Annotated in this window: 98 protein-coding genes, 5 tRNA genes, 1 pseudogene and 1 riboswitch (2 of these 105 cut by a window edge); of the genes and pseudogenes, 70 read left to right on the forward strand and 34 right to left on the reverse strand. The window is 63.1% G+C overall.

Translation table 11 applies throughout. From position 1 onward, the window contains the following. From N7568_RS13065 to N7568_RS13090, 6 genes are all read left to right on the forward strand, one after another. Positions 1–263, forward strand: the 3' portion of a protein-coding gene (locus N7568_RS13065; RefSeq protein ID WP_014922130.1) for an Lrp/AsnC family transcriptional regulator. The gene continues 211 nt to the left of window position 1, outside the view; the window shows 263 of its 474 coding nt (coding positions 212–474); its start codon lies beyond the left edge, outside the window; the stop codon is at positions 261–263. A gap of 112 nt (positions 264–375) precedes the next feature. Further along, positions 376–1095 (forward strand): NUDIX hydrolase, encoded by a 720-nt coding sequence (locus tag N7568_RS13070; protein WP_261610240.1) that lies wholly within the window; start codon positions 376–378, stop codon positions 1093–1095. After that, the gene (gene nadA / locus N7568_RS13075) at positions 1092–2399 is read left to right on the forward strand and encodes a quinolinate synthase NadA (protein WP_261610241.1); all 1308 of its coding nucleotides are present in this window, start codon (positions 1092–1094) and stop codon (positions 2397–2399) included. Before N7568_RS13070 ends, nadA begins: the two co-directional genes overlap by 4 nt. A gap of 43 nt (positions 2400–2442) precedes the next feature. Beyond that, positions 2443–4278, forward strand: a complete 1836-nt coding sequence (locus N7568_RS13080) for an L-aspartate oxidase (RefSeq protein WP_261610242.1) — start codon at positions 2443–2445, stop codon at positions 4276–4278. Then, positions 4271–5149 (forward strand): carboxylating nicotinate-nucleotide diphosphorylase, encoded by an 879-nt coding sequence (gene nadC / locus N7568_RS13085; protein ID WP_261610243.1) that lies wholly within the window; start codon positions 4271–4273, stop codon positions 5147–5149. The genes N7568_RS13080 and nadC overlap by 8 nt, the downstream gene beginning before the upstream one ends. A gap of 14 nt (positions 5150–5163) precedes the next feature. Further along, complete coding sequence (locus N7568_RS13090; protein ID WP_261610244.1) at positions 5164–6321, forward strand: cysteine desulfurase family protein; 1158 nt, start codon at positions 5164–5166, stop codon at positions 6319–6321. A 9-nt stretch (positions 6322–6330) separates the two neighbouring features. On the opposite strand, the gene N7568_RS13095 is transcribed toward N7568_RS13090, so the two are convergent. The 3 genes from N7568_RS13095 to N7568_RS13105 form a co-directional block, all read right to left on the reverse strand. Next, positions 6331–6816: a GtrA family protein gene (locus tag N7568_RS13095; protein ID WP_261610245.1), complete on the reverse strand. Its 486-nt coding sequence runs from the start codon at positions 6814–6816 to the stop codon at positions 6331–6333. An 18-nt stretch (positions 6817–6834) separates the two neighbouring features. Continuing rightward, a complete protein-coding gene (locus N7568_RS13100) occupies positions 6835–7698 on the reverse strand; it encodes a fumarylacetoacetate hydrolase family protein (protein WP_261610246.1) in 864 nt (287 codons plus the stop codon). 101 nt (positions 7699–7799) lie between these two features. Continuing rightward, on the reverse strand, positions 7800–8357 hold the full coding sequence (locus N7568_RS13105) for a DM13 domain-containing protein (protein ID WP_261610247.1): 558 nt from the start codon (positions 8355–8357) through the stop codon (positions 7800–7802). 115 nt (positions 8358–8472) lie between these two features. Between N7568_RS13105 and N7568_RS13110 the strand changes: the two genes are divergently transcribed. Continuing rightward, positions 8473–9669, forward strand: a complete 1197-nt coding sequence (locus tag N7568_RS13110) for an SLC13 family permease (RefSeq protein ID WP_261610248.1) — start codon at positions 8473–8475, stop codon at positions 9667–9669. Here N7568_RS13110 and N7568_RS13115 read toward each other — a convergent pair. Continuing rightward, entirely contained in the window at positions 9666–10334 is a 669-nt protein-coding gene (locus N7568_RS13115; RefSeq protein WP_261610249.1) for a DUF1684 domain-containing protein, read from the reverse strand. The genes N7568_RS13110 and N7568_RS13115 overlap by 4 nt on opposite strands. Positions 10335–10388: 54 nt before the next feature. On the opposite strand from N7568_RS13115, the gene N7568_RS13120 reads away from it, so the two are divergent. Further along, complete coding sequence (locus N7568_RS13120; protein ID WP_261610250.1) at positions 10389–11258, forward strand: hypothetical protein; 870 nt, start codon at positions 10389–10391, stop codon at positions 11256–11258. 70 nt (positions 11259–11328) lie between these two features. Then, the gene (locus tag N7568_RS13125) at positions 11329–12135 is read left to right on the forward strand and encodes a transglutaminase-like domain-containing protein (RefSeq protein WP_261610251.1); all 807 of its coding nucleotides are present in this window, start codon (positions 11329–11331) and stop codon (positions 12133–12135) included. Here the strand turns inward: N7568_RS13125 and N7568_RS13130 are convergent. The 7 genes from N7568_RS13130 to bcp all read right to left on the reverse strand — a co-directional run bounded on the left by N7568_RS13130 (position 12132) and on the right by bcp (position 21215). Then, positions 12132–12593, reverse strand: coding sequence for a MarR family winged helix-turn-helix transcriptional regulator (locus N7568_RS13130; RefSeq protein ID WP_261610252.1), 462 nt, complete (start codon positions 12591–12593; stop codon positions 12132–12134). The genes N7568_RS13125 and N7568_RS13130 overlap by 4 nt on opposite strands. After that, positions 12593–13717 carry an LLM class flavin-dependent oxidoreductase gene (locus tag N7568_RS13135; RefSeq protein WP_261610253.1) on the reverse strand — a complete coding sequence of 375 codons (1125 nt, stop codon included), beginning with the start codon at positions 13715–13717 and terminating at the stop codon, positions 12593–12595. Before N7568_RS13135 ends, N7568_RS13130 begins: the two co-directional genes overlap by 1 nt. Before the next feature lie 150 nt (positions 13718–13867). Then, positions 13868–17092 (reverse strand): efflux RND transporter permease subunit, encoded by a 3225-nt coding sequence (locus tag N7568_RS13140; protein ID WP_261610254.1) that lies wholly within the window; start codon positions 17090–17092, stop codon positions 13868–13870. Positions 17093–17159: 67 nt separating this feature from the next. Then, complete coding sequence (locus tag N7568_RS13145; protein ID WP_261610255.1) at positions 17160–18665, reverse strand: malate:quinone oxidoreductase; 1506 nt, start codon at positions 18663–18665, stop codon at positions 17160–17162. 79 nt (positions 18666–18744) lie between these two features. Beyond that, positions 18745–20412: an ABC transporter substrate-binding protein gene (locus N7568_RS13150; RefSeq protein WP_261610256.1), complete on the reverse strand. Its 1668-nt coding sequence runs from the start codon at positions 20410–20412 to the stop codon at positions 18745–18747. Between the two features lie 189 nt (positions 20413–20601). Continuing rightward, positions 20602–20683: transfer RNA gene (locus N7568_RS13155), tRNA-Leu, on the reverse strand. Positions 20684–20741: 58 nt separating this feature from the next. Next, positions 20742–21215: a thioredoxin-dependent thiol peroxidase gene (bcp, locus tag N7568_RS13160; protein ID WP_261610257.1), complete on the reverse strand. Its 474-nt coding sequence runs from the start codon at positions 21213–21215 to the stop codon at positions 20742–20744. An 85-nt stretch (positions 21216–21300) separates the two neighbouring features. Between bcp and N7568_RS13165 the strand changes: the two genes are divergently transcribed. Then, positions 21301–21768, forward strand: coding sequence for a MarR family winged helix-turn-helix transcriptional regulator (locus N7568_RS13165; protein ID WP_261610258.1), 468 nt, complete (start codon positions 21301–21303; stop codon positions 21766–21768). A gap of 135 nt (positions 21769–21903) precedes the next feature. Here the strand turns inward: N7568_RS13165 and N7568_RS13170 are convergent. The 4 genes from N7568_RS13170 to N7568_RS13185 all read right to left on the reverse strand — a co-directional run bounded on the left by N7568_RS13170 (position 21904) and on the right by N7568_RS13185 (position 24530). Further along, positions 21904–21979 (reverse strand) — tRNA-Lys (locus tag N7568_RS13170). 189 nt (positions 21980–22168) lie between these two features. Beyond that, positions 22169–22244 (reverse strand) — tRNA-Lys (locus N7568_RS13175). A 116-nt stretch (positions 22245–22360) separates the two neighbouring features. Continuing rightward, a complete protein-coding gene (locus N7568_RS13180; RefSeq protein ID WP_261610259.1) occupies positions 22361–23506 on the reverse strand; it encodes a PQQ-dependent sugar dehydrogenase in 1146 nt (381 codons plus the stop codon). A gap of 22 nt (positions 23507–23528) precedes the next feature. Beyond that, positions 23529–24530: a sunset domain-containing protein gene (locus N7568_RS13185; RefSeq protein WP_261610260.1), complete on the reverse strand. Its 1002-nt coding sequence runs from the start codon at positions 24528–24530 to the stop codon at positions 23529–23531. 240 nt (positions 24531–24770) lie between these two features. Here N7568_RS13185 and N7568_RS25860 point away from each other — a divergent pair. The 9 genes and pseudogenes from N7568_RS25860 (at position 24771) to metG (ending at position 38695) form a co-directional block, all read left to right on the forward strand. Next, positions 24771–25702 (forward strand): annotated as a pseudogene (locus N7568_RS25860) (LysR family transcriptional regulator). Between the two features lie 108 nt (positions 25703–25810). Next, positions 25811–27532, forward strand: coding sequence for a dihydroxy-acid dehydratase (gene ilvD, locus N7568_RS13200; protein ID WP_261610262.1), 1722 nt, complete (start codon positions 25811–25813; stop codon positions 27530–27532). Between the two features lie 346 nt (positions 27533–27878). Further along, positions 27879–29783 (forward strand): acetolactate synthase large subunit, encoded by a 1905-nt coding sequence (locus N7568_RS13205; RefSeq protein ID WP_261610263.1) that lies wholly within the window; start codon positions 27879–27881, stop codon positions 29781–29783. Positions 29784–29785: 2 nt separating this feature from the next. Further along, on the forward strand, positions 29786–30298 hold the full coding sequence (gene ilvN / locus N7568_RS13210) for an acetolactate synthase small subunit (RefSeq protein ID WP_021470923.1): 513 nt from the start codon (positions 29786–29788) through the stop codon (positions 30296–30298). 114 nt (positions 30299–30412) lie between these two features. Beyond that, complete coding sequence (gene ilvC / locus N7568_RS13215) at positions 30413–31438, forward strand: ketol-acid reductoisomerase (protein WP_261610264.1); 1026 nt, start codon at positions 30413–30415, stop codon at positions 31436–31438. A gap of 294 nt (positions 31439–31732) precedes the next feature. Continuing rightward, complete coding sequence (gene serA / locus N7568_RS13220; protein ID WP_261610265.1) at positions 31733–33328, forward strand: phosphoglycerate dehydrogenase; 1596 nt, start codon at positions 31733–31735, stop codon at positions 33326–33328. A gap of 209 nt (positions 33329–33537) precedes the next feature. Then, a complete protein-coding gene (locus N7568_RS13225; RefSeq protein WP_261610266.1) occupies positions 33538–36348 on the forward strand; it encodes an FtsX-like permease family protein in 2811 nt (936 codons plus the stop codon). Then, on the forward strand, positions 36345–37100 hold the full coding sequence (locus tag N7568_RS13230) for an ABC transporter ATP-binding protein (protein WP_261610267.1): 756 nt from the start codon (positions 36345–36347) through the stop codon (positions 37098–37100). The genes N7568_RS13225 and N7568_RS13230 overlap by 4 nt, the downstream gene beginning before the upstream one ends. 35 nt (positions 37101–37135) lie before the next feature. Then, positions 37136–38695 (forward strand): methionine--tRNA ligase, encoded by a 1560-nt coding sequence (gene metG, locus N7568_RS13235; protein WP_261610268.1) that lies wholly within the window; start codon positions 37136–37138, stop codon positions 38693–38695. 126 nt (positions 38696–38821) lie between these two features. Here metG and N7568_RS13240 read toward each other — a convergent pair whose 3' ends face one another. From N7568_RS13240 to N7568_RS13255, 4 genes are all read right to left on the reverse strand, one after another. Continuing rightward, the gene (locus N7568_RS13240) at positions 38822–41290 is read right to left on the reverse strand and encodes an ABC transporter permease (protein ID WP_261610269.1); all 2469 of its coding nucleotides are present in this window, start codon (positions 41288–41290) and stop codon (positions 38822–38824) included. Positions 41291–41293: 3 nt separating this feature from the next. Then, positions 41294–42088, reverse strand: a complete 795-nt coding sequence (locus N7568_RS13245) for an ABC transporter ATP-binding protein (RefSeq protein WP_261610270.1) — start codon at positions 42086–42088, stop codon at positions 41294–41296. A gap of 112 nt (positions 42089–42200) precedes the next feature. Next, complete coding sequence (locus tag N7568_RS13250; RefSeq protein ID WP_261610271.1) at positions 42201–42914, reverse strand: response regulator; 714 nt, start codon at positions 42912–42914, stop codon at positions 42201–42203. Positions 42915–42917: 3 nt separating this feature from the next. After that, entirely contained in the window at positions 42918–44102 is a 1185-nt protein-coding gene (locus N7568_RS13255; protein ID WP_261610272.1) for a sensor histidine kinase, read from the reverse strand. A 124-nt stretch (positions 44103–44226) separates the two neighbouring features. Here N7568_RS13255 and N7568_RS13260 point away from each other — a divergent pair, with 124 nt between their 5' ends. From N7568_RS13260 to N7568_RS13305, 10 genes are all read left to right on the forward strand, one after another. Then, on the forward strand, positions 44227–45279 hold the full coding sequence (locus N7568_RS13260; protein WP_261610273.1) for a 3-isopropylmalate dehydrogenase: 1053 nt from the start codon (positions 44227–44229) through the stop codon (positions 45277–45279). 119 nt (positions 45280–45398) lie between these two features. Beyond that, complete coding sequence (locus N7568_RS13265) at positions 45399–46511, forward strand: branched-chain amino acid aminotransferase (RefSeq protein ID WP_261610274.1); 1113 nt, start codon at positions 45399–45401, stop codon at positions 46509–46511. Positions 46512–46867: 356 nt separating this feature from the next. After that, positions 46868–47668 (forward strand): MBL fold metallo-hydrolase, encoded by an 801-nt coding sequence (locus N7568_RS13270; RefSeq protein WP_261610327.1) that lies wholly within the window; start codon positions 46868–46870, stop codon positions 47666–47668. 23 nt (positions 47669–47691) lie between these two features. Beyond that, the gene (locus tag N7568_RS13275) at positions 47692–48468 is read left to right on the forward strand and encodes a fumarylacetoacetate hydrolase family protein (protein ID WP_011775161.1); all 777 of its coding nucleotides are present in this window, start codon (positions 47692–47694) and stop codon (positions 48466–48468) included. Positions 48469–48591: 123 nt separating this feature from the next. Next, entirely contained in the window at positions 48592–50112 is a 1521-nt protein-coding gene (gene gltX, locus N7568_RS13280) for a glutamate--tRNA ligase (RefSeq protein WP_261610275.1), read from the forward strand. Between the two features lie 14 nt (positions 50113–50126). Continuing rightward, the gene (locus N7568_RS13285) at positions 50127–50864 is read left to right on the forward strand and encodes an HAD family hydrolase (RefSeq protein ID WP_261610276.1); all 738 of its coding nucleotides are present in this window, start codon (positions 50127–50129) and stop codon (positions 50862–50864) included. Between the two features lie 126 nt (positions 50865–50990). Continuing rightward, positions 50991–51062 (forward strand) — tRNA-Gln (locus tag N7568_RS13290). 128 nt (positions 51063–51190) lie between these two features. Beyond that, positions 51191–51263 (forward strand) — tRNA-Glu (locus tag N7568_RS13295). Between the two features lie 98 nt (positions 51264–51361). Then, positions 51362–53152, forward strand: a complete 1791-nt coding sequence (locus N7568_RS13300) for a dynamin family protein (RefSeq protein WP_261610277.1) — start codon at positions 51362–51364, stop codon at positions 53150–53152. Then, a complete protein-coding gene (locus N7568_RS13305; RefSeq protein ID WP_261610278.1) occupies positions 53149–54768 on the forward strand; it encodes a GTPase in 1620 nt (539 codons plus the stop codon). The genes N7568_RS13300 and N7568_RS13305 overlap by 4 nt, the downstream gene beginning before the upstream one ends. Here the strand turns inward: N7568_RS13305 and N7568_RS13310 are convergent. Both N7568_RS13310 and N7568_RS13315 read right to left on the reverse strand, forming a co-directional pair. Further along, on the reverse strand, positions 54765–55301 hold the full coding sequence (locus tag N7568_RS13310) for a DUF1697 domain-containing protein (RefSeq protein WP_261610279.1): 537 nt from the start codon (positions 55299–55301) through the stop codon (positions 54765–54767). The genes N7568_RS13305 and N7568_RS13310 overlap by 4 nt on opposite strands. Before the next feature lies 1 nt (position 55302). Continuing rightward, a complete protein-coding gene (locus N7568_RS13315; protein ID WP_261610280.1) occupies positions 55303–56022 on the reverse strand; it encodes an IclR family transcriptional regulator in 720 nt (239 codons plus the stop codon). Between the two features lie 134 nt (positions 56023–56156). On the opposite strand from N7568_RS13315, the gene leuC reads away from it, so the two are divergent. The 6 genes from leuC to N7568_RS13345 all read left to right on the forward strand — a co-directional run bounded on the left by leuC (position 56157) and on the right by N7568_RS13345 (position 62734). Next, positions 56157–57608 (forward strand): 3-isopropylmalate dehydratase large subunit, encoded by a 1452-nt coding sequence (gene leuC / locus N7568_RS13320; protein WP_261610281.1) that lies wholly within the window; start codon positions 56157–56159, stop codon positions 57606–57608. 9 nt (positions 57609–57617) lie between these two features. Then, a complete protein-coding gene (leuD, locus tag N7568_RS13325) occupies positions 57618–58226 on the forward strand; it encodes a 3-isopropylmalate dehydratase small subunit (RefSeq protein WP_261610282.1) in 609 nt (202 codons plus the stop codon). Between the two features lie 209 nt (positions 58227–58435). Then, positions 58436–59761 carry a UDP-N-acetylglucosamine 1-carboxyvinyltransferase gene (gene murA / locus N7568_RS13330; protein ID WP_159702251.1) on the forward strand — a complete coding sequence of 442 codons (1326 nt, stop codon included), beginning with the start codon at positions 58436–58438 and terminating at the stop codon, positions 59759–59761. An 11-nt stretch (positions 59762–59772) separates the two neighbouring features. Next, entirely contained in the window at positions 59773–60546 is a 774-nt protein-coding gene (locus N7568_RS13335; protein ID WP_261610283.1) for a lysophospholipid acyltransferase family protein, read from the forward strand. Further along, entirely contained in the window at positions 60543–61595 is a 1053-nt protein-coding gene (locus N7568_RS13340; RefSeq protein WP_261610284.1) for an NAD(P)H-dependent glycerol-3-phosphate dehydrogenase, read from the forward strand. Before N7568_RS13335 ends, N7568_RS13340 begins: the two co-directional genes overlap by 4 nt. Continuing rightward, positions 61595–62734 carry a D-alanine--D-alanine ligase family protein gene (locus N7568_RS13345; RefSeq protein ID WP_261610328.1) on the forward strand — a complete coding sequence of 380 codons (1140 nt, stop codon included), beginning with the start codon at positions 61595–61597 and terminating at the stop codon, positions 62732–62734. Before N7568_RS13340 ends, N7568_RS13345 begins: the two co-directional genes overlap by 1 nt. A gap of 4 nt (positions 62735–62738) precedes the next feature. Here N7568_RS13345 and N7568_RS13350 read toward each other — a convergent pair whose 3' ends face one another. After that, on the reverse strand, positions 62739–63248 hold the full coding sequence (locus N7568_RS13350; protein ID WP_261610285.1) for a DUF3515 domain-containing protein: 510 nt from the start codon (positions 63246–63248) through the stop codon (positions 62739–62741). Between the two features lie 122 nt (positions 63249–63370). On the opposite strand from N7568_RS13350, the gene N7568_RS13355 reads away from it, so the two are divergent. From N7568_RS13355 to rsmD, 4 genes are read left to right on the forward strand one after another with little or no spacing between them, the layout of a single operon-like run. Then, positions 63371–64384: a thiamine-phosphate kinase gene (locus N7568_RS13355; RefSeq protein WP_261610286.1), complete on the forward strand. Its 1014-nt coding sequence runs from the start codon at positions 63371–63373 to the stop codon at positions 64382–64384. A 22-nt stretch (positions 64385–64406) separates the two neighbouring features. Beyond that, entirely contained in the window at positions 64407–65468 is a 1062-nt protein-coding gene (locus tag N7568_RS13360) for a DAK2 domain-containing protein (protein WP_261610287.1), read from the forward strand. Further along, entirely contained in the window at positions 65458–67713 is a 2256-nt protein-coding gene (locus N7568_RS13365) for an ATP-dependent DNA helicase RecG (protein ID WP_261610288.1), read from the forward strand. The genes N7568_RS13360 and N7568_RS13365 overlap by 11 nt, the downstream gene beginning before the upstream one ends. A gap of 36 nt (positions 67714–67749) precedes the next feature. Beyond that, positions 67750–68316 (forward strand): 16S rRNA (guanine(966)-N(2))-methyltransferase RsmD, encoded by a 567-nt coding sequence (gene rsmD, locus N7568_RS13370; protein WP_261610289.1) that lies wholly within the window; start codon positions 67750–67752, stop codon positions 68314–68316. A 7-nt stretch (positions 68317–68323) separates the two neighbouring features. Here the strand turns inward: rsmD and N7568_RS13375 are convergent, their stop codons facing one another. Together N7568_RS13375 and N7568_RS13380 are read right to left on the reverse strand one after the other, a co-directional pair. Next, on the reverse strand, positions 68324–68989 hold the full coding sequence (locus N7568_RS13375) for a spermidine synthase (protein ID WP_439898979.1): 666 nt from the start codon (positions 68987–68989) through the stop codon (positions 68324–68326). Between the two features lie 131 nt (positions 68990–69120). Continuing rightward, positions 69121–70386, reverse strand: a complete 1266-nt coding sequence (locus N7568_RS13380) for an aminotransferase class I/II-fold pyridoxal phosphate-dependent enzyme (RefSeq protein WP_439898980.1) — start codon at positions 70384–70386, stop codon at positions 69121–69123. 35 nt (positions 70387–70421) lie between these two features. Here N7568_RS13380 and coaD point away from each other — a divergent pair, with 35 nt between their 5' ends. From coaD to N7568_RS13420, 8 genes are all read left to right on the forward strand, one after another. Continuing rightward, positions 70422–70922, forward strand: coding sequence for a pantetheine-phosphate adenylyltransferase (coaD, locus tag N7568_RS13385; protein ID WP_261610290.1), 501 nt, complete (start codon positions 70422–70424; stop codon positions 70920–70922). Positions 70923–71088: 166 nt separating this feature from the next. Further along, positions 71089–71616: a YceD family protein gene (locus N7568_RS13390; protein ID WP_261610291.1), complete on the forward strand. Its 528-nt coding sequence runs from the start codon at positions 71089–71091 to the stop codon at positions 71614–71616. A gap of 33 nt (positions 71617–71649) precedes the next feature. Beyond that, on the forward strand, positions 71650–71853 hold the full coding sequence (rpmF, locus tag N7568_RS13395) for a 50S ribosomal protein L32 (RefSeq protein ID WP_011775139.1): 204 nt from the start codon (positions 71650–71652) through the stop codon (positions 71851–71853). Positions 71854–71876: 23 nt separating this feature from the next. After that, entirely contained in the window at positions 71877–72587 is a 711-nt protein-coding gene (gene rnc, locus N7568_RS13400; RefSeq protein ID WP_261610292.1) for a ribonuclease III, read from the forward strand. Between the two features lie 5 nt (positions 72588–72592). After that, positions 72593–73582, forward strand: coding sequence for a bifunctional DNA-formamidopyrimidine glycosylase/DNA-(apurinic or apyrimidinic site) lyase (gene mutM / locus N7568_RS13405; protein WP_261610293.1), 990 nt, complete (start codon positions 72593–72595; stop codon positions 73580–73582). A 183-nt stretch (positions 73583–73765) separates the two neighbouring features. Beyond that, positions 73766–74473, forward strand: a complete 708-nt coding sequence (locus N7568_RS13410) for a hypothetical protein (protein ID WP_261610294.1) — start codon at positions 73766–73768, stop codon at positions 74471–74473. Between the two features lie 8 nt (positions 74474–74481). After that, the gene (locus tag N7568_RS13415; protein ID WP_439898981.1) at positions 74482–75783 is read left to right on the forward strand and encodes an MFS transporter; all 1302 of its coding nucleotides are present in this window, start codon (positions 74482–74484) and stop codon (positions 75781–75783) included. Beyond that, a complete protein-coding gene (locus N7568_RS13420) occupies positions 75780–76808 on the forward strand; it encodes a TolB family protein (RefSeq protein WP_261610295.1) in 1029 nt (342 codons plus the stop codon). The genes N7568_RS13415 and N7568_RS13420 overlap by 4 nt, the downstream gene beginning before the upstream one ends. Positions 76809–76829: 21 nt before the next feature. Here N7568_RS13420 and N7568_RS13425 read toward each other — a convergent pair whose 3' ends face one another. Beyond that, a complete protein-coding gene (locus tag N7568_RS13425; protein ID WP_261610296.1) occupies positions 76830–81740 on the reverse strand; it encodes a DUF4082 domain-containing protein in 4911 nt (1636 codons plus the stop codon). Between the two features lie 355 nt (positions 81741–82095). Between N7568_RS13425 and smc the strand changes: the two genes are divergently transcribed. Together smc and ftsY are read left to right on the forward strand one after the other, a co-directional pair. Continuing rightward, a complete protein-coding gene (smc, locus tag N7568_RS13430) occupies positions 82096–85674 on the forward strand; it encodes a chromosome segregation protein SMC (protein WP_261610297.1) in 3579 nt (1192 codons plus the stop codon). Between the two features lie 20 nt (positions 85675–85694). Next, entirely contained in the window at positions 85695–86900 is a 1206-nt protein-coding gene (gene ftsY, locus N7568_RS13435) for a signal recognition particle-docking protein FtsY (protein ID WP_261610298.1), read from the forward strand. A 78-nt stretch (positions 86901–86978) separates the two neighbouring features. Here the strand turns inward: ftsY and N7568_RS13440 are convergent, their stop codons facing one another. Further along, a complete protein-coding gene (locus N7568_RS13440; RefSeq protein ID WP_261610299.1) occupies positions 86979–88199 on the reverse strand; it encodes an MFS transporter in 1221 nt (406 codons plus the stop codon). 262 nt (positions 88200–88461) lie between these two features. On the opposite strand from N7568_RS13440, the gene N7568_RS13445 reads away from it, so the two are divergent. After that, positions 88462–89781, forward strand: coding sequence for an ammonium transporter (locus N7568_RS13445; RefSeq protein WP_261610300.1), 1320 nt, complete (start codon positions 88462–88464; stop codon positions 89779–89781). Then, positions 89778–90116: a P-II family nitrogen regulator gene (locus N7568_RS13450; RefSeq protein WP_017199639.1), complete on the forward strand. Its 339-nt coding sequence runs from the start codon at positions 89778–89780 to the stop codon at positions 90114–90116. Before N7568_RS13445 ends, N7568_RS13450 begins: the two co-directional genes overlap by 4 nt. Before the next feature lie 70 nt (positions 90117–90186). Here the strand turns inward: N7568_RS13450 and N7568_RS13455 are convergent, their stop codons facing one another. Beyond that, positions 90187–91725, reverse strand: coding sequence for a glucose-6-phosphate dehydrogenase (locus tag N7568_RS13455; protein WP_261610301.1), 1539 nt, complete (start codon positions 91723–91725; stop codon positions 90187–90189). 30 nt (positions 91726–91755) lie between these two features. On the opposite strand from N7568_RS13455, the gene ffh reads away from it, so the two are divergent. Then, a complete protein-coding gene (gene ffh, locus N7568_RS13460) occupies positions 91756–93336 on the forward strand; it encodes a signal recognition particle protein (RefSeq protein ID WP_018776214.1) in 1581 nt (526 codons plus the stop codon). A 102-nt stretch (positions 93337–93438) separates the two neighbouring features. Continuing rightward, positions 93439–94161, forward strand: a complete 723-nt coding sequence (locus tag N7568_RS13465) for an alpha/beta fold hydrolase (protein WP_261610302.1) — start codon at positions 93439–93441, stop codon at positions 94159–94161. Here N7568_RS13465 and thiC read toward each other — a convergent pair. Beyond that, positions 94144–96012 (reverse strand): phosphomethylpyrimidine synthase ThiC, encoded by a 1869-nt coding sequence (thiC, locus tag N7568_RS13470; RefSeq protein WP_306422872.1) that lies wholly within the window; start codon positions 96010–96012, stop codon positions 94144–94146. The two genes, N7568_RS13465 and thiC, sit on opposite strands and share 18 nt — an antisense overlap. Then, positions 96007–96114: riboswitch (TPP riboswitch) on the reverse strand. (Overlaps the previous gene by 6 nt.) 85 nt (positions 96115–96199) lie before the next feature. On the opposite strand from thiC, the gene N7568_RS13475 reads away from it, so the two are divergent. The 17 genes from N7568_RS13475 (at position 96200) to N7568_RS13555 (ending at position 109566) form a co-directional block, all read left to right on the forward strand. Beyond that, complete coding sequence (locus tag N7568_RS13475; protein ID WP_261610303.1) at positions 96200–97282, forward strand: amidohydrolase family protein; 1083 nt, start codon at positions 96200–96202, stop codon at positions 97280–97282. A 77-nt stretch (positions 97283–97359) separates the two neighbouring features. Beyond that, the gene (locus N7568_RS13480) at positions 97360–98232 is read left to right on the forward strand and encodes a VOC family protein (RefSeq protein ID WP_261610304.1); all 873 of its coding nucleotides are present in this window, start codon (positions 97360–97362) and stop codon (positions 98230–98232) included. A 122-nt stretch (positions 98233–98354) separates the two neighbouring features. Further along, positions 98355–98792, forward strand: a complete 438-nt coding sequence (locus N7568_RS13485) for a hypothetical protein (RefSeq protein WP_261610305.1) — start codon at positions 98355–98357, stop codon at positions 98790–98792. A gap of 237 nt (positions 98793–99029) precedes the next feature. Further along, complete coding sequence (rpsP, locus tag N7568_RS13490; RefSeq protein WP_017199647.1) at positions 99030–99449, forward strand: 30S ribosomal protein S16; 420 nt, start codon at positions 99030–99032, stop codon at positions 99447–99449. Between the two features lies 1 nt (position 99450). Further along, positions 99451–99693, forward strand: a complete 243-nt coding sequence (locus N7568_RS13495) for an RNA-binding protein (RefSeq protein ID WP_011775119.1) — start codon at positions 99451–99453, stop codon at positions 99691–99693. 129 nt (positions 99694–99822) lie between these two features. After that, positions 99823–100377, forward strand: a complete 555-nt coding sequence (rimM, locus tag N7568_RS13500; protein WP_261610306.1) for a ribosome maturation factor RimM — start codon at positions 99823–99825, stop codon at positions 100375–100377. Then, positions 100378–101178, forward strand: a complete 801-nt coding sequence (gene trmD, locus N7568_RS13505) for a tRNA (guanosine(37)-N1)-methyltransferase TrmD (protein WP_261610307.1) — start codon at positions 100378–100380, stop codon at positions 101176–101178. A gap of 266 nt (positions 101179–101444) precedes the next feature. Beyond that, positions 101445–101798 (forward strand): 50S ribosomal protein L19, encoded by a 354-nt coding sequence (gene rplS, locus N7568_RS13510; RefSeq protein WP_014922079.1) that lies wholly within the window; start codon positions 101445–101447, stop codon positions 101796–101798. A 79-nt stretch (positions 101799–101877) separates the two neighbouring features. After that, positions 101878–102555 carry a signal peptidase I gene (gene lepB, locus N7568_RS13515; RefSeq protein ID WP_261610308.1) on the forward strand — a complete coding sequence of 226 codons (678 nt, stop codon included), beginning with the start codon at positions 101878–101880 and terminating at the stop codon, positions 102553–102555. After that, complete coding sequence (gene lepB / locus N7568_RS13520; RefSeq protein WP_261610309.1) at positions 102556–103425, forward strand: signal peptidase I; 870 nt, start codon at positions 102556–102558, stop codon at positions 103423–103425. It begins immediately after the preceding gene. Continuing rightward, positions 103425–104183, forward strand: coding sequence for a ribonuclease HII (locus N7568_RS13525; RefSeq protein ID WP_261610310.1), 759 nt, complete (start codon positions 103425–103427; stop codon positions 104181–104183). The genes lepB (N7568_RS13520) and N7568_RS13525 overlap by 1 nt, the downstream gene beginning before the upstream one ends. 67 nt (positions 104184–104250) lie before the next feature. Next, complete coding sequence (locus tag N7568_RS13530) at positions 104251–104595, forward strand: DUF2469 domain-containing protein (RefSeq protein ID WP_090818960.1); 345 nt, start codon at positions 104251–104253, stop codon at positions 104593–104595. Positions 104596–104699: 104 nt separating this feature from the next. Next, entirely contained in the window at positions 104700–105065 is a 366-nt protein-coding gene (locus tag N7568_RS13535; RefSeq protein WP_261610311.1) for a YraN family protein, read from the forward strand. Continuing rightward, complete coding sequence (locus N7568_RS13540; protein ID WP_261610312.1) at positions 105066–106607, forward strand: YifB family Mg chelatase-like AAA ATPase; 1542 nt, start codon at positions 105066–105068, stop codon at positions 106605–106607. Next, entirely contained in the window at positions 106604–107836 is a 1233-nt protein-coding gene (dprA, locus tag N7568_RS13545; protein WP_261610313.1) for a DNA-processing protein DprA, read from the forward strand. Before N7568_RS13540 ends, dprA begins: the two co-directional genes overlap by 4 nt. Before the next feature lie 31 nt (positions 107837–107867). Beyond that, positions 107868–108824 (forward strand): tyrosine recombinase XerC, encoded by a 957-nt coding sequence (locus N7568_RS13550; RefSeq protein WP_306422874.1) that lies wholly within the window; start codon positions 107868–107870, stop codon positions 108822–108824. A 238-nt stretch (positions 108825–109062) separates the two neighbouring features. Continuing rightward, positions 109063–109566 (forward strand): DUF3145 domain-containing protein, encoded by a 504-nt coding sequence (locus N7568_RS13555; RefSeq protein ID WP_026005636.1) that lies wholly within the window; start codon positions 109063–109065, stop codon positions 109564–109566. A 112-nt stretch (positions 109567–109678) separates the two neighbouring features. Here N7568_RS13555 and N7568_RS13560 read toward each other — a convergent pair whose 3' ends face one another. The 6 genes from N7568_RS13560 to N7568_RS13585 all read right to left on the reverse strand — a co-directional run. Then, entirely contained in the window at positions 109679–110914 is a 1236-nt protein-coding gene (locus N7568_RS13560) for a beta-ketoacyl-[acyl-carrier-protein] synthase family protein (protein WP_261610315.1), read from the reverse strand. A gap of 133 nt (positions 110915–111047) precedes the next feature. Next, complete coding sequence (locus N7568_RS13565) at positions 111048–111293, reverse strand: acyl carrier protein (protein ID WP_011692310.1); 246 nt, start codon at positions 111291–111293, stop codon at positions 111048–111050. 116 nt (positions 111294–111409) lie between these two features. After that, positions 111410–112471 (reverse strand): beta-ketoacyl-ACP synthase III, encoded by a 1062-nt coding sequence (locus N7568_RS13570; RefSeq protein WP_261610316.1) that lies wholly within the window; start codon positions 112469–112471, stop codon positions 111410–111412. Continuing rightward, positions 112468–113397, reverse strand: a complete 930-nt coding sequence (locus N7568_RS13575; protein ID WP_261610317.1) for an ACP S-malonyltransferase — start codon at positions 113395–113397, stop codon at positions 112468–112470. Before N7568_RS13575 ends, N7568_RS13570 begins: the two co-directional genes overlap by 4 nt. 88 nt (positions 113398–113485) lie before the next feature. Then, positions 113486–114730, reverse strand: a complete 1245-nt coding sequence (locus N7568_RS13580; protein ID WP_261610318.1) for a PucR family transcriptional regulator — start codon at positions 114728–114730, stop codon at positions 113486–113488. A 195-nt stretch (positions 114731–114925) separates the two neighbouring features. Beyond that, on the reverse strand, positions 114926–115343 hold part of the coding region annotated (locus tag N7568_RS13585; RefSeq protein WP_439898982.1) for a transketolase-like TK C-terminal-containing protein (this coding region is incomplete at its 5' end). The annotated region continues 167 nt past the right edge of the window; 418 of 585 annotated nt are visible.

Raw genomic sequence — 115343 nt, forward strand, 5'->3', positions numbered from 1 at the left:
TCACCATCACCCAGGAGATCGGCCATGACGCGATCATTGAAAGCCTGAGTGCCATCCCCGAGATCATCGAGGTCCACACGGTGACCGGGAACTCGGACCTCATGGTGCGGATCGCCGCCCGGTCCAATCCGGACATGCAAAGGGTGCTTGACGCCATGATCGCCACGAAATCGGTGGTTCGGTGCTCGTCGGTGATTGTCCTGAACAGCCATATCCAGGGCCGCACATTGCCCCTGATGGAAGCGGCAGCCAAGCCAGTGTGACGTAAGGCATTTTGCCAAGTGCCTGCGGAGTCGTACCATTAGTTCTAGTCAACATGACTTTAACTAGTTCTCCATTCCTTAAGGGGGATGGACCGGGCGGCGATGAAGCGAGGTGAACGCCGTGAATGCCAACTCAGCCAATGTCGCCGAAAGGCGGCTCGCACCGCCGTCGTTGGCTATCTCAACGGTGATTTTCGCCCTCCGCCCCAGTGAGAAGTCCGGCCGTCCCACGCTCTGGCTGCCGCTGGTCCGCAGGATCCGGGAACCCTATAAGGACATGTGGGCGCTGCCCGGCGGCCCTTTGGCCCATGACGAATCGCTCCAGGACGCTGCGTCACGGAACCTCCGTGAGACCACGGGCCTCACGCCGCATTACCTTGAGCAGCTGTACGCATTCGGCGGCCTCCATAGATCGCCCACCCAGCGTGTGGTGTCCATCGTCTACTGGGCACTCGTGCAACCCACTGAAGCTGCCCTCGCAGACGAATCCGAGAATGTTCGCTGGTTCCGGGCGGACCGCCTCGGCGAACTCGCCTTCGACCACAACGCAATCGTCGACTACGCCCTGTGGCGCCTCCGAAACAAGATGGCCTACGGATCCATCGCGTACCACCTGCTGGGGGAGTTCTTCACCCTCGCCCAAGTGCGCGAAGTCTACGAAGCCGTGCTGGACCGCCAACTTGACCCCGCGAACTTCCGCAGGCACGTCAAGGCAACACCGGAAATCGAAGAAACCGGTGAATACCTCCAAGGCGGGAAACACCGCCCACCACGCCTCTACCGCTTCACCGGCACGCCCGGGCTCGGGCCAGACAACAGGAGTACACCATGAGCAGCGTCAACACTGCCGTCCAGCTGATCACGCGCGAGGAAGCCGAAAAAGGCCTCTCCCGCGCGGGGTCCACGTGCAGCCCGGCCCTGGCCAGGGGTCCCTGGGAATATGACCTCGCCGAATCCCTTGCCGGTGAGCCCGCGTACGGCCCCGGTGCTTCGAGCAGCGACGTCGCGCCCAAAGCCACCCCACGCCAAGGCCAACTGCCGGAAGAATACAAAAAAGCCACCGACGCCGAACTGGACGCCCGCATCCGGGCCGCCAAAGCGACACTCGGGGACCGCGCAGTGATCCTGGGCCATTTCTACCAGCGTGACGAAGTCATCCAGTACGCAGACTTCGTGGGCGACTCGTTCCAGCTCGCCAATGCAGCCCTGACCAAGCCGGACGCCGAAGCGATCATCTTCTGCGGCGTGCACTTCATGGCCGAGACCGCCGACATCCTCTCTACTCCGGACCAGGCCGTCATCCTGCCGAACCTCGCCGCAGGCTGCTCGATGGCAGACATGGCGGATGAAGACTCCGTGGAGGAATGCTGGGAACAGCTGGAGGAGATCTTCGGCACGGAGCCGGACGGCGAGGGCCGTGTACCCGTCATCCCTGTCACCTACATGAACTCTTCCGCCGCGCTCAAGGCCTTCTGTGGCCGCAACGGCGGTATTGTCTGCACCTCCTCCAACGCCAAGGTGGTCCTTGAATGGGCCTTCGAGCGTGGTCAGCGCGTCCTGTTCTTCCCCGACCAGCACCTTGGCCGCAACACCGCCAAGGCGCTGGGCGTCCCCTTGGAACAGATGCCCATGTGGAACCCCCGCAAGGAACTGGGCGGCAACGACGAACAGTCCTTGCTCGACTCCCGGGTGATCCTGTGGCACGGCTTCTGCTCTGTGCACAAGCGCTTCAACGTGGGCCAGATCGAGAAAGCCCGCCAGGACTTCCCCGGCGTCAACGTGATCGTCCACCCTGAATGCCCCATGGAAGTAGTGGACGCAGCAGACTCTGCCGGTTCCACCGACTTCATCAAGAAGGCCATCGCCGCCGCCACTGAACCCACCACGTTCGCCATCGGCACCGAGATCAACATGGTGAACCGGCTCGCCGCAGAAAACCCGCAGCACACCATCTTCTGCCTCGATCCCGTCATTTGCCCGTGCTCCACCATGTACCGCATTCACCCGGGCTATCTCGCCTGGGTCCTTGAGGAGCTCGTGGAAGGACGCATCGTCAACCGCATCACCGTGGACGACTCCGTGCAGGACAACGCCAAGATTGCGCTGGAGCGCATGCTGGCGGCCAAACCGGCCTGACCGCGGGCCACACCAACACCGGATTAGCCGAAGAGAGCGTCACATGACTACAGGAAGCCTCGCCGGCCGCCCCCAGCCCAAGCGGCTGATCGTCGTCGGAAGCGGCATCGCAGGACTGTACTCCGCCCTGCTCGCCGCCGAAGCGGGAGCGGAAGTGGTGCTGCTGACCAAGGGTGCGCTCGCGGACAGCAACACGTACTACGCTCAAGGCGGCATCTCAGCGGTCCTTGACGAACCTGCCCCCGGGGACACCGTTGCTGCCCACATCGCCGACACCCTCAAGGCCGGGGCCGGGCACTGCAACGACGAAGCAGTGCGGGTGCTGTGCTCCGAAGCGCGCCTGGACATCGCAGGACTTGGGCGGTTCGGCGTCCGTTTCGACCTTGACGACGACGGCGATCCCGCCTTGGGGCTTGAGGCTGCCCATTCGGCCCCTCGAATCCTGCACGCCGGCGGCGACGCCACCGGGGCCGGCGTTGCCGCTGCCTTGATCAGGACCGTTCTTGACTTCCAAGCCGCGGGCAAGATCCAGGTGATCGGGCACGCCCAGGTCACGTCACTGTCCCAAGGGTCCGACATTCAGCACGGCATCCGCGTGGTGGGGGCCAACTTCATTCACGAAGGCCGGAAGCTCGGTGTCCACGGCGATGCCGTGCTCCTCGCCACTGGGGGAGCCGGGCAAATGTTTGCCCAAACCACCAACCCCGCCGTAGCCACTGCAGACGGCCTGGCGCTCGCATGGCGCGTCGGAGCCACGGTGGCAGACCTCGAGTTCTTCCAGTTTCACCCCACGTGCATGGTCCTTGCTGCGGACGCCCGCGAAACCGAGGGCAATAATGACCCCCTTCTCATTTCCGAAGCCGTTCGCGGCGAAGGCGCCATCCTCGTGGACGCCAACGGTTATCGCTTCATGCCTGGCTACCACCCCGACGCTGAGCTCGCACCCCGCGACGTCGTGTCCCGCAGCATCGCCCTCCACCTGGCAAAGCTCGGGGACCCCAACGGTTACGTGTTCCTCGACGCCACCGTGATCGAGGATGCGCGCGGCAAGGGATTCCTGGCCAAGCGTTTCCCGACCCTCAGTGCGAGGACCCGCCAGGCCGGGGTCGACTGGACCCGGGAACTGGTCCCCGTGGCACCCGCGGCGCACTACTGGATGGGTGGGGTGGTGACCGACCTCTACGGCCGGACATCAGTACCCGGGTTGCTCGCCGCCGGTGAGGTTGCGTGTACCGGGGTGCAGGGGGCCAACCGGCTGGCCAGTAACTCGTTGCTTGAGGGGCTGGTGTTCGGGCGGCGGGCTGTTGAGGGTTTCCTCTCTGGTGAGTCGTCTGACGGAGTCCCTCTGCGTGCTAACCCGGCCGCGGGCGGCGGCACCGCAGGCGGCGGCGCCGCAGGCCCCTTGGCGCCTGCGCTCGCGCCTCGTACCGGCGATCGCCTCGCAAGCTCGGCGGCCGGTTCGGGCGCTCACGCGACAACGGCGCTGTCGGGGCCTCCGGCGCCGCTGGAATTGTTGGAGGGTCATCCGCTCGCCCACCCTGCCCCCTCCAATGGGTTCTCACGCCATGCGCTGCGGCTCCTCATGACCGCCAAGGCTGGCGTACTCCGGAGCGGTGAGTTGTTGGCTGAGGCCGCAGAGGTTCTTGGGTCTTGGGAGAGTGACGTGATGCCTTTGAATGTTCCTGATTCCTTTGATGTCCGGGAGCATGAGGATTCCAATCTTTTGTTGGCTGCCCAACTGCTGGTGCATGCGGCCCGGGAGCGGCGGGAGTCCCTGGGGGCGCATTACCGCAGCGACAGCGTGACAGAGCCAGCCGCCGTCGACGATTTTGACAAGCGTTACACCATGAGCCGGAAAGTGAGCCTCGTCCATGACTAACCTGACCCTCCCCGCAGCCCCTGTCCGGGAGATCCTGGAACGGGCATTCGCGGAGGACGCGCCCAGCGGGGACATCACCTCCCAGCTGCTGATCCCCGCCGAAGCCCGGGCGACCGCCGTGCTGAACGCGCGGGTTCCCGGCGTGTTCAGCGGTGGCACCGTGTTCCGCGATGCCATGAAGCTGGTGGACCCGGACACTGAGGTGGAACTGCTGCTTGCCGATGGTGAAGCGTTCGACGCCGGTACGCACCTGGCGCGGGTCAGCGGCAGGGCCCGATCGGTGTTGCTCGCCGAAAGGGTCGGCCTGAACCTGGTGCAACGGATGAGCGCCATCGCCACCAAGACGGCCGAATTCGTGAGACTTGTTGAGGGAACTCGTGCGCGGATCACGGACACCCGCAAGACCACGCCGGGCCTGCGGGTGCTGGAACGGTATGCCGTGCGCTGCGGTGGGGGAGCGAACCATCGCTATAGCCTTTCCGACGCCGTGCTGGCCAAGGACAACCACCTGGCCGTCATGACCGGGGGAGACTCCACCAAACTGACCGAACTGCTGGTTGCCGCCAAGGCGCAGCTCGGCCACACCACGCACTTCGAGGTCGAAGTGGACAGGGCTGAGCAGATCGAACCCGTCCTGGCAGCGGGTGTGGACACGATCATGCTGGACAACTTTTCCGTCGAAGAGCTACGGGCCGGGGTCAAGCAGGTTGACGGCCGGGCCATCGTGGAAGCCAGCGGCAACGTGAACATCAACACCGTCACGGAGATTGCTTCTGCCGGCGTCGACGTGATCTCCATCGGGGGCCTGACCCACAGTGTCACCGCCTTGGACCTCGGGCTCGATATCGAACTCACCTCAACGCAAAGCTGAAGATCGCAAACCCCATGATTTTCCTTGACGCCGCCGCCACCACTCCAGTACGCCGTGAGGTTCTTGAAGCCATGTGGCCGTACTTGAGCGGTGAGTTCGGCAACCCCTCCAGCCACCACAGCCTTGGCGAAGCGGCAGCAACTGCGCTCGCGGAGGCGCGTTCCGGCGTCGCGGGGATCCTGAACTGCCGTGCAGGCGAGGTGACCTTCACCTCCGGGGGCACGGAGGCGGACAACCTGGCCATCAAAGGCATTGCGCTGGCCCGGCAGGCAGCCGACCGTACGCTGAACAGGGTTGTCATCAGCGCGATCGAGCATCCCGCGGTGGAGGAATCCGCCAGGTACTTGGAGCGGGTGCATGGGTTCACGGTGGACGTGCTGCCGGTGGACGGTGAAGGCATGGTTTCAGTTGACGGCCTGCGCGCCGTGATACGGCCCGAAACAGCGTTGGTGAGCGTCATGTACGCAAACAACGAAATCGGAACCGTTCAGCCGATAGCGGCCTTGTCTGCGGTGGCTCGGGAACATGGCGTCCCGTTCCACACGGACGCCGTGCAGGCTGCCGGATGGCTGCCCCTGGACGTCAAAGCGCTCGGGGTGGACGCGCTGAGTATATCCGGACACAAACTTGGTGCTCCGAAGGGATCCGGTGTCCTCTTCACAAAAGGCCGGCTCCGTGTTGAACCCCTGGTCCACGGCGGAGGGCAGGAACGGGGAAGGCGCTCGGGGACCGAGAACGTGGCAGGGGCTGTGGCGTTGTCCACGGCGCTGACCTTAGCCAATGCCGCGCAACCGGACGAGGCCGCACGCGTTTCGGCCGTGAGGGATCATTTCATCGACCAGATACTGGTCACCGTGCCTGGTGCCCTGCTGACCGGTCACAGGGTCCAGCGCTTGCCATCAGTGGCGTCCTTTTGCTTCCCGGGCACCAGCGGAGAATCGGTGCTGCTTGAACTCGAGCGGCTGGGCGTGGTGTGTTCCAGCGGCTCGGCCTGCGCTGCCGGATCCGATGCGCCCTCGCCAGTGCTGGTGGCCCTTGGCATCGCGGCTGAAACGGCCCAGACCGCGGTGCGTTTCAGCTTCACCTCAACAATCACCAGCGCCGAACTGGAGCAGGCCGCCGAGGCCGTGGAAACCGCCGTCGGGCGTGTCCGGAACCTGGCGGCCCCCTGACCTGCCCGGCTACACGTGCCTCGCGCGCCGGAAAATCCAATGCCGCAGCAGGGTGAACCGGACAGCGGTGGCCACGAAACCGGACAACGTCGTGGTCCACAGCTCCTCAGTGACGGTAGCTTCCGGCCGGAAGACATGCAGCACGCCCAGGCTGCCTCCGGTAATGACCAAGGCAATGGCGATCACCATCACCCCGCTCAGATGGTCCTGGGCGCGTTTCTTCTTACCCGTGATCTTGAACGTCAGCCGGCGGTTCAGGGCCGTGTTCATCAAGGACGTGACTATCAGGGCCACTGCGTTCGCCAGCTGCGGGTCAATCCAGGGGCGAAGCAAAGCATAGATTGCGAGTGAACTCGCGGTGCACACAATTCCGACTCCGGTGAAGCGGATCAGTTGCCGCACTACGGGGTACTTGAGGACTCCGCGGTGCCGTTTGCGTGGTGGCTTAAGTGGGGGAGACGGGCGCAGCTCTGTGGCATCCGCAGCTATCTCCATGGGGTTAAGCCTGACACATCATGAAGGCTGAACCTCCCAGGCAGCATGAGTAACGGGGTTGCGGAGCTCTCCAATTCCTTCAACCCGGCACGCCACAGTGTCTCCGGGCTGGATGCGGGCGCATTCAGCGGGAAAGCCCGTGAGCACAAGATCGCCGGGCTGGAGTGTCATGAACGAGGTCAAATAGACCATGATTTCGTCCACTTTCCAGCCCAGATCCGCGGAGCTGGCGGCCTTCAGCGCGGAACCGTTGTGGACAATTCCGATTTCCAGGTCCGAGTCATCCAAGCCTGTGACTATCCACGGACCCACGGGAGTGAACGTGTCCTGGCTCTTGGCGCTGATCCATAGTTCGTCGGATTTTTGAAGGTCCCTTGCCGAAACGTCGTTGCCGATGGTGTAGCCGAGGATAGCCGAACGTGCCGTTTCCAGCGTCAAGCCCCGGGCAGGGCGGCCGACGACGACGGTCAGTTCAGCTTCCGGATCGACATAACCCACTGTGGAGCTAAGTTGGATCGCCTCCCCGGGGCCGATCACGCTGGACGCCGCCTTATGGAACGCCTGCGGCGGCAGGTCCCGGCCGGGCTGCCCGGTGTTGTGGGCCATCCCGAAGACATTGACGGGTACGGACGGGGCCAGGAAAGTGAACTCGGTTTGGCTGACCACGGTGCCACGTTCCCATCCCGCCCTGGCTGGACTGCCTGCGTTCGCCCTCGACGCCGGGAAAGGGGAGTCGATCACGGTCCACCGGGTGCCGGCGTCGGATTCGAAATCCGGGGCGTCGTTGGCCACGAAGAATTGCTCGTCCTGAGGTTGACCGGCCATGGACGGGGCAGCTGCAGGCCGGACACGGGCGATGCGACGGGGAAGGGGAGAAGTCATGATGACATCCTACGTCCTCCGCACGTGGTGCCCGAGTGTTGCGGGGCCCGCTTTACGCCTCAAGACCCTCGCTTGGGATGCAGAGCGGGCCCCGTGACGCGTCAGGCGAGTGGGGCAGACCCGAACGCAACACTGAAGCGGTCACACCAGAGCACCACCGACGTCAGCCCTGCAACGTCGGTACCTGCTGGAATGACGTAATTGTGGTTGCCGTGCGTGGCTTTGATGGCACCGAGGTCCACGTAGCGGCCGGAGCGGTACTTGAACCAGTCGCCCCCGGCCTCCAGGCTGCTGAGCCAAACTTTGACGTCGGGCCCATCGCTGCTGGCCAGATTCTCAATGCGGAGCAGATGGCTTCCATCCGGGAGCTTCAGCAACTGGGCCGCGCCGGTGGTCTCATGTTCCTGAGACTCGAATGTGCCCGAGCTGACAACCACCGGTCCGCTGGGCGCCGGGGTTTCAACCACTGCGGCCTCAACCTCCGGCGAAGCGCTCGCGGACACCGGGGCGGCCGGCAGTGCTTCGTCCAGGCTGCTGCTGGTGAAGAGCCGCCACGGCTGGAACACGGCTGCCCCGACCACCACCAAGGAGAGGACCACCAGCCCTGCCACCGCAGCGAGGGTCCTGTGGGCCTGGATCAGTCCCCGGAGTCTGTTCATGGTTCAAGGCTAGGCGTCGAGGCAACGCCACGGGGGCTTCATTGCTTACAGTCCGGTGACGTGTGTTTCCGCGCCGCGAAGGCAGTACACAGGGACCTGGCTTAGAATCCGTTCCATGCGTCTGGCGATCATCGGTTTGGTCCTCCTTGTGGCGGGTGGGATCACCGTTGCCACAGGTGTCCTGCCATGGCAGGAAGTTGCGGTGCTGGTGGACCGGGTGGCGCCCATCCTGGGCTTCGTCGTTGCCATGACCGTAGTGACGGAGCTCGTCAGCGAGGCTGGGGCATTCCAATGGATCGCCCGCCATCTGCGTGGGTGGGGGCGTGGACGCAGTGTCCTGCTGTGGTTGCTTTTGGCTTTGTTCGCGGTCCTGAGCACTGTCTTCCTGTCGCTGGATACGACGGCGGTACTGCTCACCCCCGTGGTAGTCACGGTGGCCCGCCAGGCAGGCCTGCCCGTCCTGCCCTTTGCGCTGACAACCGTGTGGCTGGCGAATACCGCCAGTTTGCTGCTCCCCATCTCCAATCTGACCAACCTCCTGGCGCAGCACAACCTGGGCGGTATCAGCCCCGCACAGTTCGCCCAGCTGATGTGGGCGCCCTCCCTGGCCGCGATTTTGGTCCCCATGGTGTTCATCGCGATCGTGTTCCGGCGCGAACTGCGCAAGACCTACGCGCTTGAGTCCGCCCGTCCAGCCCATATGCCTTCGACCACCGCAGTCCCGGACAAAGTCCTTCTGGTGGCCAGCGCGGTGGTCCTGGTGTTGCTCTTGCCCGCACTGGTGTCGGGAGTCGCCATCTGGATTCCAGCGGCTGCGGCAGCTGTGATCCTGGCGGTGGTGTTCGCAATCCGGCGGCCCAGGGTGCTCAACGTGGCGCTGATTCCCTGGTCATTGTTGCTGTTCACCTGTGGCCTTTTCCTGGTGGTCGAGGCCACCCAATACCTTGGCGCCTCAGTACTGCTGGGGGAGGTGGCAGGCCAAGGGGGCGGGTTCGTCGAACTGCTGAGGCTGGCCATGACAGGCGCCCTCGGTTCCAACGTGGTCAACAACCTGCCCGCATACCTCCTGGCAGAGCCCTTGGCGGGATCTCCCGAGAGGATGGCTGCACTGTTGGTGGGCGTGAACGCAGGCCCGCTGATCACGCCGTGGGCGTCCCTGGCAACCCTGCTGTGGCACGAGCGATTGGTGCGGATGAACGTGCTGGTCAAGTGGCAGGGGTATGCGGTCTTTGGCTTGATCGTGGCGCCCCTGACCATAGTCGCGGCTGTTGCTGCGCTCGCAGCCCTTGGCCCCGGCGGTGTCTTCGGCTAGCCCAGGTAGAGCTCGCCCACGGGGACTTCCGTGGCCAGCCTGTTGTCTGGTCCCGCCAAGGGACAAGCCCACGCTTCGTTGTAGGCGCAGGAAGGGTTGTAGGCAAAGTTGAAGTCGAGGATGAACTCCTGTTCCCCTGACGGCCCCTTGGTTCCGTGGAAGGATCCCTTGACCGTGTCCAGCAAATATCTTCCGGCGCCGTAACTGCCGCCTTCCTTTCCGGCCGTTGCGTCGCGGAAGGGCACGAAGATTCCCCCTCCGTAGCTGCGCAGCCGCCAGGCAGCCAGCGAGCCAAGCCCGGGAAGGTCGAAGGTGCCGATACGGACAAAGGGCACCACGCCGTCAGTGCCCGTTTCAACGTTCATCTCCTGGCCAGCGCCTTCCGGCGATAACGCAGCGGACAAACGGTAGGCAGGGTCATACCCGGCTGTCCGCAGCCCTGAGAAAGAGGCCTTCATTTCTGTAGTCAGCGCCGAGGCAGGATGCGTAGCAAACATCAGGTCCCGCTCCTGGCGCCAAAAGACATGCGCGTCGAACGGGTTGGTGGACGCCAGTTGACGCACCTTGTCGTAAAGGGCGAACATCCGCAGGCGCCAGTCAGCAATATCCAGCGCTGACATGGTGGGGATGTCGTCCTCGAATTCGTCGTGCTGATCGGGAGCCATACCCTCAGCCTAGTCCTGTGCGTGTCGCGGGAGCGCCGCCGATAGGCTGGGCTCATGAAGGGCATAGTGAACGTGAAGTGCACTCCCGGGCGGCTCGCTGCATTGGCGCTGGCCGGGGCCTTACTCCTTGCCGCAGCAGGCTGCTCGACGGAAAACAAGGGCCCCCAGGTCACGTCGACGGCCACGTCGCAGCCCAACACGTCGGAATCGGGAACAGGAACGCCGTCGGACAGTACGACGACGGAACCCGGCATTGCTGGCAGCTCACCATCCACGACACCCGGGTCGGAGGGAACGCCGGCTGCAACCGATCCGGTCAGTGCAAGCCCAAGCGCGGCAGCAACCGCGTTGACCTGGAAGACCTATACGGATTCGGCCAGGACGGTCAGCTTCGAGATGCCCAAGGACTGGATAGCCCAGTCGGTATCTCCCGAGGCCGGTTCCATGGCCGGAGCCGTGAAGGTGGAAGTCAAGGACGGTGCGGGGCGATACATCGCCACACTCCAGACAGGCATGCCCCCAGCCGTCCCCGCTGCTTGCCCGGCCGGACAGGGGCGCCCCTATGTGGTGATCAGCAGCGTGCCCTTGGACGTCCCGCACTCGGACGGCCCGGACACCATTGATCCGCGAGTGGTTTTCCGCGTGGTCCAGGGGTATAAGTTCTTCGGCTCCTACGGCATCACCAACGTGGTGGCGGGCGCGGACGGGCAATCCTGTGAACTGAGGAACCGGGTGCAGGGCCCTGCAGGAAAGGGCGACTATTCCTTTGGGGATGTACCGGCGATCCATGCCTTCGCCGCTGACGAGAAGGTGGCACCGGCCAAGGCGTTCGACACCTTGGACCTTGCCGCAAAGTATGTGGTCCACGGTTCTGAATTCGCCAATGTCCAGCGGATGCTACTGTCTCTGAAGGTCAATCTGTAGTCCTGCGATTGGCTGACTCACACATACGGCGGCGATGGGGGCTGTCCGCCGCAACCCACTCCGGAGATCAATGGAACGCAACGTTGCTGCCTCGCTCGTTTTCAAGACCGCGGCCAACACCAAAGTGGCCATGGCTATTGCTGTGGCCAACAACCCTGGCTATGACTCAGTGACGGAAAGCCTTTCCATCACGATGGCCGGCGTTGAGGTTCCCTATGCCGAATTGAGCGACCACCACGGCGGCCGGTTCCAGTACCTCGAATTCAGCGAGCCCAGTGAAGTGACAGTGGATTACCGGGCAACCGTTCACGGCTTTGCCGAACCCGACGTTCCTGCTCCAATGGAGCTGATCCGCTATGTCAGGCCGAGCAGGTATGCCGAGTCGGACAGGCTGCTGCCTACCTCGTACGCAGAGTTCGGCAGCCTGCAAGGGGCCGGCTTGCTCAACGCAGTCCGCAACTGGGTCAATGGCGAGCTCCGGTACGTCAGTGGGTCGTCCCGGGGAACTGACGGTGCGGTGGAAACCCTGCTTCACCGCAAGGGGGTGTGCCGCGATTTTGCCCACCTTGCCATTGCCCTGTTGAGATCCAAGGATGTGCCTGCGCGCCTGGCTGCGGTGTACGCGCCTGGTTTGAGTCCCATGGATTTCCACGCCGTGGCCGAGGCCTACATTGATGGTGCCTGGCACGTCATTGACCCCACTGGATTGGCGCCGCGGGAATCCATGCTCCGCATCACTGCGGGACGTGACTCCTCGGACACTGCCTTCCTCTCTACCGTGGGTGGCAGCTTGTCCTTGAAGACCCTCAAAGTCAGTGCGTCAGTCAACGGCGAGCTCCCGGTGGAAGATTACCGGGAGCTCGTCAGTCTGCGTTAGTGTTCGGCCACTGAGGCGCGGAGCTTCTCCGTCAGGCGCAACAGCTCGCGCTGCTCATCGGCCGTGAGGGCGGGCGCCACCAAGTGGGCGATGTCGCGCACGTGTTCGCGGCCGATCGTCTTCTGAAGTTCGCTTCCTGCTTCGGTGAGTGACAGCAGGACTCCGCGGCCGTCGTCGGGCGCTGTTGTGCGCTCCACCAAGCCGCGCTTCTCCAAGCGGTCAACCAAACGGCTCAAGCTTGACTGGCTCAGCAGCACTTTGTCGTTGATTTCGTTGAGCCGAAGCTGGCCGGACGGGCACCTGGACAGAGTGAACAGGACGTCGTATTCCTTGACGGGGAGCTCCTTGAACGCCGGTCCGGACTGAAGCTTCCGCATCACCGCCACCTGGGAGCGGAACAACGACTCCCAGGTCTCGGCGGCGAGGCGAACGGCGGAGGACGCCGGTTGGCTGGACATCAGGCGTCCTGCCCCGCAGCTCCGGCCGTTGCAGATTCGCTGACCTTCGCTTCCAGCGCGGCAGCAACGCGGGAGGCGTGCGTTGGGGCGTCCGGTACGTGGGCCGGTTTCATGGCAGCGTATTCCTTCCGCAGGACAGGCAGGACTTCCTCGCCGAAGAGGTCCAACTGCTCCAGTACGGTCTTCAAGGGAAGGCCGGCGTGGTCGATCAGGAACAGCTGGCGCTGGTAATCACCGAAGGCCTCCCGGAACGTCAGCGTCTTTTCGATGACCTCCTGCGGGCTTCCCACGGTGAGCGGCGTCTGCGACGTGAAGTCCTCCAGCGAGGGTCCGTGGCCGTACACCGGTGCATTATCGAAGTACGGGCGGAATTCCTTCACCGCGTCCTGGGAATTCTTCCTCATGAAGAACTGTCCACCCAGGCCGACGATGGCCTGGTCAGCCTTGCCGTGGCCGTAGTGCTCGTAGCGCTCACGGTAGAGGCCGATCAGCTGCTGGTAGTGCTCCTTGGGCCAGAAGATGTTGTTGGCGAAGAAGCCGTCTCCGAAGTAGGCGGCCACTTCTGCGATCTGCGGCGTGCGGATGGAACCGTGCCACACGAAGGGGGCAACGTCGTCGAGTGGTCGCGGCGTGGAGGTGAAGTTCTGCAGCGGCGTGCGGAACTTGCCGGACCAGTTGACTGTGTCCTCATCCCATAGCTTGCGGAGCAGGCTGTAGTTTTCGATCGCGAGTTCCACGCCGTCCTGGATGTTCTTCCCGAACCACGGGTAGACGGGCGCCGTGTTGCCCCGGCCAAGAACCAGATCAACGCGACCGTCAGACAGGTGTTGGAGCATTGCGAAGTCTTCGGCGATCTTGACCGGATCATTGGTGGTGATCAGGGTAGTGGCAGTTGAGAGCGTGATGCGTTCGGTCTGGGCCGCGATGTAGGCCAACGTCGTGGTGGGAGAGGAAGAGAAGAACGGCCGGTTGTGGTGCTCGCCCAAGGCGTAGACATCCATGCCGATTTCTTCGACCTTCCTGGCGATGGCAACGGAGGCTTTGATGCGTTCGTTTTCCGTGGGCGTGTGGCCCGTGGTGGGGTCAGTGGTGATGTCGCTGACGCTGAATACGCCGATCTGCATGATGTGCCTTTCTCCCTGCCCGTGGTCCCGGGCTCTGTGAACAGTGTACCTCAAACTAGATGCATTTGCATGTATCAGTGCCTGTAACAGGGCAGGGCCGGGAAATGTTCCCGGCCCTGCCTCATATGCGCAGGTGTGTTGGGGAGTCCGCTATTCTCCGGGGTTGTGTGCCGCGCGGCGGCCTTTGACCCTCGGAATCATGCCCGTGGTCCAGTCTTGGAACCCGTCAGCTCCACTGGCGGACGGGCCGCCGGCGCCGTCGCCAGGTTTCGGCGTCGGTTTGTCCTGCAGCTCTTTGAGGAGTTGCTTCTTCTCCCGGCGCCCCTCCACCAGCTTGTAGAGGACGGGAACCAGCACCAGCGTCAACGCAGTGGACGAGACCAGTCCGCCGATCACCACAATCGCGAGAGGTTGCGAGATGAATCCGCCGCCGCCCGTGAGGCCCAGGGCCATGGGGGTCAGCGCGAACACCGTGGCCAACGCTGTCATCAGGATGGGACGGAGGCGCTGGCGTGCACCGTGCGTGATGGCATCGGCAACGCTCATCCCCGGACTCCCGTCGTGGGGTTTACGGTACTGGTTGATGAGGTCGATGAGCACGATGGCATTGGTCACCACAATGCCCACCAGCATCAGCATGCCGATCAGCGAGGGCAGTCCCAGCGGGACACCGGTCAGCAGCAGCAAGCCCACCGCCCCCGTTGCCGCGAATGGCACAGAGACCAACAGGATCAACGGCTGGACGAGTGACTTGAAGGCGGCCACCATGATCACGTACACGATGGCGATCGCAGCCAGTAGCGCCAAGCCAAGCTGCCGGAAAGATTCGGCCTGCTGGGTTGTGGCACCTCCGATAGTGGCTGTGACACCCGCTGGAAGCTCCACCGCGGTCAGGCGTTCTTGGACAGCGGTGCTGACGCTGCCCAGATTGGAGCCCGACGGCGTTACGGTCACCCGCGCGGTCCGCTGTCCATTGCTGCTCGTGATGGACACGGGCGTGTCAACCTGTTCGACGGCGGCGACGCTTTCCAGCGTTACGGGACCACGAGTCGTCGGGAGCTGGAGCGCGCGCACCGCGGCAATGCTGGTGAAGCGCGTGCCTTCGCCAATCTGTACCGGATAGTCGTTGGTTTCGATCCTGACAGTGCCCGCCGGGATGGGGCTGACCGTGGATGCCAGGAAGGCACCCACCTGTTCCTCTGTAAGCCCCGCGGCCACGGCCTTGGCCCGGTCCACGCGGACCTGGACCACTGATTGGGAGGACGCCAGGTTGGTGGCTACCCCGGTGCTGCCGGGGACACCGTCCATCGCCTCCACCATGGCATCGCTGGCCGCCTGAAGGTCCGCGGAATTCGCCGCCCTGATGGTGATGTCCACGGTGGAGGACGTGCCGAATCCGCCTTGCTGGGACCCCACCGTGACCTTCCCGGCTGCCCCTTGGAGTTTGGCGCGGACTTCGTCCTGGAGCTTGGTCTGGTTCACTTTCTCGTCGGTCACAATCGTGAACGTCGAGTTGGATGAGCCGGTGGACGTCAGGGCAGCAAAACCCGTCTGTGCATTTCCGGAGGTGACCTGCACGTCCTTGATGCCTTGAATGCCCTTAAGGGAATCTTCGATCTTGGCGGCCTCATCGCTGGTGGCTTGCAGGCTTGTCCCCGCAGGGAGGACTTGGCGCACGGTCATGCTGTTCTCACCGGAGCGGCCCAGCAAGTCAGTGGCCAGCAGCGGCGAGACAGCGATGGTCGCGACGAGGACCAAAGCTGCCGCGGACAGGGTGATGACAGGATGTTTCTGTGTCTTCGCGAGGATCGGAAGGTAACCGCGCTGGAGGCGGCTCCTCTGTTCGGCCTGGCGGGCCTTTTCGGCCGCGGCCTGGGTGGACGCTGTTGCCTCAGCGCCCTTGGCCGGCGAGGACAGGAACCAATAGGCCAGAACGGGAACGATCGTCAGGGAGACCAACAACGATGACAACAGCGCAATGGTCACAGTCAGGGCGAAGGGACGGAACAGCTCACCGGCAAGGTCGCCCACGAAGGCAATAGGCAGGAATACGGCCACCGTGGTGAGGGTGGAAGCTGTGATGGCTCCGGCGACTTCACGGATGGAAGTCAGGATGGCCGTCAGCTTGTGTTCGCCGTAACTGAGGTGCCGCTTGATGTTCTCTATCACCACGATCGAGTCGTCAACCACGCGACCAATGGCTATGGTCAGCGCACCCAAGGTGAGGATGTTGAGCGAATAGCCCGTGGCCGAGATGCCAATGAACGTAATCAGCAGGGACAGCGGGATGGAGACGGCAGTCACCAGCGTGGACCGTACGGACATCAGGAACACCAGGATAACGGCCACGGCGAATCCCAGGCCGAGGAGTCCTTCGGTGGTGAGGTCCTTGATGGACTTCTCGATGAACGGGGCCTGGTCGAAGACCGGGGTGAAGGTGGCGTTGTTGCCCAGTTCGTCCTGCATTGGTCCGATCGCGTCGCGCACGGCATGCGAGATCGCCACAGTATCGCCCTCGGGCTTTTTGGTGACGGACAGCGCCAGCGTCGGTTTGCCATTGGTGCGCGTGATGGAGGTTGCGGCGTCGTCCTCGATGCTGACGTCGGCCACTGCCCCGATGGTGGCAGCATTCTTCGCACCCGTCAGGGGAAGCGCCTTGATGATGTCCAGGGAATCCACGGGACTGCCGAGCTGGAGGGACAACGTCTTGCCCTGGTCCTCGATGGTGCCCACAGGGACCAAAGTTCCGTTGTTCTTCAGCGCATTGCTGATGGCCTGAACGGACGCGCCGCTGGTGGCCAGGTCCGCCGGACGGGGCTGGATCAGGATGTGCTGGCTGGCCCCGCCCGTCACATCGGCGCCGCGGACGCCGTCGATCTTCTGGAGCCGGGGAACGCTCAGCCGCAAGAGGTCGGCATTGAGTTCGCTGAGGGGTTTGTCCGAGGACACGGCCAGGTAGACGATGGGGAAATCGCTGATGTTCCCGGCAATGGATTGGGGCTCGACGTCGGCGGGCAGCACCCGCTTGGCGTTCGAGATGGCCCGGTCGATCTGGTTCCGTGCCCGGTCAAGGTTGGACCCGTACGTGAACACCATGGTGATCTGCGATACACCGTTGCGGGAGGTCGACGTGGTGGACTCCAGTCCCTCAACACTGTTCAGTGCTGTTTCCAGGGGCTGGCTCAACTGCTTGTCCACGACCTCCGGGGAGGCGCCTGGCATGGAGGTCACCACAGTGATCTGCGGGAACTCGATGGACGGAATGAGTTCCTGCTTCAGGGATCCCATGGTGATCACGCCGAACACCGCCGCAAAGACGGTGATCAGCGCGATCAGGGCCCGGTTTCCCAGAGAAAGCTTGGCCAGGCGGAACATTGCATTGACTCCCAGGGTCTACGTAACGATTCGTCTGACGGGAACCGGCCGCAGCCCCGGGTATGGCCTAGCTTTGGACGGCGTTGGCAACTTCCAGCTGCAGCGACTGGGCGGTGCTTGCTTCCAGTTCGGCGGCAAGGTCGGGGTTTTCATTGAGCTTGACGCCGTAGCCCGGCATCATGTCTTTGAGTTTTGACTGCCAACCCTTGAAGTTCTTGGGGAAGGACTTCTGCAGCAGTTCGATCATGATCGGCACGGCTGTTGAAGCTCCAGGGCTGGCGCCAAGCAAGGCGCCAATGGAACCGTCGCGGGAAGCAATGACCTCGGTACCGAACTGCAGGACGCCACCCTTCTGCGGGTGCTTCTTGATGATCTGTACACGCTGGCCAGCGGTAATCAGTTCCCAGTTGCCGCCGGCTGCCTCGGGGTAGTACTCGCGCAGGGCCTCAACCTTGGCCTCGTGCCGCTTGGCAACCTCTTTGATGAGGTAAGCGGTGAGGTCCATGTTGTCCTTGGCCACTGCCAGCATCGGGATGATGTTTCCCGGACGGATGGACAGCGGCAGGTCAAGGTAGCTGGACGTTTTCAGGAAGTTCGTGGAGAAGCCGGCGTACGGGCCAAAGAGGAGGGAACGCTTGCCGTCAACATAGCGGGTGTCCAAGTGGGGGACCGACATGGGCGGCGCGCCCACGGACGCTTGGCCATAGACCTTGGCGCTGTGCTGGGACGTGATGGCGTCGTCGGTGCAGCGGAAGAACTGGCCGGATACGGGGAAACCGCCGTAGCCTTTGCTTTCGGGAATACCGGATGCCTGGAGCAAGTGCAGCGCACCGCCGCCGGCGCCGACAAAGACGAACTTGGCGTGGATGCGGCCGTGTTCACCCGACTTGGGGTGCTTGATGGAAAGGTCCCATCCGCCACCGGCTGCGCGGCTGATGTTGGTGACATCGTGGCCGTAGTTGACCTCAGCACCGCTGTCCTGCAAGTAGGTGGTCAGCTCGCGGGTCAACGCACCGAAATCGACGTCGGTGCCTTCTGCTGCGCGCGTGGCGGCAACGCGCTGCTTGCGGTCCCGGCCCTTGACGATCAACGGCGCCCACTTGGCAATCCGGGCCTGGTCCTCGGTGTATTCCATGCTGCGGAACAGCGTGTTGGGCTTGAGGGCCTCGTAGCGGGTCTTGAGGAAGTCCGCGTGGTCATCGCCGATGACGAAGCTCATGTGCGGAACGGTGTTGATGAAGCCCTTGGGGGACCCAATCACCTTGCTGTCCACCAAGTGGGACCAGAACTGCCGGGAAAGCTGGAACTGTTCGTTGATGTGGAGGGCCTTGGAAGGGTCCACGGAACCGTCTTTGGCTGCCGGCGAGTAGTTAAGCTCACACAGGGCGGCATGTCCGGTGCCGGCGTTGTTCCACGGTCCGGAGCTCTCGAGCCCCGCTTCGTCGAGGCGTTCGAACAAGGAGATGGTCCAGGTGGGTTCAAGTTGCTTGATGAACGCACCGAGGGTGGCACTCATGATTCCGCCGCCAATAAGGACGACGTCGGCATGTTGAGTCTTGGAAATGAAGGTCACGATCAATCTCCGTTAGCGGCGGCACTGGCTGTCACAGAATATCCCCGCGCAGACCCAATACTGAAATTGCGGGCGAACGTCAAGGCTTTAAGCGGACGTTCGTGAAAACTTCGTTGAGGACCGGTGAAGCCGGGTAGCTTTCCACCTTGTTGGACAACGCCAAAGCGGAGATGGGGAAGGCGATCGGCACTGCCGGTACCGAGGCTGCGATCTCTGCGTTGATGGCCTGGTACTGGGCGTTGCGGTCGTCGCCGTCCGGCATGGCGCGTGCCCGCTCGATCTTGTGGAAGACTTCCGAATCCGCATAGCCGAACTCTGCCCGGGTTTCGCCGAACAGCGGCCCCAGGAAGTTATCGGCGTCGGCGTAGGAGCCATTCCAGCCCAGGAGGTGCAGTCCGCGATCTCCCGCCGACTGAACGCGTTGCAGGTAGCCGCCCTCCCAGTCCACAGGCACCGGCTTGATGTTGAAGCCCACGGCAACCAGCTGGCGGCTGATTTCGGCATAGATCTTCTCGGGAGTGGGCATGTAGGCGCGGGTAGCGTTCAGCGGGTAGTAGAACTTGATTTCCTCACCCTTGTAGCCCGCCTTCTCCAGCAGTTCCTTGGCCTTCTCGGGGTTGTACCCGAGGGACGGTGCATTGTTGTTGAAGCCACTGAGCTTGGGCGGCACGAACTGTGAAGCCTGTGCCGTGTTGTCGATGAAGAACCGCCGGATCAGCGTTTCCTTGTCGACTGCCATTTCGATGGCCTGGCGGACTTCGAGCTTCTCCAAGGGCGCCACGGCTTGGTTGATCCCGAGATACATCACGGAGAACGGGTCGCGCTGGATGATCTGGACACCCTTTTTGACCAACTGGTCAAAAGTCCCCGACGTCACGAGGTCGTAGGCGTCGATCTTCCCGTCCAAAAGGGCTTGCTGCCGCGTTTCGGCTCGATCGTAGGGGATGAAATTGATGGTGGCTATTTGGCCCCGCTTGCCCCAGTAGCCCTTGTACGTGGCGAGCGTAAGTTTGTTCTCATCCCAGGCACTGAATTCATAAGGACCCGTCCCTACGGGGTGGCTGGCATAGGCGGACACAGCCTGGCCGTTCAGGGTCTGGTCCAGCACGTTCGCTTTTTGCGCCTCAAGGGCGGTGGGCGAGGAGATGGCGAAGGCGGGGAGGGTCAGCGCCTTCAGGAACCCAGTGAAGGGCCGCGTCAGGTTGATCTGGACATCGCTGGCCGAAACCACTTTGCAGTCCTTGAAGATGGAAAACACGGGCTCGTCGGAGTACGCCTTGAACACCCCCTGGAACGAGATTCCGGGTGCTTGCTTTCGAAGGTCTGCAGGAAAGGTGAACCAGCGGTTGAAGTTGGCGCAAACAGCGGCGGCGTCCAGCGGCGTTCCGTCGTGGAATTTCACCTCGGAGCGAAGCGTGAAATCGTAAGTAAGCCCGTTGTTGCTGTCCTTCCACTCCGTGGCAAGGAGGGGACTCGTCTCACCAGTTGCGCCGTCCACGCCAACGAGGCCTTCGAGGACTTGGCGGGTGACCCGGTACGACTCGGAATCGGCAGTCATGGCGGGATCGAGCCCCAGAGGCATGGATGCCGTGCCGAAATTGAAGGTGGCGGTAGGCTCCGCGGGCGCGGAGCTGCTCGCGGACGAGGACGGCGCGGGGCCAGGTGCTCCGGTACACGCTGCCAGCCCCAAAACCGCAACGACAGCTCCGAACTGCACGGTCAGGCGCCGTATCTTGCTGCTTGCCACTCTTGTCCCCTCAAGCCGGTTGGAAGTGCTGTGGCCGGCTTCGGCCAGACCGCGTTCCAGTCTAGTTGAACGTCCTGAGTGCACTTCCCAGCGCAAATTCAGGAAGCTATCCCCGCTGCTTGAGGAAAAACACCCCCGGCTGCATATTATCCGCGGCCGGGGGTGTCCCTTCTACTTCTTTACCTGCTGTGCGCAAGGGGGGACTTGAACCCCCACGCCCGAAGGCACAGGAACCTAAATCCTGCGTGTCTGCCAATTTCACCACTCGCGCTGGCTGTTGGCCGGTCTGCCCCAGGGGGGCGGCCATCTACCGGCCTCCAGTGTACCCGCTACTTATCGAGCTTGAGGTCCCGCCGGAGCTTTGCCACGTGCCCTGTGGCGCGGACGTTGTATTGCGCCAGCGAGACCTTGCCTTCCGCGTCAACAACAATGGTGGAGCGGATCAGCCCCATGTATGTCTTTCCGTAGTTCTTCTTCTCGCCCCACGCTGCGTAGGCTTCGGCAACTGAGTGATCTTCATCCGAGAGGAGCGGGAAAGTCAGCTGTTCCTCCGCCGCGAATTTTGCCAGCGACTTGACGGGATCGGGGGAGATGCCAACAACGTCATAGCCTTCGGCCTGCAGGGATGCAAGCGTGTCGCGGAAGTCACAAGCTTCCTTGGTGCACCCGGGCGTGGAGGCTGCCGGGTAGAAATAGACGATGGTCTTTCGCCCACGGAAGTCCGTCAAGCTGACGTTATTGCCGGTTTCGTCCTGAAGGGTGAAGTCCGGGGCAGCGTCGCCCGGGATAAGTCGTTCGGCCAAAATATGCTCCTTGCTTACGATCGCGATTTCCCAGTTTAGTGGGGAGAAGCCACGCCCGCGCCCCGTCCACGCATATACTGTCGGCATGCCAGATATGGAGAGATGGCCCACCACCCGATTGCTTTCGACAGCTGCGCGCCTGGTGGAAATCTCGTGGAACGAAAAACTGAAGTCCATCGGCCTTACCCACGCCGGAGTCATTGCCATGCAGGTGCTCGCCGCCAAGGGTGCAATTACGCAGGCGGCCCTGGCCGAAGTTGCGAGGGTTAAGGCCCAGACAATGGGCACCACTCTTGCGCGCCTGGAGTTGCACGGTCATGTCACCCGACAACGCAGCGACTCCGATCGCAGGAGTCATGTGGTGACCCTTACGGAGGCCGGCAGTGCCGCCCTCGCGGAAGCCGTAAAGCTGGAGCAGGACGTCTTGTCGCCTGTGGCAGTGGACACAGCCCGGCTGCGCGAGGAACTGAGGATCGTCGTCCGGGGGCTGGCTGGCCTGCCGGCGCCCGAAAAGGATTCCCAGGCGAGCGATACCGACTCGCCCCACGCCTGACGTCAGCTGGTTTCTCCCCCCCAGCGGGGAGAACCCGGGGAGAACCCGGGGAGAACTCCGCGAGAACCCGGGGAGCTCCTGACAGGGCAACAGAAAAGGCTCCGGATCGTAGAAACGATCCGGAGCCTTTCTGTGTGGTGCACCCCCCGGGACTCGAACCCGGAACCCATTGATTAAGAGTCAATTGCTCTGCCAGTTGAGCTAGAGGTGCAGCATTGTTTGGGCTTTTCCAAGGAATTCGCATTCCTGGTTGAGCTCCGCAACGACAAATAACTCTACACCACTTTTTGCGGGCCCCGGACCACAATGACGAGGGCGTGATGAACGCCATCTCATTGACATAGGGAGGCTTGGAAAAGCAAAAAGGCCTTGGAATGAAATTCACTCCAAGGCCTTTTGTTGGTGCACCCCCCGGGACTCGAACCCGGAACCCATTGATTAAGAGTCAATTGCTCTGCCAGTTGAGCTAGAGGTGCAGCTGTTGTCATTGATCAATCGAGGGCTTTTATTTCCCCGGCGATCTCCGCAACGACATGTAACTCTACACGACTTCCCCCGAACTGTGAAATCGGCATGTACCCGCCCTGCGATCTTAGGAGGCAGCCCTCAGGATCAGCGCAAAGTCAGGGTTTTTGTTGTTGCTGAGGACCCACAGTGTGCCGTCCGGGGCCTGGGCCACGTCCCTTAATCGCCCATATTGTCCTGTGAAATAGGCCACAGGGTTGCCTGCTGTCTCGCCATTGAGCGGGACTGCCCAGAGACGTTGGCCACGAAGGGCCCCCGTGTAGGCCACGCCATTGATGATTTCCAGCCCGCTTGGCGACGCTTCGGAGGTTGAAGGCCACACGACCTTGGCGTCGATCAAACCGTTTCTGCCGGGCGCCCCGGTGACGGTAGGCCAGCCGTAGTTTCCGCCTGGCGTAATCAGGTTGAGTTCATCATCGACGTCCGGACCGAACTCGCTGGCCCACAGCCTTCCTGCGCTGTCCCAAGCCAGGCCCTGGACGTTCCGGTGCCCGTAGCTGTAGACGGGATTGTCGCCGAAGGGATTTCCGGGGGCTGGCCTGCCTTCCGGGGTCAGCCGCAGGATCTTGCCGCCGAGGGCGTTGGTATCCTGTGGCTGTTCCCGCCGCTGGGAGTCGCCGGTGCCTACGTACAGGAATCCGTCGGGCCCAAAACGAATCCGGCCTCCGTTGTGCGTCGACGCCTTGGGCATGCCGGCGAAGATCACTTCCGGTTCGCCGAGTTCCAGTTCGCCGCTGGGGGCCTGATCCAGCCGCATCCGCACGATCCGGTTGTCGCTCTCCGATGTGAAGTACGCGTACAGCCAGCGGTCGGCTCGGAACGTCGGAGACAGGGCAAGGCCAAGAAGACCGCCCTCTCCTCCGGGAACGACGTCGGGAACCTCGCCAATCGTGGTGGCCTGGTCGTCGCGGATTCCCTTGATTTGAGCGGAATCGCGCTCGGACACTACCGCTGTGCCATCCGGCAGGAACACGACCGACCACGGCAGCCGCAACCCGACGTCGAGCTTTCCGTCGACCTCGGGAGCCCGGGGAGGGGTCAGTGTCCCTTGGGTTCCGCCGGGACTGGGTGTGGCCTGGGCGGCGGTGGTATCCGGCGTTGCCGCCGTGCCCGGCGACGACGGACTGCCCGTGCACGCGGCAAGCATCAGGGTCAGCGAGAGTGCGACGGCAGCCAGGAGGCGGGTTCGCCGCTCCGCTCCCTGCCTGTCCATGGCTGCCTCCTACGGTGCCGGTTCAGTGCCTGTTGCGCCTCGGCGGCCGGAAACCAGCGGCTTCGGCGTGCGCGGCCGATTCGAACCACACGTCCGCGGTGACGTCGTCGTAACCTGCCGCATCTTCGTCGTGGTAGGTCATCGCTGTGGCACTGGCCTTCACGGGGTACCCGGCACCTGGGGTGCTGGAAGATCCGGTTCCGTAGGGGTGCTCAGCGGCCAGATGCCCCGAGCCTGCGGCATCCTCCGCTGCAGCAGACTCCGCCGCAGCGGACTCCGCCCCTGGAAGGGTGGGGGAATGCGCATCGGTGTATTCGTGGTGATGGACAGGGGCGCCGCTCTCATCGGTCCAGGACGCTTCCCACTCGGCCTTGTCGGCTGCGTCGTCGGCCCTGTCGACGTCGTCAGCGGTTACTTGTGGTGACGACGACGGCGAACCGGTGGTGGGGGATTCTGCGGAGTCCGGGGAGGCGATGGGCTGTGATGAACCGGCATCCCAGTCATCCACGTCGCCAGCGTCTGCCGCATGCAGTTTTGCGTCGGTGTCCACTACGGGTTCGTCGACTACCGGCTCGTCAACCACCGGCGCGGCGATGAAAGGCTCTTCCACTGACAGTCCCGGAGTTGCAGCCGGCAGGGTGTGGGGAGAAGCGCCGTCGGGAGAAGCGCTGTCCGGGGAATCGTCGACGGCGGAACGTGGCTCGGTTTCGACGCCGCCACTTTCGACGGCACCACTTTCGACGGCACCACTTTCGACGTCATCACTCCCGACGTTATCACTGGAGGAATCGGGCGGGGTCGCTTCATCCCTCCTGGCTTTTACATCGGTTGGTTCGTCGCCGATTGATTCGTCACCGGTCGGACCGCTGCCCTCCGCGGCGGCCTTGCCGAGGTTTGTTACTCCGGCCAATCCGGCCACGCCTGCGGCTGCCGCGGCTGCATCCGGCACGGAGGAAGTGTTGCTTGGCTCCATCGCTGCCGGGGCCGGGGCTGAGGTGGAATTGCGCGCCTTGTTGCGGTTCATTAGCCACCAAACAATAGCAATGACCAAGACAATGACAATGACCCAAATTAACAAGTCCATGGTTGATGCCCTTCTGCTCACGCGGTGCAGTTCGTGGTGTTCCTGACGTTACGTGGCCGCTAATGGGCTGTCCAGCGTTTGACCTGCTGTTCCATGGAAATTAGTCAGCTTCCTTAGGGAAATTATCCATCCGAAGAATCCATTGGAAATGAATTTCACCGGGTCGCCTAGGCTGGCTCAATGGACTTCAAGAGGCTGCAGATTCTGCGCGAGTTGGCAGACAGGCAAAGCGTCGGCGCCACGGCTGAGGCCATGAATGTCACGGCTTCGGCAGTCTCCCAGCAACTGAAGACGCTCCAGACGGAAATCGGCGTGATCCTGGTTGAGAAAGTTGGCAGGGGAGTACAGCTGACTGAAGCCGGCCAAGCCATGGCGGCGGCCGCTGCGGACATCGCCACAGCAATGGCCCGGGCTGAGTCCACTATCGACACTTACAGGCAGGGCTGGCAGACGCGCGTTTCCGCCGCATTCTTCCCCAGCGCAGCCGAAATGCTCTTGCCTGGGATGCTGCATCGGGTCGCAGCAGTGGAGGGCCTTACCTTCGACGCGCATTCGAGGATCCGGGGACAGCGCATTTTGCGCCCTTGGTGGCGGACTACGACATCGTCCTTGCCCACAGCGTCGATGGGCCGGAGGTCTTCGCGCGCCAGGGCCTGACGGTGGTCCCGTTACTGGAAGAAGCCCTCGACGTCGCCATGCCCGCGGGCCACCCGTTAGCAGCGAAAGAGCGGTTGAGTCCCGAGGATGTTGTGGATTACCCCTGGATCGGTGTCCCGGAGGGGTTCCCTTTCGACACGGTCCTACGCCAGATCGAACTCCGCGCCGGAAAGCAAGCCCGGAGGGGCCAACGGTATCCGGACCTCAGGGTACTGGAGGCGCTGGTGGGTGCGGGCCACGGTATCTGCCTCCTTCCGCGTTACACGGCCCGGGTGAGTGCGAGGCGGGGCCTGGTCCTTCGGCCTCTGACGGATGTAAAAGCGAGCAGGAGCATCGTTGCTTTGTCGCGTCAGGAGGTTGCGGTGCGGGCAACAATCCGCAGCGTTTTGGACATGCTGAAGAGCGAGGCGGCAACCATCACAAAGGAGCTCCATGAATCGCGTCTCAATATTTGAGGGGCAGGTTGCATATATGACCGCAAACAGCTCGCAATATTCGGCTGATCCCGCTTAACGCGGCAGGGAACAGCGACTCCGGCTCCTGGGTACCCATAGACTTTGGTCATGAGTGACACCACCCAGAATGCGACAGATAACACGCCGGACATCAAACCCCGCAGCCGGGTCGTCACCGACGGCATTCACGCGGCCCCTGCCCGTGGCATGTTCCGCGCCGTTGGCATGGGCGACGACGACTTTGCCAAACCCCAAATTGGTGTCGCGAGTTCGTGGAACGAAATTACCCCGTGCAACCTCTCGCTTAACCGTCTTGCGCAGGGCGCCAAGGAGGGCGTCCATGCCGGCGGTGGTTTCCCCATGCAGTTCGGCACCATTTCCGTTTCGGACGGCATCTCCATGGGCCACGAGGGCATGCACTTCTCGCTTGTTTCCCGCGAAGTCATTGCCGACTCCGTGGAGACTGTGATGCAGGCCGAGCGTATCGATGGCTCGGTTCTCCTGGCCGGCTGCGACAAGTCCCTTCCCGGCATGCTCATGGCTGCCGCCCGCCTTGACCTTGCTTCGGTCTTTCTCTACGCAGGCTCGATCATGCCGGGGTGGGTCAAGCTTGAGGATGGTTCGGAGAAGGAAGTCACCCTCATTGACGCTTTCGAGGCCGTCGGCGCCTGCGCCGCCGGAAAGATGAGCATGGAAGACCTAACCCGCATCGAGAAGGCCATTTGTCCCGGCGAAGGCGCCTGTGGCGGCATGTACACGGCCAACACCATGGCCTGCATCGGAGAGGCCCTGGGCATGTCCCTTCCGGGTTCAGCAGCTCCGCCGTCGGCAGACCGGCGTCGTGATGATTTCGCCCGCAAGTCCGGCGAAGCGGTGGTAAACCTGCTGCGCCTGGGTATCACCGCGCGCGACATCATGACCAAGAAGGCGTTTGAGAATGCCATAGCCGTCACCATGGCCTTCGGTGGTTCCACCAACGCTGTGCTGCACCTGCTCGCAATCGCCCGCGAGGCGGAAGTCGAGCTGACGCTGGACGACTTCAACCGCATCGGCGACAAAATCCCGCATCTGGGGGACCTCAAGCCTTTCGGCCGGTACGTCATGACTGATGTGGACAAGATCGGCGGCGTGCCCGTCATCATGAAGGCACTGCTCGACGCCGGGCTGCTGCATGGCGACTGCCTCACTGTTACCGGAAAGACGCTTGCCGAAAACCTCGCCTCGATCAACCCGCCGGACCTCGACGGCAAGATCCTCCGCGCGCTGGACAATCCCATCCACAAGACCGGCGGCATCACCATCCTCCACGGCTCCATGGCTCCTGAAGGTGCCGTGGTGAAGAGCGCAGGCTTCGATGCAGACGTCTTCGAAGGGACTGCGCGCGTCTTCGAGCGCGAGCAGGGCGCCCTCAATGCACTGGACAATGGTGAAATCCACAAGGGCGACGTTGTTGTCATCCGCTACGAAGGCCCCAAGGGAGGCCCGGGCATGCGCGAAATGCTGGCGATCACCGGAGCCATCAAGGGTGCGGGCCTTGGCAAGGATGTCCTCCTTCTCACGGATGGCCGCTTCTCGGGAGGTACCACCGGCCTGTGCATCGGGCACGTTGCCCCGGAAGCGGTGGACGGCGGCCCCATCGCCTTCGTGAAGGATGGGGACCGGATCCGTGTCGACATTGCTGCCCGATCTTTCGACCTGCTTGTTGACGAGGCCGAGCTCGAAGCCCGTAAGGAGGGCTGGGAGCCGTTGCCCGCCAAGTTCACCAAGGGTGTCCTGGCTAAGTACGCCAAGCTGGTCCACAGCGCCTCCACCGGCGCCTACTGCGGCTAAAACCGGCACCGGGCTCTACCTGTCGTGAGACGGATGGAGTCCGGTGGGCGGACACTGCTGTCCAAATAGTGAGATACGATAGTGGTCGATTGACACGTATCTCACTTAGAGGGAACACTGAACGCATGATCACATTCGTTACCGTCGGCGTCGTCGTCCTTACCAAGCGCGTGGCTTAGCCCGACTGGTAACGAACTGTCACGCGCAAACCCCTCGAAGAGCCGGAAGGCTGAGGGGTTTTTTTATTCCCCGCGGTTGATTTCGTCAACAAGCACGGCGCAGTGCAGCGGGGCAGCAGTGCCAGAAGCAAGACCCATCAATTGAAGATCCACTAAGGAAGAGTCCGATGAGCAAAGGATCGCCGATCAGCCCCTCGCTGATGGCTGCAAAGTCCGCTGGAGCCCACAAAGCTCCGGAAAAGGTCGACCGCACGGCTGAGGCCGTCGTCGTCGACGCTGCTGCACCTCTCTCTCCTGTACTTGGGCCGAACACCGTTGTACCCCCAACGGTGATGTCCGGCTCGCAAGCAATTGTCCGTTCGCTCGAAGAACTCGGCGTGGACGATATTTTCGGTTTGCCCGGTGGCGCGATCCTGCCCACCTACGACCCCTTGATGGCCTCCAGGATGAATCACATCCTGGTCCGTCACGAACAGGGAGCCGGCCACGCCGCGCAAGGCTACGCCATGGTCACCGGACGGGTTGGCGTTTGCATCGCCACCTCGGGACCCGGTGCCACCAACCTCGTTACCGCCATCATGGACGCCCACATGGACTCCGTGCCGATGGTGGCCATTACCGGCCAGGTTTCCAGTGGAGTCATCGGCACCGATGCCTTCCAGGAAGCAGACATCGTGGGAATCACGATGCCCATCACCAAGCACTCATTCCTGGTGACCGACCCCAATGACATTCCGCACGTCATGGCCGAGGCATTCCACCTCGCGTCCACTGGCCGTCCCGGTCCGGTCCTGGTGGATATTGCCAAGGACGCCCAGGTAGGTCAGATGACCTTCTCCTGGCCGCCGAAGGTGGACCTGCCGGGCTACCGCCCTGTGGTCCGCGGCCACAACAAGCAGGTCCGCGAGGCTGCCAAGCTGATCGCCGCAGCCAGCAAGCCTGTCCTCTATGTGGGCGGTGGCGTGGTCAAGGGCCATGCCTCGGCGGAGCTCATGGAGCTTGCGCTGGCCACCGGCGCTCCCGTGGTCACTACCTTGATGGCCCGCGGCGCGTTCCCCGATTCGCACCCCCAGCACGTCGGCATGCCCGGCATGCATGGATCCGTGTCTGCCGTGACGGCGCTTCAGCAGGCGGATCTGCTGATCACCCTTGGTGCCCGGTTTGATGACCGCGTCACGGGTGTGCTGAAGACCTTCGCCCCGTTTGCCAAGGTCATCCACGCCGACATCGACCCCGCGGAAATTTCCAAGAACCGGACTGCCGATGTCCCGATCGTTGGCTCGGTCAAGGAAATCATTCCGGAACTCACCGAGGCAGTGAAGACGCAGTTCGAGCTGAGCGGAACCCCGGACCTCGATTCCTGGTGGGCCTTCCTTGGCAACTTGCGCGATACGTACCCCCTGGGGTGGACTGAGCCGGAAGACGGTCTCACTGCCCCGCAGCGGGTGATCAAACGGATCGGTGAACTCACAGGTCCGGAAGGCATCTATGTAGCCGGAGTAGGCCAGCACCAGATGTGGGCCGCCCAGTTCATCAAGTACGAACGGCCGCACGCCTGGCTGAACTCAGGCGGCGCAGGAACCATGGGATACTCGGTTCCGGCAGCCATGGGTGCAAAGGTTGGTGAACCGGACCGCGTGGTCTGGGCCATCGACGGTGACGGCTGCTTCCAGATGACCAATCAGGAACTGGCCACCTGCGCCATCAACAACATCCCGATCAAGGTCGCCATCATTAACAACTCCTCGCTGGGCATGGTCCGCCAATGGCAGACGCTGTTCTACGAGGGCCGCTACTCGAACACGGATCTGAACACTGGCCACGACACCATCCGGATTCCGGACTTCGTGAAGCTGGCCGACGCCTATGGTTGTGCCGCACTGCGTTGTGAGCGCGACGAAGACATCGACGCCACCATCCAGAAGGCACTTGAGATCAACGACCGTCCCGTGGTCATTGACTTCGTTGTCAGCCCCAACTCGATGGTGTGGCCGATGGTGCCTTCGGGCGTCAGCAATGACCAGATCCAGGTTGCCCGCAACATGACCCCGGAATGGGAAGAGGAGGACTAGGCATGACCCGCCACACACTGTCCGTTCTGGTAGAAGACAAGCCCGGTGTGCTGACCCGCGTGGCCAGCCTCTTCGCCAGGCGCGCTTTCAACATCAATTCCCTGGCTGTAGGACCCACCGAGGTCCCCGGCATGTCCCGCATGACGGTTGTCGTCGACGCCGACGGCGACCTCATCGAGCAGGTCACCAAGCAGCTCAACAAGTTGGTCAACGTGATCAAGATTGTGGAGCTGACTTCCGAATCTTCCGTACAACGCGACCACATCCTGGTCAAGGTACGTGCGGATGCCGCGACACGCCTGCAGGTTACCCAAGCTGCAGACTTGTTCCGTGCCGCCGTCGTCGACGTGTCCACAGACTCGTTGGTGATCGAGGCAACCGGTACCCCCGAGAAGCTCGCTGCATTGCTCTCAGTGCTCGAGCCGTTCGGCATCCGTGAAATCGTGCAGTCCGGCACCTTGGCCGTTGGACGGGGATCCCGCTCCATGAGTGACAGGGCGCTTCGCTCGGCGTGAAACCATGCAGGTGCAGGCCACGGCCTGCGCCTGCCTTCAGCGGCTGAGCAACGCGTCCAGTAACGCAGCACCACAATCAATATCTAAGAAAACCACTCAAGAGGAGTTACGCAAGTGACTGAAATGTTCTACGACGACGACGCAGACCTGTCGATCATCCAGGGCCGCAAGGTAGCCATCGTTGGCTACGGCTCCCAGGGCCACGCCCACGCGCTCAACCTGCGCGATTCCGGCGTCGAGGTTGTTATCGCGCTCAAGGAAGGCTCGAAGTCGACCGCAAAGGCCGAGGACGCAGGCTTCACGGTCAAGAACGTTGCCGACGCCGCCGAATGGGCAGACGTCATCATGATCCTGGCTCCGGACCAGCACCAGCGCTCGATCTACAACGACTCCATCAAGGACAAGCTGACCGAAGGCAAGGCACTTGCCTTCGCCCACGGCTTCAACATCCGTTTCGGCTACATCGAGGCTCCGGCCGGCGTTGACGTCATCCTGATCGCTCCGAAGGCTCCGGGTCACACCGTGCGCCGCGAATTCGAAGCGGGCCGTGGTATCCCGGACATCATCGCTGTGGAGCAGGACGCTACGGGTTCCGCATGGGACCTGGCAAAGTCCTACGCCAAGGCCATTGGTGGCACCCGCGCCGGTGTCATCAAGACCACCTTCACCGAAGAGACCGAAACCGACCTCTTCGGCGAGCAGGCCGTTCTCTGTGGCGGCGTTTCCCAGCTCGTCCAGTACGGCTTCGAAACCCTGACCGAAGCCGGCTACCAGCCGCAGATCGCCTACTTCGAGGTTCTTCACGAGCTCAAGCTCATTGTTGACCTCATGTGGGAAGGCGGCATCGCCAAGCAGCGCTGGAGCGTTTCCGACACCGCAGAGTACGGCGACTACGTCTCCGGCCCGCGCGTCATCACCCCTGAGGTGAAGGAAAACATGAAGGCTGTCCTCGCCGACATCCAGAGCGGTGCTTTCGCAAAGCGCTTCATCGACGACCAGGACAACGGCGGCACCGAGTTCAAGGAACTGCGTGCCAAGGCTGAGCAGCACCCGATCGAGGGCGTCGGCCGCGAGCTTCGCTCCCTGTTCTCCTGGCAGCAGCAGGACCAGGACTACGTCGAAGGCTCCGCAGCCCGCTGATAGCCTCTTCGGCACCAGCACTGCACTGAGAAGCGATGCCCGTCCGGCTCAACACAGCCGGGCGGGCATCGCCGTTCCACCACCGTTTCTCCGCCGTTTCTCCACCGAATTGCCCAGCCGGCCAGGCTGTGAACTTGTTCACAACCTCTCCGGTCCGGCCGTAACATCGCTGCCCGGCACGGGAAACACTGCCCGGATTCGATATTCTGGGCTGGTCCCGGCTCCCAGTCCCGGGCCACGCATCCGCTCCTTGTCCAGTTCTGTCCAAAGTTGTCCAAAGTAAGGTGCCACCCCGTGTCAGCCAGCAAACCCGTCGTCCTCCTCGCCGAGGAACTTTCGCCCGCAACAGTCGAGGCATTGGGCCCGGACTTTGAAATCCGCCAGACCGACGGTGCCGACCGTTCCCAGCTGCTGTCTGCCATCGCCGACGTCGACGCCATCCTGGTTCGCTCAGCCACCCAGGTGGACGCCGAGGCGATCGCCGCGGCCAAGAACCTCAAGGTCATCGCCCGTGCAGGCGTAGGCCTGGACAACGTGGATATCAAGTCCGCAACGCAGGCAGGCGTCATGGTGGTTAATGCCCCGACGTCCAACATCGTCTCCGCCGCGGAGCTTACGGTGGGCCACATCCTGAGCCTCGCCCGCCACATTCCGCAGGCCAGCTCGGCGCTGAAGAACGGCGAATGGAAGCGCTCCAAGTACACCGGCATCGAACTCTTCGAGAAGAAGATCGGCATCATCGGCCTTGGCCGCATCGGCGCCCTGGTGGCAGCACGCCTGCAGGGTTTCGAAACCGAGATCCTCGCCTACGACCCCTACATCACAGCGGCCCGCGCCGCACAGCTGGGCGTCAAGCTGGTCACCTTGGATGAACTCCTGGAGAATTCCGATTTCATCACCATCCACATGCCCAAGACGCCGGAGACGGTAGGCATGCTGGGCGCCGACGCCTTCCGCAAGATGAAGGAGACGGCCTACGTCATCAATGTTGCCCGTGGCGGCCTGGTGGACGAAGAAGCGCTCTACATCGCGTTGAAGGAAGGCCAGATCGCCGGCGCCGGCGTCGACGTCTTCGTCAAGGAGCCCAGCACCGACCTGCCGTTCTTCGAACTCGACAACGTCGTGGTCACCCCGCACCTCGGTGCATCCACCGATGAGGCCCAGGAGAAGGCGGGCGTCTCTGTCGCCAAGTCCGTTCGGTTGGCCCTTGCCGGTGAGCTCGTGCCGGATGCCGTAAACGTTGCCGGCGGTGTCATCGCTCCGGACGTGCGCCCGGGCATCCCCTTGATCGAAAAGCTCGGCCGGATCTTCACTGCGCTGACCCATGCCTCCCTCACCCAGATCGACGTGGAGGTGGCCGGCGAAATTGCTGCGCTGGACGTCAAGGTCCTTGAGTTGGCCGCGCTGAAGGGCGTCTTTGCCGATGTGGTAACTGAGCAGGTCTCCTACGTGAATGCTCCTGTCATCGCCGAGCAGCGCGGCATCAACACCCGCCTCATTACCACGCCGGATGCTGAAGACTACCGAAATGTACTGACCATCCGGGGGGCGCTCAGCGATGGTTCCCAGATCTCCGTCGCCGGTACCCTCACAGGTCCCAAGCAGGTGGAGAAGCTTGTTGGCGTCAATGGGTACGACGTCGAAATCCCCATCAGTGAGCACCTGGTTGTAGTGGCTTACGCCGACCGTCCGGGCGTGATCGGCACCATCGGACACATCCTGGGCATGAACAACATCAACATCGGCGGCATGCAAGTGGCCCGACAGACTGAAGGCGGCCAGGTCCTGGCGCTCCTGACCATCGACAGCTCCGTCCCGCAGCAGGTACTGGAGGCCATCAAGGCCGGTATCGGCGCAGACATGGTCCGGGAAGTGGACCTGGAGGACTAGTACTGATTTTCATCAGCTAAGTTCGCGTGCCGGCGACACACCTTTGGCACGCAGGAGTGGCCGGTCTGCTTACAATGGCTGGGTCCGGGATTCGGACCCGGCAGCAGGCCGGCCACAACTTTTGCACATAAAGCCCGGTATTCCCCTGTGTCTCATGCGGAATGCCGGACCATGTGTGCGCGCCCGCAATCAAGGTCTCAGGGAGCCCAATGAACGCCGTCCAAAGGTTCATCAGAAGCCGTGTGCTGCTGCTGACCGCGGCCATTTTGATCGTCGCAATGTGCTTGTCCGTCCTCGTCCAAAGCCAGTCGCAGGCTGCTTTGAACCGGACAGTGGATGAGAACTCGCGGGGACTCTACGACATCCTGGTCCAGGCTAAGCCGGACCAGGCCCAAGACGGCGACGGCGGTGCACTGATCCAGCCGGAAATCGCGAACGGCCAGGGTGGCATCAGCTTTGAGCAGCTGGAGAAGATCCGGACCATGGGCCAAACAGCCGTGGCCGCACCCATCAGCCTGGTCTCGCGCGTATCGCAGAACCTTGAGGCTCCACGCCTCAACGCCATGGACTATCTCGGGTACAACGCGGGCCTTGCCGGCGCAGTGACCGCTGGGGATCCTTCGGCCATGGATGCCAGCAAGTGGCCTGCCGCAGAATCCGTCTTGTCCGATACCCCCAAGAAGTACCGGTTGACAGCCTCAGCCACAAGCTCCGATGGGGTCAACCAGCAGACTCTTTTCAAGACCAGCGCCGAAGGTACCCTGGGCAAAGGCCGCCTGGTCCAGGAGCAGGCCGCTGGTGGTACCAACGTCCGGATCGCCGGTGCGGACGGCGAAACCGGCATCAAGTTCCCGGCTCCTGCCCTTGGCTCGGAGCATAACCTCTTCAACCTCTCCGTAGCGCTGCCCCTGGCGCCTGAGGTGACAGAGTCCGTCGTCGCCGTCGACCCCGCCGCCGAAAGGGCGTTGCTGGGCTCCGCAGGTGACTTCCTGGCGCCGCTGGAGAAGGCCCCGCCGGCCGACGCCCGCGACGCAGGCGCCATCGGACGCCATTTCGAGAGCCTGTTCACCACCGGCCTCAGCATGGACCAATTGGAAGAAGGCCCCGACTTCCTCGGCGTCAAGCTCAAGTACTGGGCACCGCTGATGACGCAGTACCAGCAGGCCAAGCGGGACGGGTTGTTGACCGATGATTCCCAGGCCATCCCGCTGATCGTGCGCTCGGGTACCTCCCTTGACCTGCAGTACTCGGTGAAGATCGAAGAACTTGATGCAAGCGGCAAGGTGGTCAACGAAGTCGGCACCGTGACGCGGTCCCTCGATAAGGACTACCTCCCGTTCGTCTCAAAGTCCCCGTTTGCCCTCGAATGGCCGGGTTCCACGGACCACAGCAAGCTGCTGGGGAGCACCGCTTCCTTCAGCCAGGGCCTTTACAACCCTGCCACTTGGAGCACGGCCTTTGCCGCCGCGCCCCAGTACAAGGACGGCGATGAAGCCTCCAACGGCGCATCGGACAAGAGCGCAACGCCGGGGGACTGGGTTACAGTCAACCGACTGCCTGAGAAGTCGTCCTTTGGTGCAGCCGTGGACCAGACGCAGCGTAAGCCAGTGGACGAACGGTCCTACAGGGAGGACCTGGAGACGGGGAAGAAGCCGGCAGCGCCGCTGCCCATGGTGTACGGCACCTTCGACCCAGCCGATGTCCAGTCTGCAGCCGGGGACGTCAACAAGCTTCCCCTGGGCGGCTACGATCCCACTCCCATGACGCTCAGCAAGGACGCTGAGGGCAAGGACGTAGAGGGCACGGAACTGAAGCCTTCGCTGAGTGCCACCGGTCTGGTCAGCCAGTCCGCCGGCGCCATCACCGATTACTACGGCCTCGCAGCAGCGCGTGGCTATGACACCAACGCCGACGTCATTGACGCCATCCGGGTCAAGGCATCCGCAACCGGCAACTGGAAGACGGCCCAGCCTGAGGTCGAGAAGCTGGCGACGCAAATCCGTGAACTCGGGCTTGAAGCCACAGTCGTGGCCGGTTCCGCCCGCGAAGACGCCAATATCTTCGTCCCCGGCTACAGCAAGGACGACGCCGGCAAGGAATCTCCGCTGGGCACGGTCCAGCAGTCGTGGGTGCGCCAGGATGCGGCCGACGCTGTCTCCGGATCCCTTACCGGAACCAACATCACCCTTCTCTTCCTGACGCTTCTGGGCGCCACGCTCCTGACCGGTGCGTCCACGGTCAGCTACATCCGCCAGCGCAGAAGTGAGGCCGGCATCCTCCGGGCCATGGGTTGGACGCAGAAACGCATCCGCTCCTGGGTCCTTGAGGAGTTTGCCGTGGGGGCAGCAGCCCTCGCCGCAGCAGGTGTGGTGTTGAGCCTGTTGAGCTGGAACATTGCCACCGTGATCGTCTCTGTGACCATGCTCGTCATTTACAGTGGTGCGGCCCTGCTGGCAGCCCAGCAGTTGCGTCACCGCGTGGTGATTGACCAGGAACCGCAGCACGATGACCGCCTGGTGACCGTGGATTCGCCGCTGACGTTCGCCAACAGGCAACTCACCACCAACCGGTTCAACTCGGTCTCCCTGGCTGTTGCCGTAGGCGTCTTCGGTGCCGCAGTGGGCGCGTTGATCGCATTGCTGATCGACATTCCGCGGGCGGCCGGCGCCAGCGCTTTGAGCGGACTGGCTGCCGCCAGTATCGCCTTGCCGAGCGTCATCCTTGCTGTCTTCGGCGTAGTCGTTGGCCTGCTCCTCACCCTGGTCACCGGGCGTTTCGAACTCCACGCCAAGCGGGAGTACCTCGGTACCCTGCGGGCGATGGGCTGGAACCCGGACATGCTGGGCCAGGTCCGCTTCTTTGAAAACGCACTTGTAGGCACTGTGGCCCTTCCGCTTGGCGTCCTGGGGGCGCTGGGACTGGGACTGCTCCTCGCTCCCTACGCGGCCCTGTGGGCCGGACTGGCCGGTCTCCTGGCCGTAATTTGCTGGATTCCGATTGCAACGAAAGTAGTCAAATGACTGACAAACTCAACCCCGAGCTGACGGCCACCCCGGAATCCACGGAAGAGTCGCTGCAGACCCGAGCCAACACCATTGTGAGGGCAACCGACCACGCAACTCCCTTGGAGCTGAACCGCGTCACCATCCACTATGGCGGCGACAAGGGCGGTGCCGAGGAAGTCGACGTCGTTGATGACTTCAACCTCACCCTGCACGCTGGTGAGATGCACTGCATCGCCGGCCGAAGCGGCTCCGGAAAGACCAGCATCCTGACAGTGAGCGCCGGACTGACGCTCCCGACGTCGGGCAAGGTGTTTTGGGAGGGTGTTCCCCTGGACACCATGGGCGACGACGAGATCGCGGACCGTCGCCGCGCATTGATTGGTTACGTGGACCAGGGCGGAGCCTTGATCGACGGCATGAGCGCACTGGAGAACGTCCTGCTTCCGGCCGTACCCGATGGCGAAGTTGAACAGCGGACGGAGATGGCCAAGGACCTCCTGGACCTGGTGGGCCTGGGACGCCGCATGCGTCACCGTCCCGCCCAGCTCTCCGGCGGTGAGCGCCAGCGTGTGGCTATTGCCCGCGCCCTGATCCTGGGCACGCGCGTGCTGGTAGTGGATGAGCCCACCGCCAGCCTCGACCGGGCCGCGGCCAACCGCATCATCGGCATTCTGAAGGACACCACCAGCGATGGCATCGCCGTCATGGTGGCTTCCCACGACCACGAACTGGTCCGCCTCAGCGATACGCTGACGGAACTTAACTAGAGCTATTTCATCCCAAAAAAAGGTAACTTCTTAGAGTGACGTCTCCAGAGAAATCCCCATTCTACATCACCACCGCAATCAGCTACCCCAACGGCGTGCCGCACATTGGCCATGCTTACGAGGTCATTGCGACTGATGCCATGGCGCGTTTCAAGCGCCTTGACGGCCATGAGGTGTTCTTCATGACCGGAACGGACGAGCACGGACTCAAGATGCAGCAGTCGGCGGAGAAGGAAGGCATCACTGCCAAGCAGCTCGCCGACCGCAACTCGGCTGCTTTCAAGCAGATGAGCCAGGATCTGGGCATCTCCCATGACCGGTTCATCCGCACCACCGACCAGGACCACTACGCGGCGTCCCAGGCCATCTGGAAAAAGATGGAAGCCAACGGCGACATCTACCTGTCGAAGTACGAGGGCTGGTACTCCGTCCGTGATGAAGCGTATTACGTCGAGGACGACACTGTGGTGAAGGATGACGGCCTCCGTTATTCCAAGGAGACGGACACCCTGGTGACGTGGACCGCCGAGGAAAGCTACTTCTTCAGGCTCTCCGACTACCAGGACAAGCTCCTTGCCCTGTACGAGGCACAGCCTGAGTTCGGCGCCCCGCAGTCCCGCTTCAACGAGGTCATCAGCTTCGTCAAGCGTGGTCTTGAGGACCTGTCCATCAGCCGCACCACCTTCGACTGGGGTGTTCCTGTTCCCGGCGATGAGAAGCACGTCATGTACGTCTGGGTCGACGCCCTGACCAACTACCTGACGGGCGTCGGCTACCCGGATGTCGACTCTGAATCCTTCAAAAAGTTCTGGCCAGCCGACGTCCACGTGATCGGTAAGGACATTTCCCGCTTCCACGCTATCTACTGGCCGGCGTTCCTGATGAGCGCAGGTCTGGAGCTGCCCCAGCGTGTCATGATCCACGGCTTCCTCACCAACAACGGTGTGAAGATGTCCAAGTCCCTGGGCAATGTGGTGGCGCCGCAGGATTTCGTGGCTCAGTACGGCCTGGACCAGTGCCGGTACTTCTTCCTCCGCGAAGTTCCCTTTGGTGCGGATGGCAACTACAACCACGAAGCAATTGTGGGCCGCATGAACTCGGACCTCGCCAACAACTTCGGCAACCTTGCCCAGCGTTCGCTGTCCATGGTCGCGAAGAACTGCGAAGGCAAGGTTCCCGTCCCCGGGGAGTTCACAGCCGATGACAAGGCATTGCTGGCGCAGGCAGGGGAGTTGCTGGAAACTGCCCGGTCGGCCTTCGACAAGCAGGAATTCAGCCGTGCCCTGGAAGCAATCTGGACTGTGCTTGGTGACACCAACGCCTACTTTGCCGAACAGGCTCCGTGGGTGCTTCGCAAGACGGACGTCGACCGCATGAACACGGTCCTCTACGTGACCCTGGAAGTAGTCAGGATCGTGGCGATCCTTGCGCAACCGGTCATGCCGTCGTCGTCGGCCAAGCTGCTTGAGGTCCTCGGCCAGGGCGAAGGCGAGGCACGCCAGTTCACCGCCATCGCCACTCCGATCGTGGCGGGAACGGAGTTGCCGGCCCCCGCGCCGGTGTTCCCAAGGTACGAGGAACCCGTCGAGGCCTAAGGCTTAGGGCGCTCTCTCACGTCCTGCCGTCAAACGCGAAACGCTCTCTCACTTCCTGCCGGTCCGCTGGCGGGAAGTGAGAGAGCGTTTCTCTTTAAGCGGGATTAGGTGAGAGAGCGTTGGTGGCTAGGCCGTGGCCAGCCCCTCGACCGGTGACAAGCGTGCAGCGCGCCGGGCAGGGATCACGGATGCGAGGAGTCCGGCCACCACGGCCACCCCAAAGACCGCTGCCAGCTGCAGCCACGGCACGGCGGGAACAACGGTCGCCACGCCGCCCAGGGTTGCTTGCGCCCCCAGCCATCCGTAGACGACGCCCATGCCCGCACCCATGATGGCGGCCACGCCTGCTACGAGCACTGCCTCGATGGCCAGCATTCCGCGCAGCTGGCCTTTGGTGAGTCCCAGCGCCCTAAGGAGCGAGTTCTCCCGGGTCCGTTCAAGGACCGAAAGGGATAGCGTGTTGGCCACGCCGATCAAAGCGATCACCACTGCGACACCAAGCAGTCCAGTGACCACCAGCAGGAGCACGTCAATGATGCTGTTGAACGTCACCCGCTCGATCGCGGCCCCGCTGACGGTACGCTCCTGAACGCCCAACGCTGCGGCGACTTCCTTCTGAATGGCCTGCACCCGTTCCGTGGACACAGAATCGTCCAGTTTCACCCACACCATGGCAGGCGATTCCGGCAACGGGGCGGCGGAGATGCTGGTGCTTTCGACGAAGGCCGGGACGTGGCGGGTCCGCAAAACCTTGGCGTCGAGCGAAACGCTGCCGGCCGCCGTCGTGATCGTGGCGGGTCCCTTCGGAGAATCTTCAGGAAGGTACACGGTGCCCGGGACCGGCTTCAGGTTGTTGTCGCGGAGCACGGATGCAGCATCAGCGGCGGAGAGGCCGTAGATCGTCGTGCCGCCGTCAGGGGTGGTGGTGTCGCTCAGTGATCCCACAGGCTGGAGCAGGACCGCGGCGCTGACGCCGTCGAGGGTCCTGATCCTTTCCAGCGCCGGGTTGGGCTCGCCCGAGCCGTCCACTGCTGTCTGGGCTGAAAGGTCCACCGGATAGTTCTCCGCCAGGGTGTCGTTGAAAGCCTGCCGGGAGGTCGCCGCGCCCGTCATCATGAGGGACACCAGGGTGACGCCGATCAGCAGCGCTGCCGCGGTAGCCGAGGTCCGTGCGGGATTGCGCGTGGCGTTGACCGCGGCGAGCTTGCCGGGGACGCCCGCCGGTGCGGCCAGGCGCCCCGCCAAGGACACCACGGTAGGGATGAACAAGGTGGAGCAGAGCAGGATGCCAACAAATGATGCCGCACCGCCCAACAGTGCAACTGGAAGCGACACGTTCACGCTCCCGTAGACCAGCAGGGCGGCCCCACCTCCCAAGGCAACCAGGCCCAGGACAAGCCGGACCTTGCCGCGGCGGTTCCGTACGGACGCGTCATCCGCCGGCCGCAAGGCGGCAAGTGGCGCGACGGCGGTGGCCGCCTTCGCGGGGACCAGCGCCGCGACGACCGTCAACAGGGTCCCGGCCACCAAGCCGGCAATAATGGCCGACGGCGGCACAGCCAACGTCGCGAAAGCCTGCTCAGGTTGCGACTTGGCCCAGGCGATCAAAGCTGTCATCAGCCCGGTTGCGGCGAGGACGCCCAACACCGAGGAAATGAAACCAACCACCAGTGCCTCGAGCATGACCGAACCACGGATCTGTGATCGTCCGGCGCCCAGGCAGCGCAGGAGGGCCAGCTCCCTGGTTCGTTGGGCCACCAGCACGGAGAACGTGTTGGCCACCACCAGGGTGGAGACAAGGATGGCCACGCCCGCGAAGGCGAGCAGCACAACCGTCAGTTGGTCCTGCCCTGCGCTGAGCATGGCCACAGTGGACGTGACTTTCTCCTGCGCCGTTTCGAGCACTGGATCAACGGCGCCGGCAGCTTCCATGCGGTGGGTGATGTAATCCTTTGCTGCGGTGACATCTTCGCCGGGTTTGAGAGCGAACTGGAGTCCTGAGAACCCGGCCCCTGCGTCCTGGACCGCATTCAGCACAGACTCGGAGGCAAGCAACTGGGCAGCAGACGACGAGAAAGGATCGTTGGTCGCTTGGATCAGGCCCGTAATGGTCACCTTGGCAGTTTTGACCGGTCCGGCACCGTGCAGTTCCAGCGTGCTGCCGACGGAGAGGCCAAGGTGTTCGGCCGTCTTGACGTCAACGGCTGCTTCCAAGGCACTGGAAGGCATGGATCCGGAGGAGAGGACAGCGCCTTCCAAGGAAGCGGGGGCCGCATTTCGCAGTCGACCGTACTGCTCACCGCCACCTGCTTCGAACGTCACGTAAGTGGAGCGCTCTGCATAGCTGTCTTTCACTGCAGGGGAGGTAGCGGCGGCCTCCACGGCAGCTTTGGTAAATGCTTCACCGTTCTTGGACGTGGCAACCAGGTCAGCGTTGCGGTACGCCTCGCCGATGCTCGCGCCAAGCGATGCATTCGTGCTCGCACCCACCATGAGGGTGGCGGAGAGGAACATGACCGACAACATCACGGCAAGCCCAATGGCTATGAACCGCCGGAAATGCGTCGTCAATTGGGAAAGGGCAACACGCAACATGCCTCAGGCCCCCAGCTTGCCGAGGGCGGCCAGGACCGAGTCAGCCGTGGGGTCGTGGATCTCGCCCACCAGTCCACCGTCGCTCATCAGCACCACACGGTCGGCGTAGCTGGCTGCAACGGGATCGTGCGTCACCATGATGATGGTCTGTCCCATCTCCTGGCTGCTCCGACGGAGCAGCGCAAGGACTTCGCCGCCGGCCCTGGAATCGAGGTTGCCAGTGGGTTCATCACCAAACACGACGTCGGGACGCGTCAGCAGTGCGCGGGCTACGGCCACGCGCTGTTGCTGGCCCCCGGAAAGCTCATGGGGTCGGTGCTTCAGGCGGTCCTTCAGGCCGAGGGTACTGACAACGGTATCCAGCCATCCGGCGTCGGCGGTGGTTCCCGCCAAGGCCAGCGGCAGCGTGATGTTCTGCTCGGCTGTCAACGTGGGCACCAGGTTGAATGCCTGGAAGACAAAGCCGATGCGCTCCCGCCGGAGCGCAGTGAGCTGACGGTCATTGAGTCCCGTGAGTTCCGTGCCACCCAGCACGATCCGTCCGGAGTCGGCCGTATCAAGGCCGGCAAGGCAATGCATCAGGGTCGACTTGCCCGAACCGGAGGGCCCCATGATGGCCGTGAACTTGCCGGCATCGAAGCTCACCGACACTTCATCCAGGGCCTTCACGCGGGTATCGGCACGTCCATAGCTTTTGGACAAGGAGAAAGCCTCAACGGCGGGGCGGGCCTGTGCGGCGTCCGATCCTGTGGGACGGTCGGTTCCAGACGGGTGGGGGAGAGGCGTGAATGTTGTCATGGTTCCACGCTATGCAGCAGACGGGCACTCCTGGATCGGGCCGTGGGTCCATTGTCCGGCAGGCAGGCTCATACCCTGGTCTGAGCACGGCGCCTGTCCGGCACGTAAATTTCTAGGCGCCGGGGGCCACCACGCCTGTCTCGTACGCGATGACAACCACCTGCACCCGGTCCCGCGCGCCAAGTTTGGCCAGGATATGCCCCACGTGGGTCTTCACCGTGGCTTCGGACAGAAACAGGCCGGCAGCGATCTCGGGGTTGGATTGTCCCTGCGCGATCAACTGGAACACTTCACGCTCGCGGGCTGTGAGCCGCTCCACAGCGGCTGCGTGTTCACTCTGCCCGGCGTTCTGTGTCCTGAGGAGGGGTGCCACGTGGTCCAGCAAGCGGCGGGTGGTTGACGGTGCAATGACGGCGTCTCCGCGGTAGACGGTGCGGATGGCCTCCAGGAGTTCTTCGGGCGGCGCATCCTTCAGGAGGAAGCCGCTGGCTCCTGCCTGGATTGCGGCAAGGGCGTACTCATCGAGATCGAACGTGGTGAGCACGACGATCTTTATGTCGGCCCGTTGGGAGCCGGCGGGCTGTTCCGCTGCTTGCTCGAGAATGCGCCGGGTTGCTTCTATGCCGTCCATCCCGGGCATGCGGACATCCATCAGGACCACATCGGCGGCGGTGGCGCTCAAAGCCTGGACTGCCTCAATCCCGTTGCCTGCCTCGGCAACGACTTCCAGGTCCGGCTGGGAATTGATCAGCATGCCAAAACCCGAACGGACCAGGTGCTGGTCATCAACCAGGGCCACCCGAATGGGAACAGGAACTTCAGACATGGTTTAGGCCTCCGAATACGGGATGAAAGCGGACACGCGGAAACCGCCGCCCTGTTCAGGGCCTGCGTCCAATGAACCATCGTAGAGCGAGACGCGCTCGCCCATTCCCCGCAGGCCGTTACCGCCTCCTGCCGACGGCGGGTCAGCAGCGGCGCCCCGGCCGTCGTCGACGATGTCCAGTTGCAGGCCGCGGGCCTGCCACGTCAGGGTGACGGCCGCCGTCGCCTTCGGCCCGGCGTGTTTCATCACATTGGTGAGGGCTTCCTGGATGATCCGATAGGCAGTGAGCTCGGCGCCGGCGGGTAGAGCGCGGCGCGGTACACCGCTTTGTTCAAACGTGACTTGAAGCGTGGCAGCGCGGAAGCCGAGCAGGAGCTCGTCCAGATCTGAAAGCCGGGGTTGCGGGCGGGTGGGTGAGTCGTCGTCGGAGCGGAGGACCCCCAGCAGCCTTCGCATTTCACCCAGTGAGTCCCTTCCCGTGGCGGCAATGGTTGCCAGCGCTTCGGTGGCGAGTTCGGGCTTGGCGGCGGCTGCATAACGGGCGCCGTCCGCCTGGGTGATGATGACTGACAGCGAGTGGGCCACGATGTCGTGCATTTCACGCGCGATGTGGGAGCGTTCGTCGGCAGCGGCCAGTTTCCGCTCCTGCAACTGTTCCACTTCCATCCGACGGGTACGGTCTTCCAGCGCCTGGAGCTGCAGCCGGCGGACGCGCGTGAGGTCGCCCAAGGTCCAGCTCACCAGCACCAGCATCCAGATCAGGACCGTGTAGAGCGTTCCGATGGTGAGCCCCATGATCCCCGACTCGGCAGTACTGGAATATTCGCGCGTGGTCAGCATGATGCCACCCAGCATGCCGGCCACCAGCACCGTCCGGCTGGCCCAGGCCGGTCCGTAGGCGGCGGTTGCATAAATGACGAGCGGGACTGCGATCTGGCCCGCGACCGGCTCGGCGCCCACTGCCCATTGAATGAGGCATACAAGAATGACGACGCCGGCGGCCACGGCGGGGCGCGTGCGTCGCCATGCGAGGGGCAACAGGAGGCTGCAGGACAAGAGAAAGAGCCCTGGTCGATCTGCGAGCAGATAGACCGGACCGAAGAGGAGGATCAGCAGGCACGTTGCCGTCATGTCCACTGTGAAGCGGTTGATCCGGAACCATTCGTATATAGCGTGCCTTCTGTCCACGCTAAGACTCTATGCGCTCGGAAGCGCCCCGGCATCATGCCGTGGTCTGACGTCCCGGACGGTTTGGTGTTCGCAGAATGAGACGATTTTGACCAGCATGTGGATTGCTTGGCTAGATAGACCTATGAGTGCAACGTCCATCAATCTCGCTGTCATCCCGGGCGACGGCATTGGCCCCGAGGTCATCGCCGAAGCCGTCAAGGTCCTCGAAAAGGCTGTCGCCGTAGAAGGCGTCTCCCTTGAGCTGACCAACTACAAGCTAGGTGCCCAGCACTGGCTGGAGACCGGCGAGACCCTTCCGGACGAAGTCCTGGCAGACCTGCGCACCCGCGATGCCATCCTCTTTGGTGCTGTGGGAGCGGCCCCCGGTGACACGCGGATCCCCTCCGGGATCATCGAACGCGAGATGCTGCTCAAGCTCCGATTCAGCCTGGACCACTATGTAAACCTGCGTCCGTCCCGCCTCTACGGAACGGTCGGCAGCCCCTTGGCGAACCCCGGCACCATCGACTTCATCGTGGTCCGCGAAGGTACCGAAGGTCCCTACGTGGGCAATGGCGGCACCCTGCGCGGCGGCACTCCCCACGAGGTGGCCACCGAAGTCTCCCTCAACACTGCCTACGGCGTTGAGCGCGTTGTCCGTGACGCCTTCCGCCGTGCCAGCGAGCGTCCGCGCAAGCATGTCACGCTCGTCCACAAGCACAATGTGCTGGTTTTCGCCGGACACCTGTGGAAGCGCACGGTAGAGGCCGTGGCCCAGGAGTTCCCCGAGGTCACCCACGACTACCTGCACATCGACGCCGCCACCATCTTCATGGTGACCGACCCTTCACGCTTTGATGTCATCGTCACCGACAACCTGTTCGGAGACATCCTCACCGACCTCGCCGCTGCCATTACCGGCGGTATCGGCTTGGCGGCATCGGGCAACATCAACATGGACCGCACAGCACCCTCCATGTTTGAACCCGTCCACGGCTCAGCTCCGGACATCGCCGGTCAGCAGAAAGCCGACCCCACTGCGGCCATCCTCTCCGCAGTGCTCCTCCTGGACCACCTTGGCTACACCACGGCGGCCCGAAAGATCGAGGCGGCAGTAGTCGCCGACGTCGAGAGCCGTACCGGCGAGCCACGCAGCACAGCTGCCATTGGTGACGCTATTGCGGCGGCACTTTAGGCCCAATACTCAGGCGTAAGCTTGTGTTGAATTATTTACCTGCTTCCCTGGTCCATCGCTGAACCACACCCTTTTTGGGGCCCGGTTCGCCCTGCCAGGTAGCTGACTGTGGAGGAAACATGACTCAGACTGCCCATGGCGTCGAATTCAGCCAGCAGCTTTCGGAAACACCGAAGTCTGCTGAGGAGCGTGCAGCCGTCCTGGCGAACCCAGGCTTCGGCGATTACTTCACCGACCACACCGCCGTCGTCGACTACAAAGTTGACGCCGATGGCAATGGCGGTTGGCAGAATGCCCGGATCGAGCCCTACGGACCCATCTCCCTGGACCCTTCGGCCGCGGTCCTGCACTACGGCCAGGAAATCTTCGAGGGCCTCAAGGCCTACCGTCACGCTGACGGTTCCGTCTGGACCTTCCGGCCCGAAGCCAACGCTGCGCGCTTGAACAAGTCCGCGCGTCGCCTCGCCCTCCCGGAACTGCCCGAGGAGTACTTCCTGGGAGCCATCCGCGAACTCGTGCAGGCTGATAAGGAATGGGTTCCGTCCGGCGACGGGGAAGCCCTGTACCTTCGTCCGTTCATGATCGCCACGGAGGCGTTCCTCGGTGTCCGGGCTGCCCGCGAGGTGTCCTTCCGCGTCATCGCTTCCCCTGCCGGCAACTACTTCGGTGGAGAACTGAAGCCGGTCTCCATCTGGATCTCCCGTGAATACGCACGCGCAGGCCGCGGCGGTACGGGCGCAGCGAAGTGCGGCGGCAACTACGCAGCCTCCTTGATCGCACAGCAGGAAGCCGAAGCGAACGGTTGCAAGCAGGTCCTCTTCCTGGACCACTTCAATGACGACGCCGTGGAAGAACTCGGCGGCATGAACGTCTTCTTTGTCATGAAGGACGGTTCGCTGGTCACTCCCGCCCTCAGCGGCACCATCCTCGAGGGCGTCACCCGGATGTCCGTTATCCAGGTGGCCAAGGACATGGGCCGCGAGGTCTCCGAACGCAAGATCACCCTCGACGAGTGGCGTGACGGCGTGGCTTCCGGTGAAATCGCCGAGGTCTTCGCTTGTGGCACTGCAGCCGTGATCACCCCGATTGGTGTCCTCAAGGATGCCACCGAGTTCATCGGCTCAGCTGACGCCAAGGCCGGCGAGACCACCATGGCCATCCGCGAGCAGCTTCTGGGCATCCAGACCGGCAAGGTCGAGGACCAACATGGCTGGCTGACCCGGCTGGTCTAGTCTTTAGGACTGTCTGACACAACTGAAAACGCACGACGGCGGCCTTTCCTTGGTAGACAAGCGGAAGGGCCGCCGTTCTGCTTCCCGCATGCTCTCTCACCTCTCGTCGCTTTTTTGCGGATGCTCTCTCACCAATGGGCGCCTTTTTGCGGATGCTCTCTCACCTCTCGTCGCTTTTTTGTGGATGCTCTCTCACCTCGTGTGGGAGGCGCTCTAATCGGCGACGACGGCACTACAGCCGGGTGACGGCGTCGGGCCTTTTGAGGGTGGTTTGGTGAGAGAGGGATGGCTGGATGGGGGTGATTGGTGAGAGAGCGTCGCTTCGGTGTCAAGATGGGACAGTGACTTCAGAATCAATGGCGACCGCAGGCAACTCTCCAAGCGACGGCGACTCTTCCCTGCAGCGCAGCAGCGACCTTACTCGCTTCCGGTTGGCTCCCAACCCGGGGCCGATGAGTCTGGACGGTACCAATTCCTATGTCATTGGGGAGCCAGCCTCGGGCCACGTGGCTGTGGTGGACCCGGGCCCGGAAGACGAACAGCACTTGACGGTGTTGGCAGCGGCAGGCGTTGTGGACGTTGTGCTCATCACTCACCGGCACGCCGACCATACCGAGGCGTCAGCGCGTTTCCATGAACTCTCCGGGGCGCCGGTCCGCGCGGTATTGCCTGAGCACTGTCACGGCGGCGAACCTCTCACGGACGGTGAAGTCCTGATGGCTGGAGGCGTCGAAATCCGAGTGGTGGCGACCCCGGGCCATACCTCTGATTCGGTCTGCTTCCACCTCCCCGGCGACGGCCCGCATGGCTCGGTCCTGACAGGCGACACCATCCTGGGCCGCGGCACGACGGTTCTGGATTATCCCGACGGCAGGCTGGGGGACTACCTTGCGAGCTTGGATCGTTTGGAAGCCTTGGGACCCGCGATCCTCTTGCCCGCGCACGGCCCGGCGCTTGCGGCTCTGGATGAGAAATGCCGCGAGTACCGCGCCCACCGGGAGCAGCGCCTCGACCAGATCAGGGCAGCGCTGGAAAACCTGGGGCAGGATGCCCCGATCGCTGCGGTGACCGATGCCGTATATCCCGACGTTGACCCATCGGTCAGGTGGGCGGCCGAGACTTCCGTCGCAGCGCAGTTGGATTACCTTCGCAGCTAGGGCCTGACTGTAGGCTTGAGCCCATGCGTATCGCCCGGTTTGTAGTTGATTCTGATCCCCTTTACGGCGTCGTTGAAGGCGAGCCCGGCAGTGAGGAAATCACTGTCATCAACGGCGACCCCTTCTTCAACGGTGTTGAACGTACCCATGTGAAGCACAAGCTCGAGGACGTGCGGCTCCTCGCGCCCATCATTCCGCGCAGCAAGGTCATTGGCGTAGGCCGGAACTTTGCCGAGCACGCCGCCGAACTCGGCAATGAGGTTCCGCAGCAACCACTGCTCTTCCTCAAGCCCAACACCTCGGTGATCGGTCCCAACGATCCCATCATCCTTCCCGAATTCTCGGAGGAGGTTTCCTTCGAGGCCGAGCTCTGCGTTGTCATCGGCCGCATCTGCAAGGACGTTCCCGAGGACCGCGCGGATGATGTCATCTTCGGCTACACCTGCGGCAACGACCTCACTGCCCGCGACGTCCAAAAGACCGACCTCCAGTGGGCCCGCGCCAAAGGCTTCGACACCTCGGCGCCGCTCGGCCCGTGGATCGAAACCGAGCTCGACCATGAAGACCTGTCCATCCAAGGACGCCTTAACGGTGAGCTCCGCCAGGACGGCAGCACCAACCAGATGATCCGGGGCGTCCGCGAGCTCGTTTCGATCGTTTCGCACGCCTTCACCCTGCTCCCGGGGGATGTCATCATGACCGGCACCCCGGCCGGCGTCGGCCTGGTCAGCGAGGGCGACCGCTTTGAGGTGGAGATCGAAGGCATCGGCCGGCTTTCCAACCCGGTGGTCCGCCGCTAGGCGCCCAGCCACACGCCAGTCCTCGACGGCGGCGCGCGCCTTTCATACGAAAGGTGCGCGCCGCCGTCGGGCGCTTCCAGCCGGAAAACCAAAGCGATGCCAAGCGGTAAAGTTGGAACCACTATGACTACTGCTTCTGCGTCGAACGCTGCCCCCAGCGCCATCCCTGCCGTCAACGCCGAGACTCCGGTCCGCGTCCGTTTCTGCCCGTCACCCACGGGAACGCCGCACGTTGGCCTGATCCGCACCGCCTTGTTCAACTGGGCCTATGCGCGCCACACCGGTGGCAAGCTGATCTTCCGCATCGAGGACACGGATTCTGCCCGTGACAGCGAAGAGAGCTACCACCAGCTCTTGGATGCCCTCAAGTGGCTGGGCATCAACTGGGATGAGGGCGTAGAGGTTGGCGGACCGCACGAGCCATACCGGCAGTCGCAGCGTGGCGATATCTACCAGGACGTCATCGCCAAGCTCAAGGACGGGGGACACGTCTACGAGTCCTACTCGACCCCGGACGAGATCGAAGCCCGCCACAAGGCAGCCGGCCGTGATCCGAAGCTGGGCTACGACGGCTTTGACCGCCACCTCACGGAAGAGCAGCTGGCCCAGTTCAAGGCCGAAGGCCGGGAAGCTGTACTGCGCCTCCGCATGCCGGACGAGGACCTGACGTTCAACGACCTGGTCCGCGGCGAGATCACGTTCAAGGCCGGCTCCGTGCCCGACTTCGCAGTGGTCCGCGCCAATGGTGCCCCGCTGTACACCCTGGTCAACCCGGTGGATGATGCGCTCATGGGGATCACCCATGTGTTGCGCGGCGAGGACCTCCTGAGCTCCACCCCGCGCCAGATCGCACTGTACCGCGCCCTGTACGCCATTGGCGTTGCGGAGTACATGCCGGAATTCGGCCACCTTCCGTACGTGATGGGCCAGGGCAACAAGAAGCTTTCCAAGCGTGACCCCGAGTCCAGCCTGTTCCTGCACCGCGAGCGTGGCTTCATCCCCGAGGGCCTCCTCAATTACCTGTCCCTGCTGGGCTGGTCGCTCAGCGCAGACGAGGACATCTTCACGGTGGAGCAGCTGGTGGCCAACTTCGACATCCACGATGTCCTGGGCAACCCCGCGCGCTTCGACATCAAGAAGGCAGAAGCCATCAACGGAACCCACGTTCGCATGCTCGCCCCCGAGGATTTCAAAGAACGCCTGGTTCCCTACCTCCGCGCTGCCGGCTTCGTGGGGGAAATCCTCACGCCGCGGCAGGAAGAGATCCTGGCAGAGGCAGCTCCGCTGGTTCAGGAGCGTATTACCCTCCTGGGCGAGGCTCCCGAGATGCTGGCTTTCCTGTTCAAAGCCGACGATGCCATTGACGTTGCCGATGATGCCCGCAAGGGACTCCCTGCCAACCTGGAAGAGGTCCTGGACGCTGCCTTGGCTGCGCTGGAGCCTATCGATGAGTGGAACGCCGAGAACATCCAGACGGCGCTCAAGCAGGCCCTCGTGGAAGATCTGGGCATCAAGCCCCGGGCCGCGTTTGGACCCGTGCGAACGGCCATCTCAGGCCGCCGTATCTCCCCGCCGCTGTTCGAGTCGATGGTGATCCTCGGCAAGGATTCCTCACTGGCCCGCGTTCGCGCTTTCCGCGGCTAGCAACGGAAGCAGTCATGGCTATCGCAAGTTCTTTCGGCACGATCCGCGGTGTCCTGTTCGACATCGATGACACCCTGGTGGACCTTGAGTACGCCATGACAACGGCACTGCGCGACGTCAGCGAACATCTCCTGCCCGGCCTGGACCAGGCCGGGTGGGTGAAGTTCGGGCGTATCTTTACGCACGAAACCACTCACTTCTACGACCGTTACCTGGCCGGAGAGTTGACGTTCAACGAGCAACGACTGCTCCGCGGCAGGGCTGCTTTGGGACACTTTGGCGTGGAGCTCGACGACGGCGAGGATGCGCAGGCTTGGGTTACCGAGTATCACCAGCGCCAGACGGCGTACGTGCGGGCCTTTGACGATGTGGAAGGAGTGCTGGACGCACTCGATGCCGCGGGCGTCCCCTATGGAGCCGTCAGCAATAACGTGCACGACTACCAGCGGGCCAAGCTGGACGGCGCCGGCCTGTCAAGGATCAAAATCCTGGTGGGAACGGACACGGTGGGCGTGCCCAAACCGGATCCGGCCATCTATCTTGAAGGTGTGCGCCTCCTTGGGACACATCCGGGGGAGACCCTCTACGTTGGCGATAACCGGCTCCTCGATGCCGACGGTGCAACGGCAGCCGGCCTGGTGGGAGTGTGGCTTAACAGGACCGGGGAAGTAGTGGAAGAGTTCAGCGGACGCCAGGTGGATTCCCTCTCGCGGCTTCTGGTGGCGGCTCCCAGCAGCGCCAGATCCATGTGATGCAGGTAACGGCTTCCCGATTTGTGCAGGTGGCAAGACTCCGGTAGAGTCATTACTCGTGCTGAGGGGCACGGAGGGAAAAGCTGAGGGAAACTGAAGCGGGGAACTCCGGTCCAAAAGTCACTTTGGGATATGGTGTAATTGGCAACACTACGGTTTCTGGTACCGTCATTCTAGGTTCGAGTCCTGGTATCCCAGCTCTGAAAATCCGCGTGAATACGCTGGAAATTCGGAACCTCCAAGCCGCTGAAGCGATTTGGAGCGAAGCTGAAAGTATGAAATACTCATTCAGCTTGATCGCCGGAAACGGCGACAAAAAAGTGCAAGGCCCCATCGTATAGCGGCCTAGTACGCCGCCCTCTCACGGCGGTAACGCGGGTTCGAATCCCGCTGGGGTCACAATGAATCCCCCGGAACCCATGTTCCGGGGGATTTCTTTTTGCCCTTTGCGCGCTGCCCGGCGCTCGTGCCCGGGAACTGGCTGGCATGATGATGCTGTGACTGCAAACCAAGACCCCGCAAAGGCGGAGACCCCCGTACCGCCTCCCGCGCCACAAGGTGCGGCGGCCGCCGTCGACACCTTGGAAGCTGCCCGTGCGGAACTTGCGGCCACCACGCTTCCGCTCGCCGTGCCGGAAGCGCAGGAAGCCCGCCAGTGGATCCGTGAATCATTGGCGCAGCTCGACGATTACGTCATTCCCCGGTACCGCAGCCTGGATGCTCCACTGCTGGCCGTGGTGGGCGGTTCCACGGGGGCGGGAAAGTCTACGCTGGTCAATGCCCTGATCGGCTACCCGGTAACCCGTGCAGGCGCCATCAGGCCCACGACGCGCCAGCCCATTCTTTTGCACCACCCGCAAGACTCAAGGTGGTTTGAAGGCCACAGGATACTTCCAAGTCTGAAACGGATCCGCGGGACTGTTTCAGCCAGTCCGGTGCCGGCCAACCAGGCAGGTGCCGCCCCGGATGCGCAGGCGATCACCTCTTTGGTGCTGCTGGGACACGATTCTGTCGCTCAGGGAATCGCGCTTCTGGACGCGCCCGACGTCGACTCGATCTCCGATGACAACCGAAGGCTGGCAGGACAGTTGCTGGCCGCAGCCGACCTCTGGGTATTCGTTACCACGGCAAACCGTTACGCCGATGCCGTCCCCTGGCGGCTGCTGCTGGACGCGGCCTCGCGGGACATCACCGTTGCCGTGGTCCTGGACCGGGTACCACCTGCCGCCGAAGACGAAGTGAGGACCGACCTTCAGGCAATGCTGGACCGTCAAGGGCTCGGTGATGCGAAGCTCTTCGTCGTCCCGGAAAGCGCCTTGGATGCGTTCGGAATGCTCCCTGCGGAGTCTGTGGCCCCCTTGCGTCAATGGTTGGGAGCCCTGGCCGCCAATGCGGCGGGAAGGGCGGATGTCGCCAGGCGGACACTCAACGGAGCCGTGAAATCAGTCAGCGTCCGTTTGGAAGGAATCGCCGCCGCCGCTGCGGCGCAGGATGCGGCCGCCCATGAACTCCAGGCGATCTGCGTAGCGGAGTATGAGCAAGCGCTCTCGCGGATTCTTGAGGCGACCAAGGACGGAGCACTCCTGCGTGGTGAAGTCCTGGCACGGTGGCAGGACTTTGTGGGGACTGGGGAGTTCTTCCGGGCTGTCGAACAGAACATCGGCCGTTTCCGCGACCGCGTGGGCGCCTTTTTCCGTGGAGAGCCCGCTCCCGCGGTTAAGGTCGAGACGGCCATCGAGACCGGGCTGCAGGCCGTGATCCTGGATGAAGCCGCCAACGCGGCAGAAAACGTGGACAGGCGATGGCGCCTGGATACCGCGGGCCGTCAACTCCTCGGCGCCGATGACTTGTCCGGAACCAGCGACGGCTTCGATGCGAAGACCGCTGCTGCCATCCGGTCCTGGCAGGAGGGCCTGATGGAGATGATCCGCACCCAGGGCCAGGGGAAACGGACCCAGGCCCGGTGGTTGTCCTTCGGCGTCAATGGGCTTGGTGCCGCGCTCATGGTGGTGGTGTTCTCGATGACTGCGGGCTTGAGCGGCCTGGAGATCGGTATCGCCGGGGGAACGGCAGTGGTTGGCCAGAAGCTGTTGGAAGCGGTGTTCGGCGAAGATGCGGTCCGCCGTTTGGCCCAGCAAGCAAGGGATGACCTGCACACTCAATGCCAGCGGCTGCTTGACGATGAGCGGGAACGGTTCTTCAGCCGGCTCGAGGCTGCCCATCCCAGCGCCGGCAACCACTTGGCCGGGCATGCCGAGGCGCTGCGCCGGCTGGCGGATGCTGCATGAGCCGCCACAGCCAGGTCCGCGAGTCTTCCCAGCTGCAGCGTCGCCTGGAGTCGCTCAACACCGCCCGCGAACTCGCCGAGGGGGTACTTCCCGATCAGGAATTGCAATCCGTCTACGACATCCTGGAGCGTGCTGCGTCCCGCCGGTCGTTGTCCGCAGGACACACGGTAGTGGGCTTTTTCGGGGCCACGGGCAGCGGCAAGTCGTCGTTGTTCAACGCAGTGTCCGGCAGCGGGCTGGCCACTGCGGCTGCCCGACGCCCCACAACCTCCCAGCCGCTGGCGGGAATTTGGGGCGAAGACGGCAGTGGACCACTGCTCGACTGGTTGGATGTCAAGGAACGGCACACGCTGCCACCCGTTCCGGGCCTTGCCGATGAGGGCAGCGGACTCGTGCTTCTGGACCTCCCGGACTTCGATTCCACACGGGTGGAAAACAGGGAAATAGTCCAACGCATGGCGGGCATGGTCGATGTCCTTGTGTGGGTGCTGGACCCGCAAAAGTACGCTGACGCCGCGGTGCACAATGACTTCCTTCGACCCATGGCTTCCCACGGCGCCGTCACCTTGGTTGTGCTGAACCAGGTGGACACGCTGGGTGCTGCCGATGCCTCTGCTGTGATGCAGTCCTTGGAGGAGATCCTGGCTGGCGACGGCTTGGACAAGGTCCGTGTTGTGGGCGCGTCAGCGTTGACGGGCGCTGGCGTCGATACTGTCCGGGGTGCCATCAGGAACGTCGTTGTCCAGAGGGAGGCAACAACCCAGCGCCTCGCGGCGGATGTAGCGAAGGCTGCCGCTGGGCTCGCACGCGCCTCCGGCGACGGTGAAGCCCGCGGCATCAAGGGAAGCTCGAAGGCGCGCCTCGCCTCGGAACTTGCGACGGCGGCAAACGTACCGGTTGTGGTGGATGCCGTCGAGCGATCCTTCAAGAGGGAGTCAGCCAAGAGGACGGGGTGGCCCGTTACGCGGTGGCTATTGCGTTTCAGGCCGGACCCCTTGCGCAGGCTGAACCTCGGCAAGGCGGATACCCTGCCTGAACTCAGCCGGACGTCCTTGCCTCCGGCCGGTGCACCCGAGCGTGCACGGACGGATGCCGCTGTCAGGGATTTTGCGGATGATGCGTCCGCGGGCGCTCCCGGTCCGTGGCGCGCAGCCATCCGTGGGGCCGCACGGGAGGGCCGCGAACAGCTGCCCGATGCGTTGGATCAAGCTATTGCCGGTACGGACCTGAAGGCGACGAAGCGTCCCCTGTGGTGGATTCTTTTCAACACCCTGCAATGGCTTGCGCTTCTGCTCGCAGTGGGTGGCCTTGGATGGCTCGGTGTGCTGGCCATCCTTGGCTACTTCCAGATGCCAGTCCCCGAGGTGCCACGAACGGAGGGGTGGCCGTGGCCCACGCTCATGGTCGCTGCAGGAGTCGTGTTGGGCATTGTCCTGGCGATTGCCGGGAGGATCCTGGGCGGTTGGGCGGCCAAAGCCCGTGCATCCGGCGCAGCCAAGCGGTTGAAGGCCGCGGTGGCAGCGGTGGCCGGGCAGAGAATTGTTGATCCCGTTGACGTGGAAATCACGCGGTTGAAAGCGTTTAATGCGGCACTGAAGGCTGCGCGCCAGACTTAAAGTGCCGCTGCTGCGTCCCGGACTTTGATCAGCGTGCGGAGGTTCCTGGTTGTGGTGCTTGCCTTGTAGCGGGCCTTGGCCGAGAGCTTGCTGAAAGGGCTGTCCAGCGTGCCGCCGGCCGGGGCCAGCCATGCCGAGGCTTCCGGCCCAAGGCGCACCTGCTCCACATCCTCAAGGCCCTCGCCTGCCTCAAAGAGTTCATCCAGCATCGCGGTATCGGAGGCCAGGGTGATGTAGCTGTGGGTGGATTTGTCGTCAGCCGGGTAGGGGCAGGCCTCCACGAGTTCGGCCACCCTTGCTGATGCGAGGACCACCACCCAGGCGTCGTAGCCGAAGGTCTTCCGCAGGCACTGCTCGAACTGCGCCTTGACTTCTTGGGCCTTGAGCTCGCTCTGCAGCACGACGTTTCCGCTGGCCAGGAGGGTTTTGACCTTGGCGAACGGGTAGTCCTGAAGGGCAGCCTTGAGGTCGGCCATCTTGATGTTGATGCCGCCCACATTGACGCCGCGGAGGAACACTGCGTAGCTGTTCACGCTAGTCGTTGTTCTTCCGCAGGGCATCCGTCAGCACCCGGGCGGCGTTGCAGACCACTTCGGCGTGCAGGCGGCCCGGCTGGCGGGTCAGCCGCTCAATGGGCCCCGAAATGGACACAGCCGCAATAACTCGGCCGGAGGGGCCGCGAACGGGTGCGGAAACCGAGGCGACCCCAGGCTCGCGTTCGCCGAGGCTCTGACCCCAGCCCCGGCGTCGTACTCCTGCCAGGACGGTGGGCGTGAAGCGGGCATTCTGGAGCCCGTCCAGGAGGCGGTCGTGGTCCTCCCACGCCAGCAGGACCTGGGCGGCGGAGCCGGCCTTCATGGACAGCTGCGTGCCCACCGGGATGGTGTCGCGCAGGCCGATGGGGCGTTCGGCCGACGCTACGCAGACGCGCCAGTCACCCTGCCTGCGGAAGATCTGGGCACTCTCTCCCGTTGCATCGCGCAGCTGGATGAGGACCGGACCGGCAGAGGCGATAAGCCGGTCTTCACCGGCAGCGGAGGCGAGCTCCACCAAGCGGCTGCCCAGGACAAAGCGTCCTTGGATGTCGCGGCTCACCAACCTGTGATGCACCAAGGCCAGCGCGAGCCGGTGAACCGTAGGCCGGGCAAGCCCCGTAGCCGCTACAAGTTGTGCGAGTGTCGTAGGCCCGGCCTCGAGGGCATCGAGTACTTGGGCCGCTTTGTCAATGACACCGACTCCACTAGAATTGTCCATGTAATGATATTGCCGTCTCATTATCTGAGATGCAAGTTGTTTCACTGGCCTATTTCACAACCGTCCTGCTTCAGTAGATGAAGAACAATTCAAGTGGATGGCCTACATCCAACCGCAGTGAAGGGAGCAAGGCCGTGGGAAAGACACTGGCCGAGAAAGTCTGGGATGCGCACGTAGTGCGCAAAGGCGAAGGCGAAGGAGCCAATGCCCAGCCCGACCTTCTCTTCATCGACCTGCACCTCGTCCATGAAGTGACTTCCCCGCAGGCATTTGAAGGCCTGCGGCTGGCCGGCCGGCCTCTGCGCCGCGTCGACCTCACCATTGCCACGGAGGACCACAACACTCCGACGCTGGACATCGACAAGCCAATCGCCGACCTGACGAGCCGCACCCAGATTGAAACCCTGCGCGCCAACTGCAGGGAATTCGGCGTCCGCCTCCACTCGCTGGGGGATAAGGAACAGGGCATTGTGCACGTCGTGGGACCGCAGCTGGGCCTGACCCAGCCAGGCATGACGGTGGTTTGCGGCGACTCCCACACCTCAACCCACGGCGCCTTCGGGGCGCTGGCCATGGGAATTGGTACATCCGAGGTTGAACACGTCATGGCGACACAGACGCTGTCCTTGAAGCCGTTCAAGACCATGGCCATCAACGTTGAAGGCACCCTGCGTCCCGGCGTCACCGCCAAAGACATCATCCTGGCCGTTATCGCCAAGATCGGCACCGGCGGCGGACAGGGGTACGTCCTGGAATACCGCGGTTCCGCAATCCGTGCGCTGTCCATGGACGCCCGCATGACCATCTGCAACATGTCCATCGAAGCCGGCGCCCGCGCCGGCATGGTGGCTCCGGACCAGACCACCTACGACTACATGGAGGGCCGTCCCCACGCACCGGAAGGCGCGGACTGGGATGCCGCCGTCGAGTATTGGAATACCCTCCACACCGACGCCGATGCGACCTTCGATGTCGAGGTTGACCTGGACGCCGACACCCTGGAACCGTTTGTCACCTGGGGTACCAACCCTGGGCAAGGCGTCTCCCTCTCAGCCAAGGTCCCGTCTCCGGAAGACTTCGGCGACGAAAACGCCAAGGCTGCTGCCGAACGTGCCCTCCAGTACATGGGCCTGGAAGCAGGTACGCCCATGAAGGACATCCGCGTGGATACAGTCTTCCTGGGATCCTGCACCAACTCGCGCATCGAGGACCTTCGCGCCGCTGCTGACATCATCCGGGGACGCGAAAAAGACCCCAAAGTCCGCATGCTGGTGGTTCCCGGATCGGCGCGTGTCCGGTTGGAAGCCGAAGCCGAAGGCCTGGACAAGGTCTTCAAGGAATTCGGTGCCGAGTGGCGCTTCGCCGGATGCTCCATGTGCCTCGGCATGAACCCGGACCAGTTGGAGCCGGGGGAGCGTTGTGCATCGACGTCCAACCGCAACTTTGAGGGCCGCCAGGGCAAGGGCGGCCGCACACACCTGGTCTCTCCTGTGGTGGCCGCAGCCACGGCCGTGCGCGGCACGTTGAGCTCGCCGTCGGACCTTGAGTCCGCTCCTGCAGGCACATTGACCGGAATCGCAGTCTAGGAGGATCCCATGGAAGCTTTCACTACCCACACCGGCATCGGCGTGCCGTTGCGCCAGAGCAACGTGGACACCGACCAGATCATCCCCGCTGTATACCTTAAGCGCATCACGCGCACAGGCTTCGAAGACGCCTTGTTCGCCGCCTGGCGCAAGGATGAATCCTTCATCCTCAACCAGGCCCCGTTCAGCGCTGGCTCCGTGCTGGTTGCCGGACCCGATTTCGGCACTGGATCATCACGCGAGCACGCAGTCTGGGCCTTGAAGGACTACGGCTTCAAAGCCGTCCTGTCCTCCCGTTTCGCCGATATTTTCCGGGGCAACTCCGGAAAGCAGGGGCTCCTCGCAGCCCAGGTGGCACAGGACGACATTGAACTGATCTGGAAGGTCCTGGAAAACCACCCGGGCACTGAGGTGAAGGTGGACCTGGTCAGCAAGACCGTGGAGTGCGGCAACATCGTGGCTCCGTTCGATATTGACGATTACACCCGCTGGCGCCTCCTGGAAGGCCTCGATGACATCGGCCTGACTCTTCAGCACGAAGAAGACATCACCGCATACGAGGCCACCCGTCCGTCCTTCAAGCCGAAGACGCTTCCCGCGAAAGTTGATGCTGGATAACTCCATGTTTTAGTGGCGCAACTATGCGGAAAAAGGACCGGTGGGCCCCGTTTGAGGGTGCTTGCCGGTCCTTTTTCGTCAACGTTCAACTGATGCATGAGACCCTGGCCGCCGGGTGCGTCCATTTCGGTTCGGTAACGCGAGCTTCTATGCTTAGCTGGAGCCTTTGTAAGTTTGGGGGGCGAGTAGTCGTGAGGAAACCGGTATAGATGAGTAGTGTTCTGACAATCCGCGGTGGGGTCCCGTTAACTGGACGAGTGACCGTTCGTGGTGCCAAGAACCTGGTGCCCAAAGCCATGGTGGCGGCGTTGCTGGGCAGCGAACCATCGGTGCTGAGGAACGTGCCGGAAATCAAGGACGTAGAGGTTGTCACCAGCCTGCTGCAGCTGCACGGTGTGACCGTTGCGAAGGATCCGGTCACGGGGGACCTCACCTTGGACCCCAAGGATGCCAAGACGGCCTCCAGCACGGCCATTGACGCCCATGCAGGCGATTCCAGGATTCCCATCCTTTTGTGTGGACCCCTGATCCACGCCATCGGTGAAGCCTTCATCCCTGATCTGGGCGGCTGCAAGATCGGCGACAGGCCCATTGACTACCATTTGAACGTGCTCCGCCAGTTCGGTGCAGTGGTGGAGAAACGCCCAGGCGGCATCCACATCTCCGCCCCGCACGGTCTCCATGGAGCCAAGATCTCCCTTCCGTATCCGTCGGTTGGTGCCACGGAGCAGGTTCTGCTCAGCGCAACCCGCGCCGAAGGCATCACGGAACTCATCGGGGCGGCAACTGAGCCCGAGATCATTGACCTCATTGCGGTCCTGCAGAAAATGGGCGCCATCATTAGCGTCCAGACGGACCGCACCATTCGGATTGAGGGTGTCAAGGACCTTCGCGGATACAACCATCGTGCGCTCCCTGACCGCAACGAATCAGCCTCCTGGGCTTCCGCTGCCTTGGTTACCCGAGGCGACATCTTTGTTGAGGGTGCTTCGCAGCGGGACATGATGACGTTCCTGAACACGTACCGCAAAGTGGGCGGAGGGATGGATATCGGTGACGACGGTATCCGTTTCTACCACCAAGGCGGCAAGCTCTCCCCGCTGGTCCTGGAGACGGACGTGCACCCCGGCTTCATGACGGACTGGCAGCAGCCCCTGGTGGTTGCGCTGACCCAGGCTGAGGGAGTTTCGATTGTTCACGAAACTGTTTACGAGAACCGCTTCGGGTTCACTGATGCCCTGGCCCGGATGGGTGCCAACATTCAGGTTCACCGCGAGTGCTTGGGCAGTGTGCCGTGCCGGTTCGGACAGCGGAACTTCCTGCACTCCGCCGTGATTTCGGGCCCGACGCCGCTCCGGGGCACCGACATCGACATCCCCGATCTCCGTGGCGGCTTCAGCCACCTCATCGCGGCCTTGGCTGCTACGGGCACCTCCCGTGTCACGGGCATCGACATCATTAACCGCGGTTACGAGCGCTTTACCGAGAAGCTGGCCGGCTTGGGCGCCGATTTCGATATCACCACCACCAAGTAGCGGGGGATCCTTTGAAGGAATCGGCCAAGAGCCGTGCCACGTTCATGCTGCTGGCGGGCCTCGCGCGCCCGTTGATGAACATCCTGATGGCCAAGAAGTGGGAGGGCCTCGAAAACCTTCCATCCGGTGGCTTCATTGCCGTGCCAAACCACTGCACCGAGATCGACCCCGTCGTGATCGGGCACTTGGTGTACAACCAGAAGCGTCCGCCGCACTTTCTGGCGAAGACGGGCCTTTTCAAAGTCCCAGTGCTGGGAGCCTTGCTCCATGCGACGAGGCAGATCCCGGTTGAACGCTCGACGGCGGGAGCGAACCGCTCGCTGCAAATCGCCAAAGAGGTTGTGGATGCCGGCGGCGCCATCATCATCTATCCCGAGGGAACCCTGACCCGGGATCCCGATCTGTGGCCCATGAAGGGACACACGGGTGCCGCCAGGCTTGCCCTGCAGACAGGTGCCCCCGTAGTGCCAATGGCACACTGGGGTGCACATGAAGTCTTCCCGCGCTATGCCAAGCGATTCCACATTTTTCCGCGCAAAACGGTACGCGTCGTGGTGGGCAAACCAGTGGACCTCAGTGCCTTTTCCGACCGGCCGATGGACCGCGCCACGCTGACTGAGGCAACAGAAGTCATCATGGACGCCATCACGGAACTCCTGGCCACCCTGCGCGATGAGCCTGCCCCCGCCGAACGGTGGGATCCGGCTGTTCATAAGCAGTCCAAGCATGGCCGCTTCGTTGAGCGGGGATCCTCTGACGCGCCGGAACCGGAGGAGGGCAAATGACCACACTGCAAGGCCCGGTAGACGCGCCGGACATCGTGGCCGTGTTGGGCGCAGGATCGTGGGGCACCACCTTTGCCAAGGTCCTGGCAGATGCTGCTGAAGCCACTGGCGCTAAGCGCACCATCCGGATCTGGGGACGTCGCACCGAAGTCGTGGAGCAGATCAACTCTTCGCACCGCAACGAGCAGTACCTGAAAGACATTGAACTTCCGGCGTCCGTCAGTGCATCCACAGATGTGGCAGAGGTACTCAAAGACGCCACGTTGGTGGTCCTCGCGGTTCCGGCCCAATCCCTGAGGCCGCAACTGGGTGAGTGGAAACCGTTGCTGGCGCCCGATGCCGTGGTTGTGTCCCTGATGAAGGGCTTGGAACTGGGTACGGACGCCAGGATGAGCGAAGTCATTGCGCAGGAGCTTGGCCTCCCAGCCTCGCGGGTAGCTGTCGTTTCCGGCCCCAACCTTGCGATGGAAATCGCAAGGGAACAACCAACGGCCTCCGTTGTGGCCTGCAGTGACGCGGACACCGCGGCTGCGATTGCCCTGTGCTGCACGGCACCGTACTTCCGGCCCTACACCAGCACCGACGTTGTGGGCGTGGAAATCGGTGGGATCGTCAAGAACGTGATCGCGCTTGCCGTGGGTATCTGCGAAGGCCGTCAGATGGGTGACAACACCAAGGCTTCCGTCATTACCCGCGGACTCGCCGAGACCTCGCGCCTGGCCTTGGCACTCGGCGGGGAAGCGCACACCATGGCTGGCCTCGCAGGCCTCGGCGATCTCGTGGCTACTTGCTCATCCGCCCTTTCGAGGAATCACACAGCGGGCCGGCTGCTGGGCGAAGGGCTCAGCCTGGAAGAAGTGGCCGAACATATGACCCAGACCGCTGAAGGCATCAAGTCCGGTCCTGCCGTTCATGAACTCGCTGGCAAGTTGAATGTCGAAATGCCCATCACAGCAGCCGTTGTGGCGGTGCTTGAAGGCAGAATGTCCGTTGATGACCTGGGGCCGCGACTGCTGGCCCGGGCACTGAAGTCCGAAGGCGACTACTGATAGTGACTGAAGAAACCACCAACAGCGCAGGCGTCCGTCCGCGCGTAGCGATCCTCTTTGGCGGGCGTTCCAGTGAACATGCCGTCAGTTGCGTCACGGCTGCCGGTGTCATGGGGGCCATCGACAAGAACAAGTACGAGGTCATTCCCATTGGCATCGCCAAGTCGGGTCAGTGGGTGCTGGCGTCGGGCGACACCAGCCAGTGGTCCTTGAGCTCCGCTGCGCTTCCTGAGGTAGCACCCTCGGGCAAGACTGTGACCCTGGCCGAAGTCGGTGGAGCACATCAGCTCATCGTGACCGAACCCAACGCCGTTCCCCAGGAGCTGGGGTCCGTGGACGTTGTCTTCCCGCTCCTTCATGGTCCATGGGGCGAGGACGGAACCGTCCAGGGCCTTCTTGAATTGTCGGACACCCGCTATGTGGGTGCCGGTGTCCTGGCCTCCGCGGTCGGCATGGACAAGCACTTCATGAAGGTGGTCTTCGAAGCCGCCGGACTGAACGTAGGTCCCTACATCGCTGTTACGGACCGCGAATGGCTCACGGATGCCGAGGCTGTCCGCAAGCGCGTGGACAAACTGGGCTTCCCGGTGTTCGTCAAACCCGCGCGGGCAGGTTCATCCATGGGAATCTCAAAGGTGGATTCGATGGAGGAACTGGACGTCGCGGTTGAAGAAGCCCGTCGCCATGACCTGAAGCTGGTCATTGAAGCCGGCATTGTGGGCCGGGAGATCGAGTGTGCCGTTCTCCAAGGACGCGGCACAGACACGCCGCGGACCTCCATGCCCGGTGAAATCGCCGTGGCCGTTGGGGAGCACCAGTTCTACGACTTTGCGGCCAAGTACGTTGACGATGGTGCCGCAGCGCTTAGCTGCCCTGCCGACATGCCGGACGAAGCCATCGCCCGTGTGCGCGAACTTGCAGCCGTCGCCTTCGATGCCGTGGGAGCCGAGGGCCTCAGCCGCGTCGACTTCTTTTACACCCCCGCCGGCGAACTGATCATCAATGAGATCAACACCATGCCTGGCTTCACGCCCAAAAGCATGTACCCGCAAATGTGGGCAGCATCCGGTTTGGCCTATGGCGAGCTGATCGACGAGCTCATCCACCTGGCGCTGACGCGCAAGACGGGTCTTCGCTAGAGCACTACTGTGTGGTCGGCAGGTTCTGCAGGTCTTCTTGTCCTACGCACTTGCCGGTCGGCTTGATCTTGCCGACTGCGGCCGCAAGTTCAGTCAGGACTGTCGCGGAGCTGATGTTTGCTGCCTCCAGCTTGACCGGGTCTATCAGGATCTCGGTGGCTGGTTCGCGGCCAAACGTGGTCAGGGTGTAGACAGGATCGCCTTCCTTAATGACCCAGTCGATGTCATTGACGCTCACGCATCTGTCGGTCGTGGGACCGGGAACGTTCACCCCGCATCGGAGGATGACCTGCGACGGTTCACCCCATGCCGCGGTGGCCTGGCTGTTGGTCTTCCGGAGGGTGGCACTACCGATCTGGTCCGGCAGGGCCACCATCATGGGGGCACAGGCGGGATTGGCGGCGTCGGCAGCAGCCGTAACGTCAACGGTGGGGGAACAGGCCGACAAAGCGAGGACGGATGCAGAGGCCAGGGAAACGGCCAGGGCAGTCCGGCGGAGGGTCTTGTGGTGCATCCATCCAGCCTATCCCGCATGTCCGGCCCGGCAGATTCGCGTAGCGAGGGTCACATTCCTGCCGCTCCCGGGGTGACTGTCCGCAGCGCTGTTTTGTCAGGGGATCGCGATAGCGTAGAGCCGTGCCTGCAGAACAGTTGACCGTCCAAGACCTTTCGGAGTCCGAGCTCCTTGCCCGGATCTTTCCGCGCCTGAACCACAGCCCGGGTGTTTTGTTGGGACCCGGCGACGATGCTGCCCTTATCGCGGCGCCGGACGGCCGCACCTTGATCTCCATTGACACCCAAACCCAGGACCAGGACTTCCGGCTTGAGTGGAACAACGGCTACCGGACCACGGGGTACGACGTCGGCTGGAAGGCCGCTGCTCAAAACCTCAGCGACATCAACGCCATGGGAGGCAGCGCCACCTCCCTCGTGGTCAGCTTGACCATGCCGCCCGCCACGCCCGTCGAATGGGTTGAATCGTTTGCCGACGGCCTCACCGCGGCAATTGTGGGCCTGGGTGCCCCGGACTGCTCCGTTGCCGGCGGAGACCTCGGCAGGGGCCGCGAACTCGCGGTGACCGTCGCCGTCGTCGGAACGCTTGCGGGGGTGGCGCCGGTGCTGAGGTCCGGCGCCACACCAGGGGACGTCGTGGCGGTTGCGGGGACCTTGGGCCGGGCTGCGGCCGGGTGGGCGCTGCTGGAGAGCAATGTGCCCCTGGACGGCCTTGCAAAGGAGTTGACGGAGTTGGTGGACTGCCAGTGCAGGCCCCAACCACCGCTGGCAGCAGGACCTCTGGCCGCGCGTGCAGGTGCCACCGCCATGATGGACGTGTCCGATGGCCTGCTTCGCGATGGCGGCCGAATGGCCGGGGCCAGCAACGTGGTCCTGGATTTTGATCCGGTGGCCCTCAAGAAGCACGCCCAGCCGCTGGAACGGGCAGCTGCGCTCCTGGGCCGGGAGGCGATGCCCTGGGTTCTGGGTGGGGGAGAAGACCATGGACTGCTTGCCACCTTCCCAGCGGGAATTCAGCTGCCGACCGGCTTCACTGCGATAGGCTCAGTTCAAGCCGTTGTCGAGCCGCCAGGCAGCGGCGTCCGGATCGCCGGGCAAGCTGCTGACACCGTTGGATGGGATCACTTTGCAGACTAAGATCGCCGCGAATGCGCACGCCATGAAACGCTGGCTCGGCAAGGCGGAGGTGGTCCTCGGCAACCACAGCGACCGCCTCAATGCGATCAACATCTTCCCTGTGGCTGACGGCGATACCGGCACCAACCTGTATCTCACGGTCAGGGCGGCCGTCTCCGCCCTTGACGACGCTGCGCCGGAAACCACGGAAACAGGAAATGATGTGGGCGCCGTACTCTCACGCGCCGGGCAGGCAGCAATGGAACAGGCACGAGGTAACTCGGGCACGCTGTTTGCGGTCTTCCTGTGTGCCGCTGCTGAACCGCTGGCAGGCAAGTCACGACTCAGTGCGCCGCTGCTGGCCACGGCCCTGAACAGGGCCCAGATCCGAGCCTGGTCCGCGTTGAGCGAGCCCGTCGCCGGAACCATGCTCTCGGTCCTGGAGGCGGCCGCACATGCGGCCCAAGCCGTGGATGCTTCCCAGAACTCCGACGACAGCAACCATGCGCTGGGCCTGTCGCTCGACGCCGTAGTGGAGGCCGCCTTCCAAGCCGTTGTCCGCACCGAGAACGAGCTCGCTCCCTTGCACGAAGCGCATGTGGTGGATGCCGGCGGTGTAGGCATGCTGCTGGTCCTGGACTGCCTCCGCTCCGCCGTCCTGGGTGAGGACATCCAGGACGAACTCCTGGATGGGTTGCACGGTTACAAACTGCAGGATCCCCACATCCACGAGCACATGCCGGCCGATGACGGCGTTGAAGTCATGTGCACCATCAGCCTTTCGCCCTTGAACGCGGCAATCCTCCGGCAGCGCCTGGATGAGATGGGTGATTCGGTCATCATGAGCCAGGTGGGTGGAGTCCAAGGCCGGGAACAGGACGACGACGACGAATCCGCTGTTGAAGCAAGCTACCGGTGGCGGGTCCATGTGCACGTTCCGGATCCTGAGCCGGCCGTAGCCCTGATACGTTCGCTGGGGGAGCCCACCGACATCGCAGTCAGCCAACTGGCCCTGCCCCGTGACAAAGGCCCGGAAGCGGCGCCACAAGAGCCAACCGGCACCGAAGAACCCAGCATTCCAGGCCAGTCACGGCATGATTACTGAGCTGGAACTACCCCTCGAACGCAGGATAGGAAAGCGGTCCGCGGCCGTCATCGACAAGCACTTGGGGCTCAAGACCGCAGGCGCCTTGCTGAATTACTTTCCGCGACGTTACCTGAGCCGCGGTGAATTGACTCCGATCAGCAACCTTCCGCTGGACGAAGAAGTCACGCTCATTGCGCGTGTGCTGTCCAACAGCACGCGGCAGATGCGGGCCCGGCGCGGTTCCATCACGGATGTGGTGGTGACGGACGAGGCCGGTGGAAGCAGTGCGCAGGGCACGTTGAAGGTCAGCTTCTTCAACGGATTCCGCGCCAAGGCAGAACTCCTGGCTGGCCGCCGGGCGATGTTCTCGGGAAAGGTGACCCGCTACGGTGGATCTCTCGGCTTGACCAACCCCGATTTCCTGCTGCTGGACGAGGACCCCGAAGCCGAGGGGGCCGTGGATCCGGAGAAACTGGCTGCCATGCCCATCCCGGTCTATCCGGCGACGGCCAAGCTGACCAGTTGGTCCATCCACAAAGTGATTACTGCCTTGCTGCAGACCATGGACCTTGACGCCTTGAAGGATCCGCTGCCGGCCGACATCGTCCGAAGGGACGGGCTACTCAGCGTGGCCGAGGCCTACCGGTTGATCCATTCGCCCGAAACCTCAAAGGATTGGCAACGGGCCCAGGAACGCTTCCGCTACCAGGAGGCCCTGGTTCTGCAGACAGCCCTGGCACGGCGCCGGGCCCAGCTTGCGGCGGAGGAAGCCACGGCACGCCGGCCGCTCAGCGGGGGTTTGCTCAGCACGTTTGACCAGCACCTGCCCTTCACACTGACTGCCGGCCAGTCCGCCGTCGGGAAGACCCTTTCGGAAGAACTTGCACGGGACACGCCTATGAACAGGCTGCTGCAGGGCGAAGTGGGTTCCGGTAAAACCATCGTTGCCCTCCGCGCCATGTTGCAGGTAGTGGATGCAGGCGGCCAAGCTGCGCTGCTGGCGCCCACGGAGGTTCTTGCGGCCCAGCATTTTCAGTCCATCCGCCGGACCCTGGGTACGTTGGCCAGGGACCATGTATTCGGTGGCGCAGGCATGCTCGGCGGCGACTCGACACCTGAATCCGTGCAAGTGACGCTGCTGACGGGTTCCATGCCTACCGCAGCGCGCAAGCAGGCAATGTTGGACGCCGCTTCCGGAAACGCGGGAATCGTGATCGGCACCCACGCTCTGCTGAGCGACAAAACGAGCTTCCAGGACCTCGGCTTGATCGTGGTGGATGAACAACACCGGTTTGGCGTGGAGCAACGTGACGCCCTTCGGGCCAAAGCGCAGCGGCCACCTCACTTGCTGGTCATGACGGCCACACCCATCCCGCGTACCGTTGCGATGACGGTCTTCGGGGACCTCGAGACCTCTATCCTCGATGAACTTCCCGCCGGTCGTGCCCCGATTTCGACGCATGTGGTGGGACTCGTGGAGAACCCCGGATGGGTGGACCGCATATGGAAACGGTCGCGCGAAGAAGTCGATTCGGGCCATCAGGTGTATGTGGTGTGCCCCAAGATCGGATCGGACGACGACGGCGACTTCAGTCCCGGGGAAGCGGCACCCAGCGACGCCGACCTTGCCGACGACGCCGCGGCGCGGGAGCTCGCATCGGTGATAACCGTCGTCGAAAGCCTCCTGCAGGAGCCGTCCCTCGCGGGAGTCAGCGTGGCGCCGCTTCATGGCCGGCAGGACCCGCAACTGAAATCCGACACCATGGCATCGTTCGCGGCCAACCAGACCAAGGTGCTTGTTTCCACAACCGTCATCGAGGTGGGCGTGGATGTCCATAACGCCACCCTGATGGTCATTCTGGACGCCGATCGCTTTGGGATTTCACAACTGCACCAGCTCCGGGGCCGGGTGGGCCGAGGGGGCTTGCCGGGCACCTGCCTGCTGGTAACCACACTGGAACCGGGCCACCCCAGCCGGAGACGCCTTGAGGCAGTCGCTTCAACCACTGACGGGTTTGAACTCTCCCAGGAAGACTTGAAGCTCCGCCGTGAAGGCGACATCCTGGGTGCCTCGCAATCAGGTGGACGTTCCACACTGAAGTTGCTGCGGGTCCTTGAACACGAGGACATCATTGCCCGTGCCCGCACGGACGCCCAGGGGCTGGTGGCCGCGGACCCTGCCCTGCAGCACCAGCCAGCACTCGCCGCAGCGATCGACGAATACTTGAACCCCGAAAAGGAGGCGTTCCTTGAACGCGGTTAGAAGTCCAAGGATCCACAACCCGTACGGAGCGGTCCAGTGAGCCGGATCATTGCCGGAGTTGGTGGCGGGAACCCCCTGACCAGCGTTCCCGGCACAGCAACGCGTCCCACCACGGACCGGGTCAAGGAAGCGCTGTTCTCCCGCCTGGAATCATTGGCCATCATTGACGATGCCCGGGTGTTGGACCTCTACGCCGGTTCGGGGGCCTTGGGGATTGAGAGTGCCAGCCGGGGTGCCCGCAGCGTGGATCTTGTGGAATTCGACGCCAAGGCAAGCGACGTCTGCCAGCGCAATGCGGACTTGGTTAATCAGCTCCTGGGCGGCAAGAGGGTCTCGGTCCACCGATCCAAGGTGGAATCGTTCCTGGAGCGTGCGGCGGACGCTGACAGGTGGGACCTGGTCTTCCTGGATCCGCCCTACCCCTTGGAAGAAGCGGCCGTGAGCGCTGTGCTTGCAAAGTTGGCGCCTCACCTGGATGACGCCGCTGTGGTGGTAGTGGAGCGGAGTTCGCGAAGCCCTGAACCTGCCTGGCCTGAAGCCTTGGAATGCTTCGCCGACAAAAAGTACGGCGAAACCAAACTCTGGTTCGCTGAGCCGGCCTAGGAGGCGGTCAAGGCCGGCCCGTAATCCGGTCCAGGTCCATGCCGGTGAGTAGGGTGGCGGGGTGTGGGCCGCGGGCAAGCAGCTCCGCTGTCCACTCCGGCGACCACGGCCTCCGGGTGCCCACCAGGATGATGTTGCCGGGGTATCGGCCAGCGAACATTCCCGTTTCGGCGAAGGCTGCGACGTCCGGCATGGCCTGGCGCATGGCAGCCACTTGGCTGCGCACCAGTGTCAGCGCGGGTTCGTCGCCTACGTTGACGATCAGGACCCCCTCCGGGCCCAGGCGCGCCGCTGCTTCTTCGTAGAACTCCCTGCAGGCGATATGGGCCGGTGCTTCGGGGCCGGAGAAAATATCAAGAATCACGACGTCGAACAGCACCTGGGCGGAAAGCTCCGCCAAGGCGTCGCGGGCGTCGCCGATGTGGGTGTGCAGGATGGTGCCCTCGGGCAAGGGCAGCTGTTGAAGCACGAAGTCCAGCAGTTCGCGCTCAAGTTCAACCGCGTACTGTTCCGAGCCGGGGCGGGTCGCCTGGACGTAGCGCGCAAGGGTGAGGGCGCCTGCGCCCAGATGCAGGGCGCTGATGGGTGCTCCGGGTTCAGCGGCCAGGTCCACCACGTGCCCGATCCTGCGCAGGTACTCGTAGAAGATCTCCGAGGGATCGGCAAGGTTCACGTGTGATTGCTCGGCTCCGCCGATGCTGAGGATGAAGCTGCCATCGATGAGGGAGTCCGCGTCAATGGTGGCGTGCTGTCCTGTGGTTCGGAGGAAGCGCGTGGCGTGGTGCTGGCCGGCGCCTGTGGGACTCAGAGCCGGTCCTTGAGCGTGGCCAGGCGGGCAGCAGCTTCTTCCAGGACATCCGCTTTCTTGCAGAAGGCAAAGCGCAGCAGGCTCCGGGTTCGCTCGGCACCCTCCGGGTGGCAGAAGACGGGGACCGGGATGGCTGCTACTCCAACGAGTCCTGGAAGGCGCCTGGCAAGGTCCACGGAATCGCGAATGCCCAGTGGCGCTGTGTCTACGTTGATGAAGTAGGTGCCGCTGGGGGTGTACACGCCGAACCCTGCTGCCCTGAGGCCTTCGGCCAGAATGTCGCGTTTGCGTTGGAGTGTTGTGGCAATGCCCGTGTAGAAGTCATCGGGAAGGGCAAGTCCGACGGCGATGGCACTTTGGAAGGGTGTGCCGGAGCTGTAGGTCAGGAATTGTTTCACGGTGCGCACGGCCGACACCAGATGTTGGGGTCCGCTGAGCCAGCCGATTTTCCAGCCCGTGAAGGAGAAAGTCTTTCCGGCGGAGGAGATGGTGATGGTCCGCTCTGCTGCTCCAGGCAAGGAACCGACGGGGATGTGGGGCACGCCGAAGGTCAGGTGTTCGTAGACCTCGTCGCTGACAATGGTGGCCCCGTATTTGGCGGCCAGCTCCACGATCTTCGCCAGGACATTTTCGGGAAAGACAGCACCCGTGGGGTTATGCGGATTATTCAGGAGGACTATCTTGGTGCGGCTGCTGAAAGCCTCTTCCAGCGCCGGGAGGTCGGGGAGGAAATCCGGAGCCAGCAGGGGAGCTGTGACATGTGTGGCACCTGCCATGCCGATGATGGCCCCGTAGGAGTCATAGAAGGGTTCGAAGGTCAGGACTTCGTCGCCGGGCTGGATGAAGGCGAGCAGCGTGGCCGCGATTGCTTCTGTTGCGCCCGTGGTGACGAGGACTTCGGTGTCCGGATCCGGGTAAAGCCCATAGAAGCGTCCCTGGTGTGCCGCGATCGCTTCCCTCAGCGCCGGAACGCCTTTGCCGGGCGCGTATTGGTTGGCACCGGCGGCGATGGCCGCTTGCGCTGCCGCCTTGATCTCAACGGGTCCGTCTTCGTCCGGGAATCCCTGGCCAAGGTTGATGGCGCCCGTAGACAGGGCCAAGGTGGTCATCTCCTCGAAGATGGTCACTCCCAGTTCTCCGTCGGGTGAAAGAAGGTTGGCCCCGGTAGCGGCTCGTTGCCATGGTGCCTGGCTGGTCCCTTCGGTGGTGCCGGCACTCATATCAACGGAGGGGCTGCTGCCTGCGGATGCCATGTCAGCCATGGTATCCCGGCAAAGCCATGGGGTAGGTTCGTCTCATGAGACGCGCGGTATGCCCTGGATCCTTTGACCCCATCCATAATGGACATCTCGAAGTCATCGCCCGGGCTGCCGGCCTGTTCGACGAAGTCATCGTGGCTGTGTCCACCAACTATGCCAAGAAGTACCGGTTCAGCCTCGAGGACCGTATGGAGATGGCACGCGAAACCCTGGCTTCCCTGCGTGGGATCATCGTGGAGCCCATGGGTGAAGGATTGCTGGCGGAGTACTGCCGCCACCGAGGGGTTTCGGCCATCGTCAAGGGTCTCCGCTCGTCCTCGGACTTCGACTACGAACTGCCCATGGCCACCATGAACCGCCAGTTGGCCGGCGTCGAAACTGTCTTTCTCCCGGCCGAAGCGCATTACGTCCACTTGTCGTCGACCCTGATCAAAGAGGTCAACGTGCTGGGAGGGGACATTTCCGATTTCGTCCCTAAATCCGTGTTGAAGCGGCTCCTTGCTGGCGAGCCTGCAACGGAACCGCCGCGCAAAGGGTAGGCTTGACGGGTACCTCGCGCCCTTATGCGGAGTGCCCCAAGCTGAAACCACCGCGTATTTACGCGCGCCCGGCGTCGGTTTGAGTCCTCAAGCGTGATCAGGCTAAGATGGTACGTCGGTCATATGTTCTACAGGAGTTCTCATTAAGCGAGATGCAAGTTCGCCCTTGGCGCTGGTAGTCAAGGACCTTGGACGCAGTCCAGGGACCATGCGGACACTCAACGAGCATGTACCTGCGCCAAGTGACCTTGGTGTGGCGCTCATTGGCGTGAAGGAAGGCTCGGATATCGAGCTGGATCTTCGCCTGGAGGCCGTACACGAAGGAATTCTGGTATCTGGCTCCGTAATTGTCGAAGTAACCGGCGAATGCGGTCGATGCCTGGATCCCCTTGCGTATGACCTTGAGGTCAATGTGCAAGAACTTTTCTTCTATGAAAGCGTTGAGCTTTCGGGCGAAGAAGACGATGAAGAGCAACGTCGAGTCGAGTACGATCTAATCGATCTTGAGCCGGTGTTGCGGGACGCAGTTGTCACTATGCTGCCGTTCCAGCCGGTGTGCCGGGAAGACTGCCAGGGTCTGTGCTCCGAATGCGGAGCGCGCCTGGAAGACGAGCCGGGGCACCACCACGAGGTCATTGACCCTCGCTGGGCTGCCCTAGCTGATCTGGCTAAGACTGACCGGCAAACCGATTAGTAAGTGTTCGTCTAAGAGAGAAATGAGATAGCCGTGGCTGTTCCCAAGCGGAAAATGTCTCGCGCAAATACACGCGCCCGCCGTGCCCAGTGGAAGGCAACTGCCCCCAACTTGGTCAAGACCATCGAAAACGGTCAGGTTACCTACAGCCTGCCGCACCAGGCAAAGGTCGTTACTGACTCTGCCGGCACCGCGCTGTTCCTTGAATACAAGGGCCGCAAGGTCGCAGACGCCTAATCTGCCGTACTGGCTGACTAAGGATGTCTTCAACTGAAGAGCTTCTGAAGCGTCTCGGTGTCTCCATTGACACCGAGACGCTTCGTCTTGCTCTCACACATCGCTCATACGCGTATGAGAACGGCGGGATTCCCACCAACGAGCGCCTCGAGTTCCTCGGCGACTCCATCCTGGGTTTCTCCGTGACTGATTCTCTTTACCGTGAGAACCCCTCGCTGCCCGAAGGCGAACTTGCCAAGCGGCGTTCCGCCGTCGTCAGTACGCGTGCCCTGGCCGGTATCGGCCGGGCGATCGGCGTAGGCGAGTTCATTTACCTCGGGCAAGGCGAGAAGCTCACCGACGGTAAGAACAAGGCCTCCATTTTGGCTGACACCATGGAAGCCTTGATCGGCGCCACGTACCTCTCGAACGACATCGAGACCGCACGCCAACTGGTCATGCGGCTGGTGGGACCGCTCCTGAAGGATGCGGGTGCCCTCGGAGCCGGGACTGACTGGAAGACGAGCATCCAGGAATTGACGGCAAGCCGGCAGCTGGGAGCCATCCACTATGCAGTGGAGGGCTCGGGGCCGGACCATGCCCGTACGTTCGAGGCAGTGCTGAACATCGGCGGGACTCCATACGGCCGCGGCTCGGGACACTCCAAGAAGGAAGCGGAACAGGAAGCTGCCGCTGATGCGTGGCGCGCGTTGACGGCCTTGGACCCCACCACTGCCGGTCCTGCTTCTGCCTGAACGCCATGCCTGAGCTTCCCGAAGTAGAGGTGGTCCGTCGTGGCTTGGCCCGGTGGGTCCGTGGCCGATCCATCACCGGCGTTGATGTCCTTGATGCGCGTTCCATTCGAAGGCACGTACTCGGAGCGGAAGACTTCATCGGGAATCTTGAGCACGCCACCGTGCTGGATGTCGTGCGACGAGGGAAATTCCTCTGGATGCCCCTGGCCATGGGCAACCCACACGAAGCCAACCCACACGAAGCGAACCCCCACGAAGCGAACCCACACGAACTTCCAAAGGTAGCGCTGATGGCGCATCTGGGAATGAGCGGCCAATTGCTGATGCAGGACCCTGACGTGCCGGATGAGAAGCACCTGAAGGTCAGAATCAGGCTCAGCCCGGTGGACGGCATGCCCGAACAGTTGCGGTTTGTGGACCAAAGGATTTTCGGCGGCCTGTTCGTGACGTCCTTGGTGCCTACTGCCGACGGCGGCCCTGGTGGCTTGGGCGAAACGCCCCTGCCGGAGATCGCCGAAGAAGCATCCCACATCGCGCGGGATCCTCTTGACCCCTGCTTTTCTTTCGACACGTTTTACCGAAAGCTCAAAAACCGGAAAACGGGTATCAAGAGGGCTCTTCTGGACCAGTCCGTCATCTCGGGTATCGGCAATATCTACGCGGATGAAGCCCTGTGGCGCGCCCGCCTCCATTACGCCAGGGCGACGGACACCATGCGCCGTGCGGATGCCGAGCGGTTGGTGGATGCTGCGAGGGACGTCATGAACGCGGCACTGGCTGCGGGCGGGACAAGTTTTGATTCTCTCTATGTCAACGTCAACGGCGATTCCGGGTACTTTGCCCGCTCCCTTAATGCCTACGGACGTGCCGGCGAATTGTGCGGCCGCTGCGAGGCAGCCGGACTGCACAGCATCATGAAGAGGGAACAATTCATGAACCGTTCCTCTTACACCTGCCCCGTGTGCCAACCCCGGCCACGGAACGGACGTTGGTAGCGCCAAAACTGTTCCGGAATCCGGGTCGCAATGGCAGACTGTCCCCATGAACAGCTTGGCGCTTCACATCGCCATCGCAAGGTCCAACGCCACCACAATATGGGTGGCGTCAGTTCTACCTGCGGCTGTTTCTGAACCAAGGCCCACCCGCCCCCTCCACGGCCCTGCAGGTCCAGGTACGCCATGATGGCGCGACGGCTGGTCATTGCAGGTATTTGCTTGGCTGTGCTGATTGCAGCGGCAGCCCTCATTCTGGACCAGATGGCGAGGCCGGGGTCCACGGCCGTCCAGAGCCCGGCGTCGTCCGGTTCAAGCCCGAACCCGGGATCCGGCGCGTCCGGTACAGGTGCAGCCGCGACGGATAGTCCCGTGCCAGGCAGCGGGAACGGCGAAACGGAGGGCAGCGGAAGCGGGAACAGCGGCGGCGAAAGCAGTACCGGCGCGTCCACCGCTAAACCGCTCGAAGTCCTGCCTCCGGTCACCGCCACTCCAACGGGCTTGCCTGAACCCTCGGCCCCGGCGCCGCTCATCACCGGGGCACTTCCCAAACCCGGCAGTGCTTCCGGTGAACTGGTGGACGGCTGGCCCGACGGCGTGCTTTCACTGCCGTCAGGGACCACCATTGGGTCCACCTCCGTTTCGACGTCGGGTGACATCCTTCAGTTGACCGCGGACGGCATCATTGCCAAGCCGCAGGCCGAGGTCCTCGATTCATTCCGCCAATCGTTGGTAGCCCGTGGATTCTGGACCGAGGACGCCCCGGCCGCGGAGGGCGGCGTGGCCGCACGGTTTGTGCGGGGCACTGACACGGTGACGGTTTCAGTTTCGACGACGGGGACGGGCAGCTCACGCTTCCAGCTGTTGGGCAGCCTGCACACGACGGCGGACTAGGAGAATCCGTGTACATTTCGCTCTCAGACCGCAGTGGCGGTAAGCGGGACAAGCCACAGGGCAACGGAACGGCACTATCAACCGAGGTGCCGTTCCGTTTGTCTCCGGTCATCCTGTGGCTGGGAATCGTGAGTATGGTGACCGATGTTTCCTCCGAATCTGTCACGGCGATCCTCCCGTTGTATGTGACCGGATTCCTGGGACTGTCCACCATCGCCTTTGGCTTCATCGACGGCATCAACCAGGGCGCCAGTGCCATCGTCAGGATTGCGGCCGGGTGGGCAGCAGACCGCAGCGGCCACCCCAAGCGGATAGCCTTGGCGGGATACGGCCTGTCGATGCTCGCCAGGATTGGCTTCCTGTTCGCCGGAGGATTCTGGGCTATCGCGGCCATTGTGACGGGGGACCGGATAGGCAAGGGAATCCGTACGGCGCCACGTGACGCCCTGATCTCGGTCTCTGCCCAGCCTGAACATTTGGCACGGTCCTTCGGCGTTCACAGAATGCTGGACAACATCGGGGCTGCGGCCGGGCCGTTGATCGCGTTCTTTGTGTTGTTGATGATTCCCAATGGTTTCAGCACAGTTTTTGTCGTGTCCCTCGCCTTTGCGGTGATCGGAGTCGCCGTTTTGGCGCTGGTTGTTCCGGACATTCGTGCCCATGGCCTGAAGAGTACTGAGGGATGGGAGGACCGGCGGCTCTTCGCCTTTTCGTGGAGCCATTTGAAGGAACCGGGGCTGGGCAAGCTGCTCATCGCCGCAGGCCTTCTGGGTGTGGTGACCATCGGTGATGGCTTCATCTACCTGGTTCTGCAGGCCAGGGATTCGTTCGCCGTCCAGTGGTTCCCGTTGCTGTTCGTCGGCACCAATGTGGTGTTCCTTGCCCTCGCAATTCCGTTGGGCCGTCTGGCTGACCGGGTGGGCAAAGTGCCGGTTTTCGTGGGCGGGCATATCGCCTTGCTGGCAACATACCTTCTCGCCGCGGCCCCCTTTGGGGGACTTTGGGGGACCATGGGGTGCTTGGTCCTGTTGGGAGCGTTTTACGCTGCAACCGATGGCGTCCTGGCCGCCTTGGCCAGCCAACTCACGCCGGCGGGGAAGCTTGCTACAGGAATTGCTTCAGCCCAAACGGTGGTGGCGTTGAGCAGGATGACCGCCTCTGCGGGCTTTGGCGTGCTCTGGTATGCCGTGGGTGCGCCGACGGCCATGGTAGTGGCCAGTGCACTCCTGGCCTGTGCCGTGGTGGCTGTCACCGTGATCCTGCGGAGTGCCAGGCCCGCCGCACACCAGGACGCGGGCAGCGGGGCATGAGTGGGACACTGACCGGCAGCAAGGCGCGGTGGGGTGTTCTCTTCGCCGTGACAGCACTTGTGCTGGCAGCAGCCGGGATCTATGCGGTGGGCGCCTACCAGCGGTTCGAAGAGAGCAGGACCGCGGCTTCGTCCGTGGGTGTCACTGCTGGCCAGCCACTTCCGGCTGCTCCTTTTGTCCTTTTCCGGAACACGGCGTCGGGCCAGGGCTATGGCAATGCGGCAACTGTGCCCCTGTCCGCTCCGGGCGGTACCAGGGCGGTGAGTGAACAAGAGTGCGACCGCGTCTATGGGACAGCCGGAACTGTGGTGTGCTTGAAGACGAACCGCGGGCTGGTGACTGCCTTCGAAGCAGCAGTCATGGACCGCGACTGGCAGGTCCAGCGTTCATGGCCCCTCCCGGGCATCCCGAGCAGGACCCGGGTCAGCGCTGACGGCTCCATGATCGCTACTACCGTCTTTGTCACGGGTCACTCCTACGCCGCTTCGGGGTTTTCCACCGCCACTGAGATCACCCTGCCCGACGGCACGACCGGGAACCTTGAGGACTTCGCGTTGATGGTTAACGGTGAACGCCTGGTAGCCACTGACAGGAACATCTGGGGAGTGACCTTTGCGCCGGGACAGAGTGATGTCTTCTACGCCACAGCGGCATCGTCGGGCCGTATCTGGCTGGTCCGGGGGAGCCTGTCCGCGAAAACCCTCACGGCCATTCACGACCATGTGGAGTGCCCGTCGATCTCACCTGACGGCACTCGGATCGCTTACAAGAAGAACGACGGCGGCGGGCTGGTTGCTCACTGGAAGGTCGCCGTCCTTGACCTCGCCTCAGGTCAGGAAACGGTTCTGGCGGAGAAGCGCAGCGTCGATGACCAGATTGAATGGCTGGATAACCGGAACCTGCTCTATGGCTTGGCAGATGATGCAGTGGAAGGTGACAGCAACATTTGGCAGCTGGGCACAGAACCGGACTCGCAGCCAAGCCTTTTCATCGCCCACGCGTGGTCTCCAAGCGTCGTTCGCTGAAGAAGGTTTCAGGCAGCCGCCTCAGCAGAGCCCGAGCAACCCGCAGAGCAACCCACCTGATTGCGTGGGGCTGGGCGAGGGACTGGGCGAAGGACTGGGTGAGGCGGTCGCCGTCGCAGTCGCCGTGGGTGACGGTGTTGGAGTAGCCGTCGGAGTAGCTGAGGGCGAGGGTGAGGGTGTAACCACCTGCTGTGCCGGGGCTGTGGTGGAATACACCACATCCACAAAGTAGTTCGTGGCATTCCAGGAGGTGGTTGGCATGACGCCCCCGGATCCATACCGGTAGCGGCCGTTGTTCGGGCCACTGGCGGTGAACACCCCGCTTGTGTAGGTCTGGTTGAAGAACGCAGAGGTGTAGGAGTAGCGGCCATTGGGTGCCCTGTAGGACACCACGTAGGTTTGGCCCGTCACCAACGCGACTGGCGCGGAGAGGGTGGCAGTTTGCCAGCCCGTGGCCGTTTCGTTGGTGAACGTCACCTGCGCCAGGCGCGTACCTGCCGAGTTCCACAGCGAACCCACGTGGGTTCCGGTGTTGCCGGCCCCCTTGTAGAAACGTATGCCCGTCACGTTCCCTGCCTGCGAAACACTGAAAGCAGTACCGAGCTCCACAGGCATGAAGTCAGTCGCAGACACTATTTGGGGTGTCAGCGATCCAAAGATCGTGGACACTTGGACGGTGGGTGCCGCAGTGGTGAATTGCCAGTTGGTAGTCGGGAACGACTGTTCCTGTTGGGAGATGACGTTACTGACGCTGGCCGAGATCACGGTGCTGTTGGGCAGCCCCGCGGTGGGGGTGAACGTGACGGTCCGGCTGTCCGCAGAGAGGGCAGCTGCACCGGCCACCGGGTTGCCGTTCGCTGTCAGGGTGAACGACGCTCCCGGGCGGATGGCGGAGGAGAAGGTGATGGAAGGCTTCACATCCGTGGGAATGCCCGTGGCCCCGGGAGCCGGTACCTGTTCGGAGATCGTCAGGGGCTGCGCGGCGGTGGCGAACACCACATCCACCAGGTAACTGGCGGTGGAGGAGGAACCCGGGAAGTCACTGTTGTAACCGAAAGCTCCCGAGTCAGCCGCCGTGCGCAATGGCCCGCTGGTGAACCCTTCACCGAATCCGCCGGCGGTATAGGAGTACTTGCCGGTGGGAGCCTTGTACGCCGCCACGTACTCGGTATCCGCAGTAATGGTCACCGGTTGGCTGAATGTTGCCGTCTGCCAGCCGGTACTCGACTCATTGGTGAAGGTGACCGTGGCCAGGAGTTGTCCCGTGGCTGTGTAGAGCGAACCAGTGTGGGTTCCCGTGTTGCCGGCCGCCTTGTAGAAGCGCACTCCGGTGATCTGGCCCGCAGTGTCGCTGGCGAACCTGACGCCGAGCGACAACGAAACTCCGTCATCGGCGTTGGGCGTCGCAGGTGTCACGGTGTCCTGGTAAAGCGTGCACGGGCAGAAGCCGGGAGTACGCGGTGCTGGAACTGTGGTGAAGGTCCACGTTCCACCAGCAGACATCGGTTGTCCGGAGACGGACGTTGCCGTCACAGTCGCCGTGTAGGAGGTCCCTGCGGTCAGGGCAGCGGTGGGGGTGAACGTGACTTTACGGGTAGCTGAGTCGTAGGCCGACGCGCCGGCAACTGCGGCACCGCCCGTCACCTTTACTGCCATGCTGACGCTGGATGCCACCGCCGCCTCGGACAGCACTGCGCTGACTGCGGTGTCCAGTGGAACACTCGAAGCGTTTGGCAACGGCGAGTGTGAACCGACCGTGAATGGCGGATTCGGTACCGTCACCACGACGTCCACCAGGTAGCTGGTGGTCGATCGTGAAGCGGCAAAGTCGCCGCTGTAGGTGTACGCGCCGGCATCCGATGCCGCCCGCAGCGGACCAACACTGAGCCCTGACCCGAAGCCGTTTGTGGTGGCCGAGTAGGTACCGGTCAGCGACTTATAGGACACGATGTACTCTGTGTTCGCGGCCATCTGGACAGGCTGGCTGAACATGGCGGTCTGCCATCCTGAGGCACTTTCGTTGGTGAATGCCACCGTGGCCAGCTGCTGTCCGGCGGCTGTGTACAAGGCACCATTGTGGGCACCCGTGTTACCAGCGGACTTGTAGAAGCGGATACCCAATACCTCACCCGCGGAAACACTGGAGAACCTCACTCCGAGGGTCACCGGCACGCCTTCACGCAGCTCGGCGATCCCGGGCGTGACGGAGTCATCGAAGAGGCTGCAGGGGCAGGCGCCCGGAACAGGCAACGTGGCTGCTGTGGTGAAGGACCACGTGCCACCGGCAGTGACGGGACCCCCGATCGAATCGGTGCCGGACAACGTCGCGGTGAATTGGGTGCTGAAGGCCAGAGCGCTCGACGGCGTGAAAGTGGCCCGCCGCGTTGCGGCGTCGTACGCCGTAGTGCCTGCCACAGGTCCCGACGGAGACTGCAACGTCAGCTGGACACTTGCCCCAGTGACCGGCTTGGAGAAGACAGCACTTACTTTGGTATTCACGGACACGCTCGACGACGACGGAATGGGCGTGTGGCCCGAGACGGTCATGGGGGAGCTGTCTACCGTGCTGAAGAGCGCGTCCGCGAAGTAGTTGCCACCGTTGAAGCTGGTGGTGGGGAATCCTGGCGAGGTGCTGTAGACGCCCGCCGGTTCAGCCCCGAAACCACCAGCCACTTTCAAAGGCGCGTCGGTGGAACCGAAGCTCGCCCATTGATGGTCCTTGGTGGCGTAGTGTCCATTGGGTGCCCAATAGGACACCGTATATTTCTGGCCGGCCGCAACAGGCACGGCTTGGCTGAACAGGGCAGTTTGCCAGCCGGAGGCCGTTTCATTGGTGAACGTGGCCGTTGCCAGGCGCTCGCCGGTTGCGCTCCACAATGAGCCGGTATGCGTGCCGGTGTTGGCGGTGCTCTTGTAGAAGCGGACGCCGGTGATAAAGCCGTCCACTGACGGTGTGAAGCGCAGGCCCATTTCGTAGGCGCCGCCGTCACCGGAGTCCTTAACCACTGGAACGGTCTGGCCGAAGACGCTGTAGGGGCCGCTGAGGGTGATGCTCCTGGTCACGGCCGCGCCGATGTTGGCACTGTCATCGATGGCCCGTGCCTGGATAGTGGCTGTGGTCATGCCCTTCTGGATGTACGTGTAAGTCCAGCTTTGCTTTCCCTGTGCGGGGTGCCAGGTTGCACCGCCATCGGTTGACACTTCGACGCCGGCCACAACACCGCCCACGTCGGCAGCAGTTCCGGTCACAGTGACGCTGCTTCCGTGTGCCACGGTGGCTCCGGTGGCGGGCGCCGAGATGGCAGCCGTTGGTTTGGTGGTGTCAGTGCTTGCTGCGGCAGCAACCAGTCCTGCCGCGCGAGTGGCTGGTTGCGCGCCCATGTCGGCGAGGATGTTGACCTGCGCCTGCCGCATGCGGGCATCGGCGGGTGCGCCGTCGCCGTCGTGCTCCTGGTCCAGGCCCCAGGTCCACTGGACGCTGCCTGCTGAAAAGACCAAAGCGCCACTGGCGGCCCGGTAAAGGGTCACGTTGTGGGTGGTGCTTCCCGGTGCCACGGTGTTGCCGAAGTCCTGCAGATATTCCGGAACGTTTCCCACGGTGGTGGACAGCCGGATGAGTCCAGCAGGCCGGAACCCGTTGTCCAGGTCCTCATTGGATTCGTAGCCCACGGTGTGGGGTGCGAGTGCTGTAGAGGAACCCGCCGGCATCGATGCCAAAGTGGTGTTCCGCCAGAGCCTGGTTTTGCCCTCATCCGCTTTGACGGTCACCGGGAGGTCCGAGTGATTGGACATATAGATTGTTCCGGTTACGGCATTCTCGGGCAGGCCTCCGCCGTTGGCTTGGGAAGCGAAGCGCGGGTCACGCCACGTGCCGGTCCACTCCGTGCTGGGATCGATCTTGGCGTTTCCCCAGGTTTCCTTGTAGCAGGTCAAGGTGCGGTTGGCGGCACTATCAACTGTTGAGGGCTCAAACCTGGTGCGCCAGTACATTTCGTTGCCCGACAGGAACTGAAGATTGACGCCGGCGTCCCTCGCGGCTGTGACGTTGGCCCGTTGGGGACCCGACCAGTATTCGTCGTGGCCGACCGAAAGGAAGACCTTGTGGTTCAACAACTCGGCGCCGTTGCGGTGCGTATCCAGGCCGCTGATGTAGCTGACGTCGTAACCGTTCTGCTCCAGGAATCGCACCATGGGGTATTCGTTGGAGAAGTAGAAGTCCCTGCCGCCGGGGCCGTCCCTGGTTGCCATGGGGCGGTTGTAGCTGACCTTGTAGGACCTGCCGTTCGCGGCGCCCTGGTAGAAGTCCGAGCCGCCGTAGGTGTTGTAGGCCTGCCATGTCTGATCAGCAGTCTGGAACACGACGGCGGAGCGGCTGCCGTCGTTGCGGACGATGAAAGTGATGTGGCTCTTCGCACCCGTATCGGGGCGCCGGAGGAGCGCGATGTAGACGCCTGAGACAGCGGTAGCAGGTACCTGCCACGTTGCGGATACTGCCCATGTGCCGCAGTCGTACAGCTCTGTGGCGACGTCGCTGCGGCAAGCGGGCTGGGTCTGGCGCAACACTGATGGTGTCACGTCGGCGATCTTGCGGGCGCCGTTGCCCGCATACCAGCCTGTCCGGTAGATCGCGATGGTGTAGCTCTGTGCGTTCGTATCCACCTTGAACCGGATGGGTTGACCTGCGTTGACGCTGATCTCGGTGGAAAAACCCTGGATGCTGTCGTCGCCGGCACCGTTGATGTCCCACTCGGAGGGCGGGCTCCCGGTCTTCGAGTTCTCGCAGGCCACAAGGTTCACCACGGGATCGCAGGGACCCGCAGCGACCGCCGCTGTTGCGGTAAGAGGCAAGAGGGCCGCCACTAAGGCAATCACCAAGGGCGCTAGGAATCCCTTGAGGACTCGCTGGGGTCGGGTAGCTGAAGAACCGGGCATCAGAACTCCTGGAGTGGGGTACGCCAATTGCTTAAACGGGCCCGTAGTTTCGTGCGCACGGTCCCTGCTTGTCGCTCCCCAGCCAGGGTCAAACCAAGATTTTCAGTTATGGAACACAGGGTTCTCACTTGGATTGCCGTTCCGAAGATCGGGACCGGATCCGGCGGTGACTGAACCGAAGTTCACGTCATAGCCGGATCACCGGAACGGGTAGGCCAAGTAGCCCTTGGCAGGAGTGTAGGGGTGCGGCTTGCCGACCACAAGGCGTTCCGGCAACAGATCCGCAGATTTCGATCAAACGGCAGTAGATTTAGGGGAAACAAACACCCGGGCCACCCAGGAGAACCGAAGCGCCTTGCACCTGAAAAGTTTGACTGTCCGAGGATTCAAGTCGTTCGCGTCGGCCACGACCTTCGACTTCGAGCCCGGCGTCACTGCCGTCGTCGGTCCCAACGGATCGGGCAAATCCAATGTGGTCGATGCTCTGGCCTGGGTTATGGGGGAGCAGGGCGCCAAGACACTGCGCGGCGGCAAAATGGAAGACGTAATTTTCGCCGGGACATCCGGCAGGCCGCCGCTGGGCCGGGCGCACGTGGCACTGACCATTGATAACGCAGACAATGCTCTTCCCATCGAGTACAGCGAAGTCACCATCTCCCGGACACTTTTCCGTACCGGCGGATCCGAATACGCCATCAATGGCGCACCGTGCCGGCTCCTTGATATCCAGGAACTGCTGTCCGATTCCGGCCTGGGCCGTGAAATGCACGTCATCGTGGGACAGGGCCAGTTGGATCGGGTCCTGCACGCCACCCCTGAAGACCGGCGTGGCTTCATTGAGGAAGCAGCCGGCATCCTCAAGCATCGCCGCCGCAAGGAAAAAACTGTCCGCAAGTTGGAAGCCATGCAGGCAAACCTCGCGCGGCTGGGTGACCTCACGGCGGAAATCCGGCGCCAACTCACTCCGTTGGGCAAGCAGGCGGAAATAGCCCGCCGTGCCCAGACCGTGCAGTTCGATGTCCGGGATGCCCGCGCCAGATTGCTGGCCGATGACCTCGTGCAACTGACCACCACCCTTGAGCAGGATGTTGCCGATGAAGCTGCGCTTAAGGAACGCCGCGTGGTTGTTGAGGCGGGACTGGGGGTGGGACGGCGACGTCAGGCCGCCTTGGAGCAGAGGGCCGCGGAAGCCACCCCGCGCCTCAACGCGGCACGCGACCATTGGTACCAGCTTTCCGCCGGCAGGGAGCGTTTGCGTTCGCTCGGATCCCTGGCCTCTGAACGCCGCAGGCTGCTTGGCTCATCGGAAACCACTTCTGATACAGGCCGTGATCCCGAGCAGCTTGAACGCCAGGCAGCCCGGGTCCGCGAGGAACAATCGGCCCTGGAACACGACATCCTGGCCAAACAGGCAGCACTGCTCGAAGCCACAGTGGCGAAGGACGGGGCTGAAGCGCTCGCAGCCGCCGAAGACAAGCGGTTGACGGCCATGTTGCGGGCGGCGGCTGACCGTAGGGAGGGCCTGGCCAGGCTTGCGGGTCAGGTGGCGGCCGCCAGATCACGGGCGGAAGCGGCTGAGGCTGAACGCGGCCGGCTCAGGGAATCCCTCGCGTCAGGCGATGAACGGCGCCGCAAGGCCCAAAGCGAGTTCACGGCTCTCGAAACCCAAGTGGCGGGTGTTGAGGACGGCGAGGAAAGCCTCGACGCGGACTACGAAAACGCCAACGATGTTCTGGACGCTGTTCTCGCCGAGATTGAAGAGCTGAAGGCTTCTGAACGCGAGGCAATCCGCGAAAGGGATGCCTTGACGGCCCGGCGCGATGCGCTGCAACTGGGGCTGAACCGCAAGGATGGCTCAGGAAGTCTCCTCACAACGGAGGGCATCCTTGGCCCGCTTGCCGGTTTGGTGTCCATCGAGCCCGGGTACGAGGCTGCGATCGCCGCGGCTCTGGGAAGTGCCTCGGACGCCCTCGTCGTTGCAGACGCGGACACAGCGGTAGCCGCCATCCGGTTGCTGAAAGATGACGACGCCGGCCGCGCGGCCTTGCTTCTCACTGGAAGCGTCGGGGCGCCGGACGAAGTCCCCGGCCACATCGCGCTTCCCGAGGGCATCCGCTGGGCCGCCGACGTCGTGAAAATTACTGATCCAGCCGCCCAAGCGGCCAGGTCATTGCTGGTCCGTACCGCCGTCGTCGATGACCTTCAGGCAGCGGCCGCGCTGGTGGGCGAGCACCCGGACATCAAGGCTGTCACCCGCGAGGGCGACGTCTTCACCGCCCTGACCGTCACGGGCGGCTCAGCTACTGCGCCGTCTCTTCTTGAGGTTCAGGCTGCAGTTGACGACGCCGTTGCCCGCCTCCAGGAGGTCACATCCCGTTTGGAGCGCGGCCGCTTTGCCCTGGCCGGCGCCCAGTCCCGCCGCGCCGAAGCGCAGGACCGCGCCGATGCCGCACTGGAGCGATTGCACGAATCCGATGCACGGCTTGCTGCGGTGGCGGAGCGCTTGGGCCATCTCAACTCAGTCCTTCGCAGCGCCGTGGGCGAAAGCGACAGGCTCGCCGCATCCATGGCCAAGGCGGAAGCCAACATCGCCGAGGCGCAACTTGACCTTGAAGTGGCTGCAGAGCGGCTCGCTGCCGCCCAGGAAGCACCGGACGAAGAACCGTCCACTGATCAGCGTGACGAACTGGCGGCGCAGGCCAGATCTGCCCGCACCCTTGAAACAGAAGCCAGGCTCGCTCTTCGAACTGCAGAAGAACAGTTGGGTGCCATCAGCAACAGGGCGGCATCCCTGGAGCGGGCTGCAGCGACCGAACGGCGCGCCCGTGAGGAGGCTGCCCGCCGGGCACAGCGGCGTCGGGCACAGGCGCAACGGGCGGCGGCTGTGGCGGCAGCGGTGGAGCAGACGCTTCGGTTCATTGATATTTCGGTGGATCTGGCCGGCTGGGAGCGGGACCTCGCAGAGCAAACGCGTGAGCAACTGGAGAAGGAACTCACGGAGGTCCGTTCCGGTAACGACGCCCTGGCCCGGGAACTGGCCGAGCTCACGGATTCCGTGCATCGGGATGAGATGGCGCGAACCCAGCAGCGGCTGCGTATCGAGGCCCTGGAAACGCGGTCCATCGACGAGCTGGGGCTCTCCGCAGACCAACTCGTTGCAGACTATGGCCCCGACCAGCCCGTTCCGTTGCCTGCCGGAACCAACAGCGACAAATGGGCCGAGCTTCGGGCGCCTGTTGATGAGCACGGCGAGCCCGTGGTTGAAGGAGTCCCGTTTGTCCGGGCGGAGCAGGAGAAACGGCTCAAAAAGGCTGAGCGCGAACTGGCGGCCCTGGGCAAAGTGAACCCGCTCGCTTTGGAGGAGTTCGCCGCCTTGGAAGAACGGCACCAGTTCCTCAGCTCGCAACTCGAAGACCTGAAGTCCAGCCGTAAGGACCTGCTGGACATTATCAAAGAGGTGGACGCCCGGGTTCAGCAAGTCTTCACTGAGGCTTTTGCGGACACCTCTGCCCAGTTCGACCACGTCTTTGCCCGGCTCTTCCCTGGAGGTGAGGGCAAGCTGGTGCTCACGGACCCCGACGACATGCTGACCACGGGAATCGAGGTGGAGGCGCGGCCGGCGGGTAAGAAGATCAAGAGGCTGTCGCTGCTCTCGGGCGGTGAGCGCTCCCTCACGGCAGTGGCTCTGTTGGTAGCGATCTTCAAGGCACGTCCGTCGCCGTTTTATGTCATGGACGAGGTGGAGGCCGCGCTGGACGATACCAACCTGGGCCGGCTCATCACCATTTTTGAGGAACTGCGGGAGTCCAGCCAGTTGATCGTCATCACCCACCAGAAGCGCACCATGGAAGTGGCGGATGCGCTTTATGGAGTCACGATGAGGGGCGACGGCGTCTCCACCGTCATCAGCCAGAGGCTCGGTGCCGGGGCATAGCTTTGTGAGAAGGTAGGGGAGTGAACGATTTCCTACCCATAATTCTGTCCATTCTCGCTGCGCTCGTGGTGGTCGGCGGACTCGTGCCGGTTCTGCTGAAGGCCCGGAAATCCGGGGCGAAGTACCCCGGAACACGGGATGCGAACGACCCCCTGCAGTCGTCGGCAGCAGGCGGCGGAACCCTTGTGGAGGACCGCCCGGATGAGGTGAAAGCCCCGGCTCCTACTTTTGACGGAACCGTTGAAGGCACGGACGTGCCGGACGACGTCGCCGGGCTCGAAACCATCGCCATTGACACTCCGGCGCCGGTGGAAGGGCGACTCACCCGCCTCCGCGCCCGCTTGATCAAGTCGAACAACATCCTCGGCAAGGGCCTGCTGGCTTTGCTGTCGGGTGACAAGATCGACGAAAACGTATGGGACGAGGTGGAAGAGACCCTCTTGCTGGCGGATCTCGGCACCGAACCCACCATGCAGCTGGTTGATGCCCTGCGGGAACGTGTCAAGGTGCTCGGCACCCGCAGCCCCGAGGACGTCAAAGCCATGCTGCGCGAAGAGCTCATCAAGCTGGTGGATCCCACCATGGACCGTTCCCTGAACATCGAGCGCAAGGCGGACCGGCCCGCCGTCGTGCTTGTTGTGGGGGTGAACGGCGTTGGCAAGACCACCACCGTCGGCAAGCTTGCCCGCGTGCTGGTGGCTGAAGACAAGGATGTCCTGCTGGGGGCTGCTGACACATTCCGTGCGGCTGCTGCCGAGCAGTTGGCCACGTGGGGACAGCGCGTTGGCGTGCCCACCGTGAAGTCCGACATCGATGGTGCGGACCCTGCCTCGGTGGCCTACGAAGCCGTAAAGGCCGGCATCGACCAGGAGGTCGATGTTGTCATGGTGGATACCGCGGGACGACTTCAGAACAAGACCGGCCTGATGGACGAACTTGGCAAGGTCAAGCGCGTCATCGAGAAGCTGGCTGAAGTGGACGAGGTCCTGTTGGTATTGGACGCCACCACGGGCCAGAACGGCCTGAACCAGGCCCGCGTCTTCGCGGAGGTTGTCAACATCACCGGCATCGTCCTGACCAAGTTGGACGGAACCGCCAAGGGTGGCATCGTGGTGGCCATCCAGAAGTCGTTGGGCGTACCGGTCAAATTGATCGGCCTGGGCGAAGGCCCGGACGACCTCGCACCGTTCGACGCCGAGAGCTTCGTGGACGCGCTGCTCAACTAGCCCTGCCAGCTGGCGCCGTCGCCACACTGACTGGCAGCATCAACTGTTCTGAGTACTGGGAACAGTTGATGCTGCCAGTCAGTTTTTGGGTTTAAGGGGTTCGCGTGCCAACGACCACCCTGCGGCGGTCAGCAGGAGCACGCCTCCGGTAATGCCGAACGCCCAGCCGTAGCCCAGGCGGTCGGCCAGGAGACCCGCCACGATGGGGCCGATGATGGCACCGGTGTCCGCCGCCATTTGGAAGACAGCGAGTACCTTGCCTCCGGAGCGTCCCCGGCCAATGACATCGGCGACGGCGGCCTGCTGCGCCGGGCCCAGCAAGCCGGAGCCGAATCCCGCCACGGCGGATGCCATGAGGAACGCTGGCTGGTCCGTCGTCAGCCCTATGACGCCGGTGGCCAGGCCGGTGATGACAAGGCCGGGAATCAGCAACGGCTTCCGCCCCCAGGCATCGGCCAAACGCCCGGAGAACGTCAACGCAATGGCGTTGCCAACAGCAAAGATCGCCAACGCCCACGCAGCCGTCTCCGGCCTGGACTGGAGGACGGCCACGGCGAACAACGGAATGGTGGCCATACGGACGCCGAATGTCACCCAGCCGTTGCCAAAACTCGAGAACACCGCGGCGCGATACGCGGAGTCGGCCAATGCTTCCTTCAACGTCATGGCCGGGACGGGCGCGGCATCCTCCGCGGCGTTGCCCTCTCCGCTGAGCATGGTGCGGACCACCAAAGCCGCCACCAGCAGTGCTCCGGCATAGGCGAGGAAAGGCACGCGCAAGCCGAATCCTGCCAGCAAACCTCCCACCACCGGTCCCAGCACGCTACCGATCAGAAAGGCGGAGGCGTACGCACCGGACACACGCCCGCGCCGCTCAGGCGGGGCCAGCCGGATGAGCAAGCCCATGGCGGCGACCGTAAACATGACGGAGCCGGCTCCGCCGAGGCCGCGGAAGATCAGCAATTGCCAGTAGTCCTGGGCGAAGGCGCACGCAGCCGTGGAAACCGCCACGATCAACAGGCCTGTGACGTAGACGTTCCGCTCGCCAAACCGTCCGATCAAGGCACCGCCCGCCGGTGCAAACACCAGCCTCATGAAGGCGAAGATGCTGACGATCACCGCGGCGGCAGTCGCACCGACGTCGAAGGTCGTGGCGAATTGCGGCAGCACCGGCGCCACCAGGCCAAAGCCCAGCGCGATCAGGAATGCTGCAGCCAACATCACCTTGATATCGCGGGGCAAGGGTGCTTTCTCCGGCCGGATCCTTGGAGTTTTGACGGATCTGGGCGACTCGGTCATACGGGGCTGGTCCTTCAAATGTGGTTTCGGGCCTGTGGAGGCCAGACGGTTACAAGCTGGCTATTTGCGGTGAAGTCTGACGCCTGAAACATATCCGTAACACCGGGGATATGCACCATTTACGTTGGGGAGGTTGTTGTAACCGGCGCGCAATATAAAACCCGCGCAGGTGAAACACGGCGGCACAAAACTCTTAAGCAGGACGCAAACGGCGTCAGGACAGCGGTTGAACCGCAGATCTAGCAAGAGAGGAACGTGCACCATGGAACTTACCGCAGGTCACGTATGGGTCATGGTGGCGGCGGCGCTTGTGCTGTTCATGACACCCGGTCTGGCATTCTTCTACGGCGGCATGACACGCGCCAAGGCAGCCCTGAACATGATGATGATGAGCTTCATCTCCATCGGCATCGTCGGCGTTGTCTGGGTACTGTGGGGCGCGTCCATGAGTTCAGGCGAAGGCTTCATGGAGATCGTGGGCAACCCGTTCGCCACCTTCGGCCTTGAAGGCATTGACACCCCGGATGGCTTGATCAAGGTGGGCTACGCAGCTACCTTCGCCATCATCACAGTCGCACTCATCAGCGGCGCCATTGCAGACCGCGCCAAGTTCGGCGCATGGAGCATCTTTGTTCCGGTCTGGGTCACCCTGGTTTACTGCCCGCTGGCCTACATGGTGTGGGGCGGCGGCCTGTTCGGCCCTGAAGGCGCCATCGGCAAGGCCCTCGGTCCGGCCATCGACTTCGCTGGCGGCACGGTTGTGCACATCAACGCAGGTGTAGCGGCACTGGTCCTGGTCCTCATCATTGGTAACCGCCGTGGCTTCGGCAAGGACCCGAACCACCGCCCCCACAACATTCCGTTCGTCATGCTCGGAGCAGCCATCCTCTGGTTCGGCTGGTTTGGCTTCAACGGTGGCGCAGCAACAACCGCCGAGCAGGGCGGCCTGATCTGGATCAACACCCTCGCAGCTCCGGCAGCGGCGATGATCGGCTGGCTCATCACCGAACGTATCCGTGACGGACACCCGACCTCCCTCGGCGCCGCTTCCGGCGTGGTTGCCGGCCTGGTGGCCATCACTCCGGCTTGTGCCAACGTCAGCCCGGTCGGCGCACTTGGCCTCGGTGTGGTTGCAGGTGTGGCATCGGCCCTTGCCGTGGGCCTCAAGTTCCGCTGGGGCTTCGACGATTCCCTGGATGTTGTGGGCGTCCACCTGGTCTCCGGCATCATCGGCACCGTGGCGCTGGGCTTCATTGCCCTTCCCGCCGACGGCGTGGGCGGCGGCCTCTTCTACGGCGGCGGAATGACGCAGATGTGGGCACAGCTTGCAGCTGCCGGAATCGCCATCGCCTTCTCGGCCATCATGACGGCCATCATCGCCTTCGCCATCCACAAGACCATGGGCTTCCGGGTCTCCACGGAGCAGGAGAACGTGGGCGTCGACCTCAGCCTGCACGCTGAGACTGCCTACGAGTTCGGTGTCAACGGCCACGGTGGCAGCTTCCAGCCGCTGCACGAGGCAATGACAGGCAAGTCCGAAGAGAAGGCTCCCGCAGAAGGCAAGGAGAGTGTCCAGGCATGAAGCTCATCACAGCGATCGTCCGTCCCGAAAAGCTTGAAGCAGTCCGGGAAGGCCTCGAAGCATACGGGGTCCAGGGCCTGACGGTCAGCGCGGCCAGCGGCTACGGCCGCCAGCGCGGATACACGGAGGTGTATCGCGGAGCCGAGTACAACGTGGATCTGCTGCCAAAGATCCGCATCGAGGTTCTCGCCACGGACGAGCAGGCGGACGACATCCTCGATGTCCTCATCGCCAGCTCCAACACCGGACGCGCCGGTGACGGCAAGGTGTGGACCGTGGATGTTTACGAAGCAGTCCGGGTCCGGACCGGGGAGCGCGGCGCCGCCGCAATCTAAGTTCCTGACACAGCAAAGCGGGCCGGGTACCAGTCAAGGTGCCCGGCCCGCTTTGTGGTTGACGCTGGACTTAGTCCACGACGCCGGTGGGCCAGTTCGCCGGTCCCGGGCCTCCGGCGTCGTACTCGTCCAGCGGGACGGCGCCGCTTTCCCAGGCGCGGAGGACCGGCTCGATGATCCGCCAGCAGTCTTCTGCCGTATCGCCCCGGACGGACAGGAGAGGATCCCCGTTGAGGATGCCCTCCAGGACTTCTCCGTAGGGCAGCATTCCGGGTGCGTTGAGCTCGGCCACCAGGCTGGCACGGTCCAAGGTGAAGACGTCGCCCGGACCGTTGACGTCGACGTCGAGTTGGAGCACGTCCGGACCGAAGCCGATCCGCAGCTGGTTGGGGGAATCGACGCCGGAGAAGCCCCTGGGCAGATGGGGAACCGGGCGGAACGTGATCACGGCTTCCTTGCGCCGCCGCCCGAGTGCCTTGCCGGAGCGAAGGATGAACGGGACTCCCTTCCAACGCCAGTTATCGATGTTCACCGTGACCTCAGCGAGGGTCTCGGTGTTACGTGCAGGGTCCACGCCATCCTCGGCGGCGTAGTCAGGGACAGTCCGCTCCCCGAGGGTACCCGCGGTGTAGCGTGCGCGACGTGTGGAGCTGCCATACGGGGCCTTGATGCTGCTGGCCCGCAAGACTGTTGCCACGGCGTCGCGGAGGTCGCGTTCCCCGACGGTGGCCGGGGCATCGATGGCGAGGAACGCCATGATGTGCAGGAGGTGGCTTTGGATCATGTCACGAAGCGCCCCGGCTGTGTCGTAGTAGCGGGCCCGGCCCTCAAGGGCGAGGTCTTCGTCGAAAATGACCTCCACCTTTTCTATGTGGTCCCGGTTCCACACGGGTTCCAGGAACGTGTTGGCGAAGCGAAGGCCCAGGATGTTGAGCACGGTGGCTTTGCCCAGGAAATGATCCACGCGGTGGATGTGGTCCTCGGGCACCAGTGCGGCCAGCGTCTTGTTCAGCTGATGGGCCGATTCTGTGCCCGAGCCGAAGGGCTTCTCCATCACCAAGCGTGTCCCGGCTGGCAGCTGGTCCTGGTGGAGAACCTCGCATGCCTTCTGGCTGACCTGCGGCGGCAGCGCAAAATAGATGGCAACCGGCCCCTCCAGTCCGGCCAACAGCTCCGCCAACGGCCCGTCTGCAGTGACATCCACCTGGTGGTATCCGGTATTTTCCGAGACAGCGGTCAGCGCGGCACGCCCGGCGGTGTCAGCTGTTTTCGAAGCTGCCGCAAAGGCGCCCTCCACCCGCTGCTTCCATTGGTCCGGGGTCCAGGGGTCGGAACCCGCCCCCACCAGCCGCAGCCCGGCAGCCCGGCCGGAAGCCAGTAGTCCGGCCAGTCCCGGGAGGAGCAGCCTGCCTGTGAGGTCCCCGGACGCGCCGAGGATGAGCAACGTTTTTACAGTTGTTTTGCTGGTCACTGTGCCAGCATGCCATCTTGCAGGTGCGACTTGGTACCCTAGATAGTCGAGTCCCGTAGTCGATTCAGATTTGTTGGCTGAGGCATGTTTGCCGGGGCAAGAATGATCAGGACTATGGCGTGCCGCATTGGCCGCCATTCGTAGACCATCGAAAGAAGTGCACGGCGCGTGTTCAATTCACTCTCTGACCGGTTGACAGCAACCTTCAAGAACCTTCGTGGCAAGGGCCGCCTCACCGAGGCTGATGTCGATGCCACCGTTCGGGAGATCCGCCGTGCCCTGCTGGATGCGGATGTTGCCGTTTCCGTAGTCCGCGAGTTCACCGGCCGGATCCGCGAACGTGCCCTGGGCGCTGAGGTTTCGGGCGCGTTGAACCCGAGCCAGCAGATCGTCAAGATCGTCAACGAGGAACTCAAGGAGATCCTTGGTGGCGAGACCCGACGCATCCGCCTGGCCAAGACCGGCCCCACCATCATTATGCTGGCCGGCCTCCAGGGTGCCGGTAAGACCACCCTCGCCGGCAAGCTCTCCAAGTGGCTCAAGGCGCAGGGCCACAGTCCCATGCTGGTTGCGTGCGACCTTCAGCGCCCCAATGCGGTCACACAGCTCCAGGTTGTCGGCCAGCGCGCCGGCGTCCCGGTTTTCGCCCCGCACCCGGGCGCAACATCCGAGCTTGAACACCCTGCCGGTGACCCGGTGGCTGTCGCCAAGGCCGGTGTTGAGGAAGCACGCCAGAAGCTCCACGACGTCGTGATCGTTGACACCGCCGGCCGCCTCGGCGTCGATGCCGAGATGATGGATCAGGCCCGCCGTATCCGTCAGGCGATCATTCCCAACGAAGTCCTCTTCGTGATCGACTCCATGATCGGCCAGGACGCCGTCAATACGGCGATGGCCTTCGATGAAGGCGTCAACTTCACGGGCATTGTGCTGTCAAAGCTCGACGGCGATGCCCGCGGCGGTGCCGCTCTTTCGGTTGCGTCCGTTACCGGCAAGCCGGTCATGTTTGCCTCCACCGGTGAGGGCCTGGACGACTTTGAGCTCTTCCACCCGGACCGCATGGCTTCGCGCATCCTGGACATGGGTGACGTCCTCACCCTGATCGAACAGGCTGAGAAGGCATGGGACAAGGACGAAGCCGCCAGGATGGCGAAGAAGTTCGCCGACCAGGAAGACTTCACCCTGGACGACTTCCTGGCCCAGATGCAGCAGATCCGCAACATGGGCTCCATGAAGAAGATGCTCATGATGATGCCGGGTGCGCAGAACATCCGTCAGCAGCTTGAGAACTTCGACGAAAAAGAAATCGACCGCGTCGAGGCTATTGTCCGCTCCATGACTCCTCACGAGCGTGTTGCACCCAAGATCATTAACGGCTCGCGCCGCGCACGTATCGCCAAGGGTTCAGGCGTCCACGTTTCCGAGGTCAACGGCCTGCTGGAGCGGTTCGCCCAAGCCCAGAAGATGATGAAGAAGCTGGCCCAAGGCGGCGGCATGCCGGGTATGCCCGGGATGCCTGGCCTGGGTGGCCCTGGCGGCGGACGCAAGAACGGAAAGAACGCTCCGAAGAAAAAGGCGCGTTCGGGCAACCCCGCCAAGGCAGCACAGGAGCTGCGCGACGCGGAGGCCAAGCGGGCCAACGCAGCCTCGGCAGCACCCACGGGCGCGGCCTTCGGCCAGGGCGCAGCAGACTTCGACCCGTCATCGCTCAACCTTCCCAAGGGCTTCGACAAGTTCCTCGGCAAATAAACGTCGCACCCAACTGGCTGGCTTAGTGGCTGCTTTGAAGGCTCAAAGCAACCACAAATTCCGGTCAGTTGGGATGTCAGAGCCGTGGAATAGGCTGAACCAATGCACAAGCAGCGCGTAGTCTTCGTCCACGGCCTGGGCAGTTTTGGTGCTGCTGCGTGGCCGAAGCAACACGGCATGGCCCTCGCTTATGACGCACTCTTCCTGCGAAGGCATGGCTTTGACGCAATTGCCGAACCCGTGGAGTCCAACGTGTCGGCCGACGTCGCCATCGTGATCAACGCCTTGGTCGATTCCGGCGGCGGTCACATCGTGGCCCACGAGCAAGGCGCTATTTCCGCCATGTTGGCCGCCGTTGAACGCCCTGACCTGGTCCACTCGCTGGCCTTGGTGGAGCCGGCGTGCCTGTCCCTGACGGCTGAACTTCCGGCCACCGCTTCACACCGTGCCCTCATGGAACCACTGTTCGATGTACGGAACCAGCTCAACGACGCCGATTACCAGCGCGAGTTTTACCGGCGTGCTTTCTCCGCCGAGACCGGCGGACTGGACTCTCCGGAGGCCCGGCGATCGGCCCGCAGGCTCAGGCTCCAAGCGCCGCCGTGGGAGGCCCCGCTGCACATTGTGCCGGGCGTCCCCACCTTGGTCCTGACAGGTGGTTGGGAACCCCTGTACGAAGAAATTGCGGGATACCTCCAGGAAACCGGCGCCCGCCGCCGCGTGGCGGCAGGCGGGCACCGGCCCCAGGATTCAGTCGACGGCGATCACATCATCCGTACGTTCGTCGGGGACGTGGGACGGGCCATGTCAGTTCAGGCTTCCTGACGCAGCGGCGGCCGGTGCGGAGGGGACTTCAAGTTCAGGCAAGTACACCTTTCCGCCTGAAGCCATGAATTCCTCGCTCTTTTCCCGCATTCCGCTGTGCATGTCAGCGATGGCTGCTTGTGCCTCTGCCGAACCGTACTCGTCGCGGATGTCCTGGCTGATGCGCATGGAGCAAAACTTGGGACCGCACATGGAGCAGAAATGTGCCGTCTTGGCCGGTTCGGCGGGAAGTGTCTCATCATGGAAGGCCTCGGCTGTCACCGGATCCAGTGAGAGTGCGAATTGGTCGCGCCAACGGAACTCAAAACGTGCTTTGGAAAGGGCGTCATCACGCTCGCTGGCCCCCGGGTGTCCCTTCGCGAGATCTGCGGCATGGGCTGCGATCTTGTAGGTGATCACCCCCGTCTTGACATCGTCCTTGTTGGGCAGCCCGAGGTGTTCCTTGGGTGTCACGTAGCAGAGCATCGCCGTGCCGTAGCGGGCAATCTCGGTGGCGCCGATGGCTGAGGTGATGTGGTCATAGCCCGGGGCGATATCAGTGACCAGCGGACCCAGAGTATAGAACGGGGCCCCCTTGCACAGTTCCTGCTGGCGTTCCACGTTCTCCCGGACCAAGTGGAAGGGGATGTGCCCGGGACCTTCCACCATGACCTGAACATCAAATTCCCACGCCCGCTGGGTCAGCTCAGCGAGGGTGTCCAGCTCTGCGAATTGCGCGGCGTCGTTGGCGTCGGCAATGGAACCGGGGCGCAGCCCGTCGCCCAGTGAGAACGCGACGTCGTACTGGGCGAAGATTTCGCAGAGCTCATCAAAGTGCGTGTAGAGGAAGTTTTCCTGGTGGTGTGCCAGGCACCATCCCGCCATGATCGAGCCGCCCCGGGATACGATACCGGTCACGCGGTTGGCGGTCAGGGGTACGTACCTCAGCAGCACACCGGCGTGGATGGTCATATAGTCCACACCCTGCTCGCATTGTTCGATCACGGTGTCCCGGAAGATCTCCCATGTGAGCTGGTTGGCTTCACCGTTGACCTTCTCCAGTGCCTGGTAGATGGGCACCGTTCCGATCGGGACGGGGGAGTTGCGGATGAGCCACTCGCGAGTGGTGTGGATATCGTCGCCGGTGGAAAGATCCATCACCGTGTCCGCACCCCATTGGGTAGCCCACTGCAGTTTGTCCACTTCTTCGGCGATTGAGCTGGTGACGGCCGAGTTTCCGATGTTGGCGTTGATTTTCACCAGGAAGGCCTTGCCAATAATCATGGGCTCGGACTCGGGGTGGTTGATGTTGTTGGGGATGATGGCCCGGCCTGCTGCCACCTCGCTTCGGACCAGTTCGACGTCGCAGTTCTCCCGCAGCGAGATGAACCGCATCTCGGGTGTCACGATTCCCTGCTTCGCATAATGCATCTGCGTGACGGTTCTACCCTCGACGGCGCGGCGCGGCACCGGTAAAGCGCCCTTCCATTCGGCAGACGCTGCCCCCCGCCTCACCGCGGACTTGCCGTCGTCGAGCAGGTTTCGCCCGCGGCCCGAATAGGTCTCCGTATCGCCGCGGCCCTCGATCCACGGTGCCCGGAATGGCTCCAGCCCGACCACTGGATCGCTGCCCGGCCCGGCCGTCCGGTAAACCTGCAACGGCGTGTTGGCCTGGCCGTTGGGGGAGGGCTCCAACGCGATTTCCGTGACCGGAACGCGGATACCGCTGGTGGGATCCTCCAACCACGCCAGCGAGTGCGACTTCAGCGATTGGGTCACGGTTTCTGCCGCATTTTCGCCCGCGCCGGACTGGTTTCGGCCCGCGTTGATCGAATTTTGGACAGGGCTGTGCTGTGTTTCTGTGGTGCTCAAGGATTACTCACTTCCTTCGCCGGCATTACCCGGACAGGTTCAACGGTCGCAGACTGCATCAGTCCGATCTCAGCCCCTGCAGGGGCCCCCGTGTGGTCGTAGACGAAGCTACCACAGCTCCCGAAGGGCGCCCAGTCACATGAACGCAGCAGCTTCCGGCTTGCCGTGGCGGGACTAGGCTTTTCCCATGGCCACCATCATCGAATTCAGCGGACCTGTGCTCGTGTCACGGGACGAAGAGCGGCACGGGATGTGGTCCGTGGACGGAGTCCTGACCTTTGAACGCCCCGCGCCCACACCGGACAGGGTGTTGGATGGTTGGGTGCTGCCAGGCTTTGTGGACGCCCACTGCCACATCGGACTTGGCATCGGCGGGGCGGTTGACGAGGCGACCACCCTCGCCCAGGCCCAGACGGACCTCGACGCCGGAACGCTGCTCATCCGCGACGCCGGATCGCCCAGCGACACGCGCTGGGTCCAGCAGCGCGCGGACTTGCCCCGCCTGATGAGAGCCGGCCGGCACATCGCCAGGAGCCGGCGCTACCTCCGGGGGTTGGGCCACGAAATCGAACCCGAACAGCTCGTGGAGACTGTCCGGAAGGAAGCCCGTGACGGTGATGGCTGGGTGAAACTGGTAGGCGATTGGATCGATCGCGGCGTTGGGGACCTGGCCGCGTCGTTTCCGGCAAAGCTCGTCCGGGATGCCATCTCTGCAGCCCACGATGAGGGTGCCCGGGTCACGGCCCACTGCTTCGCGGAGGACACCCTTGACGACATGCTGGATGCCAACATTGACTGCATCGAACACGCCACGGGCCTCCTGCCGCGGCACATTCCGCGCTTGGTGGAGCAGTCCGTGCCCATCGTGCCCACGTTGGTCAATATCGCGACCTTTCCCGGCATTGCCGCCCAAGCTGCTCCGAAGTTTCCGGAGTACGCGGACCACATGACGCGCCTTTGGGAGCGTCGTCGTGAGCGTGTGCAGGAGGCCTTTGAGGCGGGTGTGGCTATCTACGCCGGCACGGACGCCGGAAGCGTCATCAAGCACGGCAGGATTGCGGACGAAATGAAGGAACTGCACGACGCCGGCCTGCCGCCGGCGGCGGTCCTGGACGCCACCACATGGGGCGCACGGGCGTGGCTGGGAGCTGAGGGCATCAGCGAAGGGGCGAGTGCCGACGTCGTCCTGTGCAGGGACGACCCGAGGCGCGACTTGTCGACAGTATCCGTACTTCAGCACGTTGTCCTGCGGGGAATGATCGTTCGCTAGGAATAAATTGAAGCTTCAAGTAATTTAGATGGATAGAAGGTGCCGATGCGCGGCCACCTCGGAACCGGGAGCTTCACATGACCACACCACTCAGCCAGGATCTTCTGCCTGCCGAACTCACCATGGGCACCGTCATGCTCAAGGTCGGCGACATGAAAGTCATGAGCGACTACTATCAGCGGGCCCTTGGCCTGGAAGTCGTGGCCGAGCAGGATGGTGGGCTCTATCTGGGGCGGGTCGGAAGGCCTGTGGTGCATCTTGCCCCGGCGGCCGGCCTGCAGATTCCAGGGCGGGGCGAGGCCGGCCTGTTCCACACGGCCATTCTCTTCGAGGACCAGCCGTCATTGGCCGCCACCATTGCAACGGCGGCTGAGTATGAGCCCCGCGCCTTCGTCGGCAGCGCCGACCACTTGGTCAGTGAAGCGTTCTACTTCACCGACCCCGAGGGAAACGGCATCGAGCTCTACTACGACAAGCCCCGGGAACTCTGGCAGTGGGACGGTAAGAACGTTGTCATGGATAACGTTGCCTTGCCGCCGCAGCGGTTCCTGCAGCAGCACCTCAGTGAAGCTGCCGTGACCGGACAGCGCGAGGCGGCTGCCGGCGTCGGGCACGTGCACCTGCAGGTGGGCGACGTCGAGACCGCGCAAAAGTTCTACGTGGAAACCCTGGGTTTCGAGCGGACCGCGGGCTGGCATGGACAGGCGCTGTTCGTTTCTGCCGGGGGCTATCACCATCACATGGCCATGAACGTTTGGAACAGCCGCGGCGCCGGACCCCGCCGGGACACTCTCGGCCTGGGGGAGGTGCTGATCGAGGTGCCCACCACCGACGACGTAGCAGGGCTGGCAGATCGCCTCAAGGTTGCAGGCGTGCAGAATCATCACACAGGCGCGGAGCTTCAGTTTGATGATCCGTGGCGGAACAAGCTTCGCGTCGCCGTTCGCTGAGCCGGCCCGGCCGGCTGCGACGCCGCGGGCCTTTTGACTGCACTAGGCTGGGCACTGACGGCGAGGAACCCTTGGGTCCTGTGCCGCCGCCCCGTCAGCACGAAGGAATGAGAGTACTTTCCATGGGCTTTGCCGAAATTTTTGTAGCCACCCACGACGAAGCACTCAAGCGGGCAGCCGCCCTGGACAAGGGTGCGGATGCGACCGGACCTGCCGTCAGGATTGATGGCATCACCGATTTCGAGGTGGAGCAGTTGGGCGACCTCGCCGGCCAGGCCGTCCATGCCGCAGGCGCTGACTACGAGCTCGCCTTGGTTGATGTCACCAGCGACGCGCTTCTGGGGGTCCCCGAAGCCATGGTGCGGGCGCTTGCCGAGCTGCTCACGTATGAGAGCGAAGGCGACGCAAACGTGCTCGACGACGTTGCTGCCGCCTGGGCCGCGCAGGACGACATGCCGTTCGACGCTGCCCAATCGCGCCAGTACGTCCAGCAATTGGCGGCCCTTGCCACGGATGTCGAAAAGGCAGAGCGCTCCGGACTTTACGTCTGGTCTGTCTGAGACGAACAACAACCGGATTCGGGCACCTCGCCCGGTCCGGGAGTGGGCAAGAACACACCGCCGCGCGCGGCCGAAGTCGTAATTGCACCGGGCATCTGGCACAATAGACAGGTACTCGATCGGTGCGGCCCCTCTCTCCGTGCTCGTATCTTGTCCTTCGAACCGTCAAGTATGGCCCGCCCCACGGGTGCAGAACGTCGGGTCAACCCCGTTTCAGAAACAGGAGTGACCACAAAAGTGGCCGTAAAGATTCGCCTTAAGCGCTTCGGTAAGATGCGCGCACCGTACTACCGCATCGTCGTCATGGATGCCCGCGCCAAGCGCGATGGCCGTGCCATTGAAGAAATCGGCAAGTACCACCCCACCGAAGAGCCGTCATACATCGAGGTCGCTTCCGAGCGCGCCCAGTACTGGCTTTCCGTTGGCGCCCAGCCGACCGAGCAGGTTGCCGCGATCCTCAAGATCACCGGTGACTGGCAGAAGTTCAAGGGCCTCCCGGGCCAGGAAGGCACCCTGAAGACCAAAGCTCCGAAGGAAGCCTTCGTAGCACCGGAGAAGGGTTCCGTCATCATTCCGGAAGCCATCACCAAGAAGGCCAAGAAGGACGAAGCAGAAGCTCCGGCCGAGGCTGAAGCAGAGACCACCGAGGCTGAGTAAGTTGCTGGCAGAAGCGCTCGAGCACTTGGTCCGTGGGATCGTTGACAGCCCTGAGGATGTCAAGGTCAGTGCCAAGAACAACCGCCGCGGGGAATCCCTTGAGGTGCGCGTTCACCAGGAGGACCTCGGACGGGTGATCGGCCGTCAAGGACGCACCGCACGTGCATTGCGCACTGTGGTAGCAGCTTTGGCTGGTGGCGAGCAGGTCAGGGTCGACGTCGTCGACACCGACCGTCGCCGGTAACGCGCTCAGCACTACTTGTCTTAGATCCGGCCCCTTCACCGAATATGGTGGAGGGGCCGGATTGCTTTATCCACAAAATCAACACCGTGGCTGCCCGGCGGCGCGGTACACAAGAATTCAGAGGAATCCATGCAGCTCCAGGTGGCCCGGATCGGCAAACCCCACGGCATCCGCGGCGAGGTGACGGTGCAGGTACTCACCGACGCACCCTCCGAGCGCTTCGTCGCAGGAACCGAGTTTGTTGTGGAGCCGGTTTCTGCCGGACCGCTGACCATCCGCAGTGCGCGGTGGAACAAGGACATTCTTCTGCTGGGTTTCGAGGAAATCGCGGACCGTAACGCCGCTGAAGCCATCCGTGGGGCGAAGCTCTTCATCGAAACCGAGGAACTCGACGACGACGACGATGATGAGGGCTGGTATGAGCACGAGCTGGTGGGCCTGGAGGCACGCGTCGGTTCGCAGGTAGTGGGCAAAGTTGCCGCGCTGAGCACGCTTCCGGTCCAGGACCTGCTGACGGTCAAGACCGACGAAGGCAAGGAAATCCTCATTCCTTTCGTTGATGAGATCGTGCCGGAAGTCAACATTGAGGACGGCTACGTCCTCCTCACTCCGCCTGCTGGCCTCTTTGAGATTAACGACGACACCGCGGCGGAGCCTGGGGATGGCGCCGGGGATGATGCCTGAATGAGGATCGATGTCGTCAGCATTTTCCCCGAGTACCTCGCCCCGCTGGAGCTCTCGCTCATAGGCAAGGCGCGCCAGGACGGATTGCTGGATCTCAACGTTCACGATCTCCGGACTTTCACCACGGACAAGCACAGGACCGTGGACGACACTCCGTACGGCGGCGGCGCCGGGATGGTCATGAAGCCGGAACCGTGGGCGCAGGCCCTTGAGTCAGTGGCGACTGTCCGTGAAGGTTCCAAGCCCGTTCTGATTGTTCCCTCACCAGCGGGGGAGAAGTTCAACCAGGCCCTGGCATATGAGCTCGCCGAGGAAGAGCAGCTTGTCTTCGCCTGTGGACGTTATGAAGGCATTGACGAGCGTGTCATTGATTGGGCGCAGGATCACTTCACGGTGCGGCCCGTCAGCCTGGGCGACTACGTGCTTAACGGCGGCGAAGTGGCGGTGCTGGCCATGGTTGAAGCCATCGGACGCCTCCTTCCCGGTGTTGTTGGCAATCCCGAATCCTTGATTGAGGAATCCCATTCCGATGGCTTGTTGGAGTACCCGGTGTACACCAAGCCTTCCGCGTGGCGGGACCACGATGTGCCTGCCATCTTGCTCAGCGGCAATCATGGCAAGATTGCCCAGTGGCGGCGCCACGAACAGTTCCGCCGTACCGCGGCGCGGCGGCCGGACCTGTTGGAAGCGTTCGACGCCGGTGCGCTGAGCCGCGCAGACCGCAACGCCCTCGCTGACCTCGGGTACGACGTCGTTGAAGGCCGCCTTCGCCCCCGACCCGGCGGCGACGCCGCAAACTAAGGCCACCTGCCGCCGTCGAATGTTCCACGAGGCTTGACAGTTGGCCGGATGGTCCCGGATATGGCAGAATTAACCCTTGTGTCTGCTGGGCTGACACCTGCCACAGGGGGAGTTCAGCCAACAGTCGGACAACCCGGTGACGCCAATCAGTGGCGGGACCGGGCACTAAGAAACTTCGGCGGAGATTTCCGGTCGGCCTTCGTGCCTCGGGCTTGTTCGCCGTAACCCAAAGTGAATGACCTGTGGCGTTCACCAGGAGTGGATTAATGCATATCCTCGATAGCGTAGATGCAGCCTCGCTGCGTAACGATGTTCCGGAGTTCCGCGCGGGCGATACCCTCAAGGTTCACGTCAACATCATCGAAGGCAAGAACTCCCGCGTCCAGGTATTCCAGGGCTTCGTCCTGGGCCGCCAGGGCGACGGCGTTCGCGAAACCTTCACCGTGCGCAAGGTTTCCTTCGGTGTCGGCGTAGAGCGTACCTTCCCGGTACACTCCCCGATCATCGACAAGATCGAGGTCGTCACCAAGGGTGACGTCCGCCGCGCCAAGCTTTACTACATGCGCGCACTGCGCGGTAAGGCTGCGAAGATCAAGGAAAAGCGCGACTTCGCCAAGTAAGTCCTGCGACTTACCAACGGGTCCAGGATTCGTGCCCGGTAGTTCCGGAGCAATCCGCAACGCAACAGGGATACGAATCATGGAAACATCAGAACGCCAGCCCCGGAAACAGGGCTGGCGTTTTGTTTTGCTCGCACTGTTCCTCGCCATTGCCATCAGTGGGCTGGTGCGGTCCCTTTGGATGGACGTTTACTACATTCCCTCCGAGTCGATGGAACCCCTCCTCGGAACGGGGGACAGGATCCTGGTTTCGCGCACGGCCTTCAACTCCGAGCCGATCCGCCGCGGTGACGTTGTGGTGTTCGACGGCAGAGGCACTTTTGCCCCGCTCAGCAGCGGCAAGGGCCCATTCGTAGACGCCGTTTCGGCGGCAAGCCAATGGTTTGGACTGACGGGCAGCGACACAACGTATGTGAAGCGGGTCATTGGGGTTGCAGGGGACCGCGTGCAGTGCTGCGACTCCAGCGGCTCTCTCACAGTTAACGGTCAGCCGGTTGAGGAATCCTACGTCTATCCCGGCGACGAACCCAGCAAGCAAAAATTCGACGTCATTGTGCCGGAAGGCCGGCTGTGGCTCATGGGCGACCACCGCTCGCGTTCTGCCGACTCCCGTGGGCTCCTCGGAGCACCGGGTGGCGGCATGGTCCCGATCGAACGCGTTATTGGCCGCCCGGTCCAGATCATCTGGCCACTTGATAGATTTGCAGAGATGCCTCGCTCCATGCAGGCCGAAACATCATCGAAGAACGGACAGTAGATGCCGGACAAAGCTCCAGAGAATCCCGAGCGGTACGACGACGACGCCCGGGTCTCGGACGGAACGGCAAGCAGCGCTGGTGTGGCTGAGTCCCGCCCGGATGACGCTGGCCCGGCCAGCGTGTCCGACGAGGCCGGCGATTCCGAAGCCCGCAATTCCCCGGGCGGGGCCCATGCTGCGGAGAAACCGCGGAAAAACCCGGTTCTCGTATGGGTCAAGGAGATCGTCACAGTTGTGGCGATCGCTTTGGTGTTGTCCTTCCTCCTGAAGACGTTCCTTTTCCGGGCGTTCTACATTCCTTCGGAATCCATGGAAAGCACGCTGGACGTCAACGACCGCATCTTCATCAACCTCCTGGTTCCTGAGCCATTCGCTCTGCAGCATGGTGATGTTGTGGTCTTCAAAGATACACAAAACTGGTTGACGCCAGTCGTAAAAAAGCCTGCGGGGCCGATGGATTGGGTTGGGGACGCCCTCGAATTCGTAGGTTTGGCCGCCGATGATAATGAGCAGCACCTCGTCAAGCGGGTGATCGGGCTTCCGGGAGACAGGGTTTCCTGCTGCGACGCCCAGGGACGGGTCAGCATTAATGGTGTGCCCCTGGACGAAACGTACATCAACCCGGCAGAGGTGCCACAGCCGAGTCCGTTCGACATTGTGGTCCCGGAAGGCAAGGTCTGGGTGATGGGCGATAACCGCAACCATTCCGCAGACTCCCGGGCCCACCAGGAAACCAACGGCGGTTTCGTTAACATGGAGGACATCGAGGGTAAGGCCACGGTTATTGCTTGGCCTGTCACTCGATGGACGATACTCGACAACTTCCAGGACGTATTCCGGAACGTTCCGGCAGGCACCTCAGGAAAGTAATGGCCATAACCACCGCAGGGGCAAAACGCAAGACGCAGGCCAAGGCCCAGACCAAACCGCGGGCCAAGGCAAAAGACCCGGTTGGGTTTCCCACCCTTGACGTCGAACGGTCTTTCTTGTCGCCTGGGGTGCGGTTGCTCGCCGGAGTCGACGAGGTGGGGCGTGGTGCCTTGGCTGGCCCCGTCAGCGTGGGCATTGCTGTGGTCAACCTTGAGGACCACTGCCTGCTGGCAGATGTCCGGGACAGTAAACTGCTCAAGCCCGAGGACCGCGACAGGCTCGAACCACTTGTTCGGGATTGGGCTGTAGCTTCTGCAGTAGGACACGCGACGTCCCGGGAAATTGATGAGATCGGCATCATCGCTGCCTTGCGCCTGGCAGGTACCCGTGCATGGTTTGAGATCCTGGATGGCGGCGTCGTACCGGACATCGTCCTGCTGGATGGCAGCCACAATTGGCTATCTCCAGAGGTTCAGGCCTCGCTCTTCGATACCAGCGCTTCGGGACCTTGGTGCGAAGCCCCCGTCCATACCCGGGTGAAGGCAGATATGAGCTGCCTCAGTGTCGCCGCAGCGAGCGTCTTGGCCAAGGTGGCACGCGATCGCATCATGGTCGATCTCCATTCGGAGGTCCCTGCCTACGGCTGGAATGAAAACAAGGGTTACGCCACGTCGGCCCACAGGGATGTGATCCGGCTTCAGGGACCCAGCGCCTACCACCGCACCAGCTGGAACCTTACCGGGCCTGAACCTGTCTGACGGCCTCCTGGTCCGCACGGGAGACCTGGTGGCGCGTGCTGCCCGGCGGATGGTGCAAGATGGAACTATGAGTGCCGAGGACCTTGAGAACTATGAAACCGACATGGAGCTGCAGCTCTACCGTGAATACCGGGATGTTGTCGGTCTGTTCAGCTACGTCGTGGAAACCGAACGGCGGTTCTACCTGGCCAACCATGTAGACCTTCAGGCACGCAGCGCGGACGGGGAAGTCTATTTCGACCTCACTCTTCAGGACGCGTGGGTCTGGGACGTTTACCGTTCTGCTCGATTCGTTAAGAACGTCCGGGTCATCACGTTCAAAGATGTCAATGTCGAAGAGCTGCCCCGCAGCGAAGAGCTGTCGCTGCCTAAGGATGGCGGCCTTGGCGACCTTGGAGATCTTGGCAACTAGCCTCTTACTGTTCCTCCACAGCCCCGATCTTCCGGGGTTTTATCCACATAGCTCCTTAGCTCCCTGTTGCCCTCCGCAGCCAGCCTGAATGCTGGTGTGTGGAGGTGATGGTCATGAGAGCAAAAGACCTGCTTGGCCGCAACGGCGAGGAGTTGGCGGCCGAATTCCTGGAGAACCAGGGGATACGGATCATCGATCGCAATTGGCGATGCGCCGAGGGTGAGATCGACATCGTTGCGATTGAGGGCGACACCCTCGTGGTGGCCGAAGTAAAAACCCGCCGGAGCCTGGACTATGGGCATCCGTTCGAAGCCGTGGGCGCGGCCAAGCTGGCGCGACTCCACCGGCTGGCTTCGTCCTGGTGTCGGGAACACGAGCTTAATGCTCCCCGCAGGCGCGTCGACGTCGTGTCGGTCATCGACAACGGCACTGGCGAGCCAGAGCTTGATCACTTGCGGGGTGTCGGCTGAATGGGGGTAGGGCGGAGCTACTGCGTTGCGTTGGTAGGCCTCAACGGCTACATCGTCGAGGTCGAAGCCGATATCGGACAGACCCTCCCCAACTTTGTCATCCTCGGTTTGCCCGATGCTGCCCTCAACGAGGCAAAGGAACGGATCCGGTCGGCAGCCCAAAACTCCGGGATCCCCCTAAGCCGGCGGAAAATCACAGCCAACCTGATACCGGCCTCACTCCCAAAGCGGGGCTCGGGCTTTGACCTCGCCATCACCATGGCAGTTCTCTGCGCGGCGAACGACATCCGCTCCATCGGCGGCACTGTCTTCATAGCGGAATTGGGTTTGGACGGCAGGTTGAGGCCCGTCCGGGGAATCCTGCCCGCGGTGATGGCGGCCGTTCAGGCCGGCTACCCGGATGTCGTAGTGGCAGAGACCAACGCCGCTGAGGCGTCACTGGTTCCCGGTGCCAAGGTTCGCGGCTACAAGACGCTTGCCCGCCTCGCCTTCGACTTCGGCGCCGACCCGAAGGACCTTGCCCTCGATTACGATCCTGGGGGCGGCGACATTTCGGACGACGACGAGGGTGGCGTTGGCATTCTGCCGGACCTTTGCGATGTTTCGGGCCAAGGCGAGGCACGCCGGGCCCTGGAAGTAGCTGCCGCGGGCGGACACCACATGCTGCTGACCGGGCCGCCGGGGGCTGGAAAAACCATGTTGGCTGAGCGTTTGCCGGGGCTGCTTCCGGACTTGGCCGACACGGCCGCGATGGAAGTCACTGCCATCCATTCGTTGGCCGCTGTGCAGTCCTCAGCCGTGCGGTTAATCCGCAGGCCTCCTTTCGAGAATCCACATCACAGTGCCACCGCAGCAGCAATCATCGGAGGTGGGTCAGGGCTTCCCCGGCCGGGGGCAGCTTCGCGGGCACATCGCGGCGTGTTGTTCCTTGACGAGGCCCCGGAGTATGAGCGCCGGGTGCTCGATGCCCTCCGCCAGCCCCTGGAGAGTGGCGAACTGGTGATTCATCGCTCTGCGGGGACCGCTGCTTACCCGGCACGTTTTCAACTCATCCTGGCCGCCAATCCATGCCCCTGCGGCAAGGCTTCAGGCAAGGGCATGGATTGCACCTGCACTGCCATGATGCGCCGCCGCTACTTCGGGCGGATTTCGGGTCCTCTGTTGGATCGCGTGGACATCCAGTTACAGGTTGAAAGGGTTTCCTTGGCTGATTTCGGGAATGCAGGCGAGGAAGAGGATACCGGCACGGTGGCCGCCCGGGTTCTGGCTGCCAGGTTGCGACAGTACGAGCGACTGCAGCATTTGGGGCTGGAAACCAACTCGCAGGTACCAGGACGCACATTGCGGGGTGAACTGCGGCTATCTCCCGGGACCACCCGGATCCTTGACGCCGCTCTGGAACGTGGGACCCTTACTGCCCGTGGTTACGATCGCGTCCTCCGGCTGGCATGGACTCTCGCAGACCTGGGACACAGCGAGGCGCCGGACATCGACCACATCGGCCAAGCGCTCGGCCTGCGACAGGCTGCGGCCGCGACATGAGAGATATCAAGACGGAAGGAACCACCAGAGTGGCCGCATTGGGGACGCAGGACAAGGAACGGATTGCCAGGGCAGCCCTTGCCCGGCTTATGGAACCGCAGGATTCTGTTGGCCTTGCTTTGGTAAGGACTCTGGGAGCCGTTGATGCCTTGGGGGTAGCCACTGGGGAGTTGGCTACGGGTCCCAGTGTGGAGCAGGAGATATCCGCCTTGCTCGTGGAAGCAGGGGGACCGGCCTCATGGGCGGGACTTCCTGCCAGTCTTCGCCGATGGGCGCCCCGGGTTGCCGACCTCGCGCCGGACCGCGACCTGGAGACCATGCGCCGGCTGGGTGGCCGTTTGATCGTCCCTGGGGACGAATTATGGCCGGAGCAATTGGGGGACCTGGGCCTGCAGGAACCGTTGTGCTTGTGGTGGCGGGGACAGGAGCAGCCCCTGCCCCGTGCACGGCAAACCATTGCACTTGTGGGATCAAGGGACAGCACCAGCTACGGAGCGTCCGTTACCGGTGACTTCGCTTATGGCTTGGCGCAGCGGGGATACACGGTAGTCTCCGGTGGCGCTTACGGCATCGACGCACATGCCCACCGCGGAGCCCTCAGCGGTGGCGTGGCCAGCGTGCCCACCATCGCGGTCATGGCCGGGGGAGTGGATCGGTACTACCCCTCCGGCAACGAGGACCTGCTCCGGGCGGTAAGCACTCAAGGGGCCGTCATTTCGGAGGTCCCCCCTGGATCCGCTCCAACCCGTTACAGGTTCCTGCAAAGGAACCGGATCATCGCAGCGTTAGCCTCCGTCACGGTGGTGGTGGAGGCCCGCTGGCGCTCGGGCGCCCTCAATACAGCCCATCACGCTGAATCGATCGGCAGGGTTGTTGCGGCAGTCCCCGGATCCATTCACAGCGCCAACTCGGCGGGCTGCCACCGGCTCTTCCGGGACGGGGGAGCCGTCTGCGTCACCGACGTTGGGGAAATCACTGAGCTTGCCGGTGAAATGGGGGAAATGGGCAGTGGAGCAAAGGACGAGGGCTCGGCAGTGCATGACGGCTTGTCCTTGGAGGACCTCATTCTCCTCGACGCGCTGCCGCTCCGATCAGCCAGCTCGGTGGAGAAACTGACCGTAGTGGCGGGTCTAAGTCCGGACGCCGTGCGTGCGGGCCTTGGGCGCCTGGGACTGATGGGGCTGGCCGCCTCGGAACGCGGCGCCTGGAAACGGGCCAAAAATGCTTAGCCAGGGCTGGAAAGCATGTTGATACGCCGTGATGGTCCTGGCTGCTGGCACAGTGGGAAGGGTGGACGGACAATCTCTACCAACATCCCTGCTAAGCGCGGTGGACAGGTTTCGGCGATACCTGGAGGGCGAACGCGCGAGGTCTGCGCACACGGTGCGTGCCTATCTCGCCGACGTCGAGAGTCTTCTGGGCTTTGCAGTGCAGGAGGGAGTCGATGAACTAGGGCAACTGGAGTTGGGAACCCTCCGGCGGTGGCTTGGGGCACAGAGTGAGGCCGGCATGGCCCGGGCAACCCTGGCTCGCCGGGCCGCAACGGCCAGGTCGTTCACTGGCTGGGCGCTCCGGGAAGAACTCATCGCCACGGACCCCGCAGTTCGTCTGCAGGCACCCAAACGGGACAAGTCCCTGCCAGGTGTGCTGCTGCAGCAGCAGGTGACCCGGATGGTGGACGACCTGACCACAGCGGCCGCAGACGGTGGGCCCATGGCGGTGCGCAACAGGGCGATGGTGGAACTTCTTTATGCCACAGGAGTTCGCGTGGGCGAACTGGCCGGGCTGGACATCGACGACCTTGATCCGGACCGAAGGACACTCCGGGTTCTGGGAAAGGGAAATAAAGAACGCACTGTGCCGTACGGTGTGCCCGCAGCGGTGGCGGTCGATGACTGGCTCAGGCGGGGCCGTCCTGCAGTGATGACTGCCGTCAGTGGACCTGCGCTCTTCCTGGGAGTGCGGGGCAACCGCGTTGATCCGCGCCAAATCCGTGCAGTGGTCAGCGAGTTGCTGCAGGCACTCGGCGACACCTCGGCCACCGGGCCGCATGCACTCAGGCACAGCGCGGCTACCCACCTTCTGGATGGGGGAGCGGACCTGCGTGCTGTTCAGGAAATTCTTGGTCACAGCAGTCTGGCCACCACGCAGATCTACACCCATGTTTCGGTTGACCGGCTCCGGAAAAGCTACCAGCAGGCACACCCGCGTGCCTGAACATGACCCCGAAAGTGCCGCACTGGCGGAAACGGGCAGCGTACGGCAAAATGAAAGCACCACGGGGAAACCTTCAATTCACGGTTGAGGGTTAGATCTGTGCCAATATCGTTAGTAGTACTGCACACAACTAAATAGCCTGTCAGGGCCCACATGAGTTTCATGGCATCCGGCAGCAACAGCAAGCATCCAGGCAGAGGTCGTTGGGGAAGACGTACCTACAGCTATGGAGGATGGAATGTCTGTTGCAACAACCCGCGGTGTCCTGTTTGTGCACTCGGCCCCTACGGCGCTTTGCCCGCACGTCGAGTGGGCCATCGGATCGGTCGTGGACAAGCGAACCGATCTTGAGTGGACCCCTCAGCCCGCCGCGCCCGGAATGTTCCGGGCCGAGTTGTCGTGGACCGGGACGCCGGGTACCGGCGCCCAGTTGGCGTCGGCTCTGCGTGGCTGGGCGCACCTGCGCTACGAAGTCACAGAAGAGCCGAGTCAAGGGGTAGATGGTGCACGTTGGTCGCACACCCCTGAGCTCGGTATTTTCCATGCCGTCACGGACGTGCACGGCAACATCATGGTGACTGAAGACCGTATCCGTTACGCATACGAGTCCGGCGCAGGAGATCCCTCAGCTGTGTACCACGAACTGTCGCTGGCGCTGGGTGAAGCGTGGGATGAGGAGCTTGAGCCCTTCCGCCATGCAGCCGAAGGTGCCCCCGTCCGCTGGTTGCACCAAGTCGGCTAGCGGCAACACTTAAAGCTCCACCCCCATAGCAATGAGGAGGGCCCCACCTGATGGTGGGGCCCTCCTCATGTCAGTAGTGTTCTGGAGGCCTGTGGGCCACGGACAGGCGTCGCTAGACGTTCCTGACCGCAATGACGGCGTTGTGTCCGCCGAAGCCGAAGGAGTTGCTCAGCGCCACGATATCCCCGGTGGGGAGGTCGCGAACTGACGTTACAACGTCGAGGGGGATCTCCGGATCCTGGTTCTCGAGGTTGATGGTGACTGGTGCTTTCCGCTCATAGACGGCCAGCACGGTCAGCACAGCTTCAACGGCCCCGGAAGCGCCCAGGAGGTGGCCCATCTGGGACTTGGTGGCGGATACCGCCACATTGTCCACGTGGGTCCCCAGAGCGGCACGGAGCGCCGTGTATTCGGGCTTGTCACCTACAGGGGTGGACGTGGCATGCGCATTGACATGCACTACGTCCTCTGCCTGGATACGGCCATCAAACATGGCAGCCTTCAGGGCACGCGTTGCACCCAGGCCCTCGGGGTCCGGTGCCGTGATGTGGTAAGCATCCGCAGTTACCGATGTGCCAGCGAGTTCGGCGTAGATGCGCGCTCCACGGGCGATGGCGTGCTCTTCGGCTTCGAGGACCAGGGCACCGGCGCCTTCACCCATGACAAAGCCGTCACGGTCGATGTCGTACGGGCGGGAAGCGCGCTCCGGCTCGTCATTTCGACGGGAGAGGGCCTGCATGGAGGAGAACGCGGCCAAAGGCATCGGGTGGATGGCCGCTTCGGCGCCACCGCATACCACCACGTCTGCCTTGCCGGAACGGATCAGGTCCAGGCCAAGGTGGAGGGCTTCAGTGCCGGAGGCACAGGCAGAAACAGGAGTGTGCGCGCCAGCGCGGGCACCGAGGTCGAGGCTGACAGCGGCCGCCACGCCGTTGGGCATCAGCATGGGGACGGTCATGGGCAGGACCCTGCGGGGGCCCTTGTCCCGGAGCGTGTCCCAGGCGTCCAGCAGCGTCCAGACGCCACCGATGCCGGTGGCGAAAGCAACTGCCAGGCGGTCGTGGTCGATCTCTTCGATCCCGGAGTCAGACCATGCTTCACGGGCTGCGATGACACCAAACTGCGTGGAGGGGTCCATGCGCTTGGCCTCAACGCGGCTCAGGACCTCAAGGGCCGGCGTAGAGGCCCGGGCAGCAAAGTGGACGGGGAGGTCGTACTTGGCCACCCACTCGTCGCCGAGCGTGCGGGCGCCGGACACCCCTTTCAGCGCGTTCTGCCACATTGTGGGTACGTCGCCGCCGATGGGAGTGGTGGCCCCCAGACCGGTTATGACTACTTTGCGTGCCATGCGATCACTCTCTGTCGGATCAGCCGTTCCGCCTGCAGGTTTCACAGGGGAAAGCTAGAAAATCTTTGGGCGTTACTGCGGCTGTGCCGGGCACGGGGATAAGAATCCCGGCCCGGCACAGCTGGTGTCAGGACTAGGCCTGGGCGTTGGCGATGAAGCTGACAGCGTCGCCGACGGTCTTGAGGTTCTTGACCTCTTCGTCGGGGATGCGAACGCCGAACTTCTCTTCAGCGTTGACCACGATGGTCATCATGGAGATGGAGTCGATGTCCAGGTCCTCGGTGAAGGACTTGTCCAGCTCCACGGCTTCGGTGGCGAGGCCGGTTTCTTCGTTGACGATTTCAGCCAGGCCGGCCAGGATTTCTTCGTTGCTAGCCATTGTTGGCTCCTTTTCTTGTTGTACCGGCTACTGCCGGAAAGGGGGCAAACCGCGGTTACGGTTTGGGTTTGTAAGTCGTATTCAGTTGGCTGGAGGCCACCAGGGCTTGTCCAGGTCTACGGCAGGACCACTACCTGGGCGCCGAAGACCAGCCCGGCGCCGAAGCCGATCTGCAGGGCAAGGCCGCCGCTCAGTTCAGGATTTTCCTGCAGCAAGCGGTGCGTTGCCAGCGGGATGGACGCCGCAGAGGTGTTGCCCGCCTGGGCGATGTCGCGGCCGATGACAACGGATTCGGGAAGCTTCAGCTTCTTGACCATCTCGTCGATGATGCGCATGTTCGCCTGGTGGGGAACGAATGCAGCGAGGTCGGTGGCTTCGATTCCGGCAGCATCCAATGCCTGCTGCGCTACCTTCGCCATTTCCCAAACGGCCCAGCGGAACACGGTCTGGCCGTCCTGGCGCAGGGTTGGCCAAACGTCCTGGGTGGCAGAAAGAATGGCGGGGTCGTCGATTTCGTCCGAGTGGCGGGCGGATTCGCCGAGCTTCTTGACGTCTTCCAACGAGTGGGTCATGCCGATGGCATCCCACTTGCTGCCGTCGGAGCCCCACACGGAAGGTCCGATGCCGGGAGTGTCGGATGGGCCGACCACCACAGCACCGGCACCGTCGCCGAGGAGGAAGGAGATGGTGCGCTCGTGGTTGTCGATGACGTCGGAGAGCTTCTCGGCGCCGACGACGAGGACATACTCGGCCGCGCCGGAGCGGACCAGGGCATCTGCCTGGGCCACGCCGTAGCAGTACCCCGCACAGGCAGCCGAGATATCGAAGGCGGGTGCCGGCGTCGCGCCCAAACGCTCTGTGAGCGCGGCGGCAGCCGACGGCGTCGCGTAAGGGTGGGTCACGGTTGAGACGATGACAGCGCCCAGCTGGGAGGGCTCGATGCCTGCCTGCTGGATTGCCTCACGGGCAGCGCCCTCGGCCATGTCGATCACGCTGACATCTGCGGCTGCGCGATGTCGTGTGATGATGCCGGTGCGCTGGCGGATCCACTCGTCCGAGGAGTCGATCCACTGGCAAACGTCGTCGTTGGTAACGATGACGTCGGGGCGGTATGCGCCGATGCCCAGAATGCGGGCATTCTCGTTGACAGCGGCCTTCTTGAGTACGGGAGCGCTCACGCCTGTCCCTCCAATTCAGCAAAGAGTGCCAGAGCCGCGGAAAGGTCGTCCGGGGTTTTGACAGCAACGGTCTTGACGCCAGGCATGCCGCGCTTGGCCAGGCCCGCGAGGGTGCCGGCAGGCGCAAGTTCAATGACACCGGTGACGCCGCGTTCAACGAGCGTTTCCATGCACAGGTCCCAGCGGACGGGGCGGGACACTTGGGCGATCAGACTTTCGACGGCGGCATCTCCTGCCGTGACTTCCTTGCCGTCGTAGTTCGACAACAGGGGAACTGCGGGGTTCTGTGGTGACAAGGACGGCTTCAGGGATTCGAGCGCGCTGACTGCCGGTGCCATGTGCGAGGTGTGGAATGCGCCTGCGACCTTGAGGGGGATCACGCGTGCCTTGGCCGGCGGGTTATCTGCCAGGGCTTTCAATTGCTCGAAAGTGCCTGCCGCAACCGTTTGTCCGGCGCCGTTGACGTTGGCCGGCGTCGCGCCGGAAGCTTCAATGGCTGCCAGGACCTCGGCGGGGTCACCGCCCACTACCGCACTCATGCCCGTAGGGGTCACCGCAGCTGCCGCGGCCATGCTGTTGGCCCGCTCGCGGACGAAGGCCATTGCTTCGGCTTCGGTAAGGACGCCCGCGAGGGCGGCGGCCGTGATTTCACCGACGGAGTGGCCGGCGAGAATAACGGGAAGGGTGCTGAGCTCTACATCGAACAAGGACTTGGCAGCTACGAGGCCCGCCGCAACAATCAGTGGCTGCGCTACCGCGGTGTCCTTGATGGTCTCTTCGTCCGAGGCGGTGCCGTGGGCCTTGAGGTCAATGCCTGCGATCTCGCTCAGGGCGGCCAATTGGCCTTCGACGGAGGGGAGTTCCAGCCAAGGGGCCAAAAATCCGGGGGTCTGGGAGCCCTGTCCAGGGCAGACGATTGCAAGCACGTATCCAGCTTTCCAAATTGCCACGTGATCCACTGGTGTTTTGGTACACCAAGCTCACTGGGTCAGTTTGTAGGAAGTCTACAACGGTTCAGTTCTGTGAACGCGATGCGTGACGTTCGGGAGCGGCTTTCGGTTGAGCCGAAAGCCGGCCTACCACGAGGGCGGTTTGCAGCACAAAGGCCTCCCTTGGAAGGAGCGGGTCCCACCCTGTCACGTCGCAGACGCGCTTCAAACGGTAGCGCACCGTATTGGCGTGGACGAACAGTTCCCGGGCTGTGGCCTCCAAGGAATGCCCCAGCTCAAGGTAGGTTCCCAGCGTCTCCACCAAGCCGTTGGAGGCGGCCAGCAGAGGCCTGTAGATGTTCTTGATGAGTGACCTGCGCGCAGCATCGTCGCCGGAAACAACCCGTTCGGGAAGCAAGTCATCGGCAGCAACGGGCCGTGGAGCCGAGGGCCATGCCCGGGCGGCGGTGAGCCCCGCGAATGCCGCTTGGGCTGAACTGCTCGCTTCCAGGAGCGAGCCCGCCTCCGGCCCATAAACAACGGCGCCAGGCGCAAAAAGCTCACTGAGCTTGAGGTAGGCGGTGTCCCTGTCGTTGACACCACCCAGTATCAGGATCAGCCGGTCGCCTTGAATTCCCACCAAGGCGTCCTCGGCGAAACGCCCGGCAGTCCGGCGCAGTTCGCTGACGTAACTGGCGCTCGGTTCCGACGGCGAATTGCCCACCATGACGGTGAAGCGCTCCTGCGCTTTCCAGCCGAGGGCCGCAATCCTGGACCTCAAGGCATCGGTGTTCTCTCCACGCAGAATGGCGTCGACGATCAGCGCTTCCAGACGGGTGTCCCACGAACCGCGGGACTCGGCGGCCCTCGCATAGACGTCCGCGGCCGCGAATGCCACTTCGCGCGAATACCGAAGCACGGCCTCACGCAAGGAAGGTTGATCCGATTCCGGCGCGATGACGGGAACTTGGTCCTCGACGACTTCAACGACGATGCGGATCAGTTGGAGGGCCTTTTGGAGGCTGATGGAGCGCGTCAGCTCCGTCGGGGCGTTGCCAAAGACGTCCGTGAGAATCCACGACGGCGAACTTGGCCGTTCGTACCACGTCACAAACGCGGCGATTCCGTTTTGGGCAACCAGGCCCAACGCTGAGCGCTCATCCGAACTCAGGCGGCTGTACCAAGGCAGCGACTTCTCGAGTTGGCGCATGGTGCTGGTGGACAGTTGGCCCACGTTGGCGCGGAGCTGCCGCAGAGTCTCGGCCTTTTCCGGCGACAATGCCTGGGTTGCTGCCTTGCGCTTGGAAGTTGTTTTGGTCGGCTCTGCCATGCAATGAGCATACGGCCCATCCCGGGCAAGCTCCATTTGTGAGAAGGCTACAACTGACGTTGTTGCTGATCACGTGCAGTTGAAGCATTCCCGTACCTGGTTAAACCCCGACGGCGGCCCCCACCCGAGGGTGGAAGCCGCCGTTGAGGATATTACTGGCGTAGCTCTGCTTACCGGACTGCGTCAGGCAAGTGGTTAGGCGTCGCCGCCTGCTCCGCCGGTGGTGCCGGCGTTCACATCCAGGAGCCGGTACTTCTCGATCGCCTTCTCCAGCGCACCTTCTTCAACTTCTCCCTTGGCGGCGAGGAGTTGCAGGGTTTTGGCGACGATGGAGTGGGTGTCGTTTTTGAAGTAGCGGCGGGCGGCTTGGCGGGTGTCGGAGAAGCCGAAGCCGTCTGCTCCGAGGGAGGCGAAGTCGTTGGGGATGAATTGGCGGATTTGGTCGGGGACGGCTTTCATGTAGTCGGACACGGCGATGACGGGTCCGGTGGTGCCGGCGAGTTGTTCGGTGATGAACGGGGTGCGGGCGGGTTCGCCGGGGTTGAGGAAGGCGTGTTCTTCGGCGGCGAGTCCGTCGCGTCGGAGTTCGTTCCAGGAGGTCACGGACCAGACT

Source organism: Paenarthrobacter aurescens (genome assembly GCF_025421775.1).
Taxonomy (GTDB): domain Bacteria; phylum Actinomycetota; class Actinomycetes; order Actinomycetales; family Micrococcaceae; genus Arthrobacter; species Arthrobacter aurescens_B.

What these genes read in the sequence shown, in the direction of transcription:
- nadA (WP_261610241.1), top strand. Translation starts at nt 1,092, where the DNA reads ATGAGCAGCGTCAACACTGCCGTCCAGCTGATCACGCGCGAGGAAGCC.
- N7568_RS13080 (WP_261610242.1), top strand. Translation starts at nt 2,443, where the DNA reads ATGACTACAGGAAGCCTCGCCGGCCGCCCCCAGCCCAAGCGGCTGATC.
- nadC (WP_261610243.1), top strand. Translation starts at nt 4,271, where the DNA reads ATGACTAACCTGACCCTCCCCGCAGCCCCTGTCCGGGAGATCCTGGAA.
- N7568_RS13090 (WP_261610244.1), top strand. Translation starts at nt 5,164, where the DNA reads ATGATTTTCCTTGACGCCGCCGCCACCACTCCAGTACGCCGTGAGGTT.
- N7568_RS13095 (WP_261610245.1), bottom strand. Translation starts at nt 6,816, where the DNA reads ATGGAGATAGCTGCGGATGCCACAGAGCTGCGCCCGTCTCCCCCACTT.
- N7568_RS13100 (WP_261610246.1), bottom strand. Translation starts at nt 7,698, where the DNA reads ATGACTTCTCCCCTTCCCCGTCGCATCGCCCGTGTCCGGCCTGCAGCT.
- N7568_RS13105 (WP_261610247.1), bottom strand. Translation starts at nt 8,357, where the DNA reads ATGAACAGACTCCGGGGACTGATCCAGGCCCACAGGACCCTCGCTGCG.
- N7568_RS13110 (WP_261610248.1), top strand. Translation starts at nt 8,473, where the DNA reads ATGCGTCTGGCGATCATCGGTTTGGTCCTCCTTGTGGCGGGTGGGATC.
- N7568_RS13115 (WP_261610249.1), bottom strand. Translation starts at nt 10,334, where the DNA reads ATGGCTCCCGATCAGCACGACGAATTCGAGGACGACATCCCCACCATG.
- N7568_RS13120 (WP_261610250.1), top strand. Translation starts at nt 10,389, where the DNA reads ATGAAGGGCATAGTGAACGTGAAGTGCACTCCCGGGCGGCTCGCTGCA.
- N7568_RS13125 (WP_261610251.1), top strand. Translation starts at nt 11,329, where the DNA reads ATGGAACGCAACGTTGCTGCCTCGCTCGTTTTCAAGACCGCGGCCAAC.
- N7568_RS13130 (WP_261610252.1), bottom strand. Translation starts at nt 12,593, where the DNA reads ATGTCCAGCCAACCGGCGTCCTCCGCCGTTCGCCTCGCCGCCGAGACC.
- N7568_RS13135 (WP_261610253.1), bottom strand. Translation starts at nt 13,717, where the DNA reads ATGCAGATCGGCGTATTCAGCGTCAGCGACATCACCACTGACCCCACC.
- N7568_RS13140 (WP_261610254.1), bottom strand. Translation starts at nt 17,092, where the DNA reads ATGTTCCGCCTGGCCAAGCTTTCTCTGGGAAACCGGGCCCTGATCGCG.
- N7568_RS13165 (WP_261610258.1), top strand. Translation starts at nt 21,301, where the DNA reads ATGCCAGATATGGAGAGATGGCCCACCACCCGATTGCTTTCGACAGCT.
- N7568_RS13180 (WP_261610259.1), bottom strand. Translation starts at nt 23,506, where the DNA reads ATGGACAGGCAGGGAGCGGAGCGGCGAACCCGCCTCCTGGCTGCCGTC.
- N7568_RS13185 (WP_261610260.1), bottom strand. Translation starts at nt 24,530, where the DNA reads ATGAACCGCAACAAGGCGCGCAATTCCACCTCAGCCCCGGCCCCGGCA.
- ilvD (WP_261610262.1), top strand. Translation starts at nt 25,811, where the DNA reads ATGAGTGACACCACCCAGAATGCGACAGATAACACGCCGGACATCAAA.
- N7568_RS13205 (WP_261610263.1), top strand. Translation starts at nt 27,879, where the DNA reads ATGAGCAAAGGATCGCCGATCAGCCCCTCGCTGATGGCTGCAAAGTCC.
- ilvN (WP_021470923.1), top strand. Translation starts at nt 29,786, where the DNA reads ATGACCCGCCACACACTGTCCGTTCTGGTAGAAGACAAGCCCGGTGTG.
- N7568_RS13225 (WP_261610266.1), top strand. Translation starts at nt 33,538, where the DNA reads ATGAACGCCGTCCAAAGGTTCATCAGAAGCCGTGTGCTGCTGCTGACC.
- N7568_RS13230 (WP_261610267.1), top strand. Translation starts at nt 36,345, where the DNA reads ATGACTGACAAACTCAACCCCGAGCTGACGGCCACCCCGGAATCCACG.
- N7568_RS13240 (WP_261610269.1), bottom strand. Translation starts at nt 41,290, where the DNA reads ATGTTGCGTGTTGCCCTTTCCCAATTGACGACGCATTTCCGGCGGTTC.
- N7568_RS13245 (WP_261610270.1), bottom strand. Translation starts at nt 42,088, where the DNA reads ATGACAACATTCACGCCTCTCCCCCACCCGTCTGGAACCGACCGTCCC.
- N7568_RS13250 (WP_261610271.1), bottom strand. Translation starts at nt 42,914, where the DNA reads ATGTCTGAAGTTCCTGTTCCCATTCGGGTGGCCCTGGTTGATGACCAG.
- N7568_RS13260 (WP_261610273.1), top strand. Translation starts at nt 44,227, where the DNA reads ATGAGTGCAACGTCCATCAATCTCGCTGTCATCCCGGGCGACGGCATT.
- N7568_RS13265 (WP_261610274.1), top strand. Translation starts at nt 45,399, where the DNA reads ATGACTCAGACTGCCCATGGCGTCGAATTCAGCCAGCAGCTTTCGGAA.
- N7568_RS13270 (WP_261610327.1), top strand. Translation starts at nt 46,868, where the DNA reads ATGGCGACCGCAGGCAACTCTCCAAGCGACGGCGACTCTTCCCTGCAG.
- N7568_RS13275 (WP_011775161.1), top strand. Translation starts at nt 47,692, where the DNA reads ATGCGTATCGCCCGGTTTGTAGTTGATTCTGATCCCCTTTACGGCGTC.
- gltX (WP_261610275.1), top strand. Translation starts at nt 48,592, where the DNA reads ATGACTACTGCTTCTGCGTCGAACGCTGCCCCCAGCGCCATCCCTGCC.
- N7568_RS13285 (WP_261610276.1), top strand. Translation starts at nt 50,127, where the DNA reads ATGGCTATCGCAAGTTCTTTCGGCACGATCCGCGGTGTCCTGTTCGAC.
- N7568_RS13305 (WP_261610278.1), top strand. Translation starts at nt 53,149, where the DNA reads ATGAGCCGCCACAGCCAGGTCCGCGAGTCTTCCCAGCTGCAGCGTCGC.
- N7568_RS13315 (WP_261610280.1), bottom strand. Translation starts at nt 56,022, where the DNA reads ATGGACAATTCTAGTGGAGTCGGTGTCATTGACAAAGCGGCCCAAGTA.
- leuD (WP_261610282.1), top strand. Translation starts at nt 57,618, where the DNA reads ATGGAAGCTTTCACTACCCACACCGGCATCGGCGTGCCGTTGCGCCAG.
- murA (WP_159702251.1), top strand. Translation starts at nt 58,436, where the DNA reads ATGAGTAGTGTTCTGACAATCCGCGGTGGGGTCCCGTTAACTGGACGA.
- N7568_RS13340 (WP_261610284.1), top strand. Translation starts at nt 60,543, where the DNA reads ATGACCACACTGCAAGGCCCGGTAGACGCGCCGGACATCGTGGCCGTG.
- N7568_RS13350 (WP_261610285.1), bottom strand. Translation starts at nt 63,248, where the DNA reads ATGCACCACAAGACCCTCCGCCGGACTGCCCTGGCCGTTTCCCTGGCC.
- N7568_RS13360 (WP_261610287.1), top strand. Translation starts at nt 64,407, where the DNA reads ATGAAACGCTGGCTCGGCAAGGCGGAGGTGGTCCTCGGCAACCACAGC.
- N7568_RS13365 (WP_261610288.1), top strand. Translation starts at nt 65,458, where the DNA reads ATGATTACTGAGCTGGAACTACCCCTCGAACGCAGGATAGGAAAGCGG.
- N7568_RS13380 (WP_439898980.1), bottom strand. Translation starts at nt 70,386, where the DNA reads ATGGCTGACATGGCATCCGCAGGCAGCAGCCCCTCCGTTGATATGAGT.
- coaD (WP_261610290.1), top strand. Translation starts at nt 70,422, where the DNA reads ATGAGACGCGCGGTATGCCCTGGATCCTTTGACCCCATCCATAATGGA.
- rnc (WP_261610292.1), top strand. Translation starts at nt 71,877, where the DNA reads ATGTCTTCAACTGAAGAGCTTCTGAAGCGTCTCGGTGTCTCCATTGAC.
- mutM (WP_261610293.1), top strand. Translation starts at nt 72,593, where the DNA reads ATGCCTGAGCTTCCCGAAGTAGAGGTGGTCCGTCGTGGCTTGGCCCGG.
- N7568_RS13410 (WP_261610294.1), top strand. Translation starts at nt 73,766, where the DNA reads ATGATGGCGCGACGGCTGGTCATTGCAGGTATTTGCTTGGCTGTGCTG.
- N7568_RS13420 (WP_261610295.1), top strand. Translation starts at nt 75,780, where the DNA reads ATGAGTGGGACACTGACCGGCAGCAAGGCGCGGTGGGGTGTTCTCTTC.
- N7568_RS13425 (WP_261610296.1), bottom strand. Translation starts at nt 81,740, where the DNA reads ATGCCCGGTTCTTCAGCTACCCGACCCCAGCGAGTCCTCAAGGGATTC.
- N7568_RS13440 (WP_261610299.1), bottom strand. Translation starts at nt 88,199, where the DNA reads ATGACCGAGTCGCCCAGATCCGTCAAAACTCCAAGGATCCGGCCGGAG.
- N7568_RS13445 (WP_261610300.1), top strand. Translation starts at nt 88,462, where the DNA reads ATGGAACTTACCGCAGGTCACGTATGGGTCATGGTGGCGGCGGCGCTT.
- N7568_RS13450 (WP_017199639.1), top strand. Translation starts at nt 89,778, where the DNA reads ATGAAGCTCATCACAGCGATCGTCCGTCCCGAAAAGCTTGAAGCAGTC.
- N7568_RS13455 (WP_261610301.1), bottom strand. Translation starts at nt 91,725, where the DNA reads ATGGCGGCCAATGCGGCACGCCATAGTCCTGATCATTCTTGCCCCGGC.
- N7568_RS13465 (WP_261610302.1), top strand. Translation starts at nt 93,439, where the DNA reads ATGCACAAGCAGCGCGTAGTCTTCGTCCACGGCCTGGGCAGTTTTGGT.
- N7568_RS13475 (WP_261610303.1), top strand. Translation starts at nt 96,200, where the DNA reads ATGGCCACCATCATCGAATTCAGCGGACCTGTGCTCGTGTCACGGGAC.
- N7568_RS13480 (WP_261610304.1), top strand. Translation starts at nt 97,360, where the DNA reads ATGACCACACCACTCAGCCAGGATCTTCTGCCTGCCGAACTCACCATG.
- N7568_RS13485 (WP_261610305.1), top strand. Translation starts at nt 98,355, where the DNA reads ATGGGCTTTGCCGAAATTTTTGTAGCCACCCACGACGAAGCACTCAAG.
- rimM (WP_261610306.1), top strand. Translation starts at nt 99,823, where the DNA reads ATGCAGCTCCAGGTGGCCCGGATCGGCAAACCCCACGGCATCCGCGGC.
- trmD (WP_261610307.1), top strand. Translation starts at nt 100,378, where the DNA reads ATGAGGATCGATGTCGTCAGCATTTTCCCCGAGTACCTCGCCCCGCTG.
- rplS (WP_014922079.1), top strand. Translation starts at nt 101,445, where the DNA reads ATGCATATCCTCGATAGCGTAGATGCAGCCTCGCTGCGTAACGATGTT.
- lepB (WP_261610308.1), top strand. Translation starts at nt 101,878, where the DNA reads ATGGAAACATCAGAACGCCAGCCCCGGAAACAGGGCTGGCGTTTTGTT.
- lepB (WP_261610309.1), top strand. Translation starts at nt 102,556, where the DNA reads ATGCCGGACAAAGCTCCAGAGAATCCCGAGCGGTACGACGACGACGCC.
- N7568_RS13525 (WP_261610310.1), top strand. Translation starts at nt 103,425, where the DNA reads ATGGCCATAACCACCGCAGGGGCAAAACGCAAGACGCAGGCCAAGGCC.
- N7568_RS13530 (WP_090818960.1), top strand. Translation starts at nt 104,251, where the DNA reads ATGAGTGCCGAGGACCTTGAGAACTATGAAACCGACATGGAGCTGCAG.
- N7568_RS13540 (WP_261610312.1), top strand. Translation starts at nt 105,066, where the DNA reads ATGGGGGTAGGGCGGAGCTACTGCGTTGCGTTGGTAGGCCTCAACGGC.
- dprA (WP_261610313.1), top strand. Translation starts at nt 106,604, where the DNA reads ATGAGAGATATCAAGACGGAAGGAACCACCAGAGTGGCCGCATTGGGG.
- N7568_RS13550 (WP_306422874.1), top strand. Translation starts at nt 107,868, where the DNA reads ATGGTCCTGGCTGCTGGCACAGTGGGAAGGGTGGACGGACAATCTCTA.
- N7568_RS13555 (WP_026005636.1), top strand. Translation starts at nt 109,063, where the DNA reads ATGTCTGTTGCAACAACCCGCGGTGTCCTGTTTGTGCACTCGGCCCCT.
- N7568_RS13560 (WP_261610315.1), bottom strand. Translation starts at nt 110,914, where the DNA reads ATGGCACGCAAAGTAGTCATAACCGGTCTGGGGGCCACCACTCCCATC.
- N7568_RS13565 (WP_011692310.1), bottom strand. Translation starts at nt 111,293, where the DNA reads ATGGCTAGCAACGAAGAAATCCTGGCCGGCCTGGCTGAAATCGTCAAC.
- N7568_RS13580 (WP_261610318.1), bottom strand. Translation starts at nt 114,730, where the DNA reads ATGGCAGAGCCGACCAAAACAACTTCCAAGCGCAAGGCAGCAACCCAG.